Consider the following 113,337-nt stretch of genomic DNA (forward strand, 5'->3'; position numbering starts at 1 on the left):
TCGACCAGCACGAACAGCACCAGCAGCACGATCGAACCGGTCGCCATCCCGATGATCGTCGGCGAACCCCACGGGTACTCGGTGCCGCCCCAGCTCGTGACCAGCGTCAGCCCGGTGGACGCGAGCGCGATGAGCAGGATGCCCAGGTAGTCGATCCGTGGCCGCGCATCGCTCTTGACCGACGGCAGCGCGGCGATCGCGACGAGCACGACGACCACGCCCAGCGGGATGTTCACGTAGAACGCCCACCGCCAGCTCAGCTGGTCGACGAACAACCCGCCGAGCAACGGCCCGACGACCGTCGCGACCCCGAACATCGCCCCGATCGCGCCCTGGTACTTGCCGCGTTCACGCAACGGCACGACGTCGGCGATCACCGCCGAGGACGTGACCATCAGCCCACCGGCGCCGAGCCCCTGCACGGCGCGGAACGCGATCAGGCAGGCCATCGAGCCGGCCCAGCCGGAGAAGAACGACCCGATCAGGAACAGCACGACGCTCGCCAGGAACGCCTTCTTGCGGCCGAACAGGTCACCGAACTTCCCGATCAGCGCGGTCATGATCGTCTCGGCGAGCAGGTACGCCGTCACGACCCAGGACAGGTGGTTCGCTCCGCCGAGATCGGCGACGATCGTCGGAAGCGCGGTCGAGACGATGGTCTGGTCGAGCGCGGCCAGCAGCATGCCGAGCATGATCGCCGCGACGATGGTGTTCTGCCTGTTCCTGCTGGTCACAGGCGGTACGTTAATCTCGCACCGGGTGCACTGGCCGGTTCCTCGCCCGATGGTGGGTGCCGGGTTGTCGTGTTCGTCACCCGGTGCCTTGCCCAGCGGCTCTCCAGGCCGTCCTGGCTTGCTATTACGCTGGTGAAGACCGGTGACGACGTGCGAGAAGGCAGGGGAACGTGTCGGTTCAGAGTGGCACCATCGAGGATCTGCGCGTGAGCGTGGGCCTGCGGATCGCCGATGAGCAACTGCTGCGCACGCTCGCCGCCGGGCTCGCCGATGTCGAGAACGTCTTGCGCGAGACAGCCCGCAGCGACGTGAAGGCCGTACACGAGGCCGCGTCTCACCTGGTCGAGGCGGGCGGCAAGCGTTTTCGTCCGATGTTCACGCTGCTCGCGGCCGAGTTCGGCAAGGGTAACCACGAGGGGGTCGTGACCGCCGCCGCCGCGGTCGAGCTGGTGCACCTGGCCACGCTGTACCACGACGACGTCATGGACGAGGCCACGATGCGCCGCGGGGCGGAGAGCGTGAACGCGCGCTGGGACAACACGGTCGCGATCCTGACCGGGGACTTCCTGTTCGCGCACGCCTCCCGCCTCGTCTCCTACCTCGGCACCGACGCGGCACGGATCATCGCCGAGACCTTCGGCGAACTGGTCACGGGCCAGATGCGGGAGACCGTCGGGCCGGCCGCCGACGAGGATCCGGTCGAGCACTACCTGAGTGTGGTCGCGCAGAAGACCGGTTCTCTCATCGCGACGTCGGGCCGGTTCGGGGGGATGGTGTCGGGCGCGGAGCCCGAGCACGTCGAGGCGCTGACCCGGTTCGGCGACATCATCGGCACCGCGTTCCAGATCTCCGACGACATCATCGACATCGCGTCGCCCTCGCACGAGTCCGGCAAGACGCCGGGCACGGATCTGCGGGAGGGCGTGCGCACGCTGCCCATGCTGTTCGCGCTCGGCGATCCGGAGACCGACCCCAGGCTGCGGGAGCTCTTGACCGGGCCGATCGCCGAGGACGAGCTGGTCGAAGAGGCCCTGGACCTCCTCCGTGCCTCGACCGGCCTGGGCCGCGCCATGGACACACTGTCGGACTACGCTCGTCGGGCGAGGGTGGAGTTGTCCGCGTTGCCCGCTTCGGCCGCGCGCGACGCGTGCGAGTCGGTCGCGGACTACCTGGTCGCCCGGACCCGCTGATCTGACTCCGCCGCGTCATGACCGCGCCGCTCTCCTGTCACTGACAGTGGTAAGTGGTGCGGTGGAAACGAAAGGACAGCTCGGATGTCCATCTTCGGGCAGGTGTGGCTGTGGAGTATCGCGGCCTTTCTGGTCGGCGTACTGCTGACCTGGGTGCTGCTCGTCCGGCCGGCCCAGGCCAGAAGCCGTGCTCTCGAGCGGCGGCTCCAGGCGGCGCAGGCCGCCGCGTCGGAACGTCAGTCCATGAACGCCGCGGCGGCGCGCGCCCTCGAACCCGAGCCGGTGCCCCGCGCCCCCGAACCGGAGCCTGCTCCGGTCACCGAATATGTACAGCCCGTCACCTCCGAGCCCGAGCCCGAGCCGGAGCCGAGTTGGCAGGAGAGCGGCAGCGCGGGCGAGTGGGAGCCCGAGCCCGAGCCCGAGCCCGTAGACGAGCCGGAAGCCGAGAAGACGTCGATCTTCAGGTCGTTCCAGGCGGAGCCGGAGCCCGGCTCGCTGTTCGGCGCCGAGACCGACGCCGAGCGCCGTGGCGCCCTGTTCGTGTCGGAACCGGAGCCCAAACACGCGTCGCTGTTCGATCCCGATGCCGAGCCGGAGCAGAGCTACGGCTCGCACGCCGCGGTCGATAAGGAGCCGCCCGCGTACGCGTTCGGCGGCGGCGAGCCCGAGTCGGCCGTGGACGCGGAGAAGGCTGCTGAGTCGACCGCGATCCTGCCCAAGCGCCAGCCGCGTGCCACCCCGCCCAGCAGTTTCGAGCCCCCGCAACCTTCGATGCGGTCGATCGAGCGCCGGGAGCCGGTTTCGGACGAAGGGGGGCACAGCGGTTCGCTGTTCGAACCCGCCGTTCGCCCGAATTCCGAAGGCGCGCACGCCGCTCCCGAACCCGCGCCCACTCCGCCGCCCGCGCGTATGCACACGCCGGGCGGCGCCATCCCGCCCGGGCCGTTCGGCCCCGGTTCGGCGATGCCGCGGCCCGGCGGCGGGCGCCCGTCGGACGACTACACCGTCAAAGCGAGTGTGACCGCACTGCGTTACTGCACCGAGGATTCCACCCAGTTCGGCCGGATGATCGCCGAGGTCTGGTTCCGCTCGATCGCCGACGCCGAGCGGGTGGGCTTCCGGCCGCTGTCCTGAGTCAGGCGACCGTCCAGGCGTCCTTGCCGGTCAGCAGGGCCTGCAGGTTCGCGGGCTTGGCCGACCGGGCGTCCTCGACCTGTGTGCGGGCGAGGTCGTCGTAGGTCGGGCGGGTGATCTGGCGGAAGACGCCGGTCGGGGTGTGGTTGAGGTTCTGGTCGCCGAGGCGGCTCAACGCGAAGGCGTAGGCCGTGTCGGTGATCGTCGGATCGTGGACGACCAGGTTGTCCTCGCCGATTTCGGAGACCTTGCCGATCTCGAAACCGCCCCAGCCGGTGGTGGTGACGCCGTACTCGCCTTCGGGGCCGAAGCGGATCGGCTCGCCCGCACGAAGCGGGATGAGCCGCTCGGCGGCTTCGTCGGCGTCCTTGAGCACGTCGAAGGCGCCGTCGTTGAAGATCGGGCAGTTCTGGTAGATCTCCACGACCGCGGAGCCGCGGTGCTGCGCTGCCGCGGTCAGGACCTCGGTGAGCCCGGCCTTGTCGGAGTCCAGCGCGCGGGCGACGAAGGTGGCTTCGGCGCCCAGAGCGAGCGAGATGGGGTTGAACGGGGTGTCCACCGAACCCATCGGCGTGGACTTGGTGACCTTGCCGGGCTCGCTGGTGGGCGAGTACTGGCCCTTGGTGAGCCCGTAGATCCGGTTGTTGAACAGCAGGATCTTGAGGTTCACGTTGCGGCGCAGCGCGTGGATGAGGTGGTTACCGCCGATGGACAGCGCGTCACCGTCACCGGTCACGACCCACACGCTCAGATCCGGCCGGGTGGTGGCCAGGCCGGTGGCGATCGCGGGGGCACGGCCGTGGATCGAGTGCATCCCGTAGGTGTTGAGGTAGTAGGGGAACCGCGACGAGCAGCCGATGCCGGAGACGAAGACGATGTTCTCGCGCTTCAAGCCCAGTTTGGGCAGGAAGGACTGCACCGTGTTGAGCACGACGTAGTCGCCGCAGCCGGGACACCAGCGCACTTCCTGATCGGACTTGTAGTCCTTCGCCTTCTGGGTCTCCCCGGTGGCCGGGACGAGGTCCAGACCACTGAGCTGGGGGAGACCGAGATCCGTGGCGGTCATCGGGTCAGCGCTCCTTTGATGATGTCGGTGAAGACGTGCTGGAGTTCCTCGGCCTTGAACGGCAGGCCGGCGACCTTCGTATAGGAGTGGACGTCGACGAGGTACTTCGCACGCAGCAGCAGGGCTAGTTGCCCGAGGTTCATCTCGGGCACCACGACCTTGTCGTAGGCGGCCAGGACCGCCCCGAGGTTGGGCGGGAACGGGTTGAGGTGACGCAGATGTGCCTGCGCGATCGGCATTCCCTCGTTGCGCACGCGGCGGCAGGCGGCGCCGATCGGGCCGTAGGAGGAGCCCCAGCCCAGCGCCAGCACGCGGGCCTGACCGCCGCTGGGATCCTCGACGACGAGATCCGGGACCTTGATCCCGTCGATCTTGCGTTGCCGCAGCCGGACCATATGGTCGTGATTGTCCGGGTCGTAGGAGATGTTGCCCTTGCCGTCGGCCTTCTCCAGCCCGCCGATGCGATGTTGCAGATCGGGGGTGCCCGGGATCGCCCACTCGCGCGCCAGGGTTTCCGGGTCACGCACGTACGGCCAGAACTCGCCGGACCCGTCCGCCGCGTTCGGCTTCGAGGCGAACTGGACCCGCAGGTCCGGCAACGCGGACACGTCCGGGACCAGCCACGGTTCGGAGCCGTTGGCGTTCGCGCCGTCGGAGAGGATCAGCACCGGCGTGCGGTAGGTGAGCGCGATGCGGGTGGCCTCCAAGGCGGCGTCGAAGCAGTCGGCCGGGGACTGCGGCGCGACGATCGCCACGGGGGATTCGCTGTTACGCCCGAACATCGCCTGCAGCAGGTCCGCCTGCTCGGTCTTCGTCGGCAGGCCGGTCGAGGGGCCGCCGCGCTGCACGTCGATCACGATCAGCGGCAGTTCGAGCATCACGCCGAGCCCGATCGTCTCGGATTTCAGCGCGATCCCCGGCCCGGAGGTGGAGGTGACCCCCAGCGCGCCGCCGTAGGACGCGCCGAGCGCGGCGCCGACCCCGGCGATCTCATCCTCGGCCTGGAAGGTGAGCACGCCGAAGTTCTTGTGTTTGGACAACTCGTGCAGGATGTCCGAGGCCGGGGTGATCGGGTATGTGCCGAGCAGCACCGGCAGCCCGGCCTGCTGGCCCGCCGCGACGATGCCGTAGGCGAGCGCGGTGTTCCCGGTGATCTGCCGGTACGTGCCGGCCGGAAGCTTGGCGGGCGGCACCTCGAAGGTGGCGGCGAAGGATTCCGTGGTCTCGCCGTAGTTCCAGCCCGCGCGGAAGGCCAGGATGTTCGCCTCGGCGATCTCCGGCTTCTTCGCGAACTTCACGCGCAGGAACGATTCCGTGCCCTGGGTGGGCCGGTGGTACATCCACGACAGCAGCCCGAGCGCGAACATGTTCTTGCAGCGTTCGGCGTCCTTCTTGCCAAGGCCGGTATCCGCGAGCGCACCCTGCGTCAGCGTCGACATGGCCACCCGGTGCACGACATACCCCGACAGGGACTCGTCCTCGAGCGGGCTCGCGTCGTAGCCGACCTTGGTCAGGTTCCGCTTGGAGAACTCGTCGGTGTTGATGATCAGCGTGCCGCCGGACGGCAGATCGGCCAGGTTCGCCTTGAGCGCGGCCGGGTTCATCACCACCAGCACATCCGGGCGGTCACCAGGAGTCAGGATGTCGTAGTCGGCGAAGTGCACCTGGAACGACGAGACACCGGGGATCGTGCCCTGTGGCGCGCGGATCTCCGCCGGGAAGTTCGGCAGCGTGGCCAGGTCGTTCCCGAACGCCGCCGCCTCCGAGGTGAACCTGTCGCCGGTCAACTGCATTCCGTCACCGGAGTCGCCCGCGAACCGGATGACCACCCGGTCCAGCTTGGAGATCTCGGTCTGCCGGGTCGCCGACAACGCGCCACTGCCATTGGCACTCGTGCTCATAGGTCAGGGAATCCCTCTCTCCCGACTCGCCGTGTCCGCGACGTCCTTCGCCGGGCGCACTGGCCACCGATACCTCTACCTTACTTTGCGTTTTTGGTGGCCGTCTCGGGGTGTGACTCGCCTTACCTGCTACTGAGGGTAATAGTCACTTTCTGCTGTTGATCGTGGCCAGGGCGGCGGTCAGGCGGCCGCGGAATCGGGGCGATGCCAGCGACCTCACCTGGGGTCGAGTTCAGTGTTCACCCAACCGGAGCGCGCGGTAAGAGGCAAGGTCAGCCGCGTGGCGCGGGTTGTCGCGAGAGCCGGGCGGCCTGGCGCACCAGCGCTGGGGTGGCGATTTCCAGTCAGGTGTCAGGTCACTCTGCGTAAGTACCATTGAAGGTCCACATCATGGGACGGATGGGAGCAAGGTCAGCTTTCCGGCACCGGCGGGCGCTCCAGGAGCCTCGACAGGACGACGGTGGACACGGTCCGGTCGACGATCTCCAGCCCGCGAAGCCGTTCGAGTGCCGTCTCGAGTTGGTGGATGTCCGCCGCGCGCAGGTGCACGATCGCGTCCGCCGCACCGGTCACGGTGTACGCGGCGACGACCTCCGGCAGCGGTTCGAGCCGGCTGCGGATGCGTGCCGGCGAAACGTTGCCGCGGCAGTGCACCTCGACGAACGCTTCCGTGCCCCAGCCGAGCGCCTCCGGATCGACGACCGCGGTGAAGCCGCGCAGGACCCCGTTGCCGAGCAAGCGGTCGACCCGCCGTTTCACCGCCGGCGCGGACAGGCCGACCACCTTGCCGATCTCGGCGTAGCTGGACCGCGCATTGGCCACCAGGCAAGAAACGATTCGCTGATCCAACGGGTTCACACGCAATGTTTAGCAGGTACGAGCGCAAGAAGCTGCGATTGATCGATGCTGAATCGAGCCATAACGTTGAATCATGACCATACGGGTGCCGCTGACCCGCCGCTATCTCATGTGCCCGCCGCGCTACTTCGCCGTCGACTACGCGATCAACCCCTGGATGGATCCGTCGCAGCCGGTCGATGTCGCCCGCGCGCTGGCTCAGTGGACCGGGTTGCGCGACATTTACCGCCGCCTCGGCCACACCGTCGAGGAGATCGAGCCGCGGCCCGGCCTGCCCGACATGGTCTTCGCGGCGAACTCCGGCACCGTGATCGGCGGGCGCGTGCTCGGCTCCCGGTTCCGGGCGCGCGAGCGCGCGGGCGAGGCCGAGCATTTCCGGCGCTGGTTCGTCGAACACGGCTACCGCGACGTGATCATGCCGTCGCGGATCAACGAGGCCGAGGGCGACTTCGCCTGGACCGGCCGGATCCTCCTGGCGGGTACCGGGTTCAGGACCGATCCGGAGGCGCATGCCGAGGCGCAGGAGATCCTCGGCGTGCCTGTGCTGTCACTCCGGCTGGTGGATCCGCGGTACTACCACCTCGACACCGCGCTGTTCGTGCTGAGCGAGGAGACCGAGTCCGCGCCCGCGCGGATCGCGTACTACCCGCAAGCCTTTTCCGCCGGCTCGCAACGGGTTCTGGCGCGCCTGTTCCCGGACGCCGTGCTCGCCGGTGTCGCGGACGCGGAATGCTTCGGTCTCAACGGGGTGTCCGACGGGCGGAACGTGGTGCTGCCCGTCGAGGCGACCGCGCTCGCGGAGCGCCTCGCCGCGCAGGGCTATGAGCCGGTCCTCGTCGACATCTCCGAGCTGCGCAAGGCCGGCGGCGGACCGAAGTGCTGCACGCTGGAGATTCGCAAGTAACGAAATGCCGGCGGGACCGGTCGAATAATTTCCCTCATCGCAAAGGCGGCCGTCAGGTTTCATTTCGGGATCCGATCTCCCGCGCTGTAACAACATTCCCGGGCTCCCCGAATCAGGGGTATACGCACGTCGCGTTCGCGAGCCTAGGAGCCAACTGACGATGACCACGTGCCGACTCTGCGGTTCGACGAGCATGGAAAGCGTCGTCGATCTCGGAGCGACTCCGCCGTGCGAGCGGTTCCTCACCGCCGCCCAGCTGGACGAGCCGGAGATCACGTACCCGTTGCATTTACAGGTCTGCACCGGATGCTGGCTGGCGCAGATCCCGCCGTTGATCACACCGGAAGAAACGTTCACCGAGTACGCCTATTTTTCGTCCTATTCGGAATCGTGGGTCGAGCACGCGCGGCGATTCGTGGCGGGTGCCGTCGACCGGCTCGGGCTCGACCGTGATTCGTTCGTGGTCGAGGTCGCCAGCAACGACGGGTACCTGCTCAAACACGTTGTGACACAGGGGATCAGGTGTCTCGGTGTCGAGCCGTCGGTGAACGTCGGGCAGGCCGCGCGTGCGGCGGGAGTGCCGACGCTGACCGCGTTCCTGAACCCGGAGACCGGCGAGGCCGTTCGCGCCGAGCACGGCCCGGCGGACCTCGTCGTCGCCAACAACGTGTACGCGCACATCCCCGACGTCATCGGCTTCACCAGGGGCCTGCGGGCGATGGTCGCCGGCGACGGCTGGGTCTCGATCGAGGTACAGCATCTGCTGACGCTGATCGAGCAGAACCAGTACGACACCATCTACCACGAGCATTTCCAGTACTACACGGTGGAGTCGGCGCGGCGCGCGCTCGCGAGCGGCGGACTGTCCCTTGTGGACGTCGAGCTGCTGCCGACGCACGGCGGATCGATCCGGCTGTGGGCACGGCCGGCCGAGGTCGCGGGCGAACCGACGCGGCGGATGGCCGACGTGCTGGCCGCGGAGAAGGCGGCCGGGCTGCACGAACTCTCGGGCTACACCGAGTTCGCCGCGCGGGTCACGCGCGTGCGCCATGACCTGCTGAAGTTCCTGGTGGCAGCGGCCGAGGAGGGTAAGACCGTCGTCGGCTACGGCGCCCCTGGCAAGGGCAACACGCTGCTCAACCACTGCGGCATCCGGCCGGATCTGCTCGCCTATACGGTCGACCGCAACCCGTACAAGCACGGCCGGTTCACGCCCGGCACGCGGATCCCGGTGCTGCCGCCGGAGCGGATCGCCGCCGACCGGCCCGACTACGTGCTCGTGCTGCCCTGGAATCTCCGGGCGGAGCTGACCGAGCAACTGTCCTATGTCGACCAATGGGGCGGGAAGCTGGTGTTTCCCGTACCGCGTCTGGAGATCGTCGAGGGGAAGGCGTCGTGAAGGTCGTTCTGTTCTGCGGGGGATACGGCATGCGGATGCGCAGCGGTAGCCCGTCCGACGTGCCGAAGCCGATGGCCATGGTCGGGCCGAGGCCGCTGATCTGGCATGTGATGCGCTACTACGCGCACTTCGGGCACACCGATTTCATCCTGTGCCTCGGCTACGGCGCCCACCACATCAAGGACTTCTTCCTCAAGTACGAGGAGACGACCTCCAACGACTTCGTGTTGCGGGGCGGCAAGGCCGAGCTGCTCTCGACGGATATCTCGGACTGGTCGATTTCGTTCGTGCACACCGGGATCGAGTCGCCGATCGGCGAGCGGCTGCGGCGCGTGCGGGACTACCTCGACGGTGACGAGATGTTCCTGGCCAACTACGCCGACGTGCTCACCGACGCGCCGCTGCCGGAAATCGTCGATCGGTTCGAGCGCACCGACGCGGGCGCGTCGATGATGGTCGTGCCGCCGCAGTCCTCGTTCCACTGCGTCGAAATGGATGAGGGCGGGCTGGTCGGTTCGATCACCGCGGTCAGCGAGATGCCGCTGTGGGAGAACGGCGGGTATTTCGCGCTGCGCCAGGAGGTCTTCGACCATATTCCGCCGAACGGGGATCTGGTGGCCGACGGCTGTGGCGAACTGGCCAAACGCGGCCGCCTGCTGGCGTATCCGTACCGAGGGTTCTGGAAGCCCACCGACACCGTGAAGGAACGCTTCGCGCTGGACGAGGGCTACGCGCGCGGCGACCGGCCGTGGGCGTTGTGGGAGAACGACCGAGCCGCGGCGAGATCCGCGTGACTGGAGGGTCCCCGATGCGTGTGCTGCTCACGGGGCACAAGGGATATCTGGGTACGGTGATGGCGCCGGTGCTGGCCGGGGCCGGGCACGAGGTGATCGGTCTCGACTCCGGGCTGTTCGCGGACTGCCTGCTCGGACCGCGCCCGGAAACCCCGCCGGGCCACGAGATCGACCTGCGCGACATCACGCTCGAGCACGTCGCCGGGGCCGACGCGGTGATCCATCTGGCCGCGCTGTCGAACGACCCGCTCGGCGGGCTCGCGCCGGAACTGACCTACGACATCAACCACCGGGCCGCCGTCCGGCTCGCCCGGCTGGCCCGCGACGCCGGGGTGAAGCGCTTTCTCTACGCCTCGACCTGCTCGGTCTACGGCGCTTCCGGTGGTGACGAACTGGTCGGCGAGGACGCGCCGCTGCGCCCGGTCACGCCGTATGCGGAGTCGAAGGTCCGGGTAGAAGAGGACGTACACCGGCTCGCCGACGACGATTTCACGCCGGTCTACCTGCGCAACGCCACCGCGTTCGGGTACTCGCCGCGGCTGCGGGCGGACATCGTGCTGAACAACCTCGTCGGCCACGCGGTGCTGTCCGGGGAGGTCCGGGTGCTCTCCGACGGCACGCCGTGGCGGCCCCTGGTGCATGCGCGGGACATCGCGAACGCGTTCGCGGCCGCGCTCGTCGCGCCCAGGGAAGCCGTGCACGACAGGGCGTTCAACATCGGCACCGAGCGCAACAACGTGACGGTCGCCGAGATCGCCGGCGAGGTGGCTGAGGCGGTGCCCGGTTCGCGACTGGTGATCACCGGTGAGGCCGGGGCCGACCCGCGGTCGTACCGGGTCGACTTCTCACGCTTCCGCAAGGCGGTTCCCGAATTCGGCTGCGAATGGACCGTGAAGGCGGGCGCGCTCGAACTCGTGGCGGCGTACCAGAAGTTCGGGCTGACCCGGCGAGACTTCGACGAGCGTTTCACCCGCCTGGCGTGGCTGAAGAACGGCGCCGGGGTCGACGACACGCTGAGACGCTGAAGGTCTGGCATGTCGACGGCTATCGAAGGCCGGTCGCGCGGCGGCAAGCACCGGCGAAGATCGGCGCTGCGCGCCATGGCGGGGCGGCTCACCTGGGGGCTCGGTGACCAGGCGGTGTCCAGCCTCACCAACTTCGCGGTCGGGCTGTACGTCGCGCGCTCGCTCGGTGCGGCCGCGTTCGGGGTGTTCAGCCTCGCGTGGGTCACCTACGGCCTGGTCATCAACATCTCGCGGGGTCTCGGCACCGACCCGCTGATGGTCCGCTTCAGCGGCGTCGCGACCGATCTCTGGCGGGGAGCCACCGCACGCGCTGCCGGGACGGCGCTCGCGGTCGGCCTCGCCACGGGCGTGGTGTCCGTGCTCGCCGGCATCGCGATCGGCGGTCAGGTCGGGCTCGCGTTCGTCGGCCTCGGGCTCGTGCTGCCGTTCCTGATGGTGCAGGACGCATGGCGGTTCGCGTTCTTCGCCGCGGGGCAGGGACACAAGGCGTTCCTCAACGACGTCGTCTGGGGCGTCGCGCTCGCACCGGCGATGCTGCTCGCCGCGAAGAACGGCAGTGTGCTCGGGTTCGTGCTGGGATGGGGACTTTCCGGCGGGGTCGCGGCGATCTTCGGCTGCTTCCAGGCCGGCATCCTGCCGCGCCCGTCCGGCGTCGCCGGCTGGCTGCGGGACCATCGCGATCTGGGCATGCGGTACCTGGTCGAGAACGTCAGCCTCAGCGGCGCTTCGCAACTGCGGGCCTACGGGCTCGGCGGGATCGCCGGGCTGGCCGCCGTCGGCACGGTACGCGGGGCGGAGTTACTGGAGGGGCCGTTCCAGGCCGTCCTCATGGGACTGTCGCTGGTGACGGTCGCCGAAGCCGCGCGGGTGCTGCGCCGCTCACCGCGCCGGCTGCCGCTGTTCTGCCTCGTGCTGGGCACGGGCCAGGCCCTCGCCGCGCTCTGCTGGGGCCTCGCGCTGCTGTTTGCGCTGCCCGAGGTCGTCGGGGTGCACCTGCTCGGCTCGGTGTGGCCGATGGCGAAGGCGCTGATCCTGCCGGCCACGGTTTCGGTGATGGGGGCCAGTTTCTCGACCGGCGCGGCATCCGGGCTCCGGGCGCTCGGGCTCGCCCGCCGGAGCGTCCGTGTGCAGGTCAGCGCATCGGTGCTCTATCTGACCGGAGGGCTCGTCGGAGCCGTGTTCGGCGGGGCGCTCGGCTCCGCCTGGGGTGTCGCGATCGCCACCACCACAAGTTCCGCCATCTGGTGGGCACAGCTACGCGCCGGTATGCGCGAGCACACCCTTTCCACCGACGAGATGAGGACGTCATGACCCCGAGGTTGAGTGTGGGCCTCCCCGTCTACAACGGGGCGGAGTATCTGGCGGAGTCGCTCGATGCCCTGCTCGGGCAGAGCTTCGAGGACTTCGAGCTGATCATCTCCGACAACGCGTCCACCGACGGCACCGAGGAGATCTGCCGCACCTACGCGGCCAAGGACTCGCGCATCCGGTATATCCGGCTGCCGCAGAACATTGGCGCCGCGCCGAATCACAACTTCGTGTTCGACGAAGCCCGCGGCGAGTTGTTCAAATGGGCCTCGCACGACGATCTCTACGGCCGCGACCTGCTGCTGCGGTGCGTCGAGGCGCTCGACGAGCGGCCCGAGATGATCCTCGCCCACAGCTGGAACGCGATCATCGACGAGAACAGTCGCGTCACTCAGCCGTTCGACTACACGCTCCGGACCGATTCGCCGCATGCGCCGACCCGGTTCCGCAGCCTGCTGCTGGAACCCGGCGGGGACGATTTCTACGGCGTGATCCGGTCCGACGTGCTGCGCCGCGTCAAACCGCATAACAGCTACCACCATGCCGATCGCACGTTCGTCGCCGCCGTCACCCTCCAGGGGCCGTTCTTCCAGGTACCGGAGCTGCTGTACTTCCGGCGGGACCATCCGACGCGGGCCGAGCGGGCCAACCCGACGATGCGCAAGCGGTGCGCGAACCTCGATCCCAAGCGTGCCAACAGGTTCCGGCATCCGATGGTGCGGCTGCTCGGGGAGTACGTGCTCGGCTTCGCCGGCGCCATCCAGCGAGCGCCGCTGTCACCGGCGGATCGCCGCGACTGCTACCGGTACCTGGTCGAATGGCTGACCGCGCGGGCGCGGCCGGGGTCGGGCGAGCGCATCGAGGACCGGCCGCCGGTGGAGTTCACGGGATTCGACATCGACGCCGTGGTGCCGGGGCGCGAGGGGAGAGTGGCGTGATCCGGGTCGGGCTTTTCGGGTTGCTCGGTTCGGGCAATCTCGGTAACGACGGGTCGCTGGAGTCCGTCCTGCGGTTCCTGCGTGCCGAGCATCCGGAAGCGCGGCTGACCGCCTTCTGCGGCGGGCCGGACATCGTTTCCTCGCGCTACGGCATCGACGCGACGGCGCTGAACTGGTACGCGGGCGAATACCGGACCGCTTCGGGTGTGCGGGCGGTCGCCCTGAAGGGGCTGGGAAAGCTCGTCGACGTGTGGCGTACCGCGGCGTGGGTCCGCCGGCAGGACATCGTGATCGTGCCGGGCATGGGCGTGCTCGAAGCGACGCTTCCCCTGCGACCCTGGGGTTTCCCGTACTCGCTGCTGCTGCTCACGCTGGCCGGGCGGCTCTTCGGCACAAAGGTCGCGCTGGTGAGCGTCGGCGCGAACGTGATCGAGCACCGCGCGACACGGACGATCGTGAAGTCGGCCGGGCGGCTGGCCGCCTACCGATCCTACCGCGATGCGGGTTCACGCGAGTCGATGCGTGAGATGGGTGTGGACACTTCGCGGGACGAGGTCTACCCCGATCTCGTGTTCGCGCTGCCCGCGCCCCCGCCAGGGCACAGTACCGGCGTGGTCGGGGTAGGCGTGATGGCGTTCCGCGGCGGGAACGACGAGCGCGAGCGCGCCGAGCAGATCTATCGATCCTATGTGGACGGTATGAAGGGATTCGTGCACAGGCTGGTCGAGCAGGGCCGCCCGGTGCGGCTGTTCAGCGGTGACCAGGTGGACAGCCCGGTGGTGGACGAGATCCTGGCCGAGTGCGGGCCGCTGGTCAGCGCGTCCTCGGCGTCCTCTTTGGACGCGATCATGCGGGAGATGGCCGCCGTGGACTCGGTGGTGGCGACCCGGTACCACAACGTGCTGTGCGCGCTGAAGGCGGGCAAACCCACGATCTCGGTCGGGTACGCGGCGAAGAACGAGGAACTGATGGCCGGAATGGGGCTCGGCGAGTACTGCCTGCCCGCACGGAGCGTCGACGTCGACGAGTTGATCGAGCGGTTCATCGCGCTGGAACGCCGGTCGGACGGGATAAGCACGACGCTGGCCGAATGCAACGCGGCGGCAGGGCAGCGGATCAAGCACCAGTTCGCGGCACTGACAGCCGTGTTCGAGAAGTCGAGGTGATTGTTCATGGAGCCCGCGCTGACACGTTCGGCCGAGGCGAACCGGCGGCTGCACTCGCTGATCCCGGGTGGTGCCCATACCTACGCCAAGGGTGACGACCAGTACCCCGAGGGCATGGCGCCGGTCATCTCGCACGGCAGGGGCGCGCACGTCTGGGACATCGACGGGAACGAGTACATCGAATACGGCTCGGGGCTCAGGTCCGTGAGCCTCGGGCACGCGCATCCGCGGGTGATCGAGGCGGTGCGGCGGGAACTGGTGCGCGGCGCGAACTTCGTGCGCCCGAGCTACCGGGAAATCGAAGCGGCGGAACGGTTTCTCGCGACCGTGCCGACGGCGGAGATGGTGAAGTTCGCCAAGAACGGCTCGGACGTCACGACGGCAGCGGTACGGCTGGCGCGCGCCGCGACCGGCCGGACGCTGGTGGCCGTATGCCAGGATCACCCGTTCTTCTCCACGGACGACTGGTTCATCGGGACCACCCCGATGACCGCGGGAATCCCGCCGCGCACCTCGGAACTGACCGTCAAGTTCCCGTACGGGAATCTCGCCGCGACAGAAGAAGTCCTGCGCGGTCGTGACGTCGCGTGCGTGATCCTCGAGGCGGCGACGCACACCGACCCTCCGCCGGGGTATCTCGCCGGTCTGCGCGATCTCGCGCACCGGTACGGCACGCTGCTGGTCTTCGACGAGATGATCACCGGTTTCCGCTGGTCGGAGGCGGGCGCGCAGGGTTTGTACGGGGTGCGGCCGGATCTGTCCACGTTCGGCAAGGCACTCGGCAACGGGTTCGCGGTCTCGGCACTGGCCGGGCGGCGCGACGTGATGGAACAGGGCGGCCTGCGCGACTCGCGGGAGCGTGTGTTCCTGCTCTCGACCACGCACGGCGCCGAGACCCACGCGCTCGCCGCGGCCATGGCCGTGATGGAAACCTACGTCGAGGAAGGTATTTCCGCACGGCTGCACGCACTGGGCAACCGGCTGGCGGACGGGGTGCGCGCGGCGGCCGAGGGCATCGGGGTCGGGGAGCACCTACTCGTGCGCGGCCGGGCGAGCAACCTGGTCTTCGTGACCCTGGACGAGAACCTGCGCCCGTCGCAGCCTTACCGGACGCTGTTCCTGCGGCAGCTGATCGCGGGCGGCGTGCTCGGGCCGTCGTTCGTCGTCAGCAGCGCACTGTCCGATGAGGACATCGACCGCACGATCGACGTGGTGGCGAACGCGTGCGTCGTGTACCGCAAGGCGCTCGACGCCGGTGACCGGTCGGCCTGGCTGGACGGCCGCCCGGTGAAGCCGGTTTTCCGCCAGTACGCGTGAACGGGTAGCGCACCCGCTCCTTTTTACCTCCTGGCGGGGAAGAACCTGTCCACCGCCCAGGACGTCGGCGGGACCGCGGCCAGCGCGGTGCAGAAGCCGCCGAGGGCGTCGGTCGGGTAGTGGGCGCTGAGGGCGACCTCGGTCCACCCCATCACGGCCCCGGCCAGAAGCGCGACGCTCAGGACGAGCACCGTGCCCGCGGCGCCGCCGAGCCGCAGCCGGTCGGCGGCGGCCATGGCGACGATCAGCGCGAGCGTGGTCGCGAACGCGGTGTGACCGCTGGGGAACGACAGGTACCCGCCGTGGATCGTGCGGCCGACGATGGGTTTGAGCAGCGCCGTGGCGCCGACCGTCACCCCTGTCCCGGCGAGGACGAGCACCGCCGACCTTCGCCGCCCGGCGAGCCAGCATCCGCCGGTGAGCGCGGCCACCAGCAGTACGGCCCCGAGGGGCTCGCCGAGGAAGTCGATGACGAGCGCGATCCCGTACAGCGGCTGCTCCAGCCCGTCCCACGGCGCGACGAACTCGCCGCTGCTTTCGCCCGCGTACAACAGGCCTTGCGCGAGCACGACCAGCGCGGCGACCATCGCGGCCACGCCGAGCGGCAGGCGTAGCGACCGGGGCAGCGCCGGCGGCGCGGGCTTTTCGACCACACCCGTCGTGTCGCGCGGGGGCGATGCATCGTTTCACCGTACACGAAGACTTGACTATGAAGTCAGGATGACTGCAAAATGAAGTCATGAACGCAGTGCTCACCGTTCGGGACGTCCCCGATGACGTGAAGGCAGCCCTGGCTCGGGAAGCTCGTGCGCGCGGGCAGTCGCTGCAGGCCTTTCTGCTGGGGGTGCTCAAACGCCAGGCGGACTTCGCCTGGAACAAGGAGATCGTCGTCGAGATCGAGGGCGACCTGTCGGCCGGCGGAGGTGCGGAAAGTGACGCGCCGGACGCGGCCGAAATCCTGGCCGGGGCACGAGCCGAGCGCACCGGCGGAGCATGATCGTCGTCGACGCTTCGGTCCTCGCCAGCATGATGGTCTACGTCGACGAGCGTGGCCACAATGCCCGCGCGGTCCTGAGCCGGGATCCGGAGTGGGCGGCGCCGGAGCATTGGAAGGCCGAGGTGTTCTCGGTGCTCCGGGGGCTGACGTTGGGCGGCAAGATCAAGCAGGCGCTGGCCGCCCGTGCCGTCGGCCGGTTGCCGCGGCTTGGCATCGAGCATGTCCCGCTGGACGGGTTGTTGCCGCGGATGTGGCAGCTACGGCAAGCCATCGGCGGCTACGACGCGGCCTATGTCGCTCTCGCGGAGGCGCGAGATCTCACGCTGACCACTTCGGACAAACGCCTCGCCCGCGCGGCGACCGCCTTCTGCCGCGTCGAACTGGTGTGAGCGCCCTGTGTCAAGCGGCCTGCTGTGGGCCGTGTCTTCCCCAAGTCCACCAGTGAGTTCAGCCGATCGCCGCCTCGTAGCCTGCGATCAGGCGGTCCAGCCCCACGGACGGGGTGAAGTCCTTCTCATACCGCACCCGTGCCGTCTCGCCCAGCTCGCGGTTCCAGGCCGGGGCGACGATCCGGCGCAATGCGGCGGCCAGCGACGAGGCGTCGCCCGGGGCGTGCAACAGGCCAGTCGCCTCGGGCTCGATGAGTTCGGGGAAGGCGCCGTGCGCGGGCGCGACGGCGGGCACCCCGGCGGCCATCGCCTCCACGACGACCAGGCCGAAGGCCTCAAGCCACACCGAAGGAACGACCACGGCCGAGGCCCGCGCCAGCAGGGCCTGGCATTCGGCCTTCGTGCGCAGGCCCAGGTAGTGCACGTCGCGCCGCCCCGCGGCCCAGTCCGACACCTCGTCCGAAAGCGGACCGGTCCCCGCCAGCACCAGCGGGATGTCCATCTCCGCGCGGGACCAGGCCGTCATCAGCAGCCGGACGCCCTTCTCTTCGGTCATCCGCCCCAGGTAGAGCACATGCTCACCCGGCAGTTCGCGGCGCACCGGCGGGTCCTCGACGAAGTTGTGCTTCACCACCAGGCTCTCCGCGGGCATCCCCGCCGACACGAGCAACTCCCGCTGCGCGCCGGAGATGCAGAAGAACCGCGAAACCCCGGTCCACCAACGGGCCCGGTTCAGCGCGGTCGACACGGCCATCGGCACCGTCGCCGCGCGCGAGCCCCGATAGCACCCGTGCCGCACCGCGGGCAGGGGCTGACCGCCGACGCACGAGGTGCACACCCGCCCGTCGCGGTACAGGGTGCCGGGCGGGCAGACCATGCCGTAGTTGTGCAGCGTCGCCACGGCCGGCACGCCGGCATCCGTACAGGCGGCGACCACCGAGGGCGACAGCAGCGGGAACGTGTTGTGGATGTGCACGACATCCGGCCGGTCCGCGCGCAGCCGCGTGGCCAGTTCCGTCCGCACGGCCGCGTTCCACGGCACCCGCAGGGGTACGGAAACCCTACCCACCAAGGACATCGAGGCGATGTCGTCGCTGCGCCGCTCGAACAGGCCGACTTCGTGCCCGGCCTCGTGCAGGAGCGAGACCTCCTGGTCGACCACGTTGTTCTCGCCGCTCGGCTGCTCCGACCGGTAGCGGTTGTGCACGACCAGGACTTTCACGCGGTCGCCTTACGGGCGAGCAGCGAGCCCGCCACCGCCAGATGCAGCAGATACGGCGAGGCGTCGCCGAGCCCGGCCTCGGTGTAGGAAGCCGAAACGCAGTACACGATCAGGAAGATCGCGCACGCCCGTTCGACCGAAGGTGGCCGCAGCGCGGCGACGCCCGCCAGCACCAGCAGGAACGCCGCGACGAGCGCGCAGCCGACCAGCCCCTGTTCGTGGAACACCGCGAGCCAGCTGTTGTCGATCGGCAGCCCGGCGTACGACTTGTCACCGAGGCCGACGCCGAACAGGTTTTCGCCCACCGTGCGCGGCGCCTCCAGCAGCGCGTCCCACACCTTCGCGCGCCCGGTCAACGTCGAGAAGTTGTCCTCGGTCTGCCCGCGCAGGAACCACGCCTGCAGCAGGGACCCCAGCGCGATCGCCGCGACCGCCGCGACCAGCGCGAACCAGGTGAACACCTTCCGCGCCCGGGAATTGGTCAGCCACAACGAGAACAGCGCCACCAGCAGGGCGATGATCAGGCCTATCGTCGCGGTACGGGTGTGGGTGAGCATGAGCAGCACGATCGCCGGGACCGTCACGATGAGCGCACTGCGCCGGTCGACGCGCTTGCCCAGCCACAACAGGAGCGTGAGCCCCGCGACGACCGCCGCGTACTGGCCGATCTGCGGCGGGGTCAGCGGCCAGAGCGCGCCCGTGAGGCGCCCGCCGTAGATGTCCGGCAATGCCTTGCCCGGCGCGACCACGAGCCCGATCGCCACGGACACCAGCACCACGGCGTAGCCCTTGATGTGGAACCGCACGAAGTTCGTGCTGCCGTTCCACCAGCGCGTGAGCAACCACAGCGTGCCGATGAACATCGCCAGCCGGAAGCAGCGGAACAGCGCGCCGAGCCCGGACTCCAGGTGCAGGCTCGACAGGATGCTGACCACCAGCAGCAGGCTGAGCAGCAGCAGGTACGCGCTCGGGCGGATGCGCAGCTTCAGATTCGCCAGCAGCGCCAGCGCGAACGCGATGACCAGCGCGCCCATCGTGACCAGTTGGATCACCGACCGCGGCAGCGGGATGACGGTCTGGGCGCCGGTCGAGCCCAGCGTGTTGAGGATCAGCAGCCCCCAGGCCACCGCGGCCGCACGCGGTGTGCTTTCCGTGGTGGCCTGTGGTTCGACCCGAGCCAGCGCCACGTCAGCCTCCCCTGGTGAACGTGCTGCCCTGGTCCTGCTTCCGGGCCTGCTGCCACGTGCGGGAGTCCAGGACCTGGCTCGTGTCGTGGACGACGAAGGTCCACGGGCCGGTGTAGGTGTTGTCATGCCACTGGTTGTGCTGGTCCGACGTGATGGCGTCCGCGATCGTGTCGCCCTTGTACGGCGACCAGTCCGGGTATGTCCCGTAGTTCGACAGTTCCGCCATCCGCCCGCAGGTCACCTGGCAGTGCACGACGGCAGGGTCCAGTTCGAACCGGTTGTCGTGGATGTCCACGTTCTTCGTCTTCCACCGGCAGTCGCTGCGGAGCGGTTCGGTCGCGATCCCGGGCTGCGCGCATCTCGCCGGATCGGGCTGGACGAGCGTGCAGACGCCGGACGAGGTGTTCGCGGGGCTGTTGCAGAACCGGTCGGCGTTCTCCCACAGCGTGATCCCGGACCAGTTGTCCTGCAACACGTTCCCGGAGATCTCGAGCTTCGCCGTCCGCGCTCGCACCTGCGGTTCGCCGCCGGACTCGGAGATGTAGATCGCCGCGACCGGGAAGTCGTCGCCGCGGCTGGCGTAGCGGCGGCCGTCGACCCAGTTGTTCCGGCGGATCGTGTTGTTGCGGATGGTCGCGTTGTAGCTGGTCTCGTACTCGATCGCGGGGCCGTCGTTGTTCTCGATGAGGTTGCCTTCGATGAGGAAGTCGTTGTTGTTGGTGTCGGCCCACAAGCCGGCGCCGCGGTTGTCGTGCACCCAGTTCCCGCGGATGTCCGCGCCGTCCACCGCCCAGAACTTGACGCCGCCGGTGCAGCCGCAGCCTTCGATCTTGTTCTCCCAGTCACCGGTGTTGTTGCCGGTGATCTCGTTGCCTTCCACGACGAGCCCGGTGATCGTGCCGTCGCCCTTGTACGCGTTCATGCCGTACTGGCCGTTGTCGCGCAGGCAGTTGCCGCGCACCTGCTGGCGGGCCCCGGCCATCAGCGCGGCACCGTCGTTGCGCTGCACGGTGTCGTACTCGATGACCCAGCCGTCGCCCGAGTCGTGGTTCACCACGCCTTCGTCGTGTGGTGCCGCGAAGTTCTGCACGGTCAGATGCCGGATCCCGACGTTCGACGCGTGCCCGGTGAAGGCGTACTGGTTCACCCTCCCGCCATCGAGGATCGCTCCCGGTGCGCCGACATACTGATCGCCGTCCTTGGGCGCGATCTGGTCGAACTTCCCGCTGCCGAGCCGGTGGGTCCCGGGGGCGAGCCAGAACGTCGTGCCCGCCGGGCTCGACTTCGTCTTGGCCACCAGATCGCCGGCCACCTTCGGATCCACCGTCACCGCTCCGGCCGGGGCGGATGACGGGCCCGAGGGCTGCTTGTCGCAGACCGCCGCCGCGGGCGGGGTGACCGGCGCCGGGGGCGCGGCGGCCGGGTTGTCCTCAGTGGACGGAGAGCACGCGGCGAGCACCAGCAGCGGGCACCCCAGGAGGGCCCAGCGGATCTTCATGGCGGCGGAACCTCCCCGGCTTCGAAGCGGAGCACGGTGGACAGCAAGCGGGCCGATCCGGTGCCGACCAGTGTCGTGGCGGGCTCCTTGCGGCCGAACCCCGGCGAATACCAGCCCAGCGGCGGCCGTTCCGAGCCACGGTGCATGGCCCAGGTCAGCTCCTCCGGGAGTTCGAGCACCGCCGAGCCCCCGTCCCAGCTCAAGCGAGCCGTGCTGCCGTCCAGGTCGGCCGTCACCGCGGGGCCGAGATGGAAGGCGAGCCGGGTGCGATGCCGCCGCGCGCTGACGACCTCGTCGGCGATGTGCAGTTCGGCTTCGGCGAGCCGCACCCAGCGGCGGTGCACCGCCGGTTCGTACCCGTCGTGCTCGGCCGACCAGCTCTCCGGTCCATGGGTGAGCACGCGGCTGCGCGCGTGCCGCGTCCACATGAAGGGGCCGCCGGACGTGGACTGGTCGCGATCGTCCAACTGCAGCGTGTTGTGGCCGAGGGTGGAACGGAAGTAGGACCGCCACTCGGGCTGGCCGTGATAACAGAACGTACCCGGGTCCGCGAGGATGTCGACACCGTCGCGGCGCACCTCGACCGAAAGCGCGTCGGCGTGGGCATGGGCGGCGATCGACAGGAACCCGTGCGGACCACCGTCGCAGCGGCACCAGATCTCACCGTCACGCAGGATGGTCAGCCCGGCGTCGTCGAAATGGTTCTGGCGTTCCTCCGGGCGCGGCTCGGGCACGGCGACCTTTCCGGTCAACGACGCCAGCAGGGTGGTCCGGACGTCGGACCGCGGCACTTCGGGCCACCAGGCGGCGCGGCCGAACAGTTCTTCGCCGGTCGCCAGCAGCGAGGCCCAGCGGTGCACGCCGTCGCCGTCGACGATCAGGCCGTACCCGTCGTCGGCGTCGCCCTGCCGTGGTGGGCGCAGCTTGTCGTCCACAATGGATGCCAACGCGTCCGTCATCCGCAGCAGGATCCGCCAGGTCGAGTCCGGCACCGGGGTGCCGGCGGCCTCGGCCTCGGCGGCCGCAGCGAGCCCCAGTTCCAGTACCAGACCGTGGTACTCCGTCGCCAGCTCGCGGTTCAGGCCCGAGTCGAAGGTGTTCCGCGCCAGGTGTTCGTCGAGCGAGTCCGTCGCCCGCGCGCGCCACATCGTCGATTCGGGGAACCAGCCGAACGCGCACGACGCGGCGAGTTGCCCGGCGGACTCCGCGATGACGTGGTTGTTCGCCGAGGAACCCCGGCTCGGGAACGCGGCGAGCCAGCGCTGGTGATGCCAGATCTGGTGCAGGGCCTCGGGATTGTCCTCGAACAGCCCGGGCGCGCCCGGCCAGGCGTCGAGCAGGCGGCGGGTCCACACCCAGGACAGCAGCCGGATGCCCAGTTCGATCCCGCTGACCCAGTGCACCCCGCGCAGCGGTGGGTTGGCCGCCCACCACGACTTCAGGTGGTCCGCGACGCGTTCGGCGTAGGCTTCCTCGCCGGTGAGCGCGTACGCCATGGCGAGCACGGTGAGGTGCTGGTGCCGCGACGGTTCCCAGATCTGCTTGATGTCCCCGACCACGTCCTCGTTCCGGTACGGGACGTCGAACGAGTACACATCGGACGGTGCGCGCCGCCCCGTCTTCGGGTCGAACGACCAGTCCGGGCCGGTCATGTCGTCGCGGCGCACACCGAAGTACTCGGCGTGCCCGTCGAGCAGGCGGCTCGCCTTGGCGATCACCGCGGCGGCGGCTTCCGCGGGTACGGCGTCGAGCGCGTTCGCGGGTAGCGGCGTGGTGAAGTCCCGGTGGGCCAGCCACGCCGCCTCGCTCGGCATCGCCGCGACGCGCCGCCACCGCCGTTTGCGCACCACATCGCCGGCGCGGCCCCGAATCTCCTGCCCACCCATCCGGGACAACCGCCGCACATACCAGCCGGGACCCATCATGACGGCACCTCGATTCGTACCGGAACACCCGTGGCGAGGCTGGTCTGCGCGGCCAGCGTGGCCAGGGTGGTCGAGACCAGTGAGCGGAGCGGGATCGGCATGGCGCCGCCGGTGGCGACGGCCTCGACGAACGCGTCCAGTTCGGCCTTCTGCCCCTTGTCACGGCCCTTGGGCAGGCGTGGGCTCGACCACTTCTTGCGCGAATACACCGCGGCCCGCAGGAAATCGTCGAACTTGAGCACCTTGCCGTCGCCGAGCAGGTCGATGGTCTCCTTCTGGAACCCGGTCGAACCGCTGGCGACGTAGGAGATCGTGGCCGTCGAGCCGTCCGGGTAGCGCAGGAAGACCTGCTGATCCCTGGTGCCGCACGCGTACACCGCGACGGGGTCGGTGTCGAGCAGCCAGCTGACGGTGTCGATGAAATGCCCGCCTTCACCGGCGAACCTGCTGCCTTCGGTCTCGGCCTGGTTGTACCAGCTGCCGTGTTCGAGCTGCCCGGCATTGACCAGGTACCGCACGGACGCGGGCCCGACGCGCCTGCCGAACTGTGCCTTCGCCTCGTGCAGCAGCGGTGCGAAGCGGCGGTTGAACCCGACCTGCAGCCGGTCGTTGCCGGACTCCTCGATCGCCGCGAGGATCTTGCCGACCTCGGCCTCGGTGAGGGCGAGCGGCTTTTCGACGAACACCGCCTTGCCGGCGAGCAGCGCGCGCCGGGTCAGCTCCGCATGCGAACTGTGCCGCGTCACGACGAACACCGCGTCGATCGACGAGTCGTCCAGGAGGCTGTCGACGTCGGTGGTCGCCTCGCCGAACCCGAACTTGCGGCAAGCGTTGGCCCCGGACAGCGCGGACGTCGTCGCGACTCGTTTCAGTTCGACGTCGTCCCGGTCGGCCAGATGCGGCAACAGCATCGACGACGCGTAGTTCCCCGCGCCGATGAACCCGACCCGCACCCGGCCCATCGGATGCGTGTTGCGCGCGGGCGAGGGGACCGGCGCCGAGGCCACGGTCGGTTCCGCGACTCTCGCGGCCTCTGGGGCATACCGGAACAGGACGGCCACCGCCTTCAGTTCACCCTCGTTGAGGCTCTTGTACGTCTCGACCGCCGTCGAAAAATCCGCGACATGCGTGATCAGCGGTTCGACGTCGATCCGGCCGCGCGCGGCGAGGTCCAGGAAGCATTCGATATTGCGGCGCTCGGTCCAGCGGACGTAGCCGATGGGATAGTCGCGGCCGTCCAACTCGTACGACGAATCGTAGCGGCCGGGCCCGTAGGAGCGGGAGAACCGGACGTCCAGTTCCTTTTCGTAGTAAGCATTCCACGGCAGATCGAGCCGGCATTTGCCGATGTCGATCACGCGCCCGCGGTCGCGCGAAAGCCGCGCGGCCAGCTCCACCGGCTCGTTCGTGCTCCCGCCGGCCGCCAGGTACACCTGGTCGACGCCGTACCCGCCGGTCAGCTCCGCGACCGCGGCTTCGATGGTCGACGAACCCGGCGCGCCGCAGACCGCGGCGCCGAGCTTCTCGGCCAGTTCGCACCGGCCCGGATCGGGGTCGACGCCGAGGACGCGTACACCGGAAGCCGCGAGCAGTTGCACGACGAGCTGCCCGATCAGGCCGAGCCCGATCACCAGCGCGACGTCGCCAAGCTGCGGTTCGCCGCGGCGGACCCCTTGCAGCGCGATGGAACCGACCGTGCCGAACGCGGCCTGCCGCGGGTCGAGCCCGGCGGGCACGCGCGCGTAGAGGTTCTTCGGCACCCAGTTCAGCTCGGAATGCAGCGCGTGCTCGTTGCCCGCGCACGCGACCAGATCACCGACCGCCACATCAGCAGGGTCTCCGCTCCCGGCTCCTATTTCCTCTACTACACCGGCGAGCGAATAGCCCAGCGGCGTATAGGAATCGAGCTTGTTCATCACCTTGCGGTAGGTCGCGGCGACCCCGTTCGTGGCGACGCTCTGCACGACCTTCGCGACCTGGTCGGGGCGCGAGCGGGCCTTGCCGACCATCGACATGCTCGCCTCGGACACCTTCATCAGCTCGGTCCCCGTGGAGATCAGCGAAAAGGCCGTCCGCACCAGTACCCCGCCCGGTTTGCAGGCCGGTGTTTCGACGTCGAGGAGCGCGAGCTCCCCGCTCTTGTAGTTCTGCACAACCTGCTTCACGACGCTCCTTGGGAAGTTGCGCTGCGGTACCAGTACTCGAGGGTCAAGATGTGCCACAGGTGTTTCGACCGGTCCTGCTGCCCGGAGGCGTCCTCTTCGACGAGCCGTCGCAAGGCGTCCTGCCGCAGGAAGCCCGAGCGCACGAGCACGCCGTCGTTGACGACTTCACGCATCAGCGGTGCGAGGTCCCGGCTCATCCACGCCCGCAGCGGTGCGCTGAACAGGCCTTTCGGCCGGTACACGATCTCGCGTGGCAGGGTCGCCGTCGCCGCTTCCTTCAGCGCGGCTTTCCCTTGCCGCCGCACGATCTTCCGGTTACCGGGGATCGCGAACGCGGCCTTGACCACCTCGACGTCCACGAACGGCACCCGCACCTCGGTGGAGGCCGCCATGCTGGACCGGTCGGTGTAGGCGAGGTTCAACCCGGGCAGGAACAGCCGCGCGTCCGCGAGGCACATGCGGTTGACGAAGTCGTTCAGCCGGTTGTCCTGGTAGGTGTCCGCGTGCTCGGTGAGCACCTCGTCCACCATCGGCGCGAGGTCCGGGTCGAGCAACCCGGCCAGCTCGGCGCGGTCGTACATGGTGTAGCTGCGCCGGAAAGCGGTTTCTTCCGGCAGCTCGGCGAAGGACAGGAAGCGCTTCGCGAACCGCACGGTCCGGTACCCGCGCTTCGCCGTCGCCACGGGCATCCGATCCACAATGGACTCCACCGATCGTCGGATCGAGCCGGGCACACGCTGGTAGCGCAGCGCCAGCAGGTTCGCCAGATGCTTGCGGTACCCGGCGAACAGTTCGTCGGCGCCCATCCCCGACAGCATCACCTTCACCCCGGCTTCGCGGGCGGCGCCGCAGATGAGGAACGTGTTGATCGCCGCCGGATCGCCGATCGGCTCGTCGAGGTGGTAGGTCATCCGCGGCAGCAGGTCCAGCACCTGCGGTGCGATCTCGATCTCGTGCAGGTCCACGCCGAACCGCGCGGCGACCTGCCGGGCGTAGCGCAGATCGTCCGGCATCGCCTCGAACTTGGCGTCCTCGGCGCGGAAACCGATGGTGTAGGCGGAAATTCCGGGCTGATGTTTCGCGGCGAGCGCGGTCAGGTAACTGGAGTCGAGCCCGCCGGAGAGGAAGGTCGCGACCGGGACGTCGGAGAGCAGGTGCTTGCGCGTCGAGTCCTCGACCACGGCCGCGAGGTCCGGGAACGGCGCCTCGGCCGCTTCGGCCGCGACATCGCGGATCGACCAGAAGCGGCCGCGATCGATCTTGCCGTCCCGGCGCATCCGTAGCCAGGAGCCAGGCGGCAGTTTCTCCGCCTCGCGAAAGGCGCACCGCGCGTCCGGCACCCAGTAGTACAGCAGCGAAGCGATCATCGCGGCGTCGTCGACGTGCAGATCGGTCAGTTCGGTGGAGAGTGCCTTCAGTTCCGACGCGAAGACCAGGCCGCCGCCGCGCCGGACCAGGAACAGCGGTTTGATGCCAAGCTGGTCGCGCGCGAGGGTGAGGTCACCTGTGCGCTCGTCGAACACCGCGAACGCGAACATGCCGCGCAGCCTCGGCAGGCAGCCGGTGCCCCAGCGGCGCCAGGCCTCCAGCAGGACTTCGGTGTCCGACGTGCCGCGGAACCGCACGCCCGCCGACTCCAGTTCGGCCCGCAGTTCCGGCGCATTGTACAGCTCGCCGTTGTAGGTCAGCGCGAGCCCGCCGGCGACCATCGGCTGCGCCCCGGTCTCGGACAGGTCGATGATCGAGAGCCGACGGTGTCCTAAATGGACGTCGCCGTGATCGTAGCGACCCTGCCCGTCCGGCCCGCGATGGGCGAGCGTCTTGGTCAGCCGGTCGGTCAGCGGCCCGCCATCGGGCCACCGCATCGCGCCCGCGATCCCGCACATCGGTTCAGTCCTCCTGCGAACCGACCGGCACGAACTGCCTCGTCGGCAGGCCGGACGAGCTGTCCGGGTCACCGCCGGCGCCAGAGCCGTTTCGGGCGACCGGTGCGAGCCGGCGGGTCGCGTCCGACCGCTGCGCCGGAAGCGCGCGACCGCGCAGCGCCGTGTGCAGGGCGTCCCACAGGGTCCCGTCGGTGCGGTCCTTCGGATCCGGATCGACCAGGACGATGCCGATCACCGCGATGTGGCAGTCCGCCAGTTGCCGCGCCACCGTATGCAGCCACGTGGTGTTCGCGTACCCGGCACGCACGACGAGCACGGTTTCGGTGCCCAGATGCGCGAGGTCGGTCCACGCCGTGCCCGGCCGCACCGAGCCGACCCCGAGCCGCAGCTCTCCGGGCTGGGCGGGCGGCAGGACGACCCCGCCGTCGACGATGGAGAACTTCACCTCGCCGGCCGCGGCTCGCACCGCACCGTCCGGCGAGCCGTCGATCACCGTCGTCCGGTCCGGGAGCGCGGCCGCGATGTCCAGGGCCAGCCGCGCGGTGGTCCCGGGTGCGCCGAGTTCGAGCAGCGACACCGTGCCCCGGTCGTCGTGGACGAGCCGGACCAGCGTCGCGGCCACCCGTTTCCGCGCCGTGCCGGTCCGGCGCTTCGGGAGCTGTGCGATGACCGAGGCGCCGAGGTTCGCCGAGATCTCGCGGCGCAACACCGGCCGGTCGCGCACGACAGCGGTCATCGCGGCCAGCGCGAGCCCGAGCACGAGACCCAGCAGGAGCCCGATCCCACCGTCGGTGGCGGCGGTCTTGAGGACCGAATTCGGAACGAGGCGCGGCGCATCCACGATCCTGGTGCCGGCCGCGATCTGCGGGGAGCCGATGCCCGCCTGCTGTGCCTGCGTGTCGAGGTCGGAGATCTTCGAGGTCAGGTCCGCCCGCCGGCTGTAGAGCGACTCCAGTGAGGTCGCGTTGGCCCGGCTGCCCCGCGCGCTCTCGGTCGCGATCTGCGAGTCGACCTGGTTCAGCTCGGTCTGCGCCTGGTTGCGCTGGTTGACCAGGGCCTGGGCTTCGGCGTCGGCCGACGCCTGTGCGCGCTGGACGTGGTCGGCGACGAACGTGTCCGCCAGCGCCTTTGCCTTGGCCGTCGCGTCTGCGGCGCTGGTGCCCTCGACGCTGATCTGCATGACGTTGTTGGTCAGCCCGAGTCCCTGGTACTCCTTCATGAAGTCCTCGCTGGACTCCTTGCTGTGCAAGGACTTCAGCGCCGCGTCGGCGATGTTCGAGCTGCCGAGGACGGCGACGTCGGTGCGCATCAGCGTCCCGGAGTCGGTGGGCGAGTCGTCGGCGTGGATCACCAGCAGCTTGGTCACCGCCGTCGGCGGGGCGGGGAGCACGACGGCGACCGCGATGCCGGCGAGCAGGCCCAGCAGCGCGGCCGAGAGCCACATTCGGCGGCGCCGCCGGACGGTGGTGATGAGTCGTTGAAGGTCGACCAGGGGCGTGGAAGTGGTGGTGGTCATGAGCCTGCCATCTCGACTTCGGGCTGCTGGATGGTCGCGGTACGAACGGGCTGGGTGAGCACGGCGCCGAGGACTTCGTGGCCGGCATCGGCGCAGGCTTCGGCGATGCCGACGAGCTCCCACGCCGTCCGGGTGCCGGCGGTGAGGACGACGAGCGCCCCGGCCGCCAGCGCGTCTTCGGGCACGATCGGGCGCTCCGGCGAGACATCGACGACGCGCAGCGTCCGGGAACCGGCGGCCGCGACGAGGTGCGTGACCGCGCGGTGCGCGGGCGCGTCCCCCTCGGGGACGAGCACCAGCACCGGACGGGACGCGTCGAGGCGGGTGATCACTCGCCGGTAGCGGGCTTCCCGGCTGGGTTCGTCGGCGGAAGCGGTGAGCTCGGGCAGGTCCCACGGCCGGTCGGTGCGGACCAGCCGCCGAAGCCGTGCGCCCAGGCCCGGCGCGGTTTCCGGTTGCTGCTCGGGAACGTCGACGCTGCCGAGCACTGTGGAGCCGAGTGCGGCGCCGATCTCCCGCTCGTCACGAAGCCGCTTGTCCGTGCGCGCGGCGAGCAGCTGCCCGAACACGCCGATCAGCACGAAAAGCGCAGCTCCGCCCGCGACCAGCTGGGTGAACGTCGGGGCCGCCTGGCCGGTCGGGCGCTCGGCCGAGCCGAGCACGACCATCTTGGCCGCGCCCGCCGCGGCGTCGGCCTGGTTGAGGTTGTTGATCGCCTGCTCCAGCGAGGTCCGGAGCCCTTGGAGCTGGGTGCGCGCCTGCACGCTTTCCACCGTCAGGCCGCCGTCCACCTGCTGGGCGAGCTGGCTGACCTGCTGGGTGGCGACGGTGACCTGCTGCCGCAGGGCTTCCCGCTGTTCCTGGGCGATCTGCGCGGCCGCGTCGGTCGAACCGCTGATCAGCTGGGCGGAGTACCGGACGAACTCGGCCGCGACCTTGTCGGCGAGTTGCTGCGCTCGCTCCGGGCTGTCGGCCGACGCGCTGATCGTCACGATGTTGCCGTTCGAGACCGTGGCGGACACCTTGTCGTGCAGTTCGGCGCCAGTGGTCTGCCAGCCCAGCCCGCCCGCCGCGCGGTCGAGGACCACCGAACTCGTGGCGACCTGCGCTTCGGTGAGCAACTCGTTGGCCTCGCGGGGGCCTTGCAGCAGGACATTGGACGTGGTCCGGTATCCGGGGGAGAACAGCAGCGAAGCACCTGCGCCGACGAGTCCCCCCAGCACGGCGAGGGCGATGAGGAACCGCCAGCGCCGGCGCACCAGCCGCCCGACGGCGGACAGGTGCACAGTTTCATCACTCAACGCGGATTCTCCCCTCGAAAGAAATTCGGCCCGGTTCGCGCGATAGGCTTTCACCAACTTCGTCGCGACGTTTCCCCCGTTGGTTACAGGGCCACCCGCGTCTTGTTCAAAACGCGACCGTTGGCTATTGACTCATTCCGGTTCCGGACGGGTTCAAACCTGCATAGGCGGCCAGCAAAACCCTGGCGGACTCGCGCCAGGCGAGCGGTCCTTCGACCCGGGCCTGCCCGAGTTTGCCCATACGGGCCCGCTCTTCGGGGTTGTCGAGGAGTTTCCCGATCAAACCGGCGAACGCGGCCTCGTCGTTCGCGGGTGCGTAGACGGCGGCCTCGCCGGCCGACACGCGCGCTTCCTTCAGGTCGAACGAGACGATCGGTTTGGCCATCGCCATGTATTCCATGATCTTGTTCATGGTCGACACGTCGTTCAGGGGATTGCGCGGATCCGGTGACAGACAGACATCGGCGGTGGACAGATAGCGCACGAGATCTTCGTCGGGAATGCGTCCGGTGAATTCGACGTACTCCGTCAGGCCCAGTTTCGCGGACAGTTGGACCATCGCGTCGAAGGTGTCGCCTGAGCCGACGAACACGGCATGCCAGTCCGTCCGCCGCTCCTTCAACAGCGCGAGCGCCCGCAGCGCGTAGTCGACCCCGTCCTGCGGGCCCATCACGCCGAGGTAGCAGAGCAGGTAGGGCTTGCCGCCCTTGAGTTCCGGCTCGGGCCGCACCTGCCGGAACCGCTCGACCGCGGGCGCGCTGCGCACCACATGGACCTCTTCCGGCCGCTTGCCGCCGCGGCTGATCGCGATCCGGCGGTAGCTCTCGTTCGTCGCGATGACCAGGTCCGCCGCGCGGTAGGTCGCCCGCTCCAGCGCGCACACCCCGCGGTAGAGCAGGTCCTCGCCGCGATCGAACCGCGAAAGGTACAGCTCTGGCACGAGATCGTGCTGGTCGAAGACGAACTTCGCGCCGCGGCGCTTGAGCATCAGCGCGACCAGGAACAGCAGGTCCGGCGGGTTGCACGCGTGCACGATGTCGAACCGGCCGAGCCGCCGCGCGATCCGGAACGTGTGCCACAGCGCGGTGCCGTACTCCTGGAGGTAACCGGCCGGGCCACCGGTGGCCGCCTTCAGCGGGTACCGGTGGATGCGCACGCCGTCGATGATCGTTTCGCGCTCGGTGTCGCGCTTTGTCCCTTGTGGACAGATGACGTGCACTTCCCAGCCCGCGTCGCGCAGTGTCGTGCACTCCTGCCACACGCGCCGGTCGAAGGGAACTGAAAGATTCTCGACGAGGATGAGCGCTCTACCAGGCAAGGCCGACATATCCCTGTTCGGTCCGGCGCACGTCGGCGTCCGGAAGGCGGACGAGGTCGATCAGGATGTGCTTCCCGCCGTGCGGCAGCGCGCCCAGCACGGACGGGTCGGTCGAGCCGACGAGGCAGACGTCCGCGTGCTCGAGGACTTCCGCCACCGAGCCGGCCAGCAGTTGCCCGAGATGCGGCAGGCGGCTCTCGATGTACTCGCGGTTGGCGCCCATCAGCCGGGACAGGCTCACGTTCGCGTCGTAGATGCGCAGGTCGTATCCCTTGCCCAGCAAGCGTTCCGCCAGTTCGACGAGCGGGCTCTCACGCAGGTCGTCGGTACCGGGTTTGAACGACAGCCCGAACAGTCCGACCTTGCGCTTTCCCGTGCGCGCGACCAGTTCGAACGCGCGGCGAAGGTGTTCCTCGTTGGAGGGCAGCACATGCGCGAGGATCGGCACCGAGACGTCGGCGCGGTGCGCGGCGTGCACGAGCCCGCGCAGGTCCTTCGGCAGGCACGAACCACCGAACGCGAATCCGGGCCGCAGGTAGGCCGGGCTGATGTTGAGCTTGCGGTCGGCGAGGAACACGTCCATCACACGGTGCGAGTCCAGCCCGAGCGCGTGGCAGATCGCGCCGAGTTCGTTCGCGAAGCCGATCTTCAAGCCGTGGAAGGCGTTGTCGGCGTACTTCGCCATTTCCGCGACCGGGATCGGCACGCGGAACACGTCCCCGGGCAGGCCTTCGTAGAGTGCGGCGACGGCGTCGCCGCTCGGCGGGTCGATCTCGCCGATGACCGTCTTCGGCGGCTCGAAGAAGTCCTTGACGCTGGTGCCTTCGCGCAGGAATTCCGGGTTGACCGCGACGCCGAACCCGACGCCCGCGGTCAGGCCCGAGGCCTTTTCCAGGATGGGCACCAGCAGTTCGAGGCACGTGCCCGGCAGCATCGTGCTGCGGAAGACGACGGTGTGCCGGTCCACCTTGTCCTTGAGGGCGGCGCCGATCTGTTCGGTGACCCGTTCCAGATAGGCGGTGGACAGGCTGCCGTTCGGCGCCGACGGCGTGCCGACGCAGATCAGCGAAATCTCGCTGTGCGCGATGGCTTCGGCGACGTCGTCCGTGGCCCGCAGCGCACCGGACCGCACGACTTGTTCGGTCAGCTCACCGATTCGTTCCTCGACCACGGGCGCGCGCCCGCCGCGAACGAGCCCGACCTTGACCGGGTTGACATCGACCCCGATCACCTGATGGCCACGGCCGGCCAGGCACGCGGCGGACACGCAGCCGACGTAGCCGAGCCCGAAGACACTGATCTTCATGCAGAAACTCCCGCCGCATCCGACTGCCCCAAGGGTCGGACGCAGCGGGAGTGTCGTTACAGCACTACCTTTTCGTGAATGACTTCCCGGCCCGTGTCGTGATCAGAAATTCGCCGCCTCGGGAATGACGTCCTTCGCGAAGATCTCGAATGGCTTGAGTTCGGGAACCGTCGGGCAGTACCCGATCGCGGCGTCCACGCCGAGGCCGGACAGCCGCCGCAGTTCGGTCAGCAACTCTCCGGTCCGTTCGCCGTTCGCCCCGATGTCCATCGGGTGGTAGACGGTCTTGGTGATCTCGTCGTAATCGCGGCCTTCCTTCTCACAATGGCCGCGCAGGACGTCGAGTTTGTGTTCGAGTTCGGGGCCGTTGAAGATATTGCAGGCGTCGCCGTACTTCGCGACGAATCGCAGGGTCTTCTGTTCCCCGCTACCGCCGACCATGATCGGTGGATGCGGTTCGCTGAGCGCCTGCGGATGGTTGATCAGCCGCTCGGCGTGGATGTAGTCGCCTTCGAACGGGCCGTCGTCGTCGGAGAACATCTGGCGGATGTAGCGCAGGGCCTCCTCGAGCATTTCGAACCGCTCCTTCGTGGCGGGGAACGGAAAGCCGAGCCCGCGCGACTCTTCTTCGTTCCAGCCGGCGCCGATGCCGAGCACCGCCCGCCCGCCGGAGAGCACGTCGAGCGTGGTGACGGCCTTGGCGAGCACGCCCGGCTGCCGGTAGATCACACCGGTGATCACGGTGAGCAGCTTGGCCCGCCTCGTATGCGCGGCGAGGTAGCCCAGCGTCGTGTACGCCTCGAGCATGTCGTTCTCGGCCGGGCCGACGGAGGAGATCTGGAAGAAATGGTCCATCACCGCGAGGTATTCGAACCCGGCGTCGTCCGCGGCGCGGGCGACTCCGGCGAGTTCGGCACCCAGCTTGGCCGGACCGTTGGGCCAGGTGAAATTGGGAATCTGCAGTCCGAGTTTCATGGAAATACCTCCATGGCCGAACCTATACCTGGATCGGCTCCAGGATCAGAATCCGTCGATCGCGTACAGCTGATCGTGCAGTGGGTCGGTGACGCAGACGGCCGCCGTGCGCTGATCGATGGCCATTCCACCGGGATTGATCCCGAGCGAAAGCTGGTCGACGATCTTCCCGGCGAAGCCGTCGATCTTGACCAGCCCGTCGGGACCTCCGTTGGCGTAGACGGTGTTGCTCGCCTGGTGCACCACGACCGACGAAGCCTCGCTGCGCAGGATGACCTTCGCGCGCTCCGTACGGGATGCACCATCGATCACGGACAGGTGGTGAATTCCCGAATTGGCCACATACACCGTATTGCTCGCCTCGTGCAGGGCCAAACCTGACGGCCCCGCGCCGGTCGCGATGCTCGCCGTGAAGTCGCCCGAGCCGAGGTCGAGCACCTCGACGGTGCCGGCGGCGGGGTTCGTCAGGTAGGCGACCTGACGCTGCCCGTCGACCCGGATGCCGCCGAATCCCTTGCCAGGCCCGCGCAGCAGGCCGGTGAGCGTTCCGGCGATGGTGTCGATCACGGCGACGGAGCCGGTGGTGCCGCTGGCGACGTAAAGGCGGTTCATGGTCGTGTCGAGGTCGAGCACCGCGGCGCCGGGGCCGCCGGCGACGACGCTGCGGAGCCTGCCGTCGGGGTCGAGGACGGTGACCGTGCCCGCGTTCTTGCTGGCGGCGTAGACCTGACCGTCTACTTCGTCGATGGCCAGATCGGTCGGCTTGCCACCGACGGCGACGGTGGCACCGTTGGCGACCGACACGCTGCCGTCGCTGTTCCCGACGTAGGTGACGCCGAGCCTGGAGTTCACCGCGACGACCACCGGGCCGGGCCCCACACGGAAGGTGCGGACGCGGGGATCGGCTTCGGCGGGGGAGACGGCCACGGCGCCGAAAGCCGCCATCATGGTGAAAAGTGCACGCCTGCCGAACATCCCGCCTCCCTTGTGGAACTCTAACCTGAACGTGGTGTGACGTCCGGCCGCGCGCGGTGAGAGCACCGTTACGGTGGAACTTTCACTGGCTACTCACGCGTTCACCTCTCGGAAGGAGGCGGTGAGCCAGTGCACAGGCATCAGAACGGGTTGAAGACAGCGCTGCTGCTCGGCCTGCTGAGTGCCATCATCGTCGGGATCAGCTCGCTGTTCGGGCGGACGGCGCTGGTGATCGGGCTGGTGCTCGCGCTGGGGATGAACGCCTACGCCTACTTCAATTCGGACAGGCTGGCGCTGCGCGCCATGCGGGCACGCCCGGTGTCGGAGGCCGAGCAGCCCGCGATGTACCGGATCGTGCGCGAACTCGCGACGTCCGCGCGGCAGCCGATGCCCAGCCTGTACGTGAGCCCGACGGCCGCGCCGAACGCGTTCGCCACCGGTCGCAATCCCCGGCACGCGGCGGTCTGCTGCACGACCGGCATCCTCGGCCTGCTGAACGAGCGCGAACTGCGTGCCGTGCTCGGCCACGAACTTTCGCACGTGTACAACCGCGACATCCTGATCGCGTGCGTCGCCGGGGCACTGGCCAGCATGGTGAGCGTGCTGGCGAATCTCGCGATGTTCGCCGGCCTCTTCGGCGGCGGCAGCGATCGCGAGGACGGGAACCCGCTGGTTTCGCTGCTGCTGATCCTGGTCGGCCCGATCGCCGCGGCGGTCATCCGCCTGGCCGTGAGCCGGTCGCGTGAGTACCAGGCGGACGCGTCCGGCGCGGAACTGACCGGGGACCCGCTGGCCCTGGCCTCCGCGCTGCGGAAGCTCGAGGCCGGCACCAGGCGCGCGCCGCTGGTGCCGGAGCCGCAACTGGTTTCGCAGTCGCATCTGATGATCGCGAACCCGTTCCGCCCCGGCGAGTCGTTCACGCGCCTGTTCTCGACCCACCCCCCGATGGCCGACCGCATCGCCCGCCTGGAGGAAATGGCGCGCCGCGGCTACCGGTACTGAGCTCCCGCGGCCCGGGCCACCGCCGTCACGTAGTCCCCGTAGCCGGACTTCGAAAGCTTCAGCCCGAGCGCGAGGCACTGGTCCGGGTCGATGTAACCCATGCGCAGCGCGACCTCCTCGAGGCACGCGATGCGCACGCCCGTCCGGTGTTCCAGCACCTGCACGAACTGCGCGGCCTCCAGCAGCGAGTCGTGTGTGCCGGTGTCGAGCCAGGCGAAACCGCGCCCGAGGTCGACCAGCTTCGCGCGCCCTTCCCGCAGGTACGTCAGGTTGACGTCGGTGATCTCCAGCTCCCCGCGCGTCGACGGCTTCAGCCCGCGCGAGATCTCGACCACCTGGTTGTCGTAGAAGTACAGGCCGGTGATCGCCTTGTTGGACCTGGGCTCTCGCGGCTTCTCCTCGATCGAGAGCAGCCGCCCGTCCCGGTCGGTCTCACCGACGCCGTAACGCCGTGGATCCTTCACCGGGTACCCGAACAGCACGCAACCGTCCAGTTCGGACAATTCCTGCTGCATGCGGCCGGAGAATCCCTGACCGTAGAAGATGTTGTCGCCCAGCACGAGCGCGACGTCGTCGTCGCCGATGAAGTCCGCACCGATCAGGAACGCCTCGGCGAGCCCGTTCGGCGCCGCTTGCTCGGCGTAGCTCAGCCGCAGGCCGAACTGGTCCCCGGAGCCGAGCAGGCGCTGGAAGCTCGGGAGATCCGTGGGCGTCGAGATGATCAGGATCTCGCGGATGCCGGCGAGCATCAGCACCGAGATGGGGTAGTAGATCATCGGCTTGTCGTAGACCGGCAGCAGTTGCTTGGACACCGCCTGGGTGATCGGGTGCAGCCGCGTGCCGCTGCCGCCCGCCAGCACGATGCCCTTCATCGCGTTCCCCCTCGTCCGAGTTTCAGCCTTTCGGGGAGATACCCTAGCGGCTCCATTTACATGCATTCAGTCTGTATGTAAATTAGGTCGCATGACGACACAAGAACGCCGCGCCACCCTGCCGCAGGGTGAAGTGCGCTACTACGAACAGGGCACCGGTCGTCCGATCGTCTTCGTGCACGGCGTGCTGACCAACGCCAAGCTGTGGCGGAAGGTCGCGCCCGCCGTGGCCGAGGCGGGCTTCCGGTGCATCACGCCCGACTGGCCGCTCGGCTCGCACGAGCTGCCGATGAGAGCCGCGGCAGACCTGAGCCCGGTCGGCCAGGCCGAGGTGATCGCCGATTTCCTCGACGCGCTCGACCTGCACGACGTGACTCTCGTGGCGAACGACACCGGCGGCGCGCTGACCCAGATCATGCTTTCGCGCCGTCCGGACCGGGTCGCGCGCGTCGTGCTGACCCCGTCGGACAGCTTCGACTACTTCTTCCCGAACCTCTTCAAACCGTTGACGGCGCTTGCCCGCGTGCCCGGTTCGATGCTCCCGCTCTCGCGACTGGTGCGAATCAGGGCGTTGTGGCCGCTGCCGTTCCTGTTCGGCTGGGTCGTCAAGCACCCGCTCCCGCGTGAGATCGCGGAGGCCTACCTCCGGCCGTTCCAGCGCTCGCCCGGTGTCCGCCGTGATCTGCGGAAGTTGCTCCGCGGGGTCGATTCGCGGCTCACCCTGGCCGCGGCGGACAAGCTCCGGACGTTCGATCGCCCGGTGCTGCTGGTGTGGGGGAGCGAGGAGAAGCTCTTCCCGCTCAAGCTGGCGCACCGCCTTGCCGGGGTGTTCCCGGACGCCCGCCTCGTCACCGTGCCGGACACGTACACGTTCATCTCGGAGGACCAGCCCGAGGTGCTGGTGCAGCGGATTCTCGAGTTCATGGCAGGCTTCGGCACGTGCGACGCACCCAGCAAGACCGTTCCAACAGCACAAAAGCCGCGCTGATGGCCGCCGCCCGCGAGCTGTTCGCCGCTCGGGGCTACTCCGACGTGCCCGCGGACGAGATCGTGCGGGCCGCCGGGGTTACGCGAGGCGCGCTCTACCACCACTACGGCGACAAGAAGGGCCTGTTCGAGGCTGTGGTGGAAGCGGTCGAAATCGAGCTCACGATCGAGGTCGAGGGAGTACTGAAAGCCGCGGCGGATCCGTTGAGCGGCATGTTGAGCGCGCTCGAGGCGTTCCTGACGGCATGCTTGCGGGACGAGGTCCGGCAGATCTCGCTGACCGACGCACCGGCGGTGCTCGGCTGGGCCGCGATGCGGGAACTCGAGGCGCGGTACGGCCTCGGGTTGCTGGAACGCACCCTCGAAAAGGCGATGGCGGACGAGCTGATCGTGGCGCAGCCGGTGCGCGCGCTCGCGCAACTGGTGCTGAGCGCGGTGATGGAAGCGGCGCGGATGATCGCCGCCTCGGCCACCCCGGAGACGGCGCGCGCCGAGGTCCAGCAGGTGCTGGGTACCTGGTTCGCGGGCCTGCTGGTGGGGAGCGGGCAGTCCGGCTGATCACCGCACCGGTGGCCGCTTCAGTTCGCCGGTCCCTTGCCGAAGTAGGTGGTGCACAACCCGTTTTCGTAGTCGGCGGCGATCTCCAGGACGTCCCGGCCGCCGTCCACCGGCAGCAGGGCTGAGCTGTAGTTCGGGCAGAAGTCGTTGAAGGCCGACGGCACCCGCACCGGTGCCGGGACCTCGTGCCACGGGCCGGCGCCGAAGTCGTCGTTGGCGAGCAGCACCTGGCCGTTCGTGGGGAGCGGGTCGCCCTTGGGGTTCGTGTAGAGCTGCCCGACCATGAGGATCCGCGTGCCGTTCGGGCCGCCGGGGAACAAGGTCACCGTCTGCGCGTGCTGGAAGTAGTCGCCGCCCGGAGCGACCACGCGCGTGCCCGGGTCGCCGGGGTCGCCGAAGTTCGCGCCGTCGGGGGAGATCTTGAAGTACGGGTTGCAGTACAGCTTGCCGTAGTTGCAGATCTCGTACCCGAAGTAGTAGCGCCCGTCCGGCAGGCGGCGTACCTGCGGCATGCCGGGGCGAACCCGGTCGGGCGGGATCGCGAGCGTGAGCTGCTTGGTGCCCCAGTGAATCCCGTCGGTCGAGCCGACGCGGTTGAGCACCTGGGCGTAGCGCGGAGCCTCCGTCTCGTCGGCGAAGTGCAGCCACAACGTGCCACCGGCGTCGACGTCGAACTCGGGCTCCCACACACCGTCGTCGTTGTGGGAACGGGCCGCCTCGGACAGGAAGGACCACCGGCGCCCGCCGTCGCGGCTGGCCCAGATCTTGATCGCCATGCGCCGCTCGGGGCCGGCGCTCTGCCCGTAGCTCGCCGCCCACAGGAGCGTGCCCGCGCGGAGGCTGCCGATCCGGCGGGGCAGTTCGAAGAGGGTGCCGCAGCACTCGCCCTTGACGCCTTCGGGGTCGCGGATCTGGCCGATCTGATGGAAGCTCGCGCCCTCGTCGGTGCTCTCGAAAACCGGCGCGAACGGCCCACCGGCGTCCCAACCACTGACCGCGGCGATGATGCGCCCTTTGTAGACCCCGTGCTCGAGCCGGACGAGCCGGGGATACGACCCCACCGCGAGCCGCTGCCGCTCCGCCCCCTGCGCCGGCGGGGCCATGCCTACCAGGAGCAACACGGCCAGTAGCAACACAGCGCACTTCCGCCCACGGCGCATTCCCTGTTCCTCTCACGCAGAGTACAGGAATTACATCACGGGGTAATCGGAATCGCAGTCAGACTTCGCCCCATGGTGCGTTGCGCGCTGGCTTCGCGGCGGTCGATTCCGCGTGATCAGGCCGCTCGTCGAAGGTCGGAGCCCGCGCGTCCCGGAATTCGGCGGTGCGCTCCTGGTCAGCGATAGTTCGTGAACTGGAGGGCGATGTCGAAGTCCTTGCCCTTGAGCAGGGCGATGACGTCCTGAAGGTGGTCCTTCTTCTTGCCGGTCACGCGCAACTGGTCGCCCTGGATCTGGGCCTGCACGCCCTTGGGTCCCTCGTCGCGGATGAACTTCGCGATCTGCTTGGCCTTGTCCGACGCGATGCCCTGGATGATCTTGCCGTTGACCTTGTAGATCTTGCCCGAGACAGCGGGCTCACCCGGTTCGAACGCCTTCAGCGAGATCCCGCGCTTGATCAGCTTCTCCTTGAACACCTCGACCGCCGCGAGCGCACGTTCCTCGGTCTCGGCCTCGAAGGCGATCGCCTCTTCCCCGGACCAGGCGACCTTCGCGTTGACGCCCCGGAAGTCGAACCGTGTGGACAGTTCCCGCGCCGCCTGGTTCAAGGCGTTGTCCACCTCCTGGCGATCGACCTTGCTCACCACATCGAAAGACGGATCCGCCACGTGTCCCTACCTCGTACGCTCGCGTTGTCGGCCAGGCCACACCCTAGCGCCGCCCCCGTCACCCCGGTTGCCCCCGTCGCCGGGCGGTTCTGTACGCTGTCGCTGGCTGGTTCACCCGGCCATGGCGGGTTGCCCGAGCGGCCAAAGGGATCTGACTGTAAATCAGACGGCACTGCCTTCAGAGGTTCGAATCCTCTACCCGCCACACCAGCTCAAACACCCCCATGACCTGCACGAACAGGGCATGGGGGTGTTCTTGTATGTGTCCGGTGCCGTCCGGCCGTGACCGGTCCTCAACGGGGTTCCCTGCCCAATGCGTGCCCACGGCTCAGCCGCCGCTGAGAGCCTGCTCCACCCGGTCGCGAGCGGCCTGCTCTCCGCCGTCGAGGCACTTTGCGTACACCCGCAGCAGCACGGCGAGACTGTGCCCGGCCCACTTCGCGACGCGCGTGGCCTCCACGCCGCCGTTCAGCCACGTTGAGACCGCCGCGTGCCGAAGGTCGTACGGGCGCTTGCCGAGTGGCCCAGCGGCGATCTCGGGGGTGAACACCCGCGCTCGTGCCGTAGCCCACACCCGGCCGTAGACAGTGCTAACTCCAAGACATCTCGACTTCGTTACCAGTTCGCTTCGCTCGAAAGTGCCGTTCGACAGGAATGATGTCGTTCGGGAATTCGTGCGCGCAGAACGGGTTGTCGAAGTGCTGGGTAGGTCTGCCGACATTGGGGTACAGTCTCGCATTGCTGCCAAAATGCAGTTGACGCGTGTGTTTCCCCCGTCGGCGTCGCGTGGCGTCGAACCAAAATTCCGTTGTCAGCGCGAGTCAACTTGTTAATGTTCGGGTCATTGATATTGAATTTTACTAGTAGGCAGCCGTACTTCGAGATCTGGTCATGTGAGTCGGGCCCGGTGGTGGTACCAGCGGGCGCGGGCTTGATGCTGGCGGCGCCACCATGACCAGTACAGGTAGTGCTCAGTCGAACGGCAGACCCTTGTTGCCAGGTTGAACAGTCTCTTGACCTCGACCACGGTCAGTGGGATTAGGCCGAGATCGGCAGGCGGCCGTTCGGTCGGGCTGCTCGGGGTGGGCAGTGATCGGGCGTACGTGCGGGTTTGAGCGGTGGTGATCGCGCAGACGGCGAGGGCAGCCATGACCAGGGTGATGTGTCGCATGAGTGGCGTGTAGAGGCGGACCTGGGACTGGTCGAACCCGAACTGGTCCTTGTCGAACTCGTGATCCTCCTCGATGGTCCACCGTTGTCCGGTCACGGCGACCAGGGTGGTCAGGGTCGCGGGCACGGGGTCGGGTGCGTAGCAGTAGAAGTAGGCCAGTTCGCTTGGCTTGGTCAGGCTGCGGCGGATCAGCAGGAAGTGGCGCGGGCTGGCAGTGCTCAGCCAGGCGAAGGAGTAGCGGCGGTCTCCTGTGGAGCCTGGCCCGCAGGAGGCGGTCTGCCAGGCCGGTGTTGGGATCAGCTTCAGTGTCGCGTCGGCGCGGACAACTGCTTTCGAGGGTAGCCGGATCCGGAACGAGCAGGGCACGCCCAGGCTGTAGCCGATCCGGCGTTTCTCGCACTCCTCGCGCAGGGCACGGTCGCGGCCGTAGACCGCATCGGCGGTGCACCAATCCACCTGGACCCCGGCGTCTACGGTGTCGGTGAGCAGTTCGCAGCCCAGTTGTGGCTTGGACTTGAACTCGTGCGCGGGGTCGATACCCATGGTCGTGCGGGTCGTCTCGTCGGCAAGCTGTTCGGCGGGGATGTACAACCGGGAGCCGACCAGGGCGTGCCCGCGTGGCGTGCTGTAGGTGGCGTTGACGAAGTTGACCGCGTTGGCCACCTTGCCGGCACAGCCGACGTACTGCCGCTTGACCCCAGCGGTGGTCGTGCCCGACTTCTCCTGCCCGCTCTCATCCAGCACCAACACCGCCAGTCCGTGCGGGTCTGCCAGGTGTTCGGCGACGAAGTCCCGCACCGCGTGCATCACCGCGAAGGTGTTCCACGACGCGCGTTCCAGCAGCCGCTGCATCCGGTGCGGGGCGGCGTCTCCGGCGTACTCGGCCAATGTCCAGCAGTTCTTGCGGGGCAGGTGTCAGCGCTCATGAAATTCCGCAGGTCTGAGGGGTTTTGTGTGGTCTCAGGAGTTCATTGTCGTGAGCGGCGCAGGACATCGATGAAGGGCTCGGGACATGGTGGACGGCGGGTCAGAGCTTGGGGGCGTGGATTTTGGCTTTCCAGCGGCGTACGGGGTGTTGGCTGTCGCGGGGGTGCAGGGATAGTTCGGCTCCGTCGCAGGTGACGCGGAAATGGGTGTCCTCGACGTGGATGGTGACGATTTTGCCTGCGTAGACGGTCCCGATGCGCAGGCGTTGGCGGGCGACCATGATCACGCCGTCGCGGGGGACCTTGCGTTGGACGCTGATCGGGCCAGGGGCCGGCGCGGGTAGCTGGGTCGTGGCGATCCGGGCGCCGCGGATCGTGGTGCGCTGGTCGGCGGGTAGCGGCGAGGGCAGGGTCTTGGCGAGCAGGTCGTGGTGGACGACGTGGACGAGGTGCCCGTCCAGACGGAGGGTGACCTTCGCGCCAGCCAGTTCGGGACCGATCTTGAGTCGGTGTCCGGCCAGGCTGGTGACGCCGTTGCCGTCGAGAGCGCGGTCGACCTCGATCACCGTGCCAGTCGGCAGGTCCCCGGCGCGTGCGGCCGAGGGTGCGGCTGGTGGCGGGCCGGCAGGTAGCGCGCCGCGCATTCTCAGCTGGTGCAGGTCCTCGATGGTCAGGTTGGACGGCCGGTCTTGACCAGCTCGCCATCGATCAGGACGTGGATGCTGTGCTCGTCGGCCCACAGGTGTGCCCGTTGGCCACCGCGCGGCGCGCCCAGCCGGATCCGCTGCACACCCGTGAGCACGGTGAGCTGGCCGCTGGGCGCGATCACCGTGTCGAACTCCACCGCCCCCGCCGACGGCGGCAGCACGATCCCGGGAGTGATCCTGGCCGCGGCCGCGGCGACGCCAGGGCCGCTGACGTGGGGCGTGGCCTCGTGATCCGACGGCGGGGCCACCGTGACCGTGAGAGGTTCCGGCTGTGCGCCCGGGCGGAACAGGCTGGCGGGTGTGGCCATGCCGATCGCCTGGTGCGGCCTGCTGTGGTTGTAGGCGTGCACCCAGGCGGTGATCGCCGCCTGCGCGGAAGGCAAGTCCACGAACGGCTCCGACCCATCCAGCAGCTCGCGGCGCAGGGTGGCATGCCACCGCTCGATCTTCCCAGTGGTGGTCGGCGAGTACGGTTTGGTCAGCCTCGCCGTGATGCCGTTCTCCCGGCACACCCGCTCGAACAACACCTCCGCCGGGCGGGGCTTGGTAAACCGGCCGGTGAACTGCTTGCCGTTATCAGTGAGCACCTCGGCGGGCACCCCATAGACCCGCATCGCCCTCAGAAATGCGTCGGCCACCGCACGCCCCGACGGCACCGCCAACACCGCGGCCACCACCACGAACCGGGAATGATCGTCGATGCCGGTGAGCATCTTGCATTCCCGCCCATCAGCCAAGAAGATCCCGCCCACCAGGTCCAGCTGCCACAGGTGCATCGGCGCTTCCCGTTGCCACCGCTTGTATTTCCGCTTGTGCTGCTGTTCCTGATGGCGCACCAGACCATTGCGGACCAGCACCCGGTGCACCGTTGCGCGCGAGGGCGGCGAGACGACACCGGCTTGGGCGAGTTCGAAGGCAATCCGCCGCGCGCCCCACCGAGGATGCGCACGCCGCATCTCACAGGCCAGCGCCTCCACCTCCGCCGGCACCCGGGTCGGGCTGGTCTTCGGGCGACGTGACGCCTCCCGGAGCGCGTCGATACCGCCGGCGGCGTGCTTGCCCTTCCAGGTATAGACAGCCTGCCGGGACACCCCGTACCGGACCGCCACCTCACTGACCGGCGAGCCGTCCAACACCTCCAGAACCGCACGGTATCGCTGCTCTACCAACCAATCCCGGCCCCGAGACGCCGCACTGTCCACCACGACCGGAGATCATCACGAGCATGATCGAATTTGTCAAGGAAGTCCCGAGAACGATCGGTCATCTATGTCCTGAGCCCCCACATCACAGCAGGTCGCTCATCAACCCGCGGATGTACTTGCGTACCTGCCGCACCGGTTCCACCCGGGAGAAGCACGCGCCGATCCGGCCGATCAGCGCGCCCAACTTCTCCTCGACCCGGCCGGCCTCTACCATGGCCGCAGCGGCCACCTCACGATCTTCGGTTGTCCACACAACACCTGATGATCACGCGGTGGCCGCGCCGTACCCGACCGTGACACGCGCCCGATTGCTTACCTGGCAACGGTTTGGTCGAGGAGCCCGGTCTGCCTTGGTGACTGGGTGGGTTCAGTCGCGAGTGCCGATCGTGCGGCCGGCGGCGTGGAACAGACCCATCGGCAGGGCACCGACGGCCAGGCCGAGCAGCACGAGGCCGGGATACCGTACTGGGTGCGCGCCCCACAGGCATAGCCCGGCAAGCGCCAGGCCCGACCAGCCGGCGAGCACGTTGACCACCGGGGAGGAGCCGAAAACGGTCAGGAACCGCTGCGCCGTGATGCCCTTGGTGAAGTGGGGATATGCGTTGGCCCCCAGCACACCGGCCAGCAACGCCAGCAGTACGGCCTGCCACATGTCCGTCTCCCTTCCGGTGCCGTGGAACCTGCTGTCCCTACAATCGGACTTGTGACTCCGGTTAAAGGATACGGACTGATCACTCCGATTACAAGGAGTGCCTGGTGACCAACGCCCGACCGCTACGCGCCGACGCCCAACGAAACCGCGCGCGGGTGCTGGCCGCCGCCGAGTGGGTCTTCGCCGAGCGGGGTACCGCTACCTCGACCGAGGAAGTCGCCCGCGCGGCCGGCGTCGGTGTCGGTACCGTCTTCCGGCATTTCCCCAGCAAGGAGGCGCTGCTGCAAGCCCTTGTCGTGCAGCGCCTCGCCCGGGTCGCCGCCGATGCCCGCGAACACGCCACGTCGCCGAATGCAGGCGCGGCCTTCTTCGACTTCTTCGCCGCCACCGTCCGTGGCTCGGCAACCAAACTCGAACTCGTAGACGCACTGGCCGAACTGGGCATCCACCCGGACGACGCGGTCGCGCCGATCGCAGAAGAGGTAACCGAAGCCCTAGCCGCGCTTCTCCAGCAGGCGCAACGGGCCGGGTCGGTACGCCGCGACGTCGACGTCAGAGACGTCATCGCACTGCTGGCCGGCGCCTCCCAAGCCCGTCGCTACGCTCCCGACGACCGGCCGCTAGACGTCATCCTCGATGGCCTGCGCGCCCCGAGCGCCCATTAGCACCCCGACGGATCCGACGCTCGGCCGTTGGGCCAGGAAAGCCGGAGAGCAGAAGATCTCAAAGTACGGCTGCCCTACTAGTTCGCCACCGTACAGGGCATGAAAATTGCGTACGGCCTATTGTGTGTGTGTGTCGTATCTGCTGCCCGACTTGTCGCTGAGTATCTTTCGAATACGCCCGGCGTCCTGTCGGAATCCAAAGATCATCGGGCCCGCTGCGATGAAGTGCCTGGCTGGTCTCCCGGATTCACCTCCCGGCCACGGTAGGAAAGTGGTGAACGGGTCATTTTCGAACAGTGTGCAGACCTCTATTCCTGCGGCGTATTCGTTATCAGCTTATAAACTGAAGTCGCAGAAGTCTGCCCGGCCGCGAAACGCTTCGTCGTCTGAAGTTGGAGGTTCCGGAAACACCGTGGATTCTGGCATTGCGGGAAGATATGACTCGCGAAAGTGAATTGCCAGTCAGCCGGGCCGATAGGCGTCCCGCCGATGCGCAACCGCGAGCACCGTGACGGTGCGCTCGATGTCGTCTGTCGAGTACAGCGCCCGATACTCGCCGCGTCGGGTCGTCCACACCTCGTGGAATGGCTCGTCAAGCGGCTTGCCGAGCCGGTATGGGTACCGGCGACCGGGCCGGTCAGGTGCTCGTACAGGGCAGAGGCGGCTGAAAGGGCAGCTTGGCCAGCCTTCGACGGGCCGCCGGGGTGACGGTGACGGCATAGGGGCGAGCGTGCGTCATTCGCCAGCTTCGCAACGGGATGCCAGGTCAGCGGCGATGTCGTCGGAAGAGAAGACGCGGCCAGCGCGGGCGTCAGACAGACCTTCGGCCAGCTCGCGGACCAGGTCGGTATCGGAGAGCACGTCGATAGTCTCTCGCAACCGGTCCAGTTCGCCGGAGGGCACGACGTCCGCGACGTGCTCGCCGTGCGCGACGACAGAGACGGTCTCTCCGTGCTCAGTGCGGCGCACGACATCGACCCAGGACGGCTGGTCCTCGGCTCGTACGGTGCTGCTGGCTGGCTGGCTCGCGCACGTCGTCAAGGATACGGGGTTGCCAGCGATCAACCTGCCCAACGGGTGCCCACGGCATGCCAGCCAGAGGGGAAAAGGCCAGGTCAGAGCCGGTCCTCCGGCTACTCGGTAAATCAGACGGAACTGCCTTCAGAGATTCGAATCCGCTACCCGCCACGGGAGCCTTACCAGTCCGGCTCGGTCCCGTGGCACAACGGCATGGCGTGCTTGGCGCGCCTGCCTAATAGCCAGAACGGGTGATAATTTTACCGATGCCGGGGTGTTGGCCGATTCATCAGCACCACATTCGGGACCCCCTGTCGGCGAGTGATCCGTAGTCACAGCACGGCATCTACCTGCACTGATGGCAACCGCTACCCCTATTGGATACCGCCGGATCGGGTGATTCCACCGCGGAAGGCAACATCATTTGCATCGTGACCGGCCCGGTTGCGGCTTCGGTGGCTACCGTGCCGTTGGCGCGGGTGTAACGGAATTCGGTGAGAGCCAATAGGAGAAGTATGCGGCTGGCGGTCGTGATTCCCTGTTTCAACGAAGAACAGAGTCTGGTGCGGTTGTGTGATCGTTTGCTGGAGGTGCTGCCCGGTGTCGCGGATGAATTCGAAGTCCTGCTGGTGGACGACGGCAGCACCGACCGGACCCTGTCGATCGCCCGGAATATCTCCGCGGCGGACCCGAGATTCCGCTATCTCGCGCTGAGCCGGAACTTCGGCAAGGAGTCGGCGATGCTGGCTGGGCTGGGCGATGCCAAGGGCGATGCCGTGGCGATTCTCGACGCAGATCTGCAGCATCCGCCCGAGTTGCTGGGCGCCATGGTCGGGTTGCTCGAGCAGGGGTACCAGCAGGTCGTGGCCCGGCGCACGCGCACCGGTGACCCGCGCCTGCGGACCTTCGGCGCGCGCCTGTTCTACCGGCTCATCAACCGCCTGATCGACGTCGAGGTGCAGGACGGGGTCGGCGACTTCCGGCTGCTCAGCCGCGCGGCGCTCGACGCGTTGCTGAGCCTGGACGAGTACTACCGGTTCTCCAAGGGGTTGTTCGCCTGGATCGGGTTCGACACCGCCGTGGTCGACTACGACAACGTGCCGCGGCAGGGCGGCGCGAGCCGGTGGACGTTCCGGAAGCTGCTCGACTACGGGATCGACGGGGTGGTCTCGTTCAACAACCGCCCGCTGCGGCTGGCGATCTACGCCGGCGTGCTGTGCACCCTGCTCGGGTTCGGCTACGCCGCCTGGGTCCTGCTCTCGGCGCTGGCCTTCGGCAATTCCGCACCCGGCTACGTCACCACGATCTGCGGCGTGGTGGGTCTCGGCGGCCTGCAGCTGCTCTTGCTGGGCGTGATCGGCGAATACCTCGGCCGGATCTACTTCGAAACGAAGCGCAGACCGCACTACCTGATCAAGGAATCCAGCACCGCCCCGCCATTGACGGTGAGCGTCGAACGGGCCGGTCGCCGGCCGGTCCGGCCCGGAGCGGTGCGATGACCCTGGGGCGCATGATCCGGTTCGGCGCCGTCGGCGTGCTCAACACCGGCACCTACTACCTGCTCTACCTGCTGCTCACCCGGTTCCTGCCGTACCTGGTGGCGCATGTGTGCGCATTCGCGGTCAGCATGGTGGGTTCGTACTTCCTCAACTGCTTCTTCACCTTCCGCACCCGCCCGACGTTGCGGAAGTTCGTGCTGTTCCCGCTGTCGAACGCGACCAACTTCGTGGTCACCACGGCGGGGCTGTACGTGCTGGTCGCCCTGGTGCACGTCAACCACGTCGTCGCGCCGCTCACGGCGGCCGCGGTCGCCATCCCGATCACCTTCGTGGTCGCGAAGCTCGTCCTGGTCGGCGCGGAACGGGAGGTCGCGTCATGATGCCGGAGAACGGCTTGGTGCAGCGCACCTTCTTCGCCCCGCCACGCGATCTGGAACCCGGCGAACTGTATTACACGGCCGAGCGCGGGGTGGCCGTGGCTGAGCGACGGCTGATCCGGGTCGGCCCGCACGGGAGGGTCAGCACCAACACCTACTTCGGGCGCTTCCCGGCTGCCTACTGGCAGCGCTGGACACACGCCGAGCAGGTGTTCGTGACGTTCGAGGTACACGGTGGCGGCCTCGTTCGGTTGATGGCCTCGGACACCGCGGGCATCCAGCGAGCAGTCGACAGCGTTCGGGTCGGCACGCCGGAACCCCGCGCGTGCAGGTTACGAGCCGCCCTGAACCAGTTCGCCGACGGTGGGGCGTTTTGGCTCGAGCTGAGCACCGGCGACGTGCCGTTGACTGTCGAGGACGTCCGCTGGACGGTGCCCGGGCCGCGGCGAACCCGTGGCGCGGTCGTCGCCATCTGCACCTACAACCGCGCCGATGACTGCCTGGTCACGTTGCGCACGCTCGCCGGTGACGCGGAGTGCGTAGCCGTGCTGGACGCGGTGTATGTCGTCGACCAGGGCGCGGATCCGGTGTGCTCGCGGGAGGGCTTCGCCGCCGTCTCGGACGAGCTCGGGCCCGCCCTGCGTTACCTCCGGCAGCAGAATCTCGGCGGTGCCGGCGGCTTCAGCCGGGGCCTGTACGAAGCCACCGCGGGCGCCCCGGATCGCTGGCCGGACGTCCTGCTGATGGACGACGACATCGCACTGGAGCCCGACACCGTGCTGCGGATGATCGCCTTCGCCGCGCACACGGCCACCCCGGCCATCGTCGGTGGCCAGATGCTGCAGCTGCTGCATCCCGACAGGCTGCACGTCGGGGCCGAGCGGACGGAGCTACCCAGGCTGCGCGCCGGCCGCCCGGTACCTGAGGCGCTGCACAACGCCGATCTGACCGAGAAGAACCAGGACATCAGGGTCGACGCCGAGTACAACGCGTGGTGGTCGTGCCTGATCCCCGCGGAGGCGCTCGCCAAGCTGGGCTACCCGCTGCCGATCTTCTTCCAGTGGGACGACATCGAGTACGGCCTGCGCGCCCGGGCCGCGGGGATCCCCACCGTCACGATGCCGGGCTTCGGCGTGTGGCACGCCGACTTCTCGTGGAAGGACTGGGACGACTGGGCCCGCTACTTCTCCCTCCGCAATGCCCTGATCGTGAGTGCCTTGCACGGGGAGTTCGACGTTCGTGCCACGGCACGCTTCCTGTTCGCGGAGCTGTGGCGGTATCTGGTATCGATGCGCTACGGGCTCGCTCGCACCCTGATCTTCGCGGTCGAGGACTTCCTGCGGGGCCCCGAATGCCTGGCCGACGGCGGCGCGCAGGCCGTCGCCGAGGTGCGCAAGCTCCGCGCCGAGCACCGGGAGACCGTCGTACAGCCCTCGTGCGGTGCGCCGGTGCTGCCTGTCCGCCTCCCCGGGCCAACGCCGTCGAAGCCGGGACTGGTCCTGCTGAAACGAGTTCTGTGGCACCTGGTGGGCAGATCGTCCGGCGATGCGACGATCGCCGCGCGCTACAACCACTGGTGGCACGTCTCCCTGTTCGACACCGCTGTCGTCACCGATCCCACGCAGAGCGGCGTCCGGCTGCGGCGCCGGGACCAGGCCCAGCTGCGTGCCATCGCGTATCAGGGAACGCGCGTCGTGTGGCGTTTCGCCCGCGAAGCGCGGCGCGCGCAGAGCCGCTATCGTCACAGCTTGCCCGAGTTGACCGGACGTCCAAATTGGACTCGGTTGTTCGATGTCGGTTGAGGATCCCCGCGCGACCACCGAACGGTTCACCGGCACCTGGCCTGTCCGAGGGAGTCCACTCTGGACCATATGGCGTAGATGACGCCGTGCTCGCGAGTAGGGATACAGTGACCGGACGGCTGCCGGTTCGGTAGGGGGCAGGGTGACAGAGGCGCGGCACGGCACGGCTGAGGACGCCGCACGCCGGCTGCCGGAGTGGTCGGTGGTCGCGGCCGTTGGCGCCGTGGCCGTGGTCATGTTCTCGATCCCGTACTGGCTGCGGCCGCTGTTCTACTACTCCGGCGACAACCCCGAGTCGTTCGTGCCGGTCTGGTACCACCTCGGTGCGCAGCTACGGGCCGGGCACTGGCCGATGATGGACCCGGCCGGTTGGTACGGCGGGAACTACGCCGCCGAGGGCGAGTACTCGATGTGGAATCCTGCCGAGCTGCTCAACTACGTTGTGGTGTCGCTGTTCGACAACCTCGCGGCCGCCTCGGCGTTGGTGAACATCGAGTTCCTCGCCCTGCTGGCGATGGGCGTGTACCTGCTGTGCCGCGAGTACGGCGCGGCGCGAATGCCGTCGGTGGTGCTCGGACTGGCCATGCCGGCGGGTGGGTTCACCCTCTACTACGCCGCGGCCGGCTGGCCCGCCGAGCTGATGGCGTTGACCTGGCTCGCCTGGTTCTGGTGGGCGGCACGGCGGCATGTTCGGGGTGCGCTCAACCCATTCGTGCCGTTCGTCTTCGGGGTGCTGGCGATGACGACGGGCAACCCGTACGCGGCGCTGGGCATGGCTATTGTCATCGTCGGGATCTGCGTCGAGCTGGCGGTCCGACGGGACTACCGGCCGATCGGCCACCTCGTGCTCACCGGCATCTGCGTCGCCGCGTCGGCTCTGCTCGCGTTCCTGCCGCTCCAGCTGGTGCTGCCGGTCACCAACCGGCAGAGCCTCGCCATGATCAGCAACGACATGTTCCTGGTCCCGCACCTGGGCGACCTGCTCACCTCCAGCGCGCCGAGCTACCTCCCGGGCATCGTCACCTGGAACGGTGCGGTGCGCGAGATGGTGCCGTCGACCTACTTCGCCTGGTTCATCGTCCCGCTGCTGCCTTGGCTGCGGTTCAGCGCGCTTCGCCGCGCGGCGCGCCCGCTGACCAGCGTCGCGGTGATCTCCGGGTGTTACTTCCTGCTGGTGCTGGGACCGTCGAACCTGTGGCTGTTCCGCTGGCCGATCCGGCTGGTCGAGCACCTCTACCTCGGCCTGTCGGTGCTGGTCGCCGTGCTGCTGTCCGCGGGCCTCGCGCACGACCGGCCGCGCCGGCGAGCGCTGGCGTCGGCCGTGCTCGTCGTGGTGGCCGGGTACCTGTCGGCCGCGCTCAGCCCCGAGATCTACCGGATGCACCTGCTCGTCACGGTGCTGGTGCTGGTGCTGGTGGCGGTCGCCGTCGTCACCTACCGCCGGTACGGGCCGCGGCCGTTCGGCGCGGTGCTTCTCGCCGGCACCGTCGCGATCATGTCCTACCAGACGGGAAAGATCCCGACCGGCCCGAACCCCGTCATCGCCGGGGCGCCGATCTCGGTCGCGCAGGTGCGGCAGGGCGCGTCCTTCGCGCGCGGCACGATACTGCAACTGGCCGACCAGACGCCGGTCCGCAGCCAGGACTACGCGGACGGCGATCTGTTGTTCGGCAACGAGAGCCTGCTACGCGGCCACGAGAGCATCAACCACTACAGCGGGATCAGCTACGAGAAGTTCAACGCCGCGCTGTGTATGACGTACAAGGGCGAGGTGTGCGCCGAGGCGTTCCGGGCGCTCTGGCAGCCTGTCGCCGATACGGGGGTGCCGCTCGTCGACGCCCTGCGCGTGCAGACCCTGATCCTGCAGCGGGACCTGCTGCCCACGATCGCCGACCAGCCACCCCCACCCGGCTGGCAGGTGGTCGCGCGCGATGACGTCCGCACGGTGTGGGTCCGGTCCGCCGCGCCGCCGTACCCGGGCCGCGTCTCGTGGGCGTCCGCGGGCACCCAGGTGGTGTCCTCGGACGCCCAGCCGGAGTCGGAACTGGTCGGCTACCACGCGCCCGCCGGGGGAGGACGCCTGCTCTTCGCGCGGCTGAACTGGCCCGGGTACACCGCGACCGTCGACGGCGCGGCGGTGCCGGTCCGCGAAACCGACGCGGGGCTGATCGCCATCGATCTGCCACCCGGGCAGCACGTGCTGCGCCTGTCGTTCAGCGAACCGGGGCTGCGACTCGGTGCCTGGGCGCTGGGCGCGGCCACGCTGGTCGTACTGGCGCAGACCGCGATCTGGTGGTGGCCGCGGCGGCGGCGACGGGGCACGCTGTCCGCCGGCGGCTCGGGGTGGCAGGAGGAACCAGGCGAAGACCAGCCCGCCGGAGCCGGCCGACCTCGCTGGACCCGGTGACCGCGCACGCGTCCGATTCCCGCCAGCTCTCCAGGTTTCCCGTGACGAGACTGGCGGTATGACGCATACCCGGATCGAACCAGGCATCCTCTACTTCGGCACCCCGGTGGTGCTGATCTCGACCAGCGACGAGGACGGCACGGCGAACCTGGCGCCGATGTCCTCGGCGTTCTGGCTGGGCTGGCGCGGCGTGCTCGGGCTGGGCGCGCGGTCGAAGACCACGCAGAACATGCTGCAGACCGGCGAATGCGTGCTCAACCTGCCCTCGGACGCGCTCGCCCCCGAGGTCGACCGGCTGGCGCTGACCACCGGATCGAACCCGGTCCCACCAGGGAAGGTCGAGCGCGGCTACCGGTACGAGTGCGACAAGTTCGGCCGCTCCGGACTCACTCCCGTCGCTGCGGAAACCGTTGCGCCGCCCCGGGTCGCGGAATGCCCGGTGAACCTCGAAGCCGTCGTCGAAGCGGTCCATCCGATCGGCGACGACGGGCGCGTGCTCACGTTCGAGGTGCGCATCCTTCGGGTGCACGTCCACGAAGAGATCCGGCTGCCCGGGACGACCGACCGCATCGACCCGGACCGCTGGCGCCCGCTGATCATGAGTTTCCAGCAGCTGTACGGGCTGGGCCCGCGGGTGCACCACTCGACGCTGGCGCAGATCCCCGAACGGCTTTACCGGGGGCCGGACATCGAGCGCGCGCAGGTCCTCTGAACAGGGGCATTTCGGCACTGGGGCGGTGTGCCAGGCCGGTGCAGCGTCGGAAGTACCTGCGAACGAAGGAGGTCGCGGTGAGACTGATACGAATCTGGATCGGTTTGGTGTTGCTGGCACTCGGCGTGCTCGGGGTGCTGGACGCGGTGGGCGTCGCGAGCTTCGGCGCCACGGCCGGCCGCTGGTGGCCGATCGCGGTGATCGGGCTCGGGCTGGCCGGGATGGCCGCCGCGCGGCGGATCTCGCTCGGTCCGTCGCTGGTGGCCGTGCTCGGCCTGGTGTTGCTGGCCGGGCAGCTGGAGTGGACGCAAGGGTCCCTGTTCTGGCCGGCGCTGCTGCTCGTCGCGGGTGCGATCCTGCTGACGGGCATCCGGAGCCGCCGGGTGAAGGACCGGACCGACTCGCTGGTGATGTTCGGCGGCGGGAAGACCGTGAACCGGGCCGAACACCTCGAGCACGCGGACGTGTCCGCACTGCTCGGAGGCGCGACGCTCGATCTGCGGCAGGCACATATCGACCGCGAGGCCACCGTGGACGCGCTGGCCGTACTCGGTGGGGTCGATGTGCTGGTGCCGAAGGACTGGCGGGTCGAGATCGACGGGCTGCCGATCCTCGGCGGGTTCGACGACAAGACCGAGGCGGACGGCTCGGCAGGCGGGCCGCTGCTGAAGGTCAACGCCACGGCGGTGCTCGGCGGGGTGAACGTCGCCAATGAACCGGGCTGACCACGCGGACCCGGTCAACCACACCACCCGGCGCGAATGGGCGCGCATAGTACGTCACATCTGCGCCGGGTGCATCCTGAGAATCCACCCGTCCGAGTTATCGTGAGCGCATGGCAAGTTGGGTCGCGCGATTGGCCGAGTCTTCGGCCCGGCGGAGGCTGGACCACCTGCATGAGCAGCTGGGCGCCGGCCTACTGGCCGCTGCCACGGTACCCGGGCTCATGGCCGTGATCGACCAGCATGCCGCCGCCGTTCGCGACATCGTGACCGTCGGTGTCGAGGGATCCGGTGCCGTCGCCGGGGTGGTGCTGCTCGCCGGTTACGCCACCGGCCTGCTCGACCAGGCCAGGGAGCACGGCTGGACGTTCAGTTCGCCCGCGGACTGGGCGCATGCGGACTGGTTCACCTCCCGGCTCCTGGCGATCTGCACGCTGGCCAAGCGAATCGACGACCCCGGTTATCGGGCCCTCGAAATCTGACCAAGCGAACCTGCCCCGTCAGATCAATGTGGACACTTGGCAGGTGAGCTCATGGTGAAGGGCCCGGCGCGAGCCGGGCCCTTCAGCCATCACCGCCAGAATCAGCGCTGGCCGGTGGCCGGTTCCTCACCCGCGCCGCGGGCCGTCGCCGTCTGGGGGAGTTCCTCGGTGGGCGGTTCGCCACGGCGCAAGGCGTCCTCGCGGCCACGCTGGTAGGCCTCCGCATGCGCCTTCGCCGCGGGAAGTTCGCTTTCCGCGCGGCCGAGCCAGGTCTCCCATCGCTGCTGCATGGGGCGCACCAGGCCACCGCCCATGCCGACGACCACGACGCCTGCGATGGTGGCCAGAACGGTGATCAGCACCGGCGTGGTCACGGTCGTGGCGACGCCGATCTGGTTGAGCGCGGCGATGATGCCGAGGCCCCAGATGAACACGGCGGCGACCGTCGCGAGCACCTTGCCGTAGGACAGGCCGCCGAGCATGTTGCCGACGAGATCCTTGACCGCGCGGGCGATCGCACCGGCGATCACCACGATGATGATCGCGACCGCGGCCTTCGGCAGCCACGCGACGACGCCTGCCACCATCGCGCTCACCGGGTTCGGGCCGAACGCCCCGAGCGCGATCTGCAGGAAGATCAGCAGGATCGCGTAGTAGACGAGCTTGCTGATGATGCCCGCGGCGTCGTATTTGCTGCGGGCGAGCATCTGCTTGATACCACCGCGTTCCACGACGCGGTTGAAACCGACCTTCTCGAGGACCTTCTCCACGATCTTCGCGATCGCTTTCGCCACGATCCAGCCGATCACCATCACCACCAGGAAGGCGGCGAGTTTCGGGACGAAGTTGGCTACCGAACTCCAGGCACTGGAGATGCCCTGTCCGAAGTCGACTGCCGCCAATTGAGGTGTGGCCACCGGTCTGCTCCCTTCACGGAAAATTGCTAACGAAATGGTCCGCCGACCTGCGGCGACCCGCAAAAGGAGTCACTCTGTCGAGTGGGCCACTCCGGCCGGGCCGATGGCCTAGCATCGGTACGTGGACCTTCCCGTTATGCCGCCGGTCAAACCGATGCTGGCGAAGGCAGTGCACGAGGTACCCCGCATGCGGGGGATGCGGTACGAACCGAAATGGGATGGCTTCCGTTGTATCGTGTTCAGGGACGGTGACGAGGTCGAGCTCGGCTCACGCAACGACCGGCCGCTCACACGCTATTTTCCCGAACTCGTCGAGCTACTGAAAGAAGCGCTGCCGGCACGGTGCGTGGTGGACGGCGAGATCGTCATCGTCACCGAGCACGGTCTCGATTTCGACAGCCTGCAACTGCGGTTGCATCCGGCCGCTTCGCGCGTGCGCAAGCTCGCGGCGGAGACGCCGGCGAGCTTCGTCGTGTTCGATCTGCTTTCCCTGGACGACCGGGATCTGACGGCCGAGCCGTTTTCGGAGCGGCGCCGGCTGCTGGAGGGAACGGTCAGCGGCGAGTTCGCGCGCGTGCACCTGACGCCGACGACCGAGGATCCCGAGATCGCGCAGGACTGGTTCAACCGGTTCGAGGGCGCGGGATTCGACGGCGTGATGGCCAAACCCGCGGACCAGCCGTACGAGCAGGACAGGCGTGTCATGTGGAAGGTCAAGCACGAGCGCACCGCGGACTGTGTCGTGGCGGGCTTTCGCTGGCACAAGGACGGCAAAGGCATCGGCTCGCTCTTGCTGGGGCTCTACGACGAGGCCGGCACGCTGCATCACGTCGGTGTCGCGAGCAGCTTCACCGCCGCCCGGCGCAAGGAACTCGTCGGCGAGCTGGAACGGTTGCGCGAGAACGCGCTCGAGCACCATCCGTGGCGTGACTGGGCCAAGGCGCAGGAAGAATGGGGTGGCCGCATGCCGGGCGCGCAGAGCCGGTGGAGCGTCGGCAAGGATCTGGCCTGGGAGCCGTTGCGGGTCGAACTGGTGGCCGAGGTCCGGTACGAACATGTCCAATCAGGACGGTTCCGGCACGGCGCGCGGTTGGTCCGGTTCCGTCCGGACCGGCTGCCGGACTCATGCGGCTACGCGCAGCTGGAGGAGATCGCGCCGGCCGAACTGTCCACTTTGTTCAGCGAGGTGCGATTGTGAACGTCGGCGGTGTCGAGATCTCGCATCCGGAGAAGGTGTATTTCGCCGAGCGTGGCGAGACGAAGCTCGACCTGGCCCGGTACTACGAGGCGGTGGCCGGGCCGCTGCTGTCCCGGCTGGGCGGGCGGCCGTTGCTGCTCGAGCGGTATCCGGACGGTGCGAGCGGGAAATCGTGGTTCCAGAAGCGAGTACCGAAGTCCACACCGGACTGGGTCACCACGACCGTGGTGTCCACCCCGAACGGCACGACGAGTGACGCGCTGGTGGCGGCGGATCTCGCGCATATCCTGTGGGCGGTCAACCTCGGCTGTATCGGGTTCCACGTCTGGCCCGTCCACGCGGCGGCGCCCGAGGTCACCGACGAGCTCCGGATCGACCTCGACCCGTCGCCCGGCGTCGGGTTCGGCCAGGTGCGTGAGGCGGCCGTGCTGACCCGCGAGTTGCTGCGCGAGCTGGAGATCGAGGCGAAGCTGAAGACGACCGGTTCCCGTGGCCTGCATATTTACGTTGCTCTGCAACCGGAATGGGACGGATACCAGGTGCGAGCCGCGGCGGTCGCGCTGGCGAGGGAGCTCCAGCGGCGGCATCCGGGGCTGATCACGGCGCAGTGGTGGAAGGAGGAGCGTGGCACGCGCGTGTTCGTGGACTTCAACCAGAACGCGCCGCACAAGACGGTATTCGGCGCATGGTGCGTGCGGCCACGGGTCGGGGCGCAGGTCTCGACGCCGATCAGCTGGGACGAACTGGCGACGGTCGAGCCGGCGCAGCTCACGATCGCGACGGTGCCCGCGCGTTTCGCCGAGCACGGGGATCCGTGGGCGGACATGCCGCCGCAGTCGCTCGAACCGCTGCTGGAGATGTCCCGACGGGATATGGAAAGCGGGCTGATGGACGCGCCGTGGCCGCCGGTCTACCCGAAGATGCCGAACGAACCACCGCGCGTCGCGCCGAGCCGGGCTAAAAAGGGGTGAGGTAGCCGCCCATGGTGCGGAAGTAGTCGCCTGCCGCGAGTTCGCTGCCGTCGTCGGTGCGCACCCGCTCGACGACCAGGCCGTGGTTGCGCCCGAACCGCGCGTCCGCCCCGGCGACGATCGCCACGCCGTCGCCTTCCTCGATGAAGATCCGCCCCGGCGTTCCGCCGTACTTTCCTTGCGAGACAGACGCTTTCACGATGCGCAGCTCGCGTCCGCGATGGAAGGTGAACGCGTTCGGGTAGGGATCGGCCTGCGCGCGCACCAGCCGGTCGATGTCCCCGGCCGGCCAGGTCCAGTCGATCCGGCTGTCCTCAATGGACCGTTTGTGGAAGAACGTGGCCCTGGAACGGTCCTGCGGCGTCCAGGCGTCGCGTCCCGAAGCGATCAGTTCGAGCGCACCGGTCACCGCCGGTTTGCCTACCCAAAATCTCCAGCCAAGGCGCGGTAGATCACGAACCTGGACGAATCGGGAATCGCGCAAACGACTACGCCGGCGCGGCCCGCCGGCGTAGTCGTTGTCTACTTTGTACTCAGGCGGCCTGTGCCACGGGAGCCGACGCCGGGGTGAGCGCCAGGTCCAGCACCTCGCGGACGTTCGACACCGGGTGCACGTCCAGTTCCGCGAGGACGTCCGCGGGGACGTCGTCGAGGTCCGGCTCGTTGCGCTGCGGGATGATGATCATCCGCAGCCCCGCCCGGTGCGCCGCCAGCAGCTTCTGCTTGACGCCACCGATCGGCAGCACCCGCCCGGTCAGCGACACCTCACCGGTCATCGCCACATCCGCCCGGACCACGCGGCCCGACAGCAGCGACGCCAGGGCCGTGGTCATCGTGACCCCGGCCGACGGGCCGTCCTTCGGCACCGCGCCCGCGGGCACGTGCACGTGGATACCGCGCTCCTTCAGATCGCCGACCGGCAGTTCCAGCTCCGCACCGTGTGAACGCAGGTACGACAGCGCGATCTGCGCCGACTCCTTCATCACGTCGCCCAGCTGACCGGTCAGGGTCAGCCCCACGCCGCCGGACTCCGGGTCCGCCAGCGAGGCCTCGACGTAGAGCACGTCACCACCGGCGCCGGTCACCGCGAGACCCGTGGCCACGCCCGGGGTCGAGGTGCGCTGGGTCGACGCGGGCAGCGAGGACTCCGGCAGGTGGCGCGGCCGGCCGAGGTAGTCGGTCAGGTTCTCGGCATCGACCGTGATCGGCAGCGAAGCCTCGTCGAGGGCCACCCGGGTCGCGATCTTGCGCAGGACCTTCGCGATGGTCCGGTTCGCGTTCCGGACGCCCGCTTCGCGGGTGTACTCGGCTGCGATCCGGCTCAACGCGGCGTCGGTCAGCACTACGTCGCCCGGCTTCATACCCGCCCGCGCCAGCTCGCGCGGGAGCAGGTGGTCGCGCCCGATGATCACCTTCTCGTGCTCGGTGTAGCCGTCGAGGGTGACCAGCTCCATCCGGTCCAGCAGCGGACCGGGGATCGTCTCCAGCGCGTTGGCGGTCGCCAGGAACACCACGTCCGACAGGTCCAGCTCGACCTCCAGGTAGTGGTCGCGGAAGGTGTGGTTCTGTTCCGGGTCAAGCACTTCCAGCAGCGCCGCGGTCGGGTCGCCGCGGTAGTCGGCGCCCACCTTGTCGACCTCGTCCAGCAGCACGACCGGGTTCATCGAGCCCGCTTCCTTGATGGCGCGGACGATGCGGCCGGGGAGCGCGCCGACATAGGTGCGCCGGTGCCCGCGGATCTCCGCCTCGTCCCGCACGCCACCGAGTGCGACGCGGACGAACTTGCGGCCCATCGCCTTCGCGACCGACTCACCGAGCGACGTCTTGCCGACACCGGGAGGGCCGGCCAGCGCCACCACGGCGCCGTTGTGCCGCCCGCCGACCTCGGACTCCTGACGGCGCGCACGCACCGCCAGGTACTCGATGATGCGTTCCTTCACGTCGTCCAGCCCAGCGTGGTCGGCGTCGAGCACCGCCCGCGCGCCGGCGATGTCGTGCACGTCGGTGGTGCGCTGATGCCACGGCAGCTCCAGCACCGTGTCCAGCCAGGTGCGGATCCAGCCGCCCTCGGGGGACTGGTCGGAGGTCCGCTCCAGCTTGTCGACCTCGGCCAGCGCGGCCTTGCGGACGTGCTCGGGCAGGTCCGCCTTCTCGACGCGGGCGCGGTAGTCGTCCTCGTCGGTGCTGGAGCCGTCCAGCTCGCCCAGCTCCTTGCGGATCGCTTCGAGCTGGCGGCGCAGCAGGAACTCCTTCTGCTGCTTCTCCATACCCTCGGCCACGTCCTTGCGGATCGTGTCGGTGACCTCGAGCTCGGCCAGGTACTCGCGGCTCCATTCGAGCGCGCGCTCCAGCCGGGCCGCGACGTCCAGCGTGCGCAGCAGCTCGAGCTTCTGCTCCAGCTTCAGGTACGGCGCGTTGCCGGCCAGGTCGGCGATCGCGGACGGGTCGTCCATTTCCTGGACGCCGTCGATCATCTGCCAGCCGCCGCGCTGCTGCAGGATCGAGATCACGACGGTCTTGTACTCGGCGGCAAGCGTTTGCGCACGCTCGTCGCTCAGCTCCGTGACGGTCTCGGCCTGCACCCAGCGTGCCGCGCCCGGACCCTCGCCGGTCGCACCGACGAGCGCCCGATCGGTGCCGCGCAGGAGGACGGCCGCCTTGCCGCCGGGGATCCGCCCGACCCGTTCGACGGTCGCGACGGTGCCTAGTTCGGCGTACTCGCCGTGGACACGCGGGACGATCAGGACTTCGGCCTTCGTGGCCGGAAGCGAGCGGATGCCCGGGAACGACGGCGTGCTCGGTGCTTTCGCCTGCGCGGACTCGACCGCGGCACGGTTCTCGGCGACATCGAGCTCGAGCGGGACGATCATGCCGGGCAGCACGACGTCATCATCGAGGGGCAGGACGGGCAGGAGCTTGTTTTCGCTCATGGACGCTCCTTAGTAGTTGAGTCTGATTCACTCAACTTCTCCCGGCGTCATTTTGTTTCCGCAGGTCGTTCGCTATGAGCGAGCGCTCATCCGGGAATAAGTTCAGCTAGTGTCGTGTGATCCTGTCCGGTTTACGTTGCCGTGTTTGCCCGTAGGGTCGGTGGGTTTGTCCGCTGCGGTGTCGAGTTGGCTGGTCCGGTCGCTGACTGTGCCCCCGGCGACAGCGGCCGGCCGACTCGATAACGCCCCGAGCCAACTCAGCGACACCAACGGCCAACTCAGCACCCTGGCGAACAAACACACCCGCGCGCAAAAACAACAAGATCACGAAACACTAGGCCGCTCCGCGACTCCGCACAGCCCGAACGGCTGCGCCCGCCGTCCCGCAGGAGTCAGCGGCTCGTCCGAGCGCCAGTCCGCGAGCGTGACGAGGCCGGGTTCGAGCAACGGCCAGCCGCCGAACCACGGTTCGAGGTCCGAGCTGCCGCGGAGCCACAGCGGGTTGCTCGTGCGCTGGTAGTTCTCCGCCACCTCGCGCACGGCCGCGGCGTCCTCGGCGGAGGCGTTTTCGTCGGTGATGTGCGAAAGCCCGAGCCAGCTTCCCGGAGCGAGCCGGTCCCGGTACCGCGCGACGATCTCGGCCGGGTCCTCGTCCCCGCCGACGAAGTGCAGGACGGCGATCATCAGCAGGCACACCGGCTGCCGGAAGTCGATGAGGCGCTTGGTGATCCGGTGGCCGAGCACCGTGTCGGGCGCGCGCAGGTCCGCCTGCACGAGCCCGGCCCAGCCGGTCGAGTCGTCCCGCTCCAGCAACACGGTCGCGTGCGCGGCCGCGACGGGCTCGTAGTCGACGTAGACGACGGTCGCCCGCTCGCCCCGGGGCAGATGCTCGCGCACGAGTTCGTGCACGTTGCCGACGGTCGGCACCCCGGAGCCGAGGTCGAGGAACTGCCGGATCCCCGCATCCATCGCGGCCTTCACCAGACGGCCGAGGAAGGCCCGGTTCTGCCTCGCCAGCTCCTTGATATGGGGGAACATCTCGACCGCGCGCTTGCCGAACTCGCGGTCGATCGCCCAGTTCTCCCCGCCACCCAGGTACCAGTCGTAGATCCGGGCCACGGACGGCTTCTCGGTGTCGACCCCTTCGGGGGCTTCTGGCACGGACCTCCGGGTATCACCCATGGGGGTGTTCTATCGCACAGCGGGCCTGCGATACCAGTAGGTCCAGAGCGGCCGGTAACCCTGGCCGTACCAGAACGGGGTCGAGGTCGGGTTCGCCAGCGCGTGATGCAGCAGCACCGCTTCCACGCCGACCTCGTCGAACAGCTGATGCGCATGCGCCGCGAGCGCAGTGCCGACGCCGGAGGACCGCGCGGCCTCGGCGACGTGCAGCGAGGACAGGTAGCCGACCCGGCCCGCCGCGACGTAGGGCGCGATCCACCCCGTCTCCGGCGGGAACTCCAGCCGCAGCAGACCGAGCGGGCGGCCGTACAACTCAGCGATCCACATCGTGGGCTCGGTTCGCCCGAGCTGTCCCGTGAGGTCATCGGCCAGCAGCCGGCCCGCGTTCTCCCGCAAGGTCACGAGCCCGAACTGGGTGTCGTAGCGCTGCAGTTCGGTGTACAGCTCGACGGCCGTGTCCAGATCTCGCGCCTCGGCCGGGCGGATCCGCACGCCGGGCTCGGTCGAAGGGCCCGGCGTGGTCAGCCGGTCGGCCGGGCGCACGGCGAGCACACGCACGGGCGCGAAACCGTGGCGCAGCAATTCCGCCGAACCCGACGGGTCGCGGCTCGGGCGCGGGACGACGGCCGCCGTCTCCCAGTCGCCGCGCGGGGCCACGTCGCGGAGATAGTCCTCCCACTGCGTGAGGACCCCCGCGAAGGCATCACCCGGTTCTGGACCGGCGAGCTGGAGCGTGAGCCGGTGCTCGACCAGCGCTCGCCACAGAGAGTCACCGGATTGCGGGGTCACCTCGGTCCGGCTCGCGAACCCGCCTGCCACCGATTCACCACATTCTGCCCAGAAACGGCCGGCTTCCACACCGCGCCCGCGGAACGGATCCGACGCGGGCAGCAGCGGATCGGAGCTGGTCAACCTGGTGGCGTGCGCCATTGCGATCGCCTCGGTATCCATCCGCGTATTCAAGCCCCGGCCAGCCGGCGCCGTGACAGTGGGGCCGGTTACCGCTCGTCATCGAAAAAGAAGGCGAAAAGGGCTCCCGTTTCACCCTGTCGTCCTCGCAGCTCAGCCCGGTTGGCAGATTGTTAACTATGAGCTGATCTCATAGCGGCCGGAAAGAGGCCGAAGTACGCCCTCCGGGGTACAGTGGCACCCTCGTTCGCGCGTCGATCACGTGCGGATGCCGGGACGCACGTGCACCGGGGGCCTGGGGCGGGGAAGGAGGTCGCATGCCGGGGACACGCGGCACGCCGGATGTTTCCGGCCCGGCGGTGGCCGATACCGGCGCCCGCCCGGCCTTCCGGGAGGCACGCGGCGACGAGCGGCGGTTCCGGATCTACACGCTGACCGTGCTCACCTCGGGCATCCTGGCCGCGATCGCGGTCTCCCTGGTGTGGCAGCCCTTCCACGGGCGGGCGGAGCTGTGGTGGATCGGCCCGGTGCTCGCCCTGTCGTTCCTGCTCGCCGAGCAGCTCGGCATCAACGTCGACGTCCGCAGCGGCATCTCGTGGACCATCTCGTTCACCGAGATCCCGCTCGTCATCGGGTTCTTCGTGGCGCCGTTCGAGGTCGTGCTGGTCGCGCACCTCGTCGCGGGGATCAGCACGCTCGTCGTCCGCCGGGTTTCCGGACGCGTGCTGTACAACGCGGGCGCGTTCCTGCTCGAGATCACCAGCGCGTTCGCGGTCGCCGGGCTCATCCAGCGCGCGATGGGCAGTACGGAGATGACCTGGCCTGCCGCGCTCGCCGGCACCCTGACCGCGCCGCTGGCCAGCACGCTGCTTGCGCTCGCCGCCGTGCGCGTGCTGCGGCGGCGGATGCGGATCGGCACCGCGCTGCGGCTGACCGGGCGCATCCTCGTCGTCGGGTTCGTCAACGCCTCGGTCGGGCTGAGCGGGTACCTCGTGATCGCCGGGTCGGCCGGTGCGTGGCCGCTCGTGGTCGCGGTCTTCCTCGGGCTTTCCGCGCTGTACTGGGCGTATTCGGACCTGTTGCGGGAACAGCGCGACATGGAAGCGCTTTCCGATGTGAGCCTGATGGTCGCCAGGTCGGGCCAGCAGGCGGCCGCGCGGCCCGCGAGCCGGATCGACGATCTGGCCGGCGGGGTCAACGCGAACGACTGGGCCACCATCGCCGAACGCATCAAGGACCAGCTGTCGGCCGCGCGCGTCGTGCTCCGGTTGCGGTTCGAACCGACCGCCGCGATGACTCCGGTCGTCGCCGGGGAGCCGTTGCCCGTCGAGACGCTGGGCGACGACGCCCTGGTCCGGCTGCCCGGCTCGCACGTCCGGCACTTCCGCATCACCGAGGCGAACACCGACGTCGCCTCCGCGCTTGCCGACCGCAGCGCACAAGAGGCGCTCGTGGTTCCGCTGCGCAGCGCCAACCAGTTGCTCGGTGTCGTGGAGGCGCACGACCGGCTTTCCCGGTGGCGCGGGTTCGGCAAGTACGACGTGCAGTTGCTCGGCACCATGGCCAGCCACCTCGCGACGGCGCTGGACAACCGGCGCCTGCTCGCGACCCTGCGCCACGACGCCTATCACGATCCGCTTACCGGCCTGCTCAACCGGCCGGGTTTCCGTCAGGTCGCGCGCGAACCCCTGCGGGACCGGCGGGACGGTGCCGTGCTCCGCGTGGACCTCGACGTGTTCTCGGCCGTCAGCGACGCCCTCGGCTACACCTGGGCGGACCGGATGGTGATCGCCGCCGGGCGGCGGATCCGGGACGCCCTCGGCCCGGACGTCCCGCTGGCCCGGCTGGAAGGCGCGTCCTTCGCCGCGCTGCTCGTCGGTTACCACAGCACCCAGATTCACGACGTCGCCGAGCGGCTGCGCGCGCAACTGTCCGCGCCGTACCCGGTGGACCGGCTCACCGTCGAGGCCAACGCCATGGTCGGCTACGCGACCCCGTCGGCCGACGAAGCCGAAGGCCTCGACATCGACTCGCTGCTCCAGCGCGCCGACGTCGCGGTGCGAGCCACGCGCGGCGGTGAAGAGGTCCGCGGCTACGTGCCGAGCATGGGCCAGATCTTCCTGCGGCGGTTCCAGCTGGTCACCCAGTTCCGGCAGGCGCTGGAAGAGGGTCAGCTGAGCGTGCACTACCAGCCGAAGATCTCCCTGCCGAGCAAGCAGGTGCTCGGCGTCGAGGCGCTCGTGCGGTGGGTGCATCCGGAGTTCGGCAAGCTCGATCCGGACGAGTTCGTGCCCGCGGTCGAAGCGGCCGGGCTGATCGGGGTGCTGACCGGGTTCGTGCTGGAGCAGTCCCTGATCCGGGTGCGCAAGTGGATGGACGAGGGGCTGCGGATCTCCGCCGCGGTCAACCTGTCCGTCCGGAACCTCGCGGACGAGGACTTCCCGGCGAAGGTCGTCGAGGCCCTGCGGCGGTTCGACGTGCCGCCGGAGCTGCTGACCTTCGAGCTGACCGAGTCCGGGGTGATGGCGGATCCGCAGAAGGCCCTGCCGATCCTGCAGGAACTGCACGCGCTGGGCATCGTGCTCGCGGTGGACGACTTCGGCACGGGATACTCGTCACTGGCCTACCTGCGGCGCCTGCCGGTCGACGAGGTGAAGATCGACAAGAGCTTCGTGCTGGGGATGGGGACCGACCTCGGTGATCTGGCCGTGGTCCGGTCCATCGTCGAGCTTGGCCACTCGCTGGGGCTCACGGTGGTCGCGGAAGGGGTCGAGGAGGACATCGCGCGCGACCAGCTCGAGGCGATGGGCTGTGACGTGGCGCAGGGCTACCTGATCTCGCGCCCACTCGCCGAGGACCGCCTGGAGGCCTGGTTGCAGGCACGAACGGCGAGGTCAGCCAGCCGCCAGCGGGAGACGATCCTGACCCTGCTGACTTAGCCGACCCCGGTTCCGGTCGTCGTCCACCGGCCGTGTAATCTTTTCGAGGCTTCAACGTGAAGGCGTTGACGCGCCCCTTTAGCTCAGTCGGCAGAGCGTCTCCATGGTAAGGAGAAGGTCTACGGTTCGATTCCGTAAAGGGGCTCGCGAGTGGGTGTAGTCTGTCCACGGAAAGCGTGGACCTGGCTCGCTTCGCAGTGTCCTCTGGGGGCCTGGCCCCCAGACCCCGCCAGGGGGCACGCCCCCTGGACCCCGCGGGTGGGCGCTTATGGCGGTGTAGCTCAGTTGGCAGAGCAAGCGGCTCATAATCGCTGTGTCGCCGGTTCAAGTCCGGCCACCGCTACCGGGATTCGAGTTCTGTAGAGAAAGGCGTAGCCGTGGCTGCCACCGACGTGCGACCGAAGATCACGCTGGCGTGCGAGGAGTGCAAGCACCGCAACTACATCACCAAGAAGAACCGGCGCAACGACCCGGATCGCCTGGAGATGAAGAAGTTCTGCCCGAACTGCGGTACCCACCGGGTGCACAAGGAAACTCGCTGAGCATTCTCGGACACACACCGCCCCGGCCAGAGGCCGGGGCGGTGTCATGTGCGCTCTTTACTGCGAAAGCGCCTGCCTGCGGGGCGATCGCATTCGCTGGGTAATGTGCTCGGCGTGGCACTTGACCAGTCGTTCATCGGGCGCAGCTACCCGCCGACCAGCACCTACGAAGTCGGGCGGGAGAAGATCCGCGAGTTCGCCGACGCCATCGGCGACGAGAACCCGATTTTTCGAGACGTCGAGGCGGCGCGCGCGGCCGGGTATCCGGACGTGATCGCGCCGCCGACGTTCCTCACGGTGATCAACCTGGCCGCCATCAACACGATTGTCGCGGATCCCGAGCTGGGCCTGGACTACTCGCGAATGGTGCACGGCGACCAGACCTTCACGCACGCGCGGCCGGCGCACGCCGGAGACAGGCTGCGGCTGACGACCTTCGTGGAGGACATCATGGCCAGGGCCGGGAACGACTTCCTGACCGTGCGCGCGGAGATCACCGACGCCGAGGGGGAGCTGGTGTGCACGACGAAGGCACAGCTCGTGGTGCGGGGGGCGTGATGGGCTACCAGGTGGGCGAGGAACTTCCGCCGCTGCAGGTGCAGGTGACGCGGGACCGATTGGTGCGGTACGCCGGTGCTGCGCTGGACTTCAACCCGATCCACTGGAACGAGCGCTTCGCGAAGCAAGTCGGCCTGCCGGACGTCATCGCGCACGGGATGCTGACCATGGCGCTGGGCGGGCGCCTGGTGACGGATTGGCTGGGCGACCCGGGAAAGCTGGTCGAGTACGGCTGCCGCTTCACTCGCCCGGTCGTCGTCCCCGACGACGACAAAGGTGCCACGGTGGAGTTCACCGGCAAGATCGGCCAGGTCCGCGAGGACGGCACCGCACGGGTGGACATCACAGCCAAGTTCGACGGGAAAACGGTGCTGGGGAAGGCGACCGCCGTCGTGCGCTGACGTGCATCCCAAACCCACCTTGCCCGGGTGACGGTAGCCCCGATCACGTCGACGGTCCGTGGCATCTCGACAGAGGTCGCGGTCGGACCAGCCAACGGCCTCGATCAGGACGGCGTGATCAGTTGCGACGACATCCAGACGATCCCGAAGGCCGACCTCGGACGGCACCTGGGTTTTCTGCTGTCAGGGCAAGAACGCGAACTCGCCGACGCGATCAGAACGGCCCTAGACCTGGACTGAGCACAGACTCGGCCGCAAGCCGTGAAGCAAACCCAGAGCTGACTACTCAACGCGACCACCCGCCCGGGGTTCCTGTCCCTGCGAAACCTCGGGCCATCCCGGAGCCTGCCCGCCGGCGAGGCATCCTTTGATCTTGCCCCCACCCACCCCGACCGCTAATGCGGCTTCGTATCGGGGTTAAGGGAGGGGCTGGGGTGGCCCGGCGTCGCTTACCTTGCTTCGGCCAGGAGTTTGCCGATGCGGCTCACGCCTTCGACCAGGTCCGCCTCCGCGAGGGCGTAGGAGAACCGGAAGTACCCCGGCGTCCCGAAGGCCTCGCCCGGCACCACGGCGACCTCGGCCTCGCGCAGGATCAGGTCTGCCAGTTCCAGCGAATCGGCAGGGCGTTCGCCGCGGATTTCCTTGCCCAGCACGCCCTTCACCGACGGGTACGCGTAGAACGCGCCCTTCGGCGTGGGGCATTCGAAGCCCGGGATCTCCGACAGCATCGACACAATCCTCTTGCGGCGCACGTCGAACGCGGCGCGCATCTCCTGCACGACATCGAGCGGCCCGGCGACCGCGGCCAGCGCGGCGCGCTGCGCGACGTTCGACACGTTGCCGCACAGGTGGGTCTGGTAGCTCGAGGCCGCCTTGATCACGTCCTGCGGCCCGAGGATCCAGCCGACCCGCCAGCCCGTCATCGAGTACGTCTTCGCGACCCCGTTGAGCACGAGCGTCTGGTCCGCCATCTCGGGCACCACGACGGGCAGCGAGTAGTTCTTCGCGTCGTCGTAGGTCAGGTGCTCGTAGATCTCGTCGGTGACGACCCAGATGCCGTGCTCGTAGGCCCACTTGCCGATCGCCTCGATCAGCTCGCGCGGGTACACCGCACCGGTCGGGTTCGACGGCGAGTTGAACAGCAGCACCTTCGTTCGCTCGGTGCGCGCGGCCTCCAGTTGGTCGACCGTCACCAGGTAACCCGTCGACTCGTCGGCGGTGACCTGCACCGGAACCCCGCCGCCGAGCTTGATCGACTCTGGGTACGTCGTCCAGTACGGCGCCAGCAGGAGCACCTCGTCGCCCGGGTCGAGCAGCGTGGCGAACGCGGAATAAACGGCCTGCTTGCCGCCGTTCGTCACGAGGAACTGGGAAGGCTTCACGTCGAACCCGGAGTCGCGCAGCGTCTTCGCGGCCAGCGCCTCACGGAATTCGGGGAGCCCGGCCGCGGGGGTGTACCCGTGGTTGGCCCTGTCGCGCACCGCGGCCGCGGCGGCCTCGACGACGTGGTCGGGCGTCGGGAAGTCAGGCTGTCCCGCGCCGAACCCGATCACCGGCCGGCCCTGGGCCTTGAGCTCCTTGACCTTCGCGTCCACCGCGAGGGTCGCCGACGGCGTGATGCCGGCGATGCGGGCCGAGATGCGCGGACGGGTGGCGGTTGCGGGAGAGGTCATGGCCTCCATGGTGGCACGCGTGGAATGTGATCAACCACGCAGGGCAGGTCCTCCCGAGGGCTCGGTTGCGGGTCCGTTCGAGGCTTGCCGTAGACTCCTGAACTTGGAACGCCCGGCGCTTGGCCCCGTACGGGATACGGGGCTGGTGAAAGGTGTCCTGCGAGCGGTGGTTCAGCTCGAAGGGGTGTAGCTCAAATGGCAGAGCAGCGGTCTCCAAAACCGCAGGTTGCAGGTTCAAGTCCTGTCACCCCTGCGTCGACATAAGTAGGCGGCAACGCGGAGGAGAAGTCGTGAGCGACAGCGACGCCGGCGGCGAGAAGGAACAGGAGCCCAAGCGGGTTTCTCGTCCGGTCACCGCCGCGGCTCGGCGCGAGCGCCGCGCCTCCGCTCGCCCGGCCGGGAAGGCCGCGGCGAAGGAGACCGACAAGACGCGGCCGGGCGCGTCGTCCGCGGACGGGGCGGCCAAGCCCGCCGAGAAGAAGGGAAGGGCGACCCCGAAACGGGATCGCAAGGAGAAGAAGCCTTCCCTGGTGGCGCGGTTCATGCGGTTCGTCCGCGAGGTGCTGGCCGAGCTGCGCAAGGTCATCTGGCCGACGCGCAACCAGATGGTCACCTACACCACCGTGGTGCTGGTCTTCGTGGCTTTCATGGTCGCGTTGGTTTACTTGCTGGACTGGGTGTTCCGCAAGGGCGTGTTCTGGCTGTTCGGCTGACGCGCGCCCTACGCGCCCGGCCGGCACCAGCACGGCAAGCGATCAAGTGAGAGGACGGAACGTGACCTCCGAGAACGGCGTGGCCGCCGGCGACGAGTTTGACGAGCCGGTGCAGCCCGCGAACGAGGCAGCCGGGGACACCGCCGAGGCGCAGGCCGACCTCGAACCCGCCGAAGAAGAGGCCGCCGTCGTCGTCGTCGACACCGAGCCCGAGGCCGACGAAGAGGACCCGGTGGCCAAGCTCCGCGCGGAGCTGAAGAGCCTGCCCGGCGAGTGGTACGTCGTGCACTCCTACGCCGGCTACGAGAACAAGGTGAAGAACAACCTCGAGACCCGGACCCAGACCCTGGACGTCGAGGACTACATCTTCCAGATCGAGGTGCCCACCGAGGAGGTCACCGAGATCAAGAACGGCCAGCGCAAGCAGGTGCAGCGCAAGGTGCTGCCCGGCTACATCCTGGTCCGGATGGATCTCAACGACGCCTCGTGGAGCGCGGTCCGCAACACCCCGGGTGTGACCGGGTTCGTCGGCGCCACCAACAAGCCTTCGCCGCTGACCATCGACGAGGTGCTGAAGTTCCTGGCGCCCAAGGTCGAGAAGCCCGCCCCGGCGAAGGCCAAGGGCGAGGCCGCCGCGGCCGAGACCGGTGCGTCCACCACGGTCGAGGTGGACTTCGAAGTCGGCGAGTCGGTCACCGTCATGGACGGCCCGTTCGCGACGTTGCCCGCGACGATCAGCGAGGTCAACGCCGACGGGCAGAAGCTGAAGGTCCTGGTGTCGATCTTCGGCCGGGAGACGCCGGTCGAGCTGTCGTTCAGCCAGGTCTCCAAGATCTGACGGTCCGTACACTGGATCGTCGGCCCCTGTGTGCAGGCAGGCGCGCGGGGGAGCCAGCAGTGGATAGGAACAGGTAATGCCACCCAAGAAGAAGAAGCTTGCAGCGATCATCAAGCTGCAGATTCAGGCGGGTGCCGCGAACCCGGCCCCGCCGGTCGGCCCCGCGCTGGGTCAGCACGGCGTCAACATCATGGAGTTCTGCAAGGCCTACAACGCCGCGACCGAGTCGCAGCGCGGCAACGTGGTGCCGGTCGAGATCTCCGTGTACGAAGACCGGTCGTTCGACTTCAAGCTCAAGACCCCGCCGGCCGCGAAGCTGCTGCTGAAGGCCGCCGGTGTGGAGAAGGGCTCCGGCGAGCCGCACAAGACCAAGGTCGCCAAGGTGACCTGGGACCAGGTGCGTGAGATCGCCGAGACCAAGAAGAGCGACCTCAACGCGCACGACATCGACCAAGCAGCCAAGATCATTGCCGGCACCGCCCGGTCGATGGGCATCACCGTCGAGTAACGACGGCTCAGTGGGAGGGCCCAGCGCTGGCCCGGCACCACGACTGATCCATTTCAAGGAGTAAGGACAGAGCATGGCTAAGCGCAGCAAGGCCTATCGTCAGGCCGCCGAGCTGATCGACCACGAGCGGCTGTACGCGCCGCTCGACGCGGCGAAGCTCGCGAAGGAGACTTCCAAGACGAAGATGGACGCCACGGTCGAGGTGGCCGTGCGCCTTGGCGTCGACCCCCGCAAGGCCGACCAGATGGTCCGCGGCACCGTGAACCTGCCGCACGGTACGGGTAAAACCGCCCGCGTGATCGTGTTCGCCGTCGGTGACAAGGCCGCCGAGGCCGAAGGCGCCGGCGCGGACGCGGTCGGCAGCGACGAGCTGATCGAGCGTATCCAGGGTGGCTGGCTCGACTTCGACGCCGCGATCGCGACGCCGGACCAGATGGCGAAGGTCGGGCGCATCGCCCGCATCCTCGGCCCGCGTGGCCTGATGCCGAACCCGAAGACCGGCACCGTGACCCCCGCGGTCGCGAAGGCCGTCGCCGACATCAAGGGCGGCAAGATCAACTTCCGGGTCGACAAGCAGGCCAACCTGCACCTGGTGATCGGCAAGGCCTCGTTCGAGCCGGAGAAGCTCGTCGAGAACTACGCCGCCGCGCTGGACGAGATCCTGCGGGCAAAGCCGTCCGCCGCGAAGGGCCGGTACCTGAAGAAGATCACCTTCTCCACCACCATGGGCCCGGGCATCCCGGTCGACCCGGCGCGCACCCGCAACCTCCTCACCGAGGACGCGAACGCCTGACGGCGACGAGAAGAGAGCCGGTTCCCCGCGTGGGAACCGGCTCTTTGCGTTACGAGGTAGGTGTCGGCGGCGTGCAGTTGCGCGGGCCGGGCGCGTGCCCGGTGATCAGCCATTGGTTGAGTGGCTGCTTCTCGACCGTGAAGACCCCCAGCGCGGGCCCGCCGGTGATGGAGAAGTCGCAGGAGTTGATCGTGATGGTGGTGGCGGTGGGATCGTACTGCTGCGGTGAGATCGACTCGGCGTAGTCGTTGACGTTGGTGACCTTGGTCTTCAGGTCCAGCACGGCCTGCTGGCAGTCGGCGGCGCCGACGTCGCGCGCGAACTTGTCCTGAGTCGGCGAGTCCAACTGTCCGCAGGCGAGGTCTGGCCTGCCTATCGCGATCTCTTGGTACACCTTCCGGACGGCCTCGTACGGCTGCGCCGAGAGGATCTTGTTCGCGTGGTAGGTCCCGCCGCCGGTCTCCGATGCGGGCTTGTTGTCATCCTGCGCCGGGAAGAAATGGTCGTACAGCAGCTTGCCCGCGATCCCCAGTACCGCCAGAAAGATCAACGCGGACAGGACCGAGGCGAGGATCCGCTTGGCGAACCGCGGCATCCGGATCGGCGGCCGCCGCGGCGGCTCGGGCGCCTGGACGAGTCCACCCTGCGGCGGGGGCGGCACGGGCGGCCCGCCGGGCTCCGTGTGCACCAGCTGGCCGTTCTGCTTCTGCGCCTCGGTGAACCTCAGGTAGTCCTGGAACTGCTGGAATTGCTGGAACTGGCGCAGCTGCTCGGGATCCAGCTGCGGCGGGGCAGGCTCCGCGGGGCGTGCGCGCTCCAGCTCGCCCCGGTCGTCGGACTCGTCTCGCTCTCCAGCCACCCGCCCATGATGGCAGGTGACACCCGGGTATACTCGACAGCGGTTCTACCGAAGACCGCTGGTCTTCCACACGTCGTGTGGAACGAAGGCCCCGCAGCAGCGGGCGGCCCGCGCAGGAGGAACGAGGCTCTGCCGTGGTGCATGTCTGCACCCTGGCTCGAACGCCCCGCGTCTGCTGCGCAGGGGCGTTTCGTCGTTTCGGGCTCCTTCACGGGCTGGCGGTCACCAGCCAAGAGAGGAGGCGAGGAATGGCGAAGCCCGACAAGGTGGCGGCCGTCGCCGAGATCGCGGACCGGTTCCGCAGCAGCTCGGCCACCGTGGTCACCGAGTACACCGGTCTTTCGGTTTCCCAGCTCAGCCAGCTGCGCCGCGCTCTCGGCACCAGTGCCAAGTACCGGGTCGCGAAGAACACCCTCGTCCAGCGTGCCGCCCAGGACGCCGGGATCGAGGGTCTCGAAGAGCTTTTCATCGGTCCGACCGCTATCGCCTTCGTCGAGGGCGAGCCGGTCGACGCCGCGAAGGCGCTTCGTGACTTCGCCAAGGACAACAGCGCGCTCGTGATCAAGGGCGGCTACATGGACGGCCGCCCGCTCACGGTGGCCGAGATCAACCAGATCGCCGATCTCGAAAGCCGCGAAGTCCTGCTCGCCAAGGCGGCGGGCGCGTTCAAGGCGAAGCTGTCCCAGGCCGCCGCGCTGTTCCAGGCGCCGGCGTCCCAGGTGGCCCGCCTAGCCGCCGCGCTGCAGGAGAAGCAGAGCGGCGAAAGCGAAGCACCGGCCGAGAGCTGACCGTTTCACACCCCGAACCTAGAAAGAAAGGAACGCCATCATGGCGAAGCTGAGCACTGAAGAACTGCTCGACGCGTTCAAGGAGCTGACCCTGCTCGAGCTCTCGGACTTCGTGAAGAAGTTCGAGGAGACCTTCGACGTCACCGCCGCCGCCCCGGCCGCCGTCGTGGCCGCCGCCCCGGGTGCCGCCGGTGCCGCCGCCCCGGTCGAGGAGGAGAAGGACGAGTTCGACGTCATCCTCGAGGGCGCCGGCGACAAGAAGATCCAGGTCATCAAGGTCGTCCGCGAGGTCGTCTCGGGCCTGGGCCTGAAGGAGGCCAAGGAGCTCGTCGAGGGCGCCCCGAAGCCGCTGCTGGAGAAGGTCGACAAGGACGCCGCCAACGCGGCCAAGGAGAAGCTCGAGGCTGCCGGCGCGAAGGTCAGCGTCAAGTAGTCTCCGGGCGATCCCGAACTGCCGGGCGGGCATCCCGTGAGGGGTGCCCGCCCTGTTTTCTGCGCGGAGTTGCCGCACGCGCATCCAGGGTGCATACTACAGGTATGCAGACGAGTATGCGGGTGGCGCAGGAGAACCGGAACCGGCTTGCCCGGATCGCCGAATCCGAACTCGGCGGCGCCACGCTCGACGACGCGCTGAGCGTGCTGCTGTTCGAGCACGAGTCGCGCCGAGCCCTCGCGCGGCTGGCCGCCGATCCGGAGATGGCCGACGACTACCTGCGAGAGAGCAGCGGACTGGCCGAGGTGGATACCGAGGTCGCTGAGTGACCCGGACGGTCTGGCCGTGGCAGGTGTGGTGGGTCGACTTCGACCCGCAGGTCGGCCGCGAGCAGGCGGGTCAACGGCCCGCGGTGGTCGTGGGTTCGGCGTTCGCCTGCGAGTTGCCGAACGATCTCGTCCTCGTGGTGCCCTGCACGACGAAGGACCGGGGTTTGCCCTTCCAGCCTCGGCTCGATTCGCTGGGACAGTCGAGTTTCGCGATGTGTGATCAGCTCAAGTCGATCAGCCGCCGGCGTCTGGTGAGGCAACACAGCGCGCGCCTTGACAAGGCGGAGATCGAAGCGATCAGGTTCGTGCTGAGGCGGCTGATCGAAGTCTAGGCCGACCGCGCTGTGAAGTCCCCGCACCTTTTTTCCTCACCTGGTTGCTGGATTGCCAAACTCGTGAGTAACCTGCACCGCGCCGTGCTCGTTGGGAAACGTGACGCGGACGCGCTCACCGTGCGCAACCTGTCTAGGGTGTGTGAGCCGTCACCGTAGGAGCTCCGGGAGGTGCGATGGGTGCCGAGGTGGTCATCGAAGGTCTGACGAAGTCCTTCGGCAGACAGACCATCTGGCGGGACGTGACACTCACCCTCCCTCCTGGTGAGGTGTCGGTGATGCTGGGCCCTTCGGGCACCGGCAAGTCCGTCTTCCTCAAGTCGATGATCGGCCTGCTCAAGCCCGACCGGGGCAAATGCCTCATCAACGGCGTGGACATCGTCCGCTGCAGTGAGCACAAGCTGTACGAGACGCGGAAGCTGTTCGGGGTGCTGTTCCAGGACGGCGCGCTGTTCGGGTCGATGAACCTCTACGACAACGTGGCGTTCCCGCTGCGGGAGCACACGAAGAAGTCCGAGACCGAGATCCGCCGGATCGTGCTGGAGAAGCTCGAGATGACCGGTCTGGCCGGGGCGGAGAAGAAGCTGCCCGGCGAGATCTCCGGCGGTATGCGCAAGCGTGCCGGCCTGGCGCGGGCGCTGGTGCTGGACCCGGAGATCATCCTGGTCGACGAGCCGGACTCCGGCCTGGACCCGGTGCGCACGACCTATATCTCGCAACTGTTCCTCGACGTGAACGCGCAGATCGACGCGACGTTCCTGATCGTCACGCACAATATCAACCTGGCCCGCACGGTGCCGGACAACCTCGGCATGCTCTTCCGCAAGGAACTGGTCATGTTCGGCCCGCGCGAGGTGCTGCTGACCAGCGAGGAACCGGTGGTCAAGCAGTTCCTCAACGGCCGCATGGACGGGCCGATCGGCATGTCCGAGGAGAAGGACTCCGCGACGATCGCCGCCGAGCGGGCGATGTTCGAGGCCGGGCACCACGTCGGAGGCGTCGAGGAGGTCGTGGGCATCCCCGCGCAGATGCAGCCCGCGCCGGGGCTGCCGGCTCGCCAGGGCGCGGTGCGCCGCAAGGACCGGGTCATGGAGATCCTGCGCCAGCTGCCGCCGGCCGCACAGGAAGGGATCATCGAGTCCCTGTCCGCGGAAGAGCAGCGGCACTACGGTGTGTATCCGCGTCATACGACGCCGGACTGGGAGCAGACCATCGAGACGCATCCCGTGCCCAGCCACCACCAGGGCCAGCTGCCCCCTGACGATGTCGCGCGGCTCCCGAGAACCGGCCGCCGCCCTGAACAGGGGCCGGGACCGCGATGACTAGGACGACTGGTGCCGTGAGGGGGTCCCTCACGGCCGAAAAGGGCATGAGGGACCCCCTCACGGCACCCGGCAGCAGGGTGAGGGGCACGGCATGACCTCCACGGCCTCTCCAGCCAAGATCCCGGGCGCCGGGATGCTGCGGGAGACCGGGAAGCTGTTCGCTCTCGGGCTGGACATCATCCGCGGGTTCTTCCAGCGGCCGTTCCAGGTTCGCGAGTTCATCCAGCAGTCCTGGTTCATCGCGAGTGTCACGATCCTGCCGACCGCGCTGGTGGCGATCCCGTTCGGCGCGGTCATCTCACTGCAGTTCGGTTCGCTCGCCCGCCAGCTCGGCGCGCAGTCCTACACCGGTGCCGGCAGCGTGCTGGCCACGGTGCAGCAGGCGAGCCCGCTGGTGACCGCCCTGCTGGTCGCCGGCGCCGGGGGCAGCGCGATCTGCGCCGATATCGGCGCCCGCACGATCCGCGAGGAGATCGACGCGATGGAGGTGCTCGGCGTCTCCGCGGTGCAGCGGCTGATCGTGCCGCGCGTGCTCGCGTCGATGCTGGTCGCGCTCCTGCTCAACGGCATGGTCAGCGTGATCGGCGTGCTCGGCGGCTACTTCTTCAACGTGGTGCTGCAGGGCGGGACACCCGGCGCGTACCTGGCGAGCTTCTCGGCGCTGGCGCAGCTGCCGGACCTGTGGGTCGGTGAGCTCAAGGCGCTGATCTTCGGGTTCATCGCCGCCGTGGTGGCCGCCTACCGCGGGCTGCACCCGGCCGGGGGGCCGAAGGGCGTCGGCGACGCGGTGAACCAGTCCGTCGTCATCACGTTCCTGATGCTGTTTGTCGTGAACTTCGTGATCACCTTGATCTACCTCCAGATCGTGCCCGGAAAGTTGAGCTGATCATGGCGACGTTCGGCCAGACCGCGAAACGCATCGCGAACCGGCCCCTCGAGGTCCTCGACAACTTCGGCGACCAGATGTCCTTCTACGCCAGGGCGCTGGCGTGGACACCGAGGACGATTCGCCGCTACACCAAGGAAGTCCTGCGGCTGCTCGCCGAGGTGAGCTTCGGCTCGGGCTCGCTCGCGGTGATCGGCGGCACGGTCGGCGTGATGGTCGGGCTCACCCTGTTCACCGGTGTGCTGGTGGGCCTGCAGGGTTACTCGGCGCTCAACTCGATCGGCACCTCGGCGTTCACCGGGTTCCTGACCGCGTTCTTCAACACGCGCGAGATCGCGCCGCTGGTCGCGGGCCTGGCGCTGTCGGCGACGGTCGGCGCCGGCTTCACCGCGCAACTGGGCGCGATGCGGATCTCGGAGGAGATCGACGCGCTCGAGGTGATGGCCGTGCCGAGCCTGCCGTACCTGGTCACGACGCGGATCATCGCCGGGTTCGTGGCGGTCATCCCGCTCTACATCATCGGCCTGCTGTCGTCCTACCTGGCATCGAGGCTCGTGGTCGTCTATATCTACGGCCAGTCGGCCGGGACCTATGACCACTATTTCGACCTGTTCCTGCCACCGCAGGACGTCTTCTATTCGTTCGTGAAAGTGCTGATCTTCAGTGTCGTGATCATCCTGACGCACTGCTACTTCGGTTACCGCGCCTCCGGCGGCCCCGCCGGTGTGGGCGTGGCGGTCGGCCGCGCGGTGCGCCTGTCCATCGTGACCGTGGCGATCATCAACTTCTTCATCGGCTTCGCCATCTGGGGCACCACGACGACGGTGAGGATCGCGGGATGACGACCTTGCGCCGCAGGTTGCTGGGCCTGCTCCTGATCGCCGTGATGGTCGGCGGGGTGACGCTTTCCATCGCCCTGTACAACAAGGCGTTCTCGAAGTTCGTCTACGTGAAGCTCGACGCGAGCGACATCGGCAACCAGTTGCAGGACCAGTCGGACGTGAAGGTGCGCGGGCTGATCGTCGGCTCGGTGAAGTCGATCGCCGCGACCGAGAACGGCGCCGAGTTGACCCTCGCGCTCGACCCGGCGTCGGCGAAGATGATCCCGTCGAACGTCACCGCCCAGTTCCTGCCGAAGACGCTGTTCGGTGAGCGCTACGTGTCGCTGGCGATCCCGCAGAACCCGTCGAGCACGACGCTGGGCAACGGCGACGTGATCCCCGAGGACCGGTCGCAGGCCGCGATGCAGCTGTCGAAGGCGCTCGACGACCTGATGCCCGTGCTGCAGGCCGTGCAGCCGCAGAAGCTCTCCGCGACGCTGACCGCGATCTCCACCGCGCTGCAGGGCCGGGGCAACGAACTCGGCCAGACCCTGTCGGATCTGGGGCACTATCTGGACGGGCTGAACCCGCACCTGCCCGAACTGCAGCACAACCTGCAGGCACTGGCGAAGTTCTCCGACAACTTCTCCGGTGCCGCGCCGGATCTGGTGCAGGCGCTGGACAACTTCTCGACCACGAGCAGGACCATCGTGGCGGAGCAGCAGAACCTGCAGACCCTCTACGGCCAGGTGACCGGGGCTTCGCAGACGCTGGACTCCTTCCTGCGCGCCAACGCGAGCAACCTGATCAGCCTCAGCGCGAGCGCCAGGCCGACCGCGGAGCTGCTCGCGAAGTACGCGCCGGAGTATCCGTGCTTCCTTGGCGGGATGTCGCAGCTGGTGGGCCGGCTGGACCAGGCATACGGCAAGGGCACCAACCAGCCGGGCCTGCACGCGACACTGGAGGTCGTCGTCAGCCGCGGCAAGTACGTGGCCGGCCGGGACGAACCGAAGTTCGAGGACAAGCGCGGTCCCCGCTGCTACGACATCAAGAACGCCCCGAACCCGTTCCCGCAGTACCCGCCGGACGGTCCGGTCAAGGACGGCAGCAAACCGGGCCCGCCGCCGAAGACGGCCAGTGACGGGCTCGTCCCCGGCTACAACACGGCGAACGCCGGCGGCTACAACGGCGGCGGCACGACTGCGGGCAACCCGGCCAACACCCCGGCCGAGCAGCAGTTCCTGGACGCGCTGGTCGGCCCGCAGGTGGGGCTGACCGCGGACGAGATGCCAGGCTGGAGCGGGCTGCTGGTCGGCCCGCTGTACCGCGGAGCGGAGGTGACCGTCAAGTGAGGGGTGTCGCCGCACCGCTGACCAAACTGGTCATCTTCATCGTGGTGACCGTGCTGTTCACCGCGATACTCGGGATCAGCATCGCCAACATCGACACCAGTTCGACCAGGGGCTACAGCGCGCGGTTCACCGACGCGACGCTGGTGCTCCCCGGTGACGACGTGCGCATCGCGGGCGTGAAGATCGGTCAGGTCACCGACGTCAAGATCGTCGACCGGCGCCAGGCGCAGATCGACTTCGAGGTCGACTCGAACCGCACCCTGCCCGCGGACGTCACCGCGACGATCAAGTACCGGAACCTGGTGGGGCAGCGGTACCTCTCGCTCGCGCAGGGCACGGGTGGCGATCAGGGCGCGCTCAAACCGGGTTCGACGATCCCGCTGGACCACACCACCCCGGCGCTCGATCTCGACGAACTGTTCAACGGGTTCAAACCGCTGTTCGCGGCGCTCAACCCGGACGACGTGAACAAGCTGTCCTACGAGATCATCCAGGTGATGCAGGGCGAGGGCGGCACGATCGACAGCCTGCTCGCCCACACCGCCACGCTGACCAGCACGATCGCGCAGAAGGACCAGGTGATCGGCGAGGTCATCGACAACCTGAACAACGTGCTCGACACGGTCAACGCGCACACCCCGCAACTGGACACGCTGATCACGAACCTCCAGCAACTGGTGTCCGGGCTCGCGCAGGACCGCAAACCCATCGGCGACGCCATCGACGCGCTCGGCGGCCTCGCGAACACCACGGCCGGCCTGCTCGACAAGGCGCGTGACCCGTTGAAGAACGACATCGCGGCGCTCGGCGTGCTCAGCGACAACCTCAACGACAACCAGTCGCTCGTCGAGCACTTCATCCAGTACCTGCCGCAGAAGGTGACCGAATTGACGAGCACGGCGGACTACGGGTCCTGGTTCAACTTCTTCCTGTGTTCGACCAACGGCAAGGTGGCGCTGCCGCCGTTGGTCCCGTCGATCAACGTCCCGCTGCAGCCGTCGACCCAGCCCCGGTGCACGTCATGAAGAGCTTCCAGTCGCGCAATCCCGTGCCCATCGCGATCGTCGGCCTCGTGCTGATGGTGCTGGGCCTCGTCGTCGCGCTGAACGCCGACAACCTGCCGATCATCGGCGCCGGGACCACCTACAGCGCGGACTTCACCGAAGCGGCCGGGCTCAAACCGGACGACGAGGTCCGCATCGCCGGGGTCAAGGTCGGCAAGGTGACCGACGTCGCGCTGGACGGCGCGCAGGTCAAGGTGTCGTTCAAGGTCAAGGACGCGTGGCTGGGCGACAAGACCAGCGCGGCGATCAAGATCAAGACCCTGCTGGGCCAGAAGTACCTCGCGCTGGACCCGCAGGGGAACGCGACGCTCGACCCGAGCGACACGATCCCCAAGGAGCGCACGCTCTCGCCCTACGACGTGCTCGACGCGTTCCGGGACCTTTCGTCCACAGTGGACCAGATCAACACGCAGCAGCTCGCGAGCAGCTTCGACACGTTGTCGCAGACGCTGGCCGGCACGCCCACCGAGGTCAAGGGCGCGTTGTCGGGGCTGCAGCAGCTGTCGGACACGATCGCCAAGCGCGACACCCAGCTGTCCCAGCTGCTGGCCAACACCAAGCAGATCAGCCAGACGCTGGCCGACCGCGACCAGGAGCTGACCCAGATCCTGACCGACGGCAACAAGGTGCTCGACGAGATCACCCAGCGGGAACAGGCGATCTCGACGCTGCTGACCGGTTCGCAGGAGCTGTCGACGCAGCTGCGGGGGCTGATCAACGACAACGACACGCAGCTGACCCCGGTACTGAACTCGCTGGACCAGCTGACCTCGATGCTGCAGCGCAACCAGAACGCGCTCGCGCAGGGCATCGCGAAGTTCGCGCCCTACATACGGGTGTTCACCAACACCGTCGGCAACGGGCACTGGTTCGACAACTACATCTGCGGGCTGCTGCTGCCTTCGGTCGGCCCCTTGAACCAGGAGGGGTGTAACCCGAAATGACGGACACCCGCTTCGGACAGTCCCTCGCCCGCGGGGTCGCGGTCGCCTGCGTGCTGGGGCTCATCGTCGCCGGTGCGCTGTGGTGGACCCTGTCCGGTGCCAACAAGAAGCACCTCACCGCGTACTTCCCGAGCGCGATCGGGCTCTACGTCGGGAACAGCGTCCGCGTGCTCGGGGTCGAGATGGGCACCGTGACCGGCGTGCAGCCGATGGGCAACCAGGTGCGGGTCGACATGGAGTACGACCGCACGGTCCGGATCCCGGCCGACGCGCAGGCCGCGATCGTCGCACCCTCGCTGGTCAGCGACCGGTACGTGCAGCTCGCCCCGGCCTACACCGGCGGCAAGGTCATCGCGGACGATGCCGCGATCCCGCTGAACCGGACCGCGGTGCCGATCGAGGTCGACGACCTGTACGCGAGCCTGGACAAGATCAGCCAGTCGCTCGGGCCCAACGGGGTCAACAAGAACGGGTCCCTGTCGGATCTGCTGACCACGCTCTCGAAGAACTTCGACGGCAACGGCCAGTCGCTGCACGACACCATCACCAAGCTCAGCCAGCTGTCGACGACCTTGTCGGGCAACAAGAACGACCTGTTCGCCACCATCCAGAACCTCGCGCAGTTCTCGCAGACGCTCGCGGACAGCGACAGCCAGGTGCGCCAGTTCGAGTCGCAGCTCGCCGATGTCAGCGGCTACCTGGCGGGGGAGAAGGACAATCTCGCCGCGACCGTGCAGCAGCTCGGCACGACGCTCGCGATGGTGCAGAACTTCATCGACAGCCACCACGACAAGCTGCGGTCCAATGTGGACAACCTGGCGAGCGTGACGAAGGTGCTCGTTGACCAGCGCAGCGCGCTCGCCCAGATCCTCGACATCGCGCCGGTCGGCCTCGGCAACGTGGCCAACGCCTACAACGGGTCGTCGGGCACACTCGACGCGCGGCCGAACCTCAACGAGCTGACCCAGCCGCCGATCGTGATGATCTGCGGTCTGCTCAAGGAGCAGAACCAGCTTGCCGCGGTCGGCCATCTGTGCGACTCGGTCGCCCCGATCCTCGACGGCACGCTGAAGCTGCCTTCGCTGGCGCAGACCGTGTACGCGCTCCAACACGGTCAGCTGCCGCCGTTGCCGCTGCCGTTTGTCGACCTCTACGGAACGGGGGGTTCGCAGTGAAGCGCATCGCCCTCGTCGCTGTCGGCACCGTGGCCGCGCTGACGCTCACCGGCTGCGGGTTCGGCAGCATCTACAACCTCCCGCTGCCGGGCGGCGCCGACGTCGGTGACCACCCGTACACCGTCCGGGCCCAGTTCTCCGACGTGCTCGACCTCGTGCCGAAGTCCGGGGTCAAGGTCAACGAGGTCCCGGTCGGCCGCGTCGAGTCGATCGGCCTCACCCCGGACGGCTGGCACGCCGAAGTGACGATGGAGATCAACGGCGACGTGAAGCTGCCGGCGAACGCGCTCGCGAACATCCGGCAGTCGAGCCTGCTGGGTGAGAAGTACGTCGAACTGGAGTCACCGGGGCCCGACCTCGCGCAGGGCACGCTCACGAACAACGCCGAGATCCCGCTCGCGCGCACCAACCGCAGCGTGGACGTCGAGGAGGTGCTCGGCGCCCTGTCGATGCTGCTCAACGGCGGCGGGGTCGAGCAGATCAACACGATCACCAAGGAGCTCAACTCCGCGACCTCCGGCCGCGAGCCCGATATCCGGAACCTGCTGGACAACGCGAACCAGCTGGTGTCCACATTGGACAAACAGTCGAGTGACATCACCAGGGCGCTCGACGGGCTGAACCGGCTCTCGTCCACCCTGGCCACGCAGAAGGACAAGCTCGCCGGCGCGATCGACAACCTCGGCCCCGGTCTCGGCGTGCTCGAACAGCAGCGCACGCAGCTGGTCACCATGCTGCAGGCCCTGCAGCGCCTTTCGGGGGTCACCGTCGACACGATCAACAAGAGCCAGGCGGACGTGGTCGCGGACCTGCGGGCGCTGCTGCCGACACTGCAGAAGCTCGGCCAGGCGGGCTCGGACCTGCCGAAGTCGCTCGAGTTGCTGTTCACCTACCCCTTCACGGACTCGGCCCTCGCCGGTGCGAAGGGCGACTACTTCAACCTGTACGCGAACATCGACCTGAACCTGCAGACGGTCTTGGAGAACCTGGGCCGCAGCCGTGACAACCCGTTGCAGGGGATCCTGCCGAGCAGCCTGGCCGGCGGCACGCAGGGCGGGTCCTCGTCCACGCCGCCGTTGCCACTGGACGCCGGCTCACCCAAGAGCACCACGAGTGGTCAGCAGTCCCAGGGCGGGCTTTCGGGCCTGTTCGGCCTGCTGGGGGGAGGTTCCTGATGCTGGTACGCAGGACGAGGCTCCAGCTCATCGCCTTCGGAGTGATCTCGGTCGTCGCGATCGTCTACGCGCTCATCCGGTTCGCCGGGCTCGGGCAGGTGTTCGGGCAGCACGGCTACACCGTCAAGCTCGAGCTCGAGCAGTCCGGCGGCATCTTCACCGGCGCCGAGGTGACCTACCGGGGCTTCAACATCGGCCGCGTCGGCCCGCTGCGGCTGACCGCGACCGGTCTCGAAGCGGATCTCGACATCGACCCGAGCGCGCCCAAGGTGCCGGCCGATCTGCAGGCGGTGGTCGCCGACCGGTCGGCGGTCGGGGAGCAGTTCGTCGACCTGCGCCCGGCGCACGACGCGGGGCCGTACCTCAAGGACGGTTCGGTGATCCCGGCAGGCAAGGCCCAGACGCCGATCGCGACCCAGCAGGTCATCGGTGATCTCGACGGGCTGGCCCGCTCGGTCCCGACGGACGCGCTGCGCACGGTCGTCGACGAGTCCTACAACGCCTTCAACGGCACCGGGACCGACCTCCAGGTGCTGCTGGACACCCTGCGCGACTTCACCAAGTCCGCACAGGAGAACCTGCCGCAGACGGTGCAGCTGCTCAACGCCGGTGGCCAGGTGCTCGACACGCAGAACCACGAAGCGCGGAACATGGCCGAGTTCAGCCGGAACCTGAACGAGCTGTCCGCGACGCTGAAGAGCTCCGACCCCGACCTGCGCAGGCTGATCCAGGCCGCCCCGGGCGCGGCACAGTCGATCAACCAGCTGATCACCGACACCGGGCCGGGGCTGGCCGAGCTGTTCGCGAACCTGCTCACCACGTCGAACCTGCTGCTGACCCGGCAGGACGGGATCGAGCAGGTGCTGGTGACCTACCCGGAGCTGGCGGCCGGTGCGTTCAGCGTGGTGCCCGGCGACGGCACGGCGCATCTCGGGCTCGTGCTGAACACCTTCGACCCGCCGCCGTGCATCAAGGGCTACCCGGACCCGGGCTACTACCGCACCGGCGCGGACACGGCGCCGCGCTCGCCGAACTGGAACGCCTACTGTGCCGAACCGACGGGCAGCCCGATCGACGTCCGGGGTTCGCAGAACGCGCCGTACAACGGGGTGCCGACGGTGCCGAGTCAGCAGCAGGTGAACCAGAACGCGGACCGTCCGCAGCAGCAGCTGGCCGAGCAGGCCGGGCAGTCCGGCCCGCCCGGGGTCGCCGGTTCGCCCGGGGTGTCCATCAACAGCCTCGCCGGCCTGCTGGGCCTGCCCGGCTGACCGGGACGCCACACCGCCTACCTACTCTGGAGTGTTATGAGTTCCGAGGACCTGGAAACGCCGACGGAGGAGACCTCTGCGGAGGAGCCCTCCGAATCGGGCGACGGCGGCTCGAACAGCCGCTACCTCGTGCTCGGCACCGCCGCGCTGGCCACCGCCGCGCTGATCCTGGCGGCGGTCTTCGGGATCCAGTGGTGGTCGGCCTCCGGCAACGACAACCTCGCGCTGGCCCAGGCGCGGGATGCGGTGGTCAAGCAGGGCGGGATCGCGGTCAAGGCCTACACCGAGCTGGACTACACCAATCCCGACGCGTTCTTCCAGAACGTCATGAACGTGTCCACAAGCGACATGCAGACGCTGATGAAGAACTCGGAGGCCAACTACCGCCAGTCGCTCGCGCAGGCCAAGACCAAGGTCACCACGACCGTGCAGGACATCGGCGTCGAAGAACTCGACGATCACGCCGGCAAGGCCAGCTTCCTCGCGGCCATCAGCACGCTCGTGACCCAGAACGGGCAGCAGCCGGTCGCGAAGCCGTTGCGGCTGGAGGTCCAGATGACCCGGGTCGGGCAGGACTGGAAGGTGTCCGGGATCAGTTCGGTGCCGCTCGTCAGCAGCGGTCAGTAAGCGCCGCAGGAACGGAGTTCGTCGTGCCAACCAGCAACCATGGCCGCCCGCAGTCGGTGCGGCGGCCCAGGGTAGCGGGCCTGCGCCGGCCATCGCCGGGCCCGCGGCCGGAGACCGAAGAGCGGTCGGATGGCCCGGAGATCGCGGAGAGCCTCTTCACGCCCGCGCCCAAGAAGCCGAGCCCGCGGGCGAAGCATCGGGACAGTGGTAAGCCGAAGCCCGCCGACTTTTTCGAGGCCGAGACCGAGGTCGCGCACGATGAGCCGGAGCCCCGGGTGCGGGTCCGCCGTCCCCGGAACCCGTACGTCATCGCGGGCGCGCTGTTCGGGCTCGCCGTCGTGCTGGCCGGGTTCGCGGTGTTCTTCAAGATCAAGGACAACGAGATCAGTGCGGCCACGGACAATACCGCGCTGCTGGACGCGGGTCGTACCGCACAGGTGAACCAGGCCGCGACGAACGCGGCGGCGACACTGTTCTCCTATGACTACAACGACATCGCGAAGACCCAGAACGCCGCCAAGGACCTGCTGCTCAACGACGACGTCCGGGCGAAGTACAACAGCCTGATGGGCCAGGTCGAGCGCCTCGCGCCGCAGCAGAAGATCGTGGTCACGGTCAAGGCGAGCCGCAGCGCCGTCATCATGCTGAACGGCGACACCGCGCGCGTGATGGTCTTCGTCGACCAGACCGCCACCCGGACCGACCAGAACCAGACCTCCAGCGGCAGCGCCCAGCTGTGGATGAACATGAAGTACGTGGACGGGAAGTGGAAGGTCAACGCCATGGACACGTACAACTCCCAGCCCGCCGCCAGCACGGCGCCGGCCCCGAGCAGTCAGCCGTCCGCCCCGCGGCCGTCCCGCTGAGCCGGATGGCGCCTGGTGGTCTCTTCGACTACGACGCCGAAGTGGCGCCGCACAACCGGCGATTCCGCGAAGTCGCCGCCGTCGGCGCGCAGGACCGCGTGCTCGACGTCGGCTGCGGCACCGGCCAGTCGACGCGGGAGGCCGCCCGCGCGGCAGCCGCCGGGAGCGTGCTCGGGGTGGATCTGTCCGCTCCCGCGCTCGAACAGGCTCGTCGGCTCACCGAAGACGAAGGGCTGGGCAACGTCGCGTACCTGCGCGCCGACGCCGCCGCGCACGAGTTCGCCCAGGCGCATTTCGACCTGTGCCTCAGCCGGTTCGGCACCATGTTCTTCCCCGACCCCGTCGCGGCGTTCACCAACCTCGCCCATGCCCTGCGCCCGGCGGCGCGCCTGGTGCTGCTGGTGTGGCAGGACCGCGAGCGCAACGAGTGGGCGACAGCGGTCGACGAAGCCATCACCCGGACACCGCCCCCGCCCCGGCCCGGCGAGGACCCGTTCGCGCTCGCCGACCCGGCCACCACGGAACGCATCCTGACCACGGCCGGGTTCACCGACGTCGCGTTCACCGACGTGCACGAGCCCGTCTACTACGGCCCGGACGCCGCCGTCGCCTACGACATGGTGCTCAGCCTCCGCCGGCCGCAGCAGTTGCTCGCGCACGCCGACGCGGGCGACGAGGCACGGCGCCGGCTGCGCGCCTTGCTGGGCGCGCGCGAGCGCGGCGAAGGCGTGTACTTCGACTCGCGTGCCTGGCTCGTCACCGCGGAACGGCGGGCCGCCCGCGTGCGTTGAAGGGCTACTGGGCCGAGCGCAGGGGGCAGCCATGGGTGACCCGTTCAACGGGGCGGTGAGCTGGGACAACCTCGGCGACGACCGCATCGGTGTATGCCATCCCGGGTACGTCGGCCTGTTCCGGGTCCACGTCGACGGGCTGCTCAAGCTTGCGCGGCGCCGCCTCGCCGAGCACGAGCGGGGTGAGCTCGGGCGGCTCGACCCTCGCCTGGATTCCGTGCTGTGGATGCGCCGCCTCGGCGAGAACATCCCGGCGGCCGCCGAGCTCGACGTGCTGCAGCCGGCCGCCAACCGCTTCCAGGCCGTGCTCGATCTGCTGCCCTCCGTCGGCGGCGTCCTGGTGCTGCACGGCTGGCAGGATCGCTACCTGGTCGGCACCGTCGCGCTGGACGTCAAGGTCGCCATCGAGGCGTGGCTGCGCGCGTGGTCGCTGGGGGAGCTGGTGGACGGGCGGCCGTGCCCGGACGCGGCGGCGCTGCGGGTGTGGCAACGGCAGTGCCGGTGGCTGGGTGAGCAGATCGTCGACCCGCTCCAGCCCGAACCCGAGGCGGCGTGAATCCGCAGGTCGGAGGCCGGTTATCACCTCGTGTACACCATGCGACCACATTGCGCCAACCGGCGGGTTGAAGGCGTGGCATCTTGACTCAGACGGCTCTGGGGGTCACGCTTACTCCCGACAGCAACGCCCTGCGGGAGGGCGAAGCTGGGAGGCGTACCTGAAGACGGTGTGATCGAGATCTGGGCCCCATCGGAAGCGCCCCTCGACAAGGCACGTCTTTCGGGCTAGACTGCTTCTTTGCGCTGCCCACTTTCAGGCTGCCCGGGCACGGCAGCTAGACTAGTGAGCACCACGGCACCCCTGACAGTCGCATTAGTAGTTGCTAACGCGGCTGCTCACCGCTCATTGTCCCCGGAAGGACGCATCTTGGCAGTCTCTCCCGCGAACCAGGCCACTGCTGCGACCACCTCGGCTGTACCCGACTCGACCAACACGGGAATCCCCGGAGCCCCCAAACGGGTCTCCTTCGCGAAGATCCGCGAACCGCTGACCACGCCCAATCTGCTCGACGTGCAGATCCGGTCCTTCGAATGGTTCACCGGTGACGAGAAGTGGTTCGAGCGCCGCGTCGAAGAAGGAGAAGAGAGCCCGGTCGGCGGGCTCGAAGAGGTCCTGAACGAGATTTCCCCCATCGAGGACTTCCAGGGCTCGATGTCGCTGTCCTTCTCCGACCCTCGCTTCGACGAGGTGAAGGCCTCCGTCGAGGAGTGCAAGGACAAGGACATGACCTACGCGGCTCCGCTGTTCGTCACGGCGGAGTTCGTCAACAACAACACCGGAGAGATCAAGAGCCAGACCGTCTTCATGGGTGATTTCCCCGTGATGACCGACAAGGGCACCTTCATCATCAACGGCACCGAGCGTGTCGTGGTGTCCCAGATCGTCCGCTCGCCCGGCGTCTACTTCGACCGCGCGATCGACAAGACCACCGACAAGGACGTGTTCAGCGTCAAGGTGATCCCGAGCCGCGGCGCGTGGCTCGAGTTCGACGTCGACAAGCGCGACACCGTCGGCGTGCGCATCGACCGCAAGCGCCGTCAGCCGGTCACCGTGCTGCTGAAGGCACTGGGCTGGACCGCCGAGCAGATCCGCGAGCGGTTCTCGTTCTCCGAGACGCTGCTGGCCACGCTCGAGAAGGACCACACCGCCGGCACGGACGAGGCCCTGCTCGACATCTACCGGAAGCTGCGTCCCGGTGAGCCGCCCACGAAGGAGAGCGCGCAGACGCTCCTGGAGAACCTGTTCTTCAAGGACAAGCGCTACGACCTGGCCAAGGTCGGCCGGTACAAGGTCAACAAGAAGCTCGGCCTCGACCTGCCCTACGACACGGGCACGCTCACCGAAGAGGACATCGTCACCACCATCGAGTACCTGGTCCGGCTGCACGCCGGCGAGGACAAGATGACGATCAACGGTGCCGAGATGCCGGTCGAGGTGGACGACATCGACCACTTCGGCAACCGGCGCCTGCGCACCGTCGGCGAGCTGATCCAGAACCAGATCCGGGTCGGCCTGTCCCGGATGGAGCGCGTGGTCAAGGAACGGATGACCACGCAGGACGTCGAGGCGATCACGCCGCAGACCCTGATCAACATCCGGCCCGTGGTGGCCGCGATCAAGGAGTTCTTCGGCACCTCGCAGCTGTCGCAGTTCATGGACCAGAACAACCCGCTGTCCGGGCTGACCCACAAGCGCCGCCTCAACGCGCTGGGCCCCGGTGGTCTGTCCCGTGAGCGCGCCGGCATGGAGGTCCGCGACGTGCACCCGTCGCACTACGGCCGCATGTGCCCGATCGAGACCCCGGAAGGTCCGAACATCGGTCTCATCGGCTCGCTGTGCTCGTACGCGCGGGTCAACCCGTTCGGCTTCATCGAGACGCCGTACCGCAAGGTCGTCGAGGGCCAGGTCACCGACCAGATCGACTACCTGACCGCCGACGAGGAGGACCGTTTCGTCAAGGCGCAGGCCAACGCGCCGCTCACCGACGACGGCTACTTCGCCGAGGATCGCGTGCTGGTCCGCCGGAAGGGCGGCGAGGTCGAGCTGATCGACCCGATGGACGTGGACTACATGGACGTGTCGCCGCGCCAGATGGTGTCGGTGGCCACCGCGATGATCCCGTTCCTCGAGCACGACGACGCCAACCGCGCGCTGATGGGTGCCAACATGCAGCGCCAGGCGGTGCCGCTGCTGCGCAACTCCTCGCCGCTGGTCGGCACCGGGATGGAGCTGCGGGCCGCGATCGACGCCGGTGACGTGCTGGTCGCCGAGCAGGCCGGGGTGGTGGAGGAACTCTCCGCCGACCTGGTCACGATCATGCACGACGACGGCACCCGCAAGAGCTACGGGCTGTACAAGTTCCGCCGCACCAACCACGGCACCTGCTTCAACCACCGGCCGATCGTCAACGAGGGCGACCGCGTCGAGCAGGGCCAGGTGATCGCGGACGGGCCGTCCACCGAGAACGGCGAGATGGCGCTGGGCAAGAACCTGCTTGTCGCGGTCATGCCGTGGGAGGGCCACAACTACGAGGACGCGATCATCCTCTCCGAGCGGCTCGTGCAGGACGACGTGCTCACCTCGATCCACATCGAGGAGCACGAGATCGACGCGCGGGACACCAAGCTCGGTGCCGAGGAGATCACCCGGGACATCCCGAACGTCTCCGAAGAGGTGCTGGCCGACCTGGACGAGCGCGGCATCATCCGGATCGGTGCCGAGGTCCGCGACGGCGACATCCTGGTCGGCAAGGTCACGCCGAAGGGCGAGACCGAGCTGACCCCGGAGGAGCGCCTGCTCCGCGCGATCTTCGGCGAGAAGGCGCGCGAGGTCCGCGACACCTCGCTGAAGGTGCCGCACGGCGAGACCGGCAAGGTCATCGGCATCCGGGTGTTCTCCCGCGAGGACGACGACGAGCTGCCCCCGGGCGTCAACGAGCTGGTCCGGGTGTACGTGGCCCAGAAGCGGAAGATCCAGCCGGGCGACAAGCTCGCCGGCCGGCACGGCAACAAGGGCGTCATCGGGAAGATCCTGCCGGTCGAGGACATGCCGTTCATGGAGGACGGCACGCCGATCGACATCGTGCTGAACACCCACGGTGTGCCGCGACGGATGAACATCGGCCAGATCCTCGAGCTGCACCTGGGCTGGCTGGCTTCGCAGGGCTGGCAGGTCGACGGCAGCCCGGACTGGGCGACGCGCCTGCCCGAGGAGCTCTACGACGTCGAGCCCGGCACGAACACGGCCACTCCGGTGTTCGACGGCGCGAAGGAGGAGGAGCTCACCGGTCTGCTGGCCTCGACCAAGCCGAACCGCGACGGCGAGCGCCTCGTTCAGCCCGACGGCAAGGCGGTGCTGCTGGACGGCCGTTCCGGCGAGCCGTTCCCGTACCCGGTCGCCGTGGGCTACATGTACATCCTCAAGCTGCACCACCTGGTGGACGACAAGATCCACGCTCGGTCCACCGGTCCGTACTCGATGATCACCCAGCAGCCGCTGGGTGGTAAGGCGCAGTTCGGTGGCCAGCGCTTCGGTGAGATGGAGTGCTGGGCGATGCAGGCCTACGGCGCGGCCTACACGCTGCAGGAGCTGTTGACGATCAAGTCGGACGACGTGGTCGGCCGGGTGAAGGTGTACGAGGCCATCGTCAAGGGCGAGAACATCCCGGACCCGGGGATCCCCGAGTCGTTCAAGGTGCTGTTGAAGGAGCTGCAGTCGCTCTGCCTCAACGTGGAGGTGCTCTCCTCCGACGGAGCGGCGATCGAGATGCGCGACTCCGACGACGAGGACCTCGAACGCGCGGCGGCGAACCTCGGCATCAACCTGTCCCGCAACGAGTCGCCCTCGGTGGACGACGTCGTGCAATGACCCAGCCACCTGGTGGGGGCAAGCCTCCCGCGTGCCCCCACCAGGTAGCCGACCCCGATAGCCACCTCTATTTCCAAGGGGATGCAACGCTTTGCTGGACGTCAACTACTTCGATGAGCTCCGGATCGGCCTGGCCACCGCCGACGACATTCGCCAGTGGTCCTTCGGCGAGGTGAAGAAGCCGGAGACCATCAACTACCGCACGCTGAAGCCCGAGAAGGACGGCCTGTTCTGCGAGAAGATCTTCGGCCCCACCCGGGACTGGGAGTGCTACTGCGGTAAGTACAAGCGGGTCCGCTTCAAGGGCATCATCTGCGAGCGCTGTGGCGTCGAGGTGACCCGTGCCAAGGTGCGGCGTGAGCGGATGGGCCACATCGAGCTGGCCGCGCCGGTCACCCACATCTGGTACTTCAAGGGCGTGCCCTCGCGGCTGGGCTACCTGCTCGACCTGGCCCCGAAGGACCTCGAGAAGATCATCTACTTCGCGGCGTACGTGATCACCGGTGTGAACACCGAGCTGCGGCACAACGACCTGCCGACGCTGGAGAACGAGATCGGCGTCGAGCGCAAGAACATCGAGACCAAGCGCGACGCCGACATCGAGGCGCGGGCGCAGAAGCTCGAGACCGACATCGCGGAGCTTGAGGCCGAGGGTGCCAAGTCCGACGTGCGCCGCAAGGTCAAGGAGGGTGGCGAGCGTGAGATGCGCCAGCTCCGCGACCGGGCCCAGCGCGAGCTGGACAGGCTCGAGGAGATCTGGACGACCTTCACCAAGCTCGAGCCGCGGCAGCTGATCGCGGACGAAATGCTCTACCGCGAGCTGTACGACCGCTATGGCGAGTACTTCACCGGCGGTATGGGCGCGGAGGCCATCCAGAAGCTGGCTACCGAGTTCGACGTCGCCGCGGAGGCCGACGGCCTGCGCGACGTCATCCGCAACGGCAAGGGGCAGAAGAAGCTCCGCGCGCTCAAGCGGCTCAAGGTCGTCGCGGCCTTCCAGGCCACCGGCAACGACCCGCGCGGCATGGTGCTCGACGCCGTCCCGGTGATCCCGCCGGACCTGCGCCCGATGGTGCAGCTCGACGGTGGCCGGTTCGCCACGTCGGACCTGAACGACCTGTACCGCCGGGTGATCAACCGGAATAACCGGTTGAAGCGGCTGATCGATCTCGGTGCGCCCGAGATCATCGTCAACAACGAGAAGCGGATGCTGCAGGAGGCCGTCGACGCGCTGTTCGACAACGGCCGCCGTGGCCGCCCGGTCACCGGTCCCGGTAACCGGCCGCTGAAGTCGCTGTCCGATCTGCTCAAGGGCAAGCAGGGCCGGTTCCGCCAGAACCTGCTCGGCAAGCGCGTCGACTACTCGGGCCGTTCGGTCATCATCGTCGGCCCGCAGCTGAAGCTGCACCAGTGCGGTCTGCCCAAGGACATGGCGCTGGAGCTGTTCAAGCCGTTCGTGATGAAGCGGCTGGTCGACCTGAACCACGCGCAGAACATCAAGTCCGCCAAGCGGATGGTCGAGCGGGCCCGCCCGGCCGTGTGGGACGTGCTGGAAGAGGTCATCACCGGGCACCCGGTGCTGCTCAACCGGGCGCCGACCCTGCACCGCCTCGGTATCCAGGCCTTCGAGCCGCAGCTGGTGGAAGGCAAGGCCATCCAGCTGCACCCGCTGGTCTGCGAGGCGTTCAACGCGGACTTCGACGGCGACCAGATGGCGGTGCACCTGCCGCTGTCGGCCGAGGCGCAGGCCGAGGCGCGAATCCTGATGCTGTCGGCGAACAACATCCTGTCGCCGGCCTCGGGCCGCCCGCTGGCGATGCCCCGGCTGGACATGGTCACGGGCCTGTTCCACCTGACCCGGCTCGTCGAGGACGCGAACGGCGCCGGCCAGGCGTTCTCCTCGCCCGCCGAGGCGATCATGTCCTACGACCGCCACGCGCTGAGCCTGCACGCGCCGATCAAGATCCGGGTCAACGACCGTCAGCCGAGCAAGGAAGACGAGGCCCGCCTCGCCGAGTCCGGCTGGGAGCCGGGTCAGCCGTGGCTGGCCGAGACCACGCTCGGGCGGGTGATGTTCAACGAACTGCTCCCGGCGGACTACCCGTTCGTGAACGAGCCGCTGCCCAAGAAGCGGCAGGCGGCGATCGTGAACGACCTGGCGGAGCGGTACTCGATGACGCAGGTCGCGCAGACCCTGGACCGGCTCAAGGACGCCGGCTTCTACTGGGCGACGCGTTCTGGCGTGACCGTCTCGATCAGCGACGTGGTCGTGCCGAAGGAGAAGAAGGAGATCCTCGACCAGTACGAGGCGAGGGCGAGCCAGGTCGAGAAGCGCTACCAGCGTGGTCAGCTCTCGCACGCCGAGCGCAACAACGAGCTGGTGAAGGTGTGGAGCCAGGCGACCGACGACGTCGCGAAGGTCATGGAGGACGCCTTCCCCGAGGACAACCCGATCTCGATGATCGTGAAGTCCGGGGCGGCGGGCAACATGACCCAGGTCCGCTCGCTCGCCGGGATGCGTGGTCTGGTGTCGAACCCGAAGGGTGAGTACATCCCGCGCCCGATCAAGGCGAACTTCCGTGAGGGCCTGTCGGTGGCGGAGTACTTCATCGCCACCCACGGTGCCCGGAAGGGCCTGGCCGACACCGCGCTCCGCACCGCCGACTCGGGCTACCTGACCCGGCGCCTGGTGGACGTGTCGCAGGACGTCATCGTGCGCGAGACCGACTGCGGCACCAGCCGCGGCATCAACACGGCGATCGGCGAGGACCTCGGCGACGGCCGGATCGTGCGTGCGCAGCACGTCGAGACCAGTGCGTACGCCCGCACCCTGGCCACGGACGCCACCGATGCCCAGGGCAACGTGGTGCTCAACGCCGGTGACGACCTCGGCGACCCGGCGATCGAGAAGCTGATCTCCAGCGGGATCACCAAGGTCAAGGTCCGCAGCGTGCTGACCTGTGAGTCGGCCGTCGGTGTGTGTGCGACGTGCTACGGCCGCTCGATGGCGACCGGCAAGCTGGTCGACGTGGGCGAGGCCGTCGGTATCGTCGCCGCCCAGTCGATCGGTGAGCCCGGCACCCAGCTGACGATGCGTACCTTCCACCAGGGTGGTGTCGCCGGTGACGACATCACCACGGGTCTGCCGCGTGTCACGGAGCTGTTCGAGGCCCGGGTCCCGAAGGGCAAGGCGCCGATCGCCGACGTCGATGGCCGCGTGCGCATCGAGGAGAGCGAGCGGTTCTGGAAGATCACGCTGATCCCGGACGACGGTGGCGAGGAGATCATCTTCGACAAGCTGTCGAAGCGTCAGCGCCTCGCCGGCACCCCGACCGGGCCGCTGGCGGACGGCGACCACGTCGCGGTCGGCCAGCCGCTGCTCGAGGGCACACCGGACCCGCACGAGGTGCTGCGGGTCATGGGCCCCCGTGAGGCGCAGATGCACCTGGTGGACGAGGTCCAGAAGGTGTACCGGGCGCAGGGTGTGTCGATCCACGACAAGCACATCGAGGTGATCGTCCGGCAGATGCTGCGCCGGGTCACGATCATCGACTCCGGTTCGACCGACTTCCTGCCCGGTGAGCTCCCCGAGCGCACCAAGTTCGAGGCGACGAACCGGGCGTCGGTGGCCGAGGGCGGTGACCCGGCCTCGGGTCGTCCGGTGCTGATGGGGATCACGAAGGCCTCGCTGACCACGGACTCGTGGCTGTCGGCGGCGTCGTTCCAGGAGACCACGCGTGTCCTGACCGACGCGGCGATCAACGGCCGCAGCGACAAGCTGGTCGGTCTGAAGGAGAACGTGATCATCGGGAAGCTGATCCCGGCCGGTACCGGCATCAACCGGTACCGCAACATCCAGGTGCAGCCGACCGAGGAGGCGCGGGTGGCGGCGTACGCCATCCCGTCCTACGACGACGGCTACTACACCCCGGATGTCTTCGGCACCGGCACCGGTGCGGCCGTCCCGCTCGACGACTACGACTTCGGTCGCGACTTCCGCTGATCTCGTAGCAACGCGAAGCCCCCGGCTCCCTCGCGGAGCCGGGGGCTTCGTCGCCGTTGGACACCCCGGAAAAACGGACGATATCGGTCATCGGCCCGGGGCGTTGGTGATTCCGGTGAAGCGGGGTAGGTAGCGTGTCGGGCGGGAGGGAAGGCGCGAACCCAGGAGGGGACCATGAGCACCGAAGAGAACGTGGACCGGGAAGAGACCCCGCAGTCCGGACGGCACGCCGCACCGGAGGGCGCCCCGCGTCATCCGGCGATCGATCTGACCCGGGATCCGAACCCCGGTAAACCCGATCACGCGAAACCGGACGACGACGACTGACCGAACCAAGGGCGCCCCGCCGCCGGGGCGCCCTTTTCCAGGTCAGCTCGTGGTCAGCTCGTCGAGCACCCGGAGCAACCGCTTGCGTTTGAGGCTGCCGCACCAGCTGATGGAGCGGAAGCCGTGGCCCTCCTGGCGCACGTCCTGCTTGACCTCGGGCCTGCGGTTGCGCGCCCACTCCGTGAAGTGCGGGTACAGCGCGATCGGGTCACCGTCGACCGCCGTGACCCGGTTGCCGTCGTGAAACCCGTCGAACGGCCGGGCCCCGACCACCGTGCTGACGACGGAATAGGTGGTCGCGTTGGTCTCCCACTGGTTGTGCACGGAGTCGAAGCGGCGCCCCCAGACCACCCGGACCTGGACGCCGTGCACCGGGCGCCCCCGGTACACGCCGAGGATCTCGCACTCGGTGCCGGGCAGCGGAACCTCCCAGCTCTGCCTGCCGTCGCCGGGCAGCTCACGCGGGGCGCGTGCCGGGCCTGTCCGCACCCGCCAGCCGTACCGCCCGGCCAACTGCGGGAGCTGGATATGCCGGAACACCGCGGGGGACAGGACGAGATAACCGACCCACACGAGCAACGGCACGACGACGATCGCGCTGACGATCCCGCTCGCGTCGAAGGTCACGGCAACTCGGCCTTGTGGATCGGCAACCGCTCGGCCACGTCGACGAGGAAGTCAAGGCTGCGAAGCAGTTTGCCGCGGTTCATCGTGGCGCCGCTGCGGACCGTAAGATGGCCGTTCGCCGCCTCGAAGCTCGAGCAGCGGGACGCGTTCTCCCTGAACCATTCCTCGAATTCGGGCGACACGATGCCGTCCGGGCTGAGTTCGTCCAGGCCGGTCAGCTTCACGACGCAGTTCGGCAACGGCGCGGTGACTTTGATCCGGACTATCCACCGCGTTTTTTTCGTATACATCGGCTGATCCGGGGCCGTGCTCACGTTTCGTGCGCTGTCCGTGTACTGGTATGCGCCGCACGCGTAGCCGCGATATTTCCCCCGAAATCCCCGGCTGATCCACGTCCCGGTCGCGGACAGTGGTTTTTCGCGAAACTCCTCCCAGCCGTTCGCCTTCGCCAGCACGGTGAGGTCGCGGGCGCGGCGACGCGAGACGAGCAAGCTGCATCCGAACAGCGCCAGCAGTAGCGCGATGATCGCCAGAACGAGGTAAGCGTCTCCGGTCAACATCAGAAGTCGAGGTCCTCGCTGGTTTCCTCGGTGGTCTGCTCCTCACCGCTTTCGCCATAGGTGACGGCCTTGCCGATGCCCTGCCCGTAGGTGTTCGCCTTGCCGGCCACGGAAGCGCCGGTCTGGAATTTCTCCTTGGCAGTGGAGTACTTGGCACCGCCCAGCCCGACTGTTCCCGCACCGGCCTTTGCCGCGGTTTCCTTCATCGACTCGCCGAATCCCTTGGCGGCCCTGCCGCCGACCATGCCGTCCTTGCCGGCGAGCTTGCCCAGATTGCCGGCCATCGGACCCGCTTCCAGCTTTCCGAGGTCCTTGTTCAGCTTCATGATGTCCTTGAAGTTCCCCTTCCACTGCGTGAAGAAGTCCTTCATCTTCTGCAGGAACTGCTTGATCTTGTCGAGGATCTCCTTGAGCTTCTGGATGTAGCGGCTCACCTTCGAACCGGTCTGCGCGCCCCGGACGGCGGTGGCGCCACCGGCGGCCGCGGTCGAGCCGCCACACGTCGGCACCGCCGCCGCCAGCGCGGGGATCCAGATCATGATCAGCCAAGTGATCAGCTCGGTCAGGATCGCCTTGATGAACTCCTCGATCACCTGCATCACCATGCTGGAGATCTGCAGCAGCTGCGCGATGTCCCCGGCCTGGCCGGCGATCCCCTCGATGCCGTCGGAGAACGCCGCGAGCTTCTTCCCCGCGGTCTCGGCAGCCTGGCCGCTCCACTGCGACAGCGACGTCTTGGCCTCCTCGGCGAACTTCTGGCTGTAGCTCACGAGCCCCTGCGCGATCGAACCGAAGTTGCCCGCGGCGTTCGCCAGCGCGGGCCCGTCACCGCTGACGAAGTGGATCGCGTCCTGCAGAGGCTGCACCACGGTCATCAGGAAGTTGAGGCCCTGCCCGACCAGCCAGCCGATCGGGTCGGAGGCGATGCTCGAGACGCTCATGCACGAGCTCACGAAGCTCGCCCCGCTGGCCGCGATCCCGGCGATCTCACCGCCGGACACCTTGCCGTCGGCCAGCGCGCCCTTTGCCGTGTTGTACGCGCTGAACCCGCTGCCCAGCGGACCGGGCAGGGCGCCGGGGATCTTGTCCGTGTTGATGAGACCGGGATCGCCCTGCTTGGTGATGGTGATGTTGCTGGCCTTGCCGGTCACCTTCTCGTCGGCCATGACTCACGATCCCTTCGGGGCGGGGCCCATTGTCGGTGTGCGCGAGGGCGCCGGATCGGTCAGCAGCTTCAGCACCTGGCCGAGCAGTTGCTTGCTGTCCTCCTCGTGGCCGTCGTAGGCGTTCGCCGCGCCGCTGAACTTCTCGCTCGCGGCCTGCAGCCCGTTCGCCATCTCGGTCAGCAGGTCGTTCAGGTCGCCGAGCATCTCCGTGTACTTGCCCTTCACGAAGATCCCGACGACGCCCCACGACTTGTCCCCGACGTCGGAGGAGCCGACCAGCCCTGAGACCTCCTTGGGCACGGCGATGTCGCCGTTCAGCCGTCCCGAGTACGCGCGCAGCGCCTTGACGACGACCTCGTGCCCGCCACCCATCAGCGGTCCTCCTCGTCGTAGAGGTTGAGGAAGCGGTTCCCGGACGGGTCGTTCCCGCTGCTCGGCGGGGCGGGCCGGGCCGGCGGTTCCTCGCGGCGAAGCACCGCCTGCTCCGAGTAGTCCTCCGTCTCGACGGCACGGGCGGGCCGCTTCGGCTGTTCCTCCATCGACGCCCGCAGCTCTTCCGGCGTGGTGCCGAACAGCTGGGCCTGCGTGTCGAGCACCTGGTCCATGAGATGCATGCCGTCGCCGGCGTGCTCCTCGACGATCCCGGCCTGCTTCCGCGCCGACTCGGCGACGGCCTGCTGGAGCGTGCCCAGCACGGCCGAGGACAGCGCCTGCGGGGACTGCCGGAGCGCGGCCTCGGTGAACCTGATGTCCTTGACCGAGCCGCCGGGCCCCGCGACGACGGTGACCGAGCGGTCCGCCGACGTCGCCGTCGCCTCCACGCCGGCGATCTCCGCCTGCATCTGGTCCAGCCCCGAGAACTGCTCGTCCACGTGCTGAAGCTTCGCCTGGAACTGCTCGAACTGGGCCACCAGCTGGTCGAACTCGGCCGACATATGCGCCTCCCGCCGTCTACTGAACGCGCCCCCATGATGACCCAGTGCGGGCTTCGCCGGGGCAGAACGGGTGAAATGCCCATAACTGGTCACTCGTCCGAGCGGTCGGAATGAACCGCGTCTACCGCGCGTTGAAAGAACCGGCGGAACCCGCCGGGATCCGAAAGACCGCAGGGTACGGCGTGAAAATCCGCTAGACTGAATAGTCAAGCCACCCAGCCCGCGTAGCGCACGCCTAAACGCACCCCGATGTGGTAGGCCCCAAAACGGGCGGGTATCTTTGACGACTGTGCCCGGCGCATGTCGGGCTGCTCTGCGCGCCATCTGGCTCGCCAAGGGGTGCCTGTGCACCCCAGCGGCCGTTTCGGCACGGCGGAGCTCCGCGGAAATCCGAGGGAACGTTACCGGCCGCAAGGCCTAGACGCGGGCCGACACGCCCGACCTCGGGGGCCGGGGATCGAAGACGGAACAAGCAGTACGCGACAGAAAGCTGGTCCATTGCCCACGATCCAGCAGCTGGTCCGCAAGGGCCGCCAGGACAAGGCTGCCAAGCAGAAGACCGCGGCGCTCAAGGGGAGCCCGCAGCGGCGTGGCGTGTGCACTCGCGTGTACACCACGACCCCCAAGAAGCCGAACTCGGCGCTGCGCAAGGTCGCGCGTGTGAAGCTGACCAGCGGCATCGAGGTCACCGCCTACATCCCGGGCGAGGGCCACAACCTGCAGGAGCACTCGATGGTGCTCGTGCGTGGTGGTCGCGTCAAGGACCTCCCCGGCGTCCGCTACAAGATCATTCGCGGTTCTCTCGACACGCAGGGCGTCAAGAACCGCAAGCAGGCGCGCAGCCGGTACGGCGCGAAGAAGGAGAAGAGCTGATGCCCCGCAAGGGTCCGGCCCCGAAGCGGCCGCTGATCTCCGACCCCGTCTACGCCTCGCCGCTGGTCACCCAGCTGGTGAACAAGGTGCTCAAGGACGGTAAGCGGTCGGTCGCCCAGCACATCGTCTACGGCGCGCTCGAGGGCGCACGTGAGAAGACCGGCACCGACCCGGTGGTCACCCTCAAGCGCGCGCTCGACAACGTGAAGCCCGCGATCGAGGTGAAGAGCCGCCGCGTCGGTGGTGCCACCTACCAGGTGCCGATCGAGGTCAAGCCCGGCCGCTCGACCACCCTTGCGCTCCGCTGGATCGTCACCTTCGCGCGCCAGCGCCGGGAGAAGACGATGATCGAGCGCCTGCAGAACGAGCTGCTCGACGCGAGCAACGGCCTCGGGGCCAGCGTGAAGCGCCGCGAGGACACCCACAAGATGGCCGAATCGAACAAGGCGTTCGCCCACTACCGGTGGTGAACGTAGCCCGGCTGCCGACGAAAGCCTGGCCGGGCCCCACGCTTCCAGACAGGGGAACAGTGCAGTGGCACGCGAAGTGCTGACCGACCTGAACAAGGTCCGCAACATCGGCATCATGGCCCACATCGACGCCGGTAAGACCACCACGACCGAACGGATCCTGTTCTACACCGGGATCAACTACAAGATCGGCGAGGTGCACGACGGCGCCGCGACGATGGACTGGATGGAGGAGGAGCAGAAGCGGGGTATCACCATTACCTCCGCTGCTACCACCACCTTCTGGAACGACTACCAGATCAACCTGATCGACACGCCTGGCCACGTCGACTTCACGGTCGAGGTGGAGCGCAACCTGCGCGTGCTCGACGGTGCCGTCGCGGTGTTCGACGGCAAGGAAGGTGTCGAACCGCAGTCCGAGCAGGTGTGGCGCCAGGCCGACAAGTACGAGGTCCCGCGCATCTGCTTCGTCAACAAGATGGACAAGCTCGGCGCGGACTTCTACTTCACCGTGAGCACCATCGAGCAGCGCCTCGGTGTCCGGCCGCTGCCGATCCAGCTGCCGATCGGCGCCGAGAACGATTTCGAGGGCGTCATCGACCTGGTCCGGATGAAGGCCCTGGTCTGGCGCGGTGAGGTCAAGAAGGGCGACGACTACGCGGTCGAGGACATCCCGGCCGAGCTCGCCGAGCGCGCCGCGGAGTACCGCGAGAAGCTGGTCGAGGCCGTTGCCGAGACCGACGACGCGATGATGGAGAAGTTCCTCGAGGGCGAGGAGCTGACCGAGGCCGAGATCAAGTCCGGTATCCGCAAGCTGGTGGTCACCCGCGAGGCGTTCCCGGTGCTGGCCGGCTCCGCGTTCAAGAACAAGGGTGTGCAGCCCATGCTCGACGCGGTGATCGACTACCTGCCGTCGCCGCTGGACGTGCCCGCCGTCGAGGGCGTCCTGCCCGACGGCGAGACCCCGGCCTCGCGCAAGGCGTCGACCGACGAGCCGTTCTCGGCGCTGGCGTTCAAGATCGCGGCGCACCCGTTCTTCGGCAAGCTGACCTACATCCGGGTCTACTCGGGCAAGGTCGCCTCCGGCGCTCAGGTCATCAACTCGACCAAGGAGCGCAAGGAGCGCATCGGGAAGATCTTCCAGATGCACTCCAACAAGGAAAACCCGATGGACGACGCCCAGGCCGGCCACATCTACGCGGTCATCGGGCTGAAGGACACCACCACGGGTGACACCTTGTGCGATCCGCAGCACCCCATCGTGCTCGAGTCGATGACCTTCCCCGAGCCGGTCATCCGGGTCGCCATCGAGCCGAAGACCAAGGCCGACCAGGAGAAGCTGTCCCTGGCCATCCAGAAGCTGGCCGAGGAGGACCCGACGTTCCAGGTCAACCTGGACGAGGAGACCGGGCAGACGATCATCGCCGGGATGGGCGAGCTGCACCTCGAGGTGCTGGTGAACCGGATGAAGTCCGACTACAAGGTCGAGGCCAACATCGGTAAACCGCAGGTCGCCTACCGCGAGACGATCCGCAAGACGGTCGAAAAGCACGAGTTCACGCACAAGAAGCAGACCGGTGGCTCCGGTCAGTTCGCCAAGGTGATCATCAAGCTGGAGCCGCTGGCCACGTCGGACGGTGCACTCTACGAGTTCGACAACAAGGTCACCGGTGGCCGCATCCCCCGGGAGTACATCCCCTCGGTGGACGCGGGCGCGCAGGACGCCATGCAGTACGGCGTGCTGGCCGGATACCCGCTCGTCGGGTTGAAGGTGACCTTGTTGGACGGTGCGTACCACGAGGTCGACTCTTCGGAGATGGCATTCAAGATCGCCGGTTCGATGGCGCTCAAGGAAGCCGCGAGGAAGGCCAGCCCGGTACTGCTGGAACCGATGATGGCGGTCGAGGTGACCACACCCGAGGACTACATGGGTGACGTCATCGGCGACCTCAACTCCCGCCGTGGCCAGATCCAGGCCATGGAGGAGCGGGCGGGCACCCGTGTCGTGAAGGCACTGGTTCCGCTCTCGGAGATGTTCGGGTACGTCGGCGACCTGCGGTCTCGCACCCAGGGTCGCGCGAACTACTCCATGCAGTTCGACTCCTACGCCGAGGTTCCGGCGAACGTCGCGAAGGAGATCATCGCGAAGGCGACGGGGGAGTAATCCCGTAGCACCCGATGCGGGCGCGAAAGGGGCCTCCCCTAAGGTCCGCACAACCGACCAGTACGAGTCGCTGTCCGGCTAGCCACGTCGGCCGGTGAGCAAGCAAGAGTCCAGGAGGACATTCCAGTGGCGAAGGCGAAGTTCGAGCGGAGCAAGCCGCACGTCAACATCGGAACCATCGGTCACGTCGACCACGGGAAGACCACTCTGACCGCGGCGATCACCAAGGTTCTGCACGACAAGTGGCCGGAGCTGAACGAGTCGCGCGCGTTCGACCAGATCGACAACGCGCCGGAAGAGAAGCAGCGCGGTATCACGATCAACATCTCGCACGTCGAGTACCAGACCGAGAAGCGTCACTACGCCCACGTGGACGCCCCCGGTCACGCGGACTACATCAAGAACATGATCACCGGTGCCGCCCAGATGGACGGCGCGATCCTGGTGGTCGCCGCGACCGACGGCCCGATGCCGCAGACCCGTGAGCACGTGCTGCTGGCCCGCCAGGTTGGTGTGCCCTACATCGTCGTGGCGCTGAACAAGGCCGACATGGTCGACGACGAGGAGATCCTGGAGCTCGTCGAGCTCGAGGTTCGTGAGCTGCTGTCCTCGCAGGAGTTCCCCGGCGACGACGCCCCGGTGATCCAGGTCTCCGGTCTCAAGGCCCTCGAGGGTGACCCGAAGTGGAGCCAGTCCGTGCTCGACCTGATGGACGCGGTGGACGAGAACGTGCCGGACCCGGTGCGTGACCTCGACCGGCCGTTCCTGATGCCGATCGAGGACGTGTTCACCATCACCGGCCGTGGCACCGTGGTGACCGGCCGCGTGGAGCGCGGTGTCATCAACGTCAACGAAGAGGTCGAGATCGTCGGCATCAAGGAGAAGTCGCAGAAGACGACTGTCACCGGTGTCGAGATGTTCCGCAAGCTGCTCGACTCCGGCCAGGCGGGTGACAACGTCGGCCTGCTCCTGCGCGGTATCAAGCGTGAGGACGTCGAGCGCGGCCAGGTCGTCGTGAAGCCCGGCACCACGACTCCGCACACGGAGTTCGAGGGCTCGGTCTACATCCTGTCCAAGGACGAGGGTGGCCGGCACACGCCGTTCTTCAACAACTACCGCCCGCAGTTCTACTTCCGTACCACCGACGTGACCGGCGTGGTGACCCTCCCCGAGGGCACCGAGATGGTCATGCCGGGCGACAACACCGAGATCTCGGTGCAGCTGATCCAGCCGGTCGCCATGGACGAGGGTCTGCGGTTCGCCATCCGTGAGGGTGGCCGGACCGTCGGCGCGGGCCAGGTTACGAAGATCGTCAAGTGATTCCGCTCAGCCCCGGGGCCTTATAGCACCCCGGGGCTGGGTTGTGAACTCACGTATGCGACACTATTCGGGTTGCTCGTCGCAGGGCGGCCGATTCTCGATGCAGATTCGGCCGCCTTGGCGCGAGTAGCCTGGTGCCGGGCCTTCCCGGCAGGAATCCAGACCAACCGGCACGACACTGATCCTCCTGAGGATCAGTCTGCGCACCGGGCGCGACACGCCCGACCGCGTGGACCGGGTGAAACTCGGTTGACGTGCGGAAATAGCGGCACAAGACGGTAAGGACGAGCTGCAACCATGGCGGGACAGAAGATCCGCATCAGGCTCAAGGCCTACGACCACGAGGCGATCGACGCCAGCGCGCGCAAGATCGTGGAGACGGTGACGCGCACCGGAGCCTCGGTCGTCGGACCTGTGCCGCTGCCTACGGAGAAGAACGTTTACTGCGTCATCCGCTCGCCGCACAAGTACAAGGACTCGCGCGAGCACTTCGAGATGCGTACGCACAAGCGTCTGATCGACATCGTCGACCCGACGCCGAAGACGGTCGACGCGCTCATGCGCATCGACCTTCCAGCGAGCGTTGACGTCAACATCCAGTAAGCGCATGCGCAGCGGCGGAGAAGAGACTCATGTCTGACAGGGAAGTGAAGGGCATCCTGGGCACCAAGCTCGGCATGACCCAGGTCTTCGGCGAGGACAACCGGGTGATCCCGGTGACCGTCGTGCAGGCCGGGCCGAATGTCGTCACCCAGGTGCGCACCAAGGACAAGGACGGCTACGAGGCCGTGCAGCTGGCGTTCGGTGCCGTCGACCCGCGCAGGGTCAACAAGCCGCGCACCGGCCATTTCGACAAGGCCGGGGTGACCCCGCGCCGCCACGTCGCGGAGCTGCGCACCGCCGACGCCGGCAGCTACGAGGTGGGCCAGGAGATCACCGCCGAGGTGTTCCCCGCGGGCTCGCGCGTCGACGTGACCGGCACCAGCAAGGGCAAGGGCTACGCCGGTGTCATGAAGCGGCACGGTTTCAAGGGCCAGGGCGCGAGCCACGGTAACCAGGCCAAGCACCGCGCTCCCGGTTCGATCGGTGGCTGCGCCACCCCGGGCCGCGTGTTCAAGGGGCTGCGGATGGCCGGCCGGATGGGTAACGCCAGGACCACGACGCAGGGCCTCACCGTGCACGCCGTGCGCGCCGAGGACGGGCTGCTGCTCATCAAGGGTGCCGTCCCCGGTCCCAAGGGCAGCCTCGTGTTCGTCAAGACCGCCGCGAAGGGTGGTGCGACCGCATGACCAGCGTGGAGATCAAGACGCCGGCCGGCGCCGCGGAAGGCACGGTCGAGCTCCCCGCGGAGATCTTCGACGTGCAGGCGAACTTGCCGCTGATGCACCAGGTCGTGGTGGCCCAGCAGGCCGCGGCCCGCCAGGGCACGCACGACACCAAGACCCGCGGTGAGGTCTCCGGTGGCGGCAAGAAGCCGTACCGGCAGAAGGGCACCGGCCGCGCCCGCCAGGGTTCGACCCGCGCGCCGCAGTTCACCGGTGGTGGCGTCGTGCACGGCCCTACGCCGCGCGACTACACCCAGCGCACCCCGAAGAAGATGAAGGCCGCCGCTCTCCGCGGCGCGCTGTCGGACCGGGCGCGCAACGGGCAGCTGCACGTGGTGACCGAGCTGGTGACCGGCGAGAAGCCGTCCACGAAGGCCGCGAAGGCCGCGCTGGCCGCAGTCACGCAGGCGAAGCGGGTGCTGGTCGTGCTCAGCCGCGACGAGGAGCTGTCGTGGCTGTCGGCGCGGAACCTCCAGCATGTGCACCTGATCCACCCGGACCAGCTCAACACCTACGACGTGCTGGTCAACGACGACGTGGTGTTCACGAAGGCGGCTTACGACGTCTTCGTCGCCGGCCCGGCCAAGGGCAGGGCCGTCAAGGCCTCGGCGACGTCCAGCGAGCTGGAAGGGAGTGACCAGTGAGCAGCGTGGCGATTCCCGACCCGCGTGACATCCTGCTCGCGCCGGTGATCTCCGAGAAGTCCTACGGGCTGCTCGAGGACCACAAGTACACGTTCATCGTGCGCCCGGACGCCAACAAGACCCAGATCAAGATCGCCGTCGAGCAGATCTTCGGGGTCAAGGTGGTCAGCGTGAACACGCTGAACCGGCCGGGCAAGCGCAAGCGGACCCGCTACGGCTTTGGCAAGCGCAAGGACACCAAGCGCGCCATCGTGACGCTGTCCGCCGAGAGCAAGCCGATCGAGATCTTCGGCGGACCCGCCGCGTAAGGGACTGAGCACACCATGGGTATTCGCAAGTACAAGCCGACGACGCCGGGCCGTCGTGGCGCGAGCGTCTCGGACTTCGCCGAGATCACCCGGTCGACGCCGGAGAAGTCGCTGCTGCGCCCGCTGAGCAAGACCGGCGGTCGCAACTCGTCCGGCAAGATCACCACCCGGCACAAGGGCGGCGGGCACAAGCGGGCGTACCGGATCATCGACTTCCGGCGCCACGACAAGGACGGCGTGCCGGCCAAGGTCGCGCACATCGAGTACGACCCGAACCGGTCCGCCCGGATCGCGTTGCTGCACTACGCGGACGGCGAGAAGCGCTACATCATCGCGCCGAACAACCTGAAGCAGGGCGACCGCGTCGAGGCGGGCCCGCGCGCCGACATCAAGCCAGGCAACAACCTGCCGCTGCGCAACATCCCGGTCGGCACCGTGGTGCACGCGATCGAACTCCGCCCCGGTGGCGGCGCGAAGATCGCCCGCTCCGCCGGCGCCCGGGTGCAGCTGGTGGCCAAGGACGGGCCGTACGCCCAGCTGCGGATGCCTTCGGGCGAGATCCGCAACGTGGACGTGCGCAACCGCGCCACGGTCGGCGAGGTCGGCAACTCCGAGCATCAGAACATCAACTGGGGCAAGGCAGGCCGCAACCGCTGGCGGGGCAAGCGCCCCACCGTCCGTGGTGTCGTGATGAACCCGGTCGACCACCCGCACGGTGGTGGTGAGGGCAAGACCTCCGGTGGCCGCCACCCGGTCAACCCGAACGGCAAGCCCGAGGGCCGTACGCGTCGCCGCAAGCCGTCCGACGCCCTTATCGTCCGCCGCCGCAAGACCGGCAAGAAGCGCTAAGAGCAGGGAGGTTAGAAGAACATGCCGCGCAGCCTGAAGAAGGGCCCGTTCGTGGACGACCACCTGCTCAAGAAGGTGGACGCGCTGAACGACTCGGGTAAGAAGACGGTGATCAAGACGTGGTCCCGCCGGTCCACGATCATCCCCGACATGCTGGGGCACACGATCGCCGTGCACGACGGCCGCAAGCACGTCCCGGTGTTCGTCACCGAGGCGATGGTGGGTCACAAGCTGGGCGAGTTCGCCCCGACGCGGACCTTCAAGGGTCACATCAAGGACGACCGCAAGTCGCGCCGCCGCTGAGCGCGCACCGAGAAGAGGAACTAACGAATGAGTGCCCAGAAAGACGCTACGGCCGAGGAGCTTCCCACGGCCTACGCGCGGGCTCGCTTCGTCCGGGACTCGCCGATGAAGGTGCGCCGGGTGATCGAGCTGATCAAGGGTCGTAGCGCACAGGAGGCGCTGGCGATCCTGCGGTTCGCGCCGCAGGCGGCGAGCCAGCCGGTGGCGAAGGTGCTGGCCAGTGCCATGGCCAACGCCGAGAACAACCTGGATCTGGACCCGGACACGCTGTGGATCAAGAACGCCTACGCGGACGAGGGCCCGACGCTCAAGCGCATCCGCCCGCGCGCCCAGGGGCGTGCCTACCGGATCCGCAAGCGCACGAGCCACATCACGGTCGAGGTCGAGTCCCGGCCGGAGTCTTCGCGGGCCAAGAAGAGCGGTAAGAAGAAGGGTGGCCGGTAGTAGTGGGCCAGAAGATCAACCCGCACGGCTTCCGGCTTGGGATCACCACGGACTGGAAGTCCCGCTGGTACGCCGACAAGCAGTACGCGGAGTACGTGGCGGAGGACGTCAAGATCCGCAAGCTGCTCTCCACCGGTATGGAGCGCGCCGGGATCTCGAAGGTCGACATCGAGCGCACCCGTGACCGCGTCCGCGTCGATATCCACACCGCCCGCCCTGGCATCGTCATCGGCCGCCGCGGTGCGGAGGCCGACCGGATCCGCGGCGCGCTGGAGAAGCTGACCGGCAAGCAGGTGCAGCTGAACATCCTCGAGGTGAAGAACCCCGAGGCCGACGCCCAGCTCGTCGCGCAGGGTGTTGCCGAGCAGCTGTCCAACCGCGTGGCGTTCCGCCGTGCGATGCGCAAGGCGATCCAGACCTCGATGCGCTCGCCGCAGGTCAAGGGCATCCGCGTGCAGTGCGGTGGCCGGCTCGGCGGCGCCGAGATGTCCCGGTCCGAGCACTACCGCGACGGCCGGGTGCCGCTGCACACGCTGCGCGCCGACATCGACTACGGCTTCTTCGAGGCCCGTACGACGTTCGGCCGGATCGGCGTGAAGGTGTGGATCTACAAGGGCGACATCGTCGGTGGCCTGAAGGCCAAGAACGAGCGGGACGCCGCCGCGGCCGCCGAGCGCGCGCCGCGTCGCGAGCGCCCGTCGCGCCCGCGTCGCTCCGGCGCCTCGGGCACGACGCCGACCTCCACCGAGGCCGGCCGGGCCGCCGCTGCCGCCGCGAAGAATGACAGCGACGCCGCGACCGGCGAGGCGCCCGCCAAGGGCTCGCCGGCCCCGGCTGAGAAGACGGAGGGCTGAGGCGTGCTCGTCCCACGCAAGGTCAAGCACCGCAAGCAGCACCACCCGAGGCGCACCGGTGCCGCCACCGGCGGCACGAAGGTGAACTTCGGCGAGTACGGCATTCAGGCGCTTGAACACGCTTACGTGACCAACCGGCAGATCGAGTCCGCTCGTATCGCGATGACCCGGCACATCAAGCGTGGCGGCAAGATCTGGATCAATATCTTCCCGGACCGTCCGCTGACCAAGAAGCCGGCCGAAACCCGGATGGGTTCCGGCAAGGGTTCGCCGGAGTGGTGGATCGCCAACGTCAAGCCGGGCCGCGTCATGTTCGAGATGAGCTTCCCGAACGAGGCGACCGCCCGCGAGGCGCTGCGCCGCGCGATCCACAAGCTGCCCATGAAGTGCCGCATCGTGACCCGTGAAGGTGGTGAGTTCTGATGGCGAAGGCAGGGGTCGCCCCGTCGGACCTGCGTGAGCTCACCCACGAGGAGCTCGTGCTGCGCCTCAAGGAGGCCAAGGAGGAGCTGTTCAACCTCCGCTTCCAGATGGCCACCGGGCAGCTGGACAACAACCGCCGGCTGCGGACGGTCAAGACGGACATCGCGCGGATCTACACGATCATGCGTGAGCGGGAGCTGGGCCTGTCGGTCGCTCCCGAAGGTGAGAACGAGGAAGGTGCCGCATGAGCGAGACCGAGAACGACGCCGCGGTCACGCCTGTTCAGAAGCCTGACTCGGGCCGTAACTACCGCAAGGTCCGGGAAGGCTACGTCGTGTCCGACAAGATGGACAAGACGATCGTGGTCGAGCTCGAGGACCGCAAGAAGCACCCGAAGTACCCGAAGGTCGTCCGCACCACCAGCAAGGTGAAGGCGCACGACGAGGAGAACAGCGCCGGCAAGGGTGACCGCGTGGTTCTCATGGAGACCCGCCCGCTGTCGGCCACCAAGCGGTGGCGGCTCGTGCGGATCGTGGAGAAGGCCAAGTAACCAGGGGCCTGGCCGACCAGGTCCCTTCCGTTCCGCCAGGCTCAGGCGACTGAGAACCGGCGAGACATACAGGAGTTGACGTGATCCAGCAGGAGTCGCGGCTGCGAGTCGCCGACAACACGGGTGCCAAGGAGATCCTCTGCATCCGCGTGCTCGGCGGTTCGGGGCGGCGCTACGCGGGTATCGGCGACATCATCGTCGCCACCGTTAAGGACGCCATCCCGGCTGCCGGGGTGAAGAAGGGTGACGTGGTCAAGGCCGTCGTCGTCCGCACGGTGAAGGAGCGGCGTCGCCCGGACGGCTCCTACATCCGGTTCGACGAGAACGCCGCGGTGCTCATCAGGAACGACAACGAGCCGCGTGGGACCCGTATCTTCGGCCCGGTCGGCCGTGAGCTGCGTGACCGCAAGTTCATGAAGATCATCTCGCTGGCTCCGGAGGTGCTCTAGAGATGAAGGTCAAGAAGGGCGACACGGTCGTCGTCATCTCGGGCAAGGACAAGGGCGCCAAGGGCAAGGTCATCCAGGCCTACCCGAAGGAGCAGCGCGTGCTGGTCGAGGGCGTGAACCGGATCAAGAAGCACACCCGGATCACCCAGACCCAGCGCGGTGCGCAGTCCGGCGGCATCGTGACGCAGGAGGCGCCGATCCACGTGTCGAACGTGATGGTTGTCGACTCCGACGGCAAGCCGGCCCGGGTCGGCTACCGCATCGGCGAGGACGGCAAGAAGGTTCGCATCTCGCGCCGGAACGGTAAGGACATCTGATGACGACCGCAGAGAAAGTCGCGCCGCGGTTGAAGACCCGCTACCGCGAGCAGATCAAGGACGAGCTCCGGCAGGAGTTCGGCTACGCCAACGTGCACCAGATCCCCGGCGTGGTGAAGGTCGTCGTCAACATGGGCGTCGGCGACGCCGCGCGGGACAGCAAGCTGATCGAGGGCGCCATCCGCGACCTGGCCGCCATCACCGGGCAGAAGCCCGAGGTGCGCCGGGCGCGCAAGTCCATCGCGCAGTTCAAGCTGCGTGAGGGTCAGCCCATCGGTGCCCGCGTCACGTTGCGCGGGGACTACATGTGGGAGTTCCTGGACCGGCTGCTGAGCATCGCGCTGCCGCGTATCCGTGACTTCCGCGGGCTCTCGCCCAAGCAGTTCGACGGCAACGGGAACTACACGTTCGGTCTCAGCGAGCAGTCGATGTTCCACGAGATCGACCCCGACTCCATCGACCGCCCCCGCGGTATGGACGTCACCGTCGTCACCACCGCTACCACCGATGACGAGGGCCGCTCGCTGCTTCGCAAGCTCGGCTTCCCGTTCAAGGAGAACTGATGGCCAAGAAGGCTCTGATCGCCAAGGCGGCCCGCAAGCCCAAGTTCAAGGTGCGCGCGTACACCCGCTGCAACCGCTGCGGCCGGCCGCATTCGGTGTTCCGCAAGTTCGGGCTGTGCCGGATCTGCCTCCGCGAGATGGCGCACGCGGGCGAGCTGCCGGGCGTGTCCAAGTCCAGCTGGTAATCCAAGAACTCTCAGCTCCCACTTCGCCACAGGCCCTCGGACGACCGGGGGAACCAGGCGAGAAAGGTTGACTGGTCACCATGACGATGACCGACCCGATCGCAGACTTCCTGACGCGTCTGCGCAACGCCAACTCGGCGTACCACGACGAGGTCGTGCTGCCCCATTCGAAGCTCAAGGCGAACATCGCGGAGATCCTCAAGCGTGAGGGTTACATCGCGGGCTATCGCGCGGAGCCGGGCGAGAAGCACAAGAACCTCATCGTCGAACTGAAGTACGGCCGCAACCGTGAGCGCAGCATCGCGGGCCTGCGCCGGGTGTCCAAGCCCGGTCTGCGGGTGTACGCGAAGTCGACCGAGCTGCCCAGCGTGCTCGGCGGTCTCGGCATCGCGATCATCTCGACGTCCGGTGGCCTGCAGACCGACCGGCAGGCCAAGCGCAATGGTGTGGGCGGGGAAGTCCTCGCCTACGTCTGGTGAGGAAGGGAGAGCAGGCATGTCACGTATCGGAAAGCTGCCCATTCCCGTCCCCGCCGGGGTCGAGGTGACCATCGACGGTCGGCTGATCTCGGTCAAGGGCCCCAAGGGCACCCTGTCGCACACCATCGCCGAGCCGATCTTCGTCGAGCGCGACGAGGACGGCACGCTGCAGGTCAAGCGACCCAACGACGAGCGGGAGAGCAGGGCCCTGCACGGGCTCACCCGGACCCTGGTGAACAACCTGGTCGTGGGGGTGACCGACGGGTACGAGAAGAAGCTCGAGATCCACGGTGTCGGTTACCGCGTGCAGGCCAAGGGCAGCAACCTGGAGTTCGCCCTCGGCTACAGCCACCCCGTGGTGATCGAGGCGCCGGAAGGCATCACCTTCAAGGTCGAGAGCCCGACCCGGTTCTCGGTCTCCGGCATCGACAAGCAGAAGGTCGGCCAGACGGCCGCGGTGATCCGCAAGCTGCGCCGCCCCGACCCGTACAAGGGCAAGGGGCTGCGCTACGAGGGTGAGCGCATCCGTCGCAAGGTCGGAAAGACGGGTAAGTGATCATGAGCGACACTGCAACCACGAAGCGGAAGCCGGTCGGCAAGGACGTTTCGACCCGGCGCCGCGTCGCGAAGACGCGCCGTCACTTCCGGCTCCGCAAGAAGATCAGCGGCACCGCGCAGCGGCCCCGCCTGTCGGTCAAGCGCTCCTCCCGGCACATCTATGTCCAGGTGATCGACGACCTGGCCGGCCACACGCTGGCCTCGGCGTCCACCATGGAGGCGGACGCGCGCGCCGTGGAGGGCGACAAGAAGGCGAAGGCCGCGAAGGTCGGCGAGCTGCTGGCCGCCCGTGCGAAGAACGCGGGCATCACGAGCGTCGTGTTCGACCACGGTGGCAACGGCTACCACGGCCGTATCGCGGCGCTGGCCGACGCCGCCCGTGAGGGCGGGTTGGAGTTCTGAGACCAGTGACGATGCAGTACCAGCGCGAAAATTACGGAAGGAAAGCCTGATGCCGGGACGTACACGGCAATTCGGCGGCGGTCAGGGCGGTCAAGGCGGCCAGGGCGGTAACGACCGCGGCGACCGTCGCGACCGCAGGGACCGTCGCGACAGTGGCCGTGGCGGGGCCGGCCAGGACAAGACCCCGCACCTCGAGCGCGTGGTCGCCATCAACCGCGTCGCCAAGGTCGTCAAGGGTGGCCGGCGCTTCAGCTTCACCGCGCTGGTCGTCGTCGGGGACGGCGACGGTCAGGTCGGCGTCGGCTACGGCAAGGCCAAGGAAGTTCCCGCGGCCATCGCCAAGGGTGTCGAGGAAGCCAAGAAGAACTTCTTCCGCGTTCCCCGGATCGCCGGCACCATCCCGCACCCGATCCAGGGTGAGGACGCCGCCGGTGTGGTGCTGCTCCGCCCGGCCAGCGCCGGTACCGGTGTGATCGCCGGCGGCCCGGTGCGTGCGGTGCTGGAGTGCGCGGGCGTGCACGACGTGCTGTCGAAGTCGCTCGGCAGCGACAACGCGATCAACATCGTGCACGCGACCGTGGCGGCGCTCAAGGGCCTGCAGCGTCCGGAAGAGGTGGCGGCCCGCCGTGGCCTGCCGCTCGAGGACGTCGCGCCGGCGCGCATGCTGCGCCAGCGCGCGGGACAGGGGGTCTGACATGGCTCAGCTCAAGGTCACCCAGGTCAAGAGCAAGATCGGGACCAAGCAGAACCACCGGGACTCGCTGCGGACCCTCGGCCTGCGCAAGATCCGGCAGTCCGTGGTCCGGGAGGACACTCCCGAGGTCCGTGGCCTCATCCACACGGTGCGTCACCTCGTGACCGTTGAGGAGGTCAAGGCATGACCGCCATCAAGATCCACCACCTGCGGCCCGCGCCGGGCGCGAAGCGCGACAAGATCCGGGTCGGCCGCGGTGAGGGTTCGAAGGGCAAGACCGCGGGTCGCGGTACCAAGGGCACCAAGGCCCGCAAGAACGTGCCCGCCGGGTTCGAGGGTGGGCAGATGCCCATCCACATGCGGCTGCCGAAGCTGCGTGGCTTCAAGAACCGGTTCCGCACGGAGTACCAGCCGGTGAACGTGGGCGACATCGCCCGGGTGTTCACCGAAGGTGGCGCCGTGTCGAAGGAGGACCTGGCCGCCCGCGGTCTGGTCCGCAAGGGCAAGCTGGTGAAGGTGCTGGGCGGCGGTGAGGTCGGCGTCAAGCTGGATGTCACTGCCGACGCCTTCTCCACCTCGGCCAAGGAGAAGCTCGAAGCCGCTGGTGGCACCGCCACCAAGGCCTGACGCTCCAAACCAAACGGCCCGCCGGAAAACCGGCGGGCCGTTTGGTTTGTCCGGGATGCCCTGAGGTGCCACGATCGAAGGATGACAGAGGGGGAGGCACCGGCCGAGAGCGTCCGCAGGTCGCCCTCGTGGTTCGGGACGCGGCTGCTGGGTGTGCTCGCGTGCGCGGTCGCGGCGGCGCTCGCGATCGCCGGGTCCTTCCTGCCGCTGGTCTCGGGGCAGTTGAGCCTCGGCGGCAGCGCGGCGATGAGGTTGACGGTCACCGGCTGGAAGCTGACCGCCGAGGGTGTGCCCCCGGCCTTGACTGGCGGCGGGGTCGCGCAAAACGGTTACCCGCTCACGGTCTCCGGCGCGTTGCTCATCATCGCCGCCATCTTCGGACTGATCGCGGCCATCCGGA

General features: G+C 68.2%; 117 protein-coding genes, 4 tRNA genes and 2 pseudogenes (2 of these 123 cut by a window edge). 84 read left to right on the forward strand and 39 right to left on the reverse strand.

Features of this window, described 5'->3' with window-relative positions:
• On the reverse strand, positions 1-692 hold the 5' portion of the coding sequence (locus tag FG385_RS04885) for an MDR family MFS transporter (protein WP_200834314.1). It extends 1,174 nt beyond the left edge of the window; 692 of the gene's 1,866 nt are visible here — the first part of the coding sequence; its start codon is at positions 690-692; its stop codon lies beyond the left edge, outside the window.
• Between the two features lie 212 nt (positions 693-904).
• Here FG385_RS04885 and FG385_RS04890 point away from each other — a divergent pair, with 212 nt between their 5' ends.
• Entirely contained in the window at positions 905-1,924 is a 1,020-nt protein-coding gene (locus FG385_RS04890) for a polyprenyl synthetase family protein (RefSeq protein WP_139095378.1), read from the forward strand.
• Positions 1,925-2,008: 84 nt separating this feature from the next.
• Entirely contained in the window at positions 2,009-3,058 is a 1,050-nt protein-coding gene (locus FG385_RS33775) for a sunset domain-containing protein (RefSeq protein ID WP_160148729.1), read from the forward strand.
• A gap of 1 nt (position 3,059) precedes the next feature.
• Here the strand turns inward: FG385_RS33775 and FG385_RS04905 are convergent, their stop codons facing one another.
• The 3 genes from FG385_RS04905 to FG385_RS04915 form a co-directional block, all read right to left on the reverse strand.
• Positions 3,060-4,124, reverse strand: a complete 1,065-nt coding sequence (locus FG385_RS04905; RefSeq protein WP_139095380.1) for a 2-oxoacid:ferredoxin oxidoreductase subunit beta — start codon at positions 4,122-4,124, stop codon at positions 3,060-3,062.
• The gene (locus FG385_RS04910; RefSeq protein ID WP_139095381.1) at positions 4,121-6,025 is read right to left on the reverse strand and encodes a 2-oxoacid:acceptor oxidoreductase subunit alpha; all 1,905 of its coding nucleotides are present in this window, start codon (positions 6,023-6,025) and stop codon (positions 4,121-4,123) included. Before FG385_RS04910 ends, FG385_RS04905 begins: the two co-directional genes overlap by 4 nt.
• A gap of 411 nt (positions 6,026-6,436) precedes the next feature.
• On the reverse strand, positions 6,437-6,883 hold the full coding sequence (locus FG385_RS04915; RefSeq protein ID WP_139095382.1) for an Lrp/AsnC family transcriptional regulator: 447 nt from the start codon (positions 6,881-6,883) through the stop codon (positions 6,437-6,439).
• Positions 6,884-6,956: 73 nt separating this feature from the next.
• Between FG385_RS04915 and ddaH the strand changes: the two genes are divergently transcribed.
• From ddaH to FG385_RS04955, 8 genes are all read left to right on the forward strand, one after another.
• A complete protein-coding gene (ddaH, locus tag FG385_RS04920) occupies positions 6,957-7,787 on the forward strand; it encodes a dimethylargininase (protein ID WP_235022391.1) in 831 nt (276 codons plus the stop codon).
• Between the two features lie 160 nt (positions 7,788-7,947).
• Positions 7,948-9,186, forward strand: coding sequence for a class I SAM-dependent methyltransferase (locus FG385_RS04925; protein WP_139095383.1), 1,239 nt, complete (start codon positions 7,948-7,950; stop codon positions 9,184-9,186).
• Positions 9,183-9,980 (forward strand): glycosyltransferase family protein, encoded by a 798-nt coding sequence (locus FG385_RS04930; protein ID WP_139095384.1) that lies wholly within the window; start codon positions 9,183-9,185, stop codon positions 9,978-9,980. Before FG385_RS04925 ends, FG385_RS04930 begins: the two co-directional genes overlap by 4 nt.
• Before the next feature lie 14 nt (positions 9,981-9,994).
• Positions 9,995-11,005 (forward strand): NAD-dependent epimerase/dehydratase family protein, encoded by a 1,011-nt coding sequence (locus tag FG385_RS04935; protein ID WP_139095385.1) that lies wholly within the window; start codon positions 9,995-9,997, stop codon positions 11,003-11,005.
• Positions 11,006-11,014: 9 nt separating this feature from the next.
• Positions 11,015-12,316: an MATE family efflux transporter gene (locus tag FG385_RS04940; RefSeq protein WP_139095386.1), complete on the forward strand. Its 1,302-nt coding sequence runs from the start codon at positions 11,015-11,017 to the stop codon at positions 12,314-12,316.
• Entirely contained in the window at positions 12,313-13,251 is a 939-nt protein-coding gene (locus FG385_RS04945) for a glycosyltransferase family 2 protein (RefSeq protein ID WP_139095387.1), read from the forward strand. Before FG385_RS04940 ends, FG385_RS04945 begins: the two co-directional genes overlap by 4 nt.
• On the forward strand, positions 13,248-14,417 hold the full coding sequence (locus FG385_RS04950; protein WP_200834320.1) for a polysaccharide pyruvyl transferase family protein: 1,170 nt from the start codon (positions 13,248-13,250) through the stop codon (positions 14,415-14,417). Before FG385_RS04945 ends, FG385_RS04950 begins: the two co-directional genes overlap by 4 nt.
• A 6-nt stretch (positions 14,418-14,423) precedes the next feature.
• A complete protein-coding gene (locus tag FG385_RS04955; protein ID WP_139095389.1) occupies positions 14,424-15,734 on the forward strand; it encodes a glutamate-1-semialdehyde 2,1-aminomutase in 1,311 nt (436 codons plus the stop codon).
• 23 nt (positions 15,735-15,757) lie between these two features.
• Here the strand turns inward: FG385_RS04955 and FG385_RS04960 are convergent, their stop codons facing one another.
• Entirely contained in the window at positions 15,758-16,387 is a 630-nt protein-coding gene (locus FG385_RS04960; protein ID WP_235022392.1) for a phosphatase PAP2 family protein, read from the reverse strand.
• A gap of 86 nt (positions 16,388-16,473) precedes the next feature.
• On the opposite strand from FG385_RS04960, the gene FG385_RS04965 reads away from it, so the two are divergent.
• Positions 16,474-16,731, forward strand: a complete 258-nt coding sequence (locus FG385_RS04965) for a FitA-like ribbon-helix-helix domain-containing protein (protein WP_139095390.1) — start codon at positions 16,474-16,476, stop codon at positions 16,729-16,731.
• On the forward strand, positions 16,728-17,120 hold the full coding sequence (locus FG385_RS04970) for a type II toxin-antitoxin system VapC family toxin (protein WP_139095391.1): 393 nt from the start codon (positions 16,728-16,730) through the stop codon (positions 17,118-17,120). The genes FG385_RS04965 and FG385_RS04970 overlap by 4 nt, the downstream gene beginning before the upstream one ends.
• Positions 17,121-17,178: 58 nt before the next feature.
• Here the strand turns inward: FG385_RS04970 and FG385_RS04975 are convergent, their stop codons facing one another.
• From FG385_RS04975 to FG385_RS05030, 12 genes are all read right to left on the reverse strand, one after another.
• Complete coding sequence (locus FG385_RS04975; protein WP_139095392.1) at positions 17,179-18,342, reverse strand: glycosyltransferase; 1,164 nt, start codon at positions 18,340-18,342, stop codon at positions 17,179-17,181.
• The gene (locus FG385_RS04980) at positions 18,339-19,529 is read right to left on the reverse strand and encodes an O-antigen ligase family protein (RefSeq protein WP_407645455.1); all 1,191 of its coding nucleotides are present in this window, start codon (positions 19,527-19,529) and stop codon (positions 18,339-18,341) included. Before FG385_RS04980 ends, FG385_RS04975 begins: the two co-directional genes overlap by 4 nt.
• A 1-nt stretch (position 19,530) precedes the next feature.
• Complete coding sequence (locus FG385_RS04985) at positions 19,531-21,027, reverse strand: right-handed parallel beta-helix repeat-containing protein (protein ID WP_139095393.1); 1,497 nt, start codon at positions 21,025-21,027, stop codon at positions 19,531-19,533.
• Positions 21,024-22,949 (reverse strand): alginate lyase family protein, encoded by a 1,926-nt coding sequence (locus FG385_RS04990; RefSeq protein WP_139095573.1) that lies wholly within the window; start codon positions 22,947-22,949, stop codon positions 21,024-21,026. The genes FG385_RS04985 and FG385_RS04990 overlap by 4 nt, the downstream gene beginning before the upstream one ends.
• A complete protein-coding gene (locus FG385_RS04995) occupies positions 22,949-25,117 on the reverse strand; it encodes a bi-domain-containing oxidoreductase (RefSeq protein WP_139095394.1) in 2,169 nt (722 codons plus the stop codon). Before FG385_RS04995 ends, FG385_RS04990 begins: the two co-directional genes overlap by 1 nt.
• Positions 25,114-27,003 carry an asparagine synthase (glutamine-hydrolyzing) gene (gene asnB, locus FG385_RS05000; RefSeq protein ID WP_139095395.1) on the reverse strand — a complete coding sequence of 630 codons (1,890 nt, stop codon included), beginning with the start codon at positions 27,001-27,003 and terminating at the stop codon, positions 25,114-25,116. The genes FG385_RS04995 and asnB overlap by 4 nt, the downstream gene beginning before the upstream one ends.
• Positions 27,004-27,007: 4 nt before the next feature.
• On the reverse strand, positions 27,008-28,519 hold the full coding sequence (locus tag FG385_RS05005; RefSeq protein ID WP_139095396.1) for a Wzz/FepE/Etk N-terminal domain-containing protein: 1,512 nt from the start codon (positions 28,517-28,519) through the stop codon (positions 27,008-27,010).
• Positions 28,516-29,820 carry a YveK family protein gene (locus FG385_RS05010; protein WP_139095397.1) on the reverse strand — a complete coding sequence of 435 codons (1,305 nt, stop codon included), beginning with the start codon at positions 29,818-29,820 and terminating at the stop codon, positions 28,516-28,518. The genes FG385_RS05005 and FG385_RS05010 overlap by 4 nt, the downstream gene beginning before the upstream one ends.
• A gap of 124 nt (positions 29,821-29,944) precedes the next feature.
• Entirely contained in the window at positions 29,945-31,147 is a 1,203-nt protein-coding gene (locus tag FG385_RS05015; RefSeq protein WP_139095398.1) for a glycosyltransferase family 4 protein, read from the reverse strand.
• Positions 31,128-32,444 (reverse strand): nucleotide sugar dehydrogenase, encoded by a 1,317-nt coding sequence (locus FG385_RS05020; protein ID WP_139095399.1) that lies wholly within the window; start codon positions 32,442-32,444, stop codon positions 31,128-31,130. The genes FG385_RS05015 and FG385_RS05020 overlap by 20 nt, the downstream gene beginning before the upstream one ends.
• Before the next feature lie 102 nt (positions 32,445-32,546).
• A complete protein-coding gene (locus tag FG385_RS05025) occupies positions 32,547-33,419 on the reverse strand; it encodes an LLM class F420-dependent oxidoreductase (protein ID WP_139095400.1) in 873 nt (290 codons plus the stop codon).
• Positions 33,420-33,464: 45 nt separating this feature from the next.
• On the reverse strand, positions 33,465-34,394 hold the full coding sequence (locus FG385_RS05030; protein WP_139095401.1) for a YncE family protein: 930 nt from the start codon (positions 34,392-34,394) through the stop codon (positions 33,465-33,467).
• Positions 34,395-34,523: 129 nt separating this feature from the next.
• On the opposite strand from FG385_RS05030, the gene htpX reads away from it, so the two are divergent.
• Positions 34,524-35,396, forward strand: a complete 873-nt coding sequence (htpX, locus tag FG385_RS05035) for a zinc metalloprotease HtpX (protein ID WP_139095402.1) — start codon at positions 34,524-34,526, stop codon at positions 35,394-35,396.
• Here the strand turns inward: htpX and rfbA are convergent.
• Entirely contained in the window at positions 35,384-36,268 is an 885-nt protein-coding gene (rfbA, locus tag FG385_RS05040) for a glucose-1-phosphate thymidylyltransferase RfbA (protein ID WP_139095403.1), read from the reverse strand. The two genes, htpX and rfbA, sit on opposite strands and share 13 nt — an antisense overlap.
• A 91-nt stretch (positions 36,269-36,359) precedes the next feature.
• Between rfbA and FG385_RS05045 the strand changes: the two genes are divergently transcribed.
• A complete protein-coding gene (locus FG385_RS05045; RefSeq protein ID WP_139095404.1) occupies positions 36,360-37,256 on the forward strand; it encodes an alpha/beta fold hydrolase in 897 nt (298 codons plus the stop codon).
• A complete protein-coding gene (locus tag FG385_RS05050) occupies positions 37,208-37,813 on the forward strand; it encodes a TetR/AcrR family transcriptional regulator (RefSeq protein WP_139095405.1) in 606 nt (201 codons plus the stop codon). Before FG385_RS05045 ends, FG385_RS05050 begins: the two co-directional genes overlap by 49 nt.
• A gap of 20 nt (positions 37,814-37,833) precedes the next feature.
• On the opposite strand, the gene FG385_RS05055 is transcribed toward FG385_RS05050, so the two are convergent.
• A complete protein-coding gene (locus FG385_RS05055) occupies positions 37,834-38,916 on the reverse strand; it encodes a sialidase family protein (RefSeq protein WP_139095574.1) in 1,083 nt (360 codons plus the stop codon).
• A 233-nt stretch (positions 38,917-39,149) separates the two neighbouring features.
• Positions 39,150-39,641: a YajQ family cyclic di-GMP-binding protein gene (locus FG385_RS05060; protein WP_139095406.1), complete on the reverse strand. Its 492-nt coding sequence runs from the start codon at positions 39,639-39,641 to the stop codon at positions 39,150-39,152.
• Positions 39,642-39,764: 123 nt separating this feature from the next.
• Here FG385_RS05060 and FG385_RS05065 point away from each other — a divergent pair.
• Positions 39,765-39,846, forward strand: a tRNA-Tyr gene (locus FG385_RS05065).
• A 123-nt stretch (positions 39,847-39,969) separates the two neighbouring features.
• Here FG385_RS05065 and FG385_RS05070 read toward each other — a convergent pair.
• The 5 genes and pseudogenes from FG385_RS05070 to FG385_RS05090 all read right to left on the reverse strand — a co-directional run bounded on the left by FG385_RS05070 (position 39,970) and on the right by FG385_RS05090 (position 44,302).
• Positions 39,970-40,191, reverse strand: a complete 222-nt coding sequence (locus tag FG385_RS05070; RefSeq protein ID WP_407645456.1) for a site-specific integrase — start codon at positions 40,189-40,191, stop codon at positions 39,970-39,972.
• 339 nt (positions 40,192-40,530) lie between these two features.
• Positions 40,531-41,724 (reverse strand): IS701 family transposase, encoded by a 1,194-nt coding sequence (locus FG385_RS05075; RefSeq protein WP_139095407.1) that lies wholly within the window; start codon positions 41,722-41,724, stop codon positions 40,531-40,533.
• A gap of 115 nt (positions 41,725-41,839) precedes the next feature.
• A pseudogene (locus tag FG385_RS05085) lies at positions 41,840-43,650 on the reverse strand (IS481 family transposase).
• Positions 43,651-43,732: 82 nt separating this feature from the next.
• A complete protein-coding gene (locus tag FG385_RS35270; protein ID WP_268815904.1) occupies positions 43,733-43,864 on the reverse strand; it encodes a hypothetical protein in 132 nt (43 codons plus the stop codon).
• A gap of 153 nt (positions 43,865-44,017) precedes the next feature.
• Entirely contained in the window at positions 44,018-44,302 is a 285-nt protein-coding gene (locus FG385_RS05090; protein ID WP_139095410.1) for a hypothetical protein, read from the reverse strand.
• A 104-nt stretch (positions 44,303-44,406) separates the two neighbouring features.
• On the opposite strand from FG385_RS05090, the gene FG385_RS05095 reads away from it, so the two are divergent.
• Positions 44,407-44,967, forward strand: a complete 561-nt coding sequence (locus FG385_RS05095; protein ID WP_139095411.1) for a TetR/AcrR family transcriptional regulator — start codon at positions 44,407-44,409, stop codon at positions 44,965-44,967.
• 462 nt (positions 44,968-45,429) lie between these two features.
• Here FG385_RS05095 and FG385_RS35565 read toward each other — a convergent pair whose 3' ends face one another.
• Positions 45,430-45,687 carry a type II toxin-antitoxin system RelE family toxin gene (locus FG385_RS35565; RefSeq protein WP_139095412.1) on the reverse strand — a complete coding sequence of 86 codons (258 nt, stop codon included), beginning with the start codon at positions 45,685-45,687 and terminating at the stop codon, positions 45,430-45,432.
• Between the two features lie 15 nt (positions 45,688-45,702).
• The gene (locus FG385_RS05105) at positions 45,703-45,936 is read right to left on the reverse strand and encodes a hypothetical protein (RefSeq protein ID WP_139095413.1); all 234 of its coding nucleotides are present in this window, start codon (positions 45,934-45,936) and stop codon (positions 45,703-45,705) included.
• A 563-nt stretch (positions 45,937-46,499) separates the two neighbouring features.
• On the opposite strand from FG385_RS05105, the gene FG385_RS05110 reads away from it, so the two are divergent.
• The 7 genes from FG385_RS05110 (at position 46,500) to FG385_RS05140 (ending at position 53,985) form a co-directional block, all read left to right on the forward strand.
• Positions 46,500-47,483 carry a glycosyltransferase family 2 protein gene (locus FG385_RS05110; protein ID WP_139095414.1) on the forward strand — a complete coding sequence of 328 codons (984 nt, stop codon included), beginning with the start codon at positions 46,500-46,502 and terminating at the stop codon, positions 47,481-47,483.
• Complete coding sequence (locus FG385_RS05115; protein WP_200834303.1) at positions 47,480-47,863, forward strand: GtrA family protein; 384 nt, start codon at positions 47,480-47,482, stop codon at positions 47,861-47,863. Before FG385_RS05110 ends, FG385_RS05115 begins: the two co-directional genes overlap by 4 nt.
• A complete protein-coding gene (locus FG385_RS05120; RefSeq protein WP_235022393.1) occupies positions 47,860-49,662 on the forward strand; it encodes a glycosyltransferase in 1,803 nt (600 codons plus the stop codon). The genes FG385_RS05115 and FG385_RS05120 overlap by 4 nt, the downstream gene beginning before the upstream one ends.
• Positions 49,663-49,804: 142 nt before the next feature.
• Positions 49,805-52,069 (forward strand): glycosyltransferase family protein, encoded by a 2,265-nt coding sequence (locus tag FG385_RS05125; RefSeq protein WP_139095415.1) that lies wholly within the window; start codon positions 49,805-49,807, stop codon positions 52,067-52,069.
• 58 nt (positions 52,070-52,127) lie between these two features.
• Positions 52,128-52,781, forward strand: a complete 654-nt coding sequence (locus FG385_RS05130) for a flavin reductase family protein (RefSeq protein ID WP_139095416.1) — start codon at positions 52,128-52,130, stop codon at positions 52,779-52,781.
• A gap of 77 nt (positions 52,782-52,858) precedes the next feature.
• Complete coding sequence (locus FG385_RS05135) at positions 52,859-53,506, forward strand: LiaF transmembrane domain-containing protein (protein WP_139095417.1); 648 nt, start codon at positions 52,859-52,861, stop codon at positions 53,504-53,506.
• Positions 53,507-53,616: 110 nt separating this feature from the next.
• Positions 53,617-53,985 (forward strand): DUF6401 family natural product biosynthesis protein, encoded by a 369-nt coding sequence (locus FG385_RS05140; protein WP_139095418.1) that lies wholly within the window; start codon positions 53,617-53,619, stop codon positions 53,983-53,985.
• A 101-nt stretch (positions 53,986-54,086) separates the two neighbouring features.
• Here the strand turns inward: FG385_RS05140 and FG385_RS05145 are convergent, their stop codons facing one another.
• On the reverse strand, positions 54,087-54,902 hold the full coding sequence (locus tag FG385_RS05145) for a mechanosensitive ion channel family protein (RefSeq protein WP_139095419.1): 816 nt from the start codon (positions 54,900-54,902) through the stop codon (positions 54,087-54,089).
• Positions 54,903-55,023: 121 nt separating this feature from the next.
• Between FG385_RS05145 and FG385_RS05150 the strand changes: the two genes are divergently transcribed.
• Both FG385_RS05150 and ligD read left to right on the forward strand, forming a co-directional pair.
• Complete coding sequence (locus tag FG385_RS05150; RefSeq protein WP_200834304.1) at positions 55,024-56,100, forward strand: ATP-dependent DNA ligase; 1,077 nt, start codon at positions 55,024-55,026, stop codon at positions 56,098-56,100.
• Positions 56,097-57,071, forward strand: a complete 975-nt coding sequence (ligD, locus tag FG385_RS05155; RefSeq protein WP_407645457.1) for a non-homologous end-joining DNA ligase — start codon at positions 56,097-56,099, stop codon at positions 57,069-57,071. The genes FG385_RS05150 and ligD overlap by 4 nt, the downstream gene beginning before the upstream one ends.
• Here ligD and FG385_RS05160 read toward each other — a convergent pair.
• The 4 genes and pseudogenes from FG385_RS05160 to FG385_RS05175 all read right to left on the reverse strand — a co-directional run.
• A pseudogene (locus FG385_RS05160) lies at positions 57,058-57,486 on the reverse strand (methionyl-tRNA formyltransferase); the annotation flags it as partial. The gene ligD and the pseudogene FG385_RS05160 overlap by 14 nt on opposite strands.
• A 118-nt stretch (positions 57,487-57,604) precedes the next feature.
• Positions 57,605-60,001 carry an endopeptidase La gene (gene lon, locus FG385_RS05165; RefSeq protein WP_139095422.1) on the reverse strand — a complete coding sequence of 799 codons (2,397 nt, stop codon included), beginning with the start codon at positions 59,999-60,001 and terminating at the stop codon, positions 57,605-57,607.
• Between the two features lie 324 nt (positions 60,002-60,325).
• Positions 60,326-61,183, reverse strand: a complete 858-nt coding sequence (locus FG385_RS05170; RefSeq protein WP_139095423.1) for an SAM-dependent methyltransferase — start codon at positions 61,181-61,183, stop codon at positions 60,326-60,328.
• A 9-nt stretch (positions 61,184-61,192) separates the two neighbouring features.
• Complete coding sequence (locus tag FG385_RS05175; protein ID WP_139095424.1) at positions 61,193-62,134, reverse strand: GNAT family N-acetyltransferase; 942 nt, start codon at positions 62,132-62,134, stop codon at positions 61,193-61,195.
• A 275-nt stretch (positions 62,135-62,409) separates the two neighbouring features.
• Between FG385_RS05175 and FG385_RS05180 the strand changes: the two genes are divergently transcribed.
• The 7 genes from FG385_RS05180 to FG385_RS05210 all read left to right on the forward strand — a co-directional run bounded on the left by FG385_RS05180 (position 62,410) and on the right by FG385_RS05210 (position 66,772).
• The gene (locus FG385_RS05180; RefSeq protein WP_139095425.1) at positions 62,410-65,031 is read left to right on the forward strand and encodes a putative bifunctional diguanylate cyclase/phosphodiesterase; all 2,622 of its coding nucleotides are present in this window, start codon (positions 62,410-62,412) and stop codon (positions 65,029-65,031) included.
• A gap of 72 nt (positions 65,032-65,103) precedes the next feature.
• Positions 65,104-65,176 (forward strand) — tRNA-Thr (locus tag FG385_RS05185).
• A gap of 125 nt (positions 65,177-65,301) precedes the next feature.
• Positions 65,302-65,374, forward strand: a tRNA-Met gene (locus FG385_RS05190).
• A gap of 34 nt (positions 65,375-65,408) precedes the next feature.
• Positions 65,409-65,573, forward strand: a complete 165-nt coding sequence (rpmG, locus tag FG385_RS05195) for a 50S ribosomal protein L33 (RefSeq protein ID WP_091505072.1) — start codon at positions 65,409-65,411, stop codon at positions 65,571-65,573.
• Between the two features lie 114 nt (positions 65,574-65,687).
• Positions 65,688-66,131: a MaoC family dehydratase N-terminal domain-containing protein gene (locus FG385_RS05200; RefSeq protein ID WP_139095426.1), complete on the forward strand. Its 444-nt coding sequence runs from the start codon at positions 65,688-65,690 to the stop codon at positions 66,129-66,131.
• On the forward strand, positions 66,131-66,532 hold the full coding sequence (locus FG385_RS05205) for a MaoC family dehydratase (protein WP_139095578.1): 402 nt from the start codon (positions 66,131-66,133) through the stop codon (positions 66,530-66,532). Before FG385_RS05200 ends, FG385_RS05205 begins: the two co-directional genes overlap by 1 nt.
• A gap of 27 nt (positions 66,533-66,559) precedes the next feature.
• On the forward strand, positions 66,560-66,772 hold the full coding sequence (locus tag FG385_RS05210; protein WP_139095427.1) for a type II toxin-antitoxin system PemK/MazF family toxin: 213 nt from the start codon (positions 66,560-66,562) through the stop codon (positions 66,770-66,772).
• 209 nt (positions 66,773-66,981) lie between these two features.
• Here the strand turns inward: FG385_RS05210 and FG385_RS05215 are convergent, their stop codons facing one another.
• Positions 66,982-68,205, reverse strand: coding sequence for a pyridoxal phosphate-dependent aminotransferase (locus tag FG385_RS05215; protein ID WP_139095428.1), 1,224 nt, complete (start codon positions 68,203-68,205; stop codon positions 66,982-66,984).
• A 180-nt stretch (positions 68,206-68,385) separates the two neighbouring features.
• On the opposite strand from FG385_RS05215, the gene FG385_RS05220 reads away from it, so the two are divergent.
• The 5 genes from FG385_RS05220 to rplA all read left to right on the forward strand — a co-directional run bounded on the left by FG385_RS05220 (position 68,386) and on the right by rplA (position 71,057).
• Positions 68,386-68,458, forward strand: a tRNA-Trp gene (locus FG385_RS05220).
• 37 nt (positions 68,459-68,495) lie between these two features.
• Positions 68,496-68,918: a preprotein translocase subunit SecE gene (gene secE / locus FG385_RS05225; RefSeq protein ID WP_139095429.1), complete on the forward strand. Its 423-nt coding sequence runs from the start codon at positions 68,496-68,498 to the stop codon at positions 68,916-68,918.
• A 61-nt stretch (positions 68,919-68,979) separates the two neighbouring features.
• Positions 68,980-69,756, forward strand: a complete 777-nt coding sequence (gene nusG / locus FG385_RS05230) for a transcription termination/antitermination protein NusG (RefSeq protein WP_139095430.1) — start codon at positions 68,980-68,982, stop codon at positions 69,754-69,756.
• 76 nt (positions 69,757-69,832) lie between these two features.
• Entirely contained in the window at positions 69,833-70,264 is a 432-nt protein-coding gene (gene rplK / locus FG385_RS05235) for a 50S ribosomal protein L11 (RefSeq protein WP_139095431.1), read from the forward strand.
• Between the two features lie 73 nt (positions 70,265-70,337).
• Positions 70,338-71,057, forward strand: a complete 720-nt coding sequence (gene rplA, locus FG385_RS05240) for a 50S ribosomal protein L1 (RefSeq protein WP_139095432.1) — start codon at positions 70,338-70,340, stop codon at positions 71,055-71,057.
• Positions 71,058-71,106: 49 nt separating this feature from the next.
• Here the strand turns inward: rplA and FG385_RS05245 are convergent, their stop codons facing one another.
• Positions 71,107-71,916, reverse strand: coding sequence for a hypothetical protein (locus FG385_RS05245; protein WP_235022394.1), 810 nt, complete (start codon positions 71,914-71,916; stop codon positions 71,107-71,109).
• 248 nt (positions 71,917-72,164) lie between these two features.
• Between FG385_RS05245 and rplJ the strand changes: the two genes are divergently transcribed.
• The 20 genes from rplJ to FG385_RS34270 all read left to right on the forward strand — a co-directional run bounded on the left by rplJ (position 72,165) and on the right by FG385_RS34270 (position 94,848).
• The gene (gene rplJ / locus FG385_RS05250) at positions 72,165-72,704 is read left to right on the forward strand and encodes a 50S ribosomal protein L10 (protein WP_139095433.1); all 540 of its coding nucleotides are present in this window, start codon (positions 72,165-72,167) and stop codon (positions 72,702-72,704) included.
• Positions 72,705-72,744: 40 nt separating this feature from the next.
• On the forward strand, positions 72,745-73,137 hold the full coding sequence (gene rplL / locus FG385_RS05255; RefSeq protein ID WP_139095434.1) for a 50S ribosomal protein L7/L12: 393 nt from the start codon (positions 72,745-72,747) through the stop codon (positions 73,135-73,137).
• Between the two features lie 104 nt (positions 73,138-73,241).
• A complete protein-coding gene (locus FG385_RS05260; protein ID WP_139095435.1) occupies positions 73,242-73,466 on the forward strand; it encodes a hypothetical protein in 225 nt (74 codons plus the stop codon).
• The gene (locus FG385_RS05265) at positions 73,463-73,798 is read left to right on the forward strand and encodes a type II toxin-antitoxin system PemK/MazF family toxin (RefSeq protein WP_139095436.1); all 336 of its coding nucleotides are present in this window, start codon (positions 73,463-73,465) and stop codon (positions 73,796-73,798) included. The genes FG385_RS05260 and FG385_RS05265 overlap by 4 nt, the downstream gene beginning before the upstream one ends.
• A gap of 176 nt (positions 73,799-73,974) precedes the next feature.
• On the forward strand, positions 73,975-75,120 hold the full coding sequence (locus tag FG385_RS05270) for an ABC transporter ATP-binding protein (RefSeq protein WP_139095437.1): 1,146 nt from the start codon (positions 73,975-73,977) through the stop codon (positions 75,118-75,120).
• 94 nt (positions 75,121-75,214) lie between these two features.
• Positions 75,215-76,009, forward strand: a complete 795-nt coding sequence (locus FG385_RS05275; protein ID WP_200834305.1) for an MlaE family ABC transporter permease — start codon at positions 75,215-75,217, stop codon at positions 76,007-76,009.
• A gap of 2 nt (positions 76,010-76,011) precedes the next feature.
• Positions 76,012-76,851, forward strand: coding sequence for an MlaE family ABC transporter permease (locus tag FG385_RS05280; RefSeq protein WP_139095438.1), 840 nt, complete (start codon positions 76,012-76,014; stop codon positions 76,849-76,851).
• The gene (locus FG385_RS05285; protein WP_139095439.1) at positions 76,848-78,182 is read left to right on the forward strand and encodes an MCE family protein; all 1,335 of its coding nucleotides are present in this window, start codon (positions 76,848-76,850) and stop codon (positions 78,180-78,182) included. The genes FG385_RS05280 and FG385_RS05285 overlap by 4 nt, the downstream gene beginning before the upstream one ends.
• On the forward strand, positions 78,179-79,207 hold the full coding sequence (locus FG385_RS05290; RefSeq protein WP_139095440.1) for an MCE family protein: 1,029 nt from the start codon (positions 78,179-78,181) through the stop codon (positions 79,205-79,207). The genes FG385_RS05285 and FG385_RS05290 overlap by 4 nt, the downstream gene beginning before the upstream one ends.
• Entirely contained in the window at positions 79,204-80,190 is a 987-nt protein-coding gene (locus tag FG385_RS05295; protein ID WP_139095441.1) for an MCE family protein, read from the forward strand. The genes FG385_RS05290 and FG385_RS05295 overlap by 4 nt, the downstream gene beginning before the upstream one ends.
• Positions 80,187-81,365 (forward strand): MCE family protein, encoded by a 1,179-nt coding sequence (locus FG385_RS05300; protein ID WP_139095442.1) that lies wholly within the window; start codon positions 80,187-80,189, stop codon positions 81,363-81,365. Before FG385_RS05295 ends, FG385_RS05300 begins: the two co-directional genes overlap by 4 nt.
• On the forward strand, positions 81,362-82,540 hold the full coding sequence (locus FG385_RS05305; RefSeq protein WP_139095443.1) for an MCE family protein: 1,179 nt from the start codon (positions 81,362-81,364) through the stop codon (positions 82,538-82,540). The genes FG385_RS05300 and FG385_RS05305 overlap by 4 nt, the downstream gene beginning before the upstream one ends.
• Complete coding sequence (locus FG385_RS05310) at positions 82,540-83,808, forward strand: MlaD family protein (RefSeq protein ID WP_139095444.1); 1,269 nt, start codon at positions 82,540-82,542, stop codon at positions 83,806-83,808. The genes FG385_RS05305 and FG385_RS05310 overlap by 1 nt, the downstream gene beginning before the upstream one ends.
• A 36-nt stretch (positions 83,809-83,844) precedes the next feature.
• Positions 83,845-84,435 (forward strand): hypothetical protein, encoded by a 591-nt coding sequence (locus tag FG385_RS05315; RefSeq protein ID WP_139095445.1) that lies wholly within the window; start codon positions 83,845-83,847, stop codon positions 84,433-84,435.
• 23 nt (positions 84,436-84,458) lie between these two features.
• A complete protein-coding gene (locus tag FG385_RS05320) occupies positions 84,459-85,301 on the forward strand; it encodes a hypothetical protein (protein WP_139095446.1) in 843 nt (280 codons plus the stop codon).
• A gap of 5 nt (positions 85,302-85,306) precedes the next feature.
• The gene (locus FG385_RS05325; protein WP_139095447.1) at positions 85,307-86,092 is read left to right on the forward strand and encodes a class I SAM-dependent methyltransferase; all 786 of its coding nucleotides are present in this window, start codon (positions 85,307-85,309) and stop codon (positions 86,090-86,092) included.
• Between the two features lie 31 nt (positions 86,093-86,123).
• Complete coding sequence (locus FG385_RS05330; RefSeq protein WP_139095448.1) at positions 86,124-86,648, forward strand: hypothetical protein; 525 nt, start codon at positions 86,124-86,126, stop codon at positions 86,646-86,648.
• Positions 86,649-87,017: 369 nt separating this feature from the next.
• The gene (rpoB, locus tag FG385_RS05335) at positions 87,018-90,518 is read left to right on the forward strand and encodes a DNA-directed RNA polymerase subunit beta (protein ID WP_139095449.1); all 3,501 of its coding nucleotides are present in this window, start codon (positions 87,018-87,020) and stop codon (positions 90,516-90,518) included.
• 91 nt (positions 90,519-90,609) lie between these two features.
• Positions 90,610-94,521 (forward strand): DNA-directed RNA polymerase subunit beta', encoded by a 3,912-nt coding sequence (locus FG385_RS05340; protein WP_139095450.1) that lies wholly within the window; start codon positions 90,610-90,612, stop codon positions 94,519-94,521.
• A 174-nt stretch (positions 94,522-94,695) separates the two neighbouring features.
• Positions 94,696-94,848, forward strand: a complete 153-nt coding sequence (locus tag FG385_RS34270) for a hypothetical protein (RefSeq protein WP_200834306.1) — start codon at positions 94,696-94,698, stop codon at positions 94,846-94,848.
• 42 nt (positions 94,849-94,890) lie between these two features.
• Here the strand turns inward: FG385_RS34270 and FG385_RS05345 are convergent, their stop codons facing one another.
• From FG385_RS05345 to FG385_RS05365, 5 genes are read right to left on the reverse strand one after another with little or no spacing between them, the layout of a single operon-like run.
• Positions 94,891-95,475 carry a hypothetical protein gene (locus FG385_RS05345; protein ID WP_139095451.1) on the reverse strand — a complete coding sequence of 195 codons (585 nt, stop codon included), beginning with the start codon at positions 95,473-95,475 and terminating at the stop codon, positions 94,891-94,893.
• Positions 95,472-96,035, reverse strand: a complete 564-nt coding sequence (locus FG385_RS05350) for a hypothetical protein (protein ID WP_139095452.1) — start codon at positions 96,033-96,035, stop codon at positions 95,472-95,474. Before FG385_RS05350 ends, FG385_RS05345 begins: the two co-directional genes overlap by 4 nt.
• Complete coding sequence (locus tag FG385_RS05355) at positions 96,035-97,201, reverse strand: hypothetical protein (protein WP_139095453.1); 1,167 nt, start codon at positions 97,199-97,201, stop codon at positions 96,035-96,037. The genes FG385_RS05350 and FG385_RS05355 overlap by 1 nt, the downstream gene beginning before the upstream one ends.
• A gap of 3 nt (positions 97,202-97,204) precedes the next feature.
• The gene (locus FG385_RS05360; protein WP_200834307.1) at positions 97,205-97,573 is read right to left on the reverse strand and encodes an ESX-1 secretion-associated protein; all 369 of its coding nucleotides are present in this window, start codon (positions 97,571-97,573) and stop codon (positions 97,205-97,207) included.
• Complete coding sequence (locus FG385_RS05365) at positions 97,573-98,136, reverse strand: YbaB/EbfC family nucleoid-associated protein (protein ID WP_139095454.1); 564 nt, start codon at positions 98,134-98,136, stop codon at positions 97,573-97,575. Before FG385_RS05365 ends, FG385_RS05360 begins: the two co-directional genes overlap by 1 nt.
• Positions 98,137-98,634: 498 nt before the next feature.
• On the opposite strand from FG385_RS05365, the gene rpsL reads away from it, so the two are divergent.
• The 26 genes from rpsL to FG385_RS05495 form a co-directional block, all read left to right on the forward strand.
• On the forward strand, positions 98,635-99,009 hold the full coding sequence (gene rpsL / locus FG385_RS05370) for a 30S ribosomal protein S12 (RefSeq protein ID WP_003102113.1): 375 nt from the start codon (positions 98,635-98,637) through the stop codon (positions 99,007-99,009).
• Complete coding sequence (rpsG, locus tag FG385_RS05375; protein WP_139095455.1) at positions 99,009-99,479, forward strand: 30S ribosomal protein S7; 471 nt, start codon at positions 99,009-99,011, stop codon at positions 99,477-99,479. Before rpsL ends, rpsG begins: the two co-directional genes overlap by 1 nt.
• 64 nt (positions 99,480-99,543) lie before the next feature.
• Complete coding sequence (gene fusA, locus FG385_RS05380) at positions 99,544-101,643, forward strand: elongation factor G (RefSeq protein ID WP_139095456.1); 2,100 nt, start codon at positions 99,544-99,546, stop codon at positions 101,641-101,643.
• Positions 101,644-101,769: 126 nt separating this feature from the next.
• Entirely contained in the window at positions 101,770-102,963 is a 1,194-nt protein-coding gene (gene tuf / locus FG385_RS05385; protein ID WP_139095457.1) for an elongation factor Tu, read from the forward strand.
• A 297-nt stretch (positions 102,964-103,260) separates the two neighbouring features.
• A complete protein-coding gene (gene rpsJ, locus FG385_RS05390; RefSeq protein WP_018177839.1) occupies positions 103,261-103,566 on the forward strand; it encodes a 30S ribosomal protein S10 in 306 nt (101 codons plus the stop codon).
• 29 nt (positions 103,567-103,595) lie between these two features.
• Positions 103,596-104,252, forward strand: coding sequence for a 50S ribosomal protein L3 (rplC, locus tag FG385_RS05395; protein ID WP_139095458.1), 657 nt, complete (start codon positions 103,596-103,598; stop codon positions 104,250-104,252).
• Positions 104,249-104,932, forward strand: coding sequence for a 50S ribosomal protein L4 (rplD, locus tag FG385_RS05400; protein ID WP_139095459.1), 684 nt, complete (start codon positions 104,249-104,251; stop codon positions 104,930-104,932). Before rplC ends, rplD begins: the two co-directional genes overlap by 4 nt.
• On the forward strand, positions 104,929-105,240 hold the full coding sequence (gene rplW, locus FG385_RS05405) for a 50S ribosomal protein L23 (RefSeq protein WP_139095460.1): 312 nt from the start codon (positions 104,929-104,931) through the stop codon (positions 105,238-105,240). The genes rplD and rplW overlap by 4 nt, the downstream gene beginning before the upstream one ends.
• Positions 105,241-105,255: 15 nt before the next feature.
• On the forward strand, positions 105,256-106,089 hold the full coding sequence (gene rplB / locus FG385_RS05410) for a 50S ribosomal protein L2 (protein ID WP_139095461.1): 834 nt from the start codon (positions 105,256-105,258) through the stop codon (positions 106,087-106,089).
• Positions 106,090-106,110: 21 nt separating this feature from the next.
• Complete coding sequence (rpsS, locus tag FG385_RS05415) at positions 106,111-106,392, forward strand: 30S ribosomal protein S19 (protein ID WP_139095462.1); 282 nt, start codon at positions 106,111-106,113, stop codon at positions 106,390-106,392.
• A gap of 27 nt (positions 106,393-106,419) precedes the next feature.
• A complete protein-coding gene (rplV, locus tag FG385_RS05420) occupies positions 106,420-106,836 on the forward strand; it encodes a 50S ribosomal protein L22 (protein WP_139095463.1) in 417 nt (138 codons plus the stop codon).
• Between the two features lie 2 nt (positions 106,837-106,838).
• On the forward strand, positions 106,839-107,690 hold the full coding sequence (gene rpsC / locus FG385_RS05425) for a 30S ribosomal protein S3 (protein WP_139095464.1): 852 nt from the start codon (positions 106,839-106,841) through the stop codon (positions 107,688-107,690).
• Positions 107,691-107,693: 3 nt separating this feature from the next.
• Complete coding sequence (gene rplP, locus FG385_RS05430; protein ID WP_139095465.1) at positions 107,694-108,113, forward strand: 50S ribosomal protein L16; 420 nt, start codon at positions 107,694-107,696, stop codon at positions 108,111-108,113.
• Complete coding sequence (rpmC, locus tag FG385_RS05435; protein WP_139095466.1) at positions 108,113-108,361, forward strand: 50S ribosomal protein L29; 249 nt, start codon at positions 108,113-108,115, stop codon at positions 108,359-108,361. Before rplP ends, rpmC begins: the two co-directional genes overlap by 1 nt.
• Positions 108,358-108,663, forward strand: a complete 306-nt coding sequence (gene rpsQ, locus FG385_RS05440) for a 30S ribosomal protein S17 (protein WP_139095467.1) — start codon at positions 108,358-108,360, stop codon at positions 108,661-108,663. The genes rpmC and rpsQ overlap by 4 nt, the downstream gene beginning before the upstream one ends.
• An 80-nt stretch (positions 108,664-108,743) precedes the next feature.
• Positions 108,744-109,112 carry a 50S ribosomal protein L14 gene (gene rplN / locus FG385_RS05445; protein WP_139095468.1) on the forward strand — a complete coding sequence of 123 codons (369 nt, stop codon included), beginning with the start codon at positions 108,744-108,746 and terminating at the stop codon, positions 109,110-109,112.
• 2 nt (positions 109,113-109,114) lie between these two features.
• Positions 109,115-109,429 (forward strand): 50S ribosomal protein L24, encoded by a 315-nt coding sequence (rplX, locus tag FG385_RS05450; protein ID WP_139095469.1) that lies wholly within the window; start codon positions 109,115-109,117, stop codon positions 109,427-109,429.
• Positions 109,429-109,992, forward strand: coding sequence for a 50S ribosomal protein L5 (gene rplE, locus FG385_RS05455; RefSeq protein WP_139095470.1), 564 nt, complete (start codon positions 109,429-109,431; stop codon positions 109,990-109,992). Before rplX ends, rplE begins: the two co-directional genes overlap by 1 nt.
• Positions 109,992-110,177 (forward strand): type Z 30S ribosomal protein S14, encoded by a 186-nt coding sequence (locus FG385_RS05460; RefSeq protein WP_139095471.1) that lies wholly within the window; start codon positions 109,992-109,994, stop codon positions 110,175-110,177. Before rplE ends, FG385_RS05460 begins: the two co-directional genes overlap by 1 nt.
• An 80-nt stretch (positions 110,178-110,257) precedes the next feature.
• Positions 110,258-110,656: a 30S ribosomal protein S8 gene (gene rpsH, locus FG385_RS05465; RefSeq protein WP_139095472.1), complete on the forward strand. Its 399-nt coding sequence runs from the start codon at positions 110,258-110,260 to the stop codon at positions 110,654-110,656.
• A gap of 16 nt (positions 110,657-110,672) precedes the next feature.
• Entirely contained in the window at positions 110,673-111,212 is a 540-nt protein-coding gene (rplF, locus tag FG385_RS05470; protein ID WP_139095473.1) for a 50S ribosomal protein L6, read from the forward strand.
• Positions 111,213-111,214: 2 nt separating this feature from the next.
• Positions 111,215-111,616, forward strand: coding sequence for a 50S ribosomal protein L18 (gene rplR / locus FG385_RS05475; RefSeq protein ID WP_139095474.1), 402 nt, complete (start codon positions 111,215-111,217; stop codon positions 111,614-111,616).
• A gap of 49 nt (positions 111,617-111,665) precedes the next feature.
• Entirely contained in the window at positions 111,666-112,310 is a 645-nt protein-coding gene (rpsE, locus tag FG385_RS05480; protein WP_139095475.1) for a 30S ribosomal protein S5, read from the forward strand.
• A gap of 1 nt (position 112,311) precedes the next feature.
• Entirely contained in the window at positions 112,312-112,497 is a 186-nt protein-coding gene (rpmD, locus tag FG385_RS05485; protein ID WP_139095476.1) for a 50S ribosomal protein L30, read from the forward strand.
• Complete coding sequence (gene rplO / locus FG385_RS05490) at positions 112,494-112,937, forward strand: 50S ribosomal protein L15 (protein ID WP_139095477.1); 444 nt, start codon at positions 112,494-112,496, stop codon at positions 112,935-112,937. Before rpmD ends, rplO begins: the two co-directional genes overlap by 4 nt.
• 81 nt (positions 112,938-113,018) lie before the next feature.
• Positions 113,019-113,337, forward strand: partial view of a hypothetical protein gene (locus FG385_RS05495; RefSeq protein ID WP_139095478.1) — the 5' portion only. Its footprint extends 263 nt past the window's final position; only the first 319 of its 582 coding nucleotides appear in the window; the start codon lies at positions 113,019-113,021; its stop codon lies off the right edge, out of view.

The organism is Amycolatopsis alkalitolerans (genome assembly GCF_006152065.1).
Taxonomy (GTDB): domain Bacteria; phylum Actinomycetota; class Actinomycetes; order Mycobacteriales; family Pseudonocardiaceae; genus Amycolatopsis_E; species Amycolatopsis_E alkalitolerans.

Bases quoted from the DNA above. Each gene is read 5' to 3' on its own strand.
- FG385_RS05110 (WP_139095414.1), top strand. From the start codon at position 46,500: ATGCGGCTGGCGGTCGTGATTCCCTGTTTCAACGAAGAACAGAGTCTG.
- FG385_RS04945 (WP_139095387.1), top strand. From the start codon at position 12,313: ATGACCCCGAGGTTGAGTGTGGGCCTCCCCGTCTACAACGGGGCGGAG.
- rpsQ (WP_139095467.1), top strand. From the start codon at position 108,358: ATGAGCGAGACCGAGAACGACGCCGCGGTCACGCCTGTTCAGAAGCCT.
- rplA (WP_139095432.1), top strand. From the start codon at position 70,338: ATGGCTAAGCGCAGCAAGGCCTATCGTCAGGCCGCCGAGCTGATCGAC.
- FG385_RS05090 (WP_139095410.1), bottom strand. From the start codon at position 44,302: ATGTGGCAGGCCGTACTGCTGGCGTTGCTGGCCGGTGTGCTGGGGGCC.
- FG385_RS05275 (WP_200834305.1), top strand. From the start codon at position 75,215: ATGACCTCCACGGCCTCTCCAGCCAAGATCCCGGGCGCCGGGATGCTG.
- lon (WP_139095422.1), bottom strand. From the start codon at position 60,001: ATGAGCGAAAACAAGCTCCTGCCCGTCCTGCCCCTCGATGATGACGTC.
- rplD (WP_139095459.1), top strand. From the start codon at position 104,249: ATGACCAGCGTGGAGATCAAGACGCCGGCCGGCGCCGCGGAAGGCACG.
- FG385_RS05315 (WP_139095445.1), top strand. From the start codon at position 83,845: ATGAGTTCCGAGGACCTGGAAACGCCGACGGAGGAGACCTCTGCGGAG.
- rpsH (WP_139095472.1), top strand. From the start codon at position 110,258: ATGACGATGACCGACCCGATCGCAGACTTCCTGACGCGTCTGCGCAAC.
- ddaH (WP_235022391.1), top strand. From the start codon at position 6,957: ATGACCATACGGGTGCCGCTGACCCGCCGCTATCTCATGTGCCCGCCG.
- rpsJ (WP_018177839.1), top strand. From the start codon at position 103,261: ATGGCGGGACAGAAGATCCGCATCAGGCTCAAGGCCTACGACCACGAG.
- FG385_RS04955 (WP_139095389.1), top strand. From the start codon at position 14,424: ATGGAGCCCGCGCTGACACGTTCGGCCGAGGCGAACCGGCGGCTGCAC.
- FG385_RS05295 (WP_139095441.1), top strand. From the start codon at position 79,204: ATGAAGAGCTTCCAGTCGCGCAATCCCGTGCCCATCGCGATCGTCGGC.
- FG385_RS05130 (WP_139095416.1), top strand. From the start codon at position 52,128: ATGACGCATACCCGGATCGAACCAGGCATCCTCTACTTCGGCACCCCG.
- FG385_RS05115 (WP_200834303.1), top strand. From the start codon at position 47,480: ATGACCCTGGGGCGCATGATCCGGTTCGGCGCCGTCGGCGTGCTCAAC.
- FG385_RS04905 (WP_139095380.1), bottom strand. From the start codon at position 4,124: ATGACCGCCACGGATCTCGGTCTCCCCCAGCTCAGTGGTCTGGACCTC.
- rplR (WP_139095474.1), top strand. From the start codon at position 111,215: ATGAGCGACACTGCAACCACGAAGCGGAAGCCGGTCGGCAAGGACGTT.
- rplX (WP_139095469.1), top strand. From the start codon at position 109,115: ATGAAGGTCAAGAAGGGCGACACGGTCGTCGTCATCTCGGGCAAGGAC.
- rplE (WP_139095470.1), top strand. From the start codon at position 109,429: ATGACGACCGCAGAGAAAGTCGCGCCGCGGTTGAAGACCCGCTACCGC.
- rpsS (WP_139095462.1), top strand. From the start codon at position 106,111: ATGCCGCGCAGCCTGAAGAAGGGCCCGTTCGTGGACGACCACCTGCTC.
- FG385_RS05120 (WP_235022393.1), top strand. From the start codon at position 47,860: ATGATGCCGGAGAACGGCTTGGTGCAGCGCACCTTCTTCGCCCCGCCA.
- FG385_RS05055 (WP_139095574.1), bottom strand. From the start codon at position 38,916: ATGGCCCCGCCGGCGCAGGGGGCGGAGCGGCAGCGGCTCGCGGTGGGG.
- FG385_RS04965 (WP_139095390.1), top strand. From the start codon at position 16,474: ATGAACGCAGTGCTCACCGTTCGGGACGTCCCCGATGACGTGAAGGCA.
- FG385_RS05285 (WP_139095439.1), top strand. From the start codon at position 76,848: ATGACGACCTTGCGCCGCAGGTTGCTGGGCCTGCTCCTGATCGCCGTG.
- FG385_RS05175 (WP_139095424.1), bottom strand. From the start codon at position 62,134: ATGGATACCGAGGCGATCGCAATGGCGCACGCCACCAGGTTGACCAGC.
- FG385_RS05270 (WP_139095437.1), top strand. From the start codon at position 73,975: ATGGGTGCCGAGGTGGTCATCGAAGGTCTGACGAAGTCCTTCGGCAGA.
- FG385_RS05005 (WP_139095396.1), bottom strand. From the start codon at position 28,519: ATGACCACCACCACTTCCACGCCCCTGGTCGACCTTCAACGACTCATC.
- FG385_RS05045 (WP_139095404.1), top strand. From the start codon at position 36,360: ATGACGACACAAGAACGCCGCGCCACCCTGCCGCAGGGTGAAGTGCGC.
- FG385_RS05205 (WP_139095578.1), top strand. From the start codon at position 66,131: ATGGGCTACCAGGTGGGCGAGGAACTTCCGCCGCTGCAGGTGCAGGTG.
- FG385_RS05360 (WP_200834307.1), bottom strand. From the start codon at position 97,573: ATGGGTGGCGGGCACGAGGTCGTCGTCAAGGCGCTGCGCGCGTACTCG.
- FG385_RS05030 (WP_139095401.1), bottom strand. From the start codon at position 34,394: ATGTTCGGCAGGCGTGCACTTTTCACCATGATGGCGGCTTTCGGCGCC.
- FG385_RS05180 (WP_139095425.1), top strand. From the start codon at position 62,410: ATGCCGGGGACACGCGGCACGCCGGATGTTTCCGGCCCGGCGGTGGCC.
- FG385_RS05170 (WP_139095423.1), bottom strand. From the start codon at position 61,183: ATGGGTGATACCCGGAGGTCCGTGCCAGAAGCCCCCGAAGGGGTCGAC.
- FG385_RS05325 (WP_139095447.1), top strand. From the start codon at position 85,307: ATGGCGCCTGGTGGTCTCTTCGACTACGACGCCGAAGTGGCGCCGCAC.
- FG385_RS35565 (WP_139095412.1), bottom strand. From the start codon at position 45,687: ATGCCGTCACCGTCACCCCGGCGGCCCGTCGAAGGCTGGCCAAGCTGC.
- FG385_RS04990 (WP_139095573.1), bottom strand. From the start codon at position 22,949: ATGGGTCCCGGCTGGTATGTGCGGCGGTTGTCCCGGATGGGTGGGCAG.
- FG385_RS05310 (WP_139095444.1), top strand. From the start codon at position 82,540: ATGCTGGTACGCAGGACGAGGCTCCAGCTCATCGCCTTCGGAGTGATC.
- FG385_RS35270 (WP_268815904.1), bottom strand. From the start codon at position 43,864: ATGGTAGAGGCCGGCCGGGTCGAGGAGAAGTTGGGCGCGCTGATCGGC.
- rpsG (WP_139095455.1), top strand. From the start codon at position 99,009: ATGCCCCGCAAGGGTCCGGCCCCGAAGCGGCCGCTGATCTCCGACCCC.
- rpmD (WP_139095476.1), top strand. From the start codon at position 112,312: ATGGCTCAGCTCAAGGTCACCCAGGTCAAGAGCAAGATCGGGACCAAG.
- rplO (WP_139095477.1), top strand. From the start codon at position 112,494: ATGACCGCCATCAAGATCCACCACCTGCGGCCCGCGCCGGGCGCGAAG.
- asnB (WP_139095395.1), bottom strand. From the start codon at position 27,003: ATGTGCGGGATCGCGGGCGCGATGCGGTGGCCCGATGGCGGGCCGCTG.
- FG385_RS04935 (WP_139095385.1), top strand. From the start codon at position 9,995: ATGCGTGTGCTGCTCACGGGGCACAAGGGATATCTGGGTACGGTGATG.
- FG385_RS05355 (WP_139095453.1), bottom strand. From the start codon at position 97,201: ATGGCCGACGAGAAGGTGACCGGCAAGGCCAGCAACATCACCATCACC.
- FG385_RS33775 (WP_160148729.1), top strand. From the start codon at position 2,009: ATGTCCATCTTCGGGCAGGTGTGGCTGTGGAGTATCGCGGCCTTTCTG.
- rplK (WP_139095431.1), top strand. From the start codon at position 69,833: ATGCCACCCAAGAAGAAGAAGCTTGCAGCGATCATCAAGCTGCAGATT.
- rplL (WP_139095434.1), top strand. From the start codon at position 72,745: ATGGCGAAGCTGAGCACTGAAGAACTGCTCGACGCGTTCAAGGAGCTG.
- FG385_RS05015 (WP_139095398.1), bottom strand. From the start codon at position 31,147: ATGTCGGCCTTGCCTGGTAGAGCGCTCATCCTCGTCGAGAATCTTTCA.
- rplJ (WP_139095433.1), top strand. From the start codon at position 72,165: ATGGCGAAGCCCGACAAGGTGGCGGCCGTCGCCGAGATCGCGGACCGG.
- rplF (WP_139095473.1), top strand. From the start codon at position 110,673: ATGTCACGTATCGGAAAGCTGCCCATTCCCGTCCCCGCCGGGGTCGAG.
- rplV (WP_139095463.1), top strand. From the start codon at position 106,420: ATGAGTGCCCAGAAAGACGCTACGGCCGAGGAGCTTCCCACGGCCTAC.
- FG385_RS05020 (WP_139095399.1), bottom strand. From the start codon at position 32,444: ATGAAGATCAGTGTCTTCGGGCTCGGCTACGTCGGCTGCGTGTCCGCC.
- rpsE (WP_139095475.1), top strand. From the start codon at position 111,666: ATGCCGGGACGTACACGGCAATTCGGCGGCGGTCAGGGCGGTCAAGGC.
- FG385_RS04910 (WP_139095381.1), bottom strand. From the start codon at position 6,025: ATGAGCACGAGTGCCAATGGCAGTGGCGCGTTGTCGGCGACCCGGCAG.
- FG385_RS04940 (WP_139095386.1), top strand. From the start codon at position 11,015: ATGTCGACGGCTATCGAAGGCCGGTCGCGCGGCGGCAAGCACCGGCGA.
- rfbA (WP_139095403.1), bottom strand. From the start codon at position 36,268: ATGAAGGGCATCGTGCTGGCGGGCGGCAGCGGCACGCGGCTGCACCCG.
- rplB (WP_139095461.1), top strand. From the start codon at position 105,256: ATGGGTATTCGCAAGTACAAGCCGACGACGCCGGGCCGTCGTGGCGCG.
- FG385_RS34270 (WP_200834306.1), top strand. From the start codon at position 94,696: ATGAGCACCGAAGAGAACGTGGACCGGGAAGAGACCCCGCAGTCCGGA.
- rpmC (WP_139095466.1), top strand. From the start codon at position 108,113: ATGGCGAAGGCAGGGGTCGCCCCGTCGGACCTGCGTGAGCTCACCCAC.
- FG385_RS05025 (WP_139095400.1), bottom strand. From the start codon at position 33,419: ATGAAACTCGGACTGCAGATTCCCAATTTCACCTGGCCCAACGGTCCG.
- FG385_RS04925 (WP_139095383.1), top strand. From the start codon at position 7,948: ATGACCACGTGCCGACTCTGCGGTTCGACGAGCATGGAAAGCGTCGTC.
- FG385_RS04985 (WP_139095393.1), bottom strand. From the start codon at position 21,027: ATGAAGATCCGCTGGGCCCTCCTGGGGTGCCCGCTGCTGGTGCTCGCC.
- FG385_RS05140 (WP_139095418.1), top strand. From the start codon at position 53,617: ATGGCAAGTTGGGTCGCGCGATTGGCCGAGTCTTCGGCCCGGCGGAGG.
- FG385_RS05330 (WP_139095448.1), top strand. From the start codon at position 86,124: ATGGGTGACCCGTTCAACGGGGCGGTGAGCTGGGACAACCTCGGCGAC.
- FG385_RS05260 (WP_139095435.1), top strand. From the start codon at position 73,242: ATGCAGACGAGTATGCGGGTGGCGCAGGAGAACCGGAACCGGCTTGCC.
- rplC (WP_139095458.1), top strand. From the start codon at position 103,596: ATGTCTGACAGGGAAGTGAAGGGCATCCTGGGCACCAAGCTCGGCATG.
- FG385_RS05460 (WP_139095471.1), top strand. From the start codon at position 109,992: ATGGCCAAGAAGGCTCTGATCGCCAAGGCGGCCCGCAAGCCCAAGTTC.
- FG385_RS05280 (WP_139095438.1), top strand. From the start codon at position 76,012: ATGGCGACGTTCGGCCAGACCGCGAAACGCATCGCGAACCGGCCCCTC.
- FG385_RS04970 (WP_139095391.1), top strand. From the start codon at position 16,728: ATGATCGTCGTCGACGCTTCGGTCCTCGCCAGCATGATGGTCTACGTC.
- FG385_RS05300 (WP_139095442.1), top strand. From the start codon at position 80,187: ATGACGGACACCCGCTTCGGACAGTCCCTCGCCCGCGGGGTCGCGGTC.
- FG385_RS05350 (WP_139095452.1), bottom strand. From the start codon at position 96,035: ATGTTGACCGGAGACGCTTACCTCGTTCTGGCGATCATCGCGCTACTG.
- FG385_RS05365 (WP_139095454.1), bottom strand. From the start codon at position 98,136: ATGTCGGCCGAGTTCGACCAGCTGGTGGCCCAGTTCGAGCAGTTCCAG.
- FG385_RS05215 (WP_139095428.1), bottom strand. From the start codon at position 68,205: ATGACCTCTCCCGCAACCGCCACCCGTCCGCGCATCTCGGCCCGCATC.